The organism is Microbacterium testaceum, from assembly GCF_029761935.1.
GTDB classification, from domain to species: Bacteria; Actinomycetota; Actinomycetes; order Actinomycetales; family Microbacteriaceae; genus Microbacterium; species Microbacterium testaceum_A.
This window is the reverse complement of sequence record NZ_CP121699.1, coordinates 1,184,582-1,295,341: the sequence shown is the minus strand read 5'-3', so window position 1 is coordinate 1,295,341 and position 110,760 is coordinate 1,184,582. Positions and strand designations below refer to the sequence as shown.

Annotated in this window: 118 protein-coding genes, 1 tRNA gene and 1 riboswitch (2 of these 120 only partly in view); of the genes, 88 read left to right on the top strand and 31 right to left on the bottom strand. The window is 70.9% G+C overall.

Features of this window, described 5'->3' with window-relative positions; all coding sequences use genetic code 11:
• Positions 1–283 carry the start of a glycerophosphoryl diester phosphodiesterase membrane domain-containing protein gene (locus tag QBE02_RS06410; RefSeq protein ID WP_279367573.1) on the bottom strand. It extends 1,079 nt beyond the left edge of the window, so only the first 283 of its 1,362 coding nucleotides appear in the window; it begins with the start codon at positions 281–283; its stop codon lies beyond the left edge, outside the window.
• A 163-nt stretch (positions 284–446) separates the two neighbouring features.
• Between QBE02_RS06410 and mtrA the strand changes: the two genes are divergently transcribed.
• The 5 genes from mtrA (at position 447) to hpf (ending at position 5,985) form a co-directional block, all read left to right on the top strand.
• On the top strand, positions 447–1,127 hold the full coding sequence (mtrA, locus tag QBE02_RS06405; RefSeq protein WP_056226885.1) for an MtrAB system response regulator MtrA: 681 nt from the start codon (positions 447–449) through the stop codon (positions 1,125–1,127).
• Between the two features lie 7 nt (positions 1,128–1,134).
• Positions 1,135–2,814: an MtrAB system histidine kinase MtrB gene (gene mtrB, locus QBE02_RS06400; protein ID WP_279367572.1), complete on the top strand. Its 1,680-nt coding sequence runs from the start codon at positions 1,135–1,137 to the stop codon at positions 2,812–2,814.
• A complete protein-coding gene (locus tag QBE02_RS06395; RefSeq protein WP_279367571.1) occupies positions 2,811–4,469 on the top strand; it encodes an LpqB family beta-propeller domain-containing protein in 1,659 nt (552 codons plus the stop codon). Before mtrB ends, QBE02_RS06395 begins: the two co-directional genes overlap by 4 nt.
• A gap of 91 nt (positions 4,470–4,560) precedes the next feature.
• On the top strand, positions 4,561–5,229 hold the full coding sequence (locus QBE02_RS06390) for a ComF family protein (protein ID WP_279367570.1): 669 nt from the start codon (positions 4,561–4,563) through the stop codon (positions 5,227–5,229).
• Positions 5,230–5,322: 93 nt separating this feature from the next.
• Positions 5,323–5,985: a ribosome hibernation-promoting factor, HPF/YfiA family gene (gene hpf, locus QBE02_RS06385; protein WP_279367569.1), complete on the top strand. Its 663-nt coding sequence runs from the start codon at positions 5,323–5,325 to the stop codon at positions 5,983–5,985.
• Positions 5,986–6,059: 74 nt separating this feature from the next.
• Here the strand turns inward: hpf and QBE02_RS06380 are convergent, their stop codons facing one another.
• Positions 6,060–7,367, bottom strand: a complete 1,308-nt coding sequence (locus tag QBE02_RS06380) for a hypothetical protein (RefSeq protein WP_279367568.1) — start codon at positions 7,365–7,367, stop codon at positions 6,060–6,062.
• A gap of 183 nt (positions 7,368–7,550) precedes the next feature.
• Here QBE02_RS06380 and secA point away from each other — a divergent pair, with 183 nt between their 5' ends.
• Both secA and QBE02_RS06370 read left to right on the top strand, forming a co-directional pair.
• The gene (gene secA, locus QBE02_RS06375) at positions 7,551–10,346 is read left to right on the top strand and encodes a preprotein translocase subunit SecA (protein ID WP_279367567.1); all 2,796 of its coding nucleotides are present in this window, start codon (positions 7,551–7,553) and stop codon (positions 10,344–10,346) included.
• Between the two features lie 148 nt (positions 10,347–10,494).
• Positions 10,495–11,721: a pyridoxal phosphate-dependent aminotransferase gene (locus QBE02_RS06370; protein WP_279367566.1), complete on the top strand. Its 1,227-nt coding sequence runs from the start codon at positions 10,495–10,497 to the stop codon at positions 11,719–11,721.
• A 102-nt stretch (positions 11,722–11,823) separates the two neighbouring features.
• Here the strand turns inward: QBE02_RS06370 and QBE02_RS06365 are convergent, their stop codons facing one another.
• Positions 11,824–12,198, bottom strand: coding sequence for an Rv3235 family protein (locus QBE02_RS06365; RefSeq protein WP_268103502.1), 375 nt, complete (start codon positions 12,196–12,198; stop codon positions 11,824–11,826).
• A 717-nt stretch (positions 12,199–12,915) separates the two neighbouring features.
• On the opposite strand from QBE02_RS06365, the gene QBE02_RS06360 reads away from it, so the two are divergent.
• The gene (locus QBE02_RS06360) at positions 12,916–14,412 is read left to right on the top strand and encodes a sensor histidine kinase (protein WP_115915631.1); all 1,497 of its coding nucleotides are present in this window, start codon (positions 12,916–12,918) and stop codon (positions 14,410–14,412) included.
• 191 nt (positions 14,413–14,603) lie between these two features.
• Here QBE02_RS06360 and QBE02_RS06355 read toward each other — a convergent pair whose 3' ends face one another.
• The gene (locus QBE02_RS06355) at positions 14,604–14,852 is read right to left on the bottom strand and encodes a WhiB family transcriptional regulator (protein WP_013583608.1); all 249 of its coding nucleotides are present in this window, start codon (positions 14,850–14,852) and stop codon (positions 14,604–14,606) included.
• Between the two features lie 212 nt (positions 14,853–15,064).
• Between QBE02_RS06355 and QBE02_RS06350 the strand changes: the two genes are divergently transcribed.
• Entirely contained in the window at positions 15,065–15,445 is a 381-nt protein-coding gene (locus tag QBE02_RS06350; RefSeq protein WP_279367565.1) for a histidine kinase, read from the top strand.
• A 65-nt stretch (positions 15,446–15,510) separates the two neighbouring features.
• On the opposite strand, the gene bcp is transcribed toward QBE02_RS06350, so the two are convergent.
• Genes bcp through aroA form a run of 3 tightly spaced genes read right to left on the bottom strand, consistent with a single transcriptional unit; the run spans position 15,511 to position 18,396 of the window.
• Positions 15,511–15,984, bottom strand: a complete 474-nt coding sequence (bcp, locus tag QBE02_RS06345) for a thioredoxin-dependent thiol peroxidase (protein WP_279367563.1) — start codon at positions 15,982–15,984, stop codon at positions 15,511–15,513.
• Entirely contained in the window at positions 15,981–17,045 is a 1,065-nt protein-coding gene (gene rsgA, locus QBE02_RS06340) for a ribosome small subunit-dependent GTPase A (RefSeq protein ID WP_279367562.1), read from the bottom strand. The genes bcp and rsgA overlap by 4 nt, the downstream gene beginning before the upstream one ends.
• Before the next feature lie 13 nt (positions 17,046–17,058).
• A complete protein-coding gene (gene aroA, locus QBE02_RS06335) occupies positions 17,059–18,396 on the bottom strand; it encodes a 3-phosphoshikimate 1-carboxyvinyltransferase (RefSeq protein ID WP_279367561.1) in 1,338 nt (445 codons plus the stop codon).
• A gap of 112 nt (positions 18,397–18,508) precedes the next feature.
• Between aroA and QBE02_RS06330 the strand changes: the two genes are divergently transcribed.
• The 5 genes from QBE02_RS06330 to QBE02_RS06310 are packed head-to-tail and all read left to right on the top strand — an operon-like array spanning position 18,509 to position 24,552.
• Complete coding sequence (locus tag QBE02_RS06330; RefSeq protein ID WP_056228410.1) at positions 18,509–19,111, top strand: sigma-70 family RNA polymerase sigma factor; 603 nt, start codon at positions 18,509–18,511, stop codon at positions 19,109–19,111.
• A complete protein-coding gene (locus tag QBE02_RS06325; RefSeq protein ID WP_056226914.1) occupies positions 19,108–19,350 on the top strand; it encodes a zf-HC2 domain-containing protein in 243 nt (80 codons plus the stop codon). Before QBE02_RS06330 ends, QBE02_RS06325 begins: the two co-directional genes overlap by 4 nt.
• Before the next feature lie 52 nt (positions 19,351–19,402).
• On the top strand, positions 19,403–20,707 hold the full coding sequence (locus tag QBE02_RS06320) for a GNAT family N-acetyltransferase (protein WP_279367560.1): 1,305 nt from the start codon (positions 19,403–19,405) through the stop codon (positions 20,705–20,707).
• Positions 20,708–20,743: 36 nt separating this feature from the next.
• Complete coding sequence (locus QBE02_RS06315) at positions 20,744–23,254, top strand: bifunctional lysylphosphatidylglycerol flippase/synthetase MprF (RefSeq protein ID WP_279367559.1); 2,511 nt, start codon at positions 20,744–20,746, stop codon at positions 23,252–23,254.
• On the top strand, positions 23,251–24,552 hold the full coding sequence (locus QBE02_RS06310) for an alpha/beta hydrolase (protein ID WP_279367558.1): 1,302 nt from the start codon (positions 23,251–23,253) through the stop codon (positions 24,550–24,552). The genes QBE02_RS06315 and QBE02_RS06310 overlap by 4 nt, the downstream gene beginning before the upstream one ends.
• Before the next feature lie 380 nt (positions 24,553–24,932).
• Here the strand turns inward: QBE02_RS06310 and QBE02_RS06305 are convergent, their stop codons facing one another.
• Positions 24,933–28,625, bottom strand: coding sequence for a multifunctional oxoglutarate decarboxylase/oxoglutarate dehydrogenase thiamine pyrophosphate-binding subunit/dihydrolipoyllysine-residue succinyltransferase subunit (locus tag QBE02_RS06305; RefSeq protein WP_279367557.1), 3,693 nt, complete (start codon positions 28,623–28,625; stop codon positions 24,933–24,935).
• Positions 28,626–28,762: 137 nt separating this feature from the next.
• On the opposite strand from QBE02_RS06305, the gene QBE02_RS06300 reads away from it, so the two are divergent.
• Positions 28,763–30,223: a GuaB1 family IMP dehydrogenase-related protein gene (locus QBE02_RS06300; protein WP_279367556.1), complete on the top strand. Its 1,461-nt coding sequence runs from the start codon at positions 28,763–28,765 to the stop codon at positions 30,221–30,223.
• On the opposite strand, the gene QBE02_RS06295 is transcribed toward QBE02_RS06300, so the two are convergent.
• Positions 30,213–31,247 carry a glycoside hydrolase family 76 protein gene (locus QBE02_RS06295; RefSeq protein WP_279367555.1) on the bottom strand — a complete coding sequence of 345 codons (1,035 nt, stop codon included), beginning with the start codon at positions 31,245–31,247 and terminating at the stop codon, positions 30,213–30,215. The genes QBE02_RS06300 and QBE02_RS06295 overlap by 11 nt on opposite strands.
• Positions 31,248–31,404: 157 nt before the next feature.
• Here QBE02_RS06295 and QBE02_RS06290 point away from each other — a divergent pair, with 157 nt between their 5' ends.
• Positions 31,405–32,748 carry a hemolysin family protein gene (locus QBE02_RS06290; protein WP_074694130.1) on the top strand — a complete coding sequence of 448 codons (1,344 nt, stop codon included), beginning with the start codon at positions 31,405–31,407 and terminating at the stop codon, positions 32,746–32,748.
• Positions 32,745–33,800, top strand: coding sequence for a hemolysin family protein (locus tag QBE02_RS06285; protein WP_056226926.1), 1,056 nt, complete (start codon positions 32,745–32,747; stop codon positions 33,798–33,800). Before QBE02_RS06290 ends, QBE02_RS06285 begins: the two co-directional genes overlap by 4 nt.
• A gap of 106 nt (positions 33,801–33,906) precedes the next feature.
• Here QBE02_RS06285 and QBE02_RS06280 read toward each other — a convergent pair whose 3' ends face one another.
• On the bottom strand, positions 33,907–34,965 hold the full coding sequence (locus QBE02_RS06280; RefSeq protein ID WP_279367554.1) for an NADH:flavin oxidoreductase/NADH oxidase: 1,059 nt from the start codon (positions 34,963–34,965) through the stop codon (positions 33,907–33,909).
• Between the two features lie 28 nt (positions 34,966–34,993).
• Between QBE02_RS06280 and QBE02_RS06275 the strand changes: the two genes are divergently transcribed.
• The 4 genes from QBE02_RS06275 (at position 34,994) to QBE02_RS06260 (ending at position 38,964) form a co-directional block, all read left to right on the top strand.
• Positions 34,994–35,851 carry an ADP-dependent NAD(P)H-hydrate dehydratase gene (locus QBE02_RS06275; protein ID WP_279367553.1) on the top strand — a complete coding sequence of 286 codons (858 nt, stop codon included), beginning with the start codon at positions 34,994–34,996 and terminating at the stop codon, positions 35,849–35,851.
• A gap of 86 nt (positions 35,852–35,937) precedes the next feature.
• Positions 35,938–37,245 (top strand): glycosyltransferase family 87 protein, encoded by a 1,308-nt coding sequence (locus tag QBE02_RS06270; protein ID WP_279367552.1) that lies wholly within the window; start codon positions 35,938–35,940, stop codon positions 37,243–37,245.
• A gap of 40 nt (positions 37,246–37,285) precedes the next feature.
• Positions 37,286–37,612, top strand: coding sequence for a thiamine-binding protein (locus QBE02_RS06265; protein WP_279367551.1), 327 nt, complete (start codon positions 37,286–37,288; stop codon positions 37,610–37,612).
• A 104-nt stretch (positions 37,613–37,716) separates the two neighbouring features.
• Positions 37,717–38,964 (top strand): MFS transporter, encoded by a 1,248-nt coding sequence (locus tag QBE02_RS06260; protein WP_347710277.1) that lies wholly within the window; start codon positions 37,717–37,719, stop codon positions 38,962–38,964.
• A gap of 69 nt (positions 38,965–39,033) precedes the next feature.
• Here QBE02_RS06260 and metX read toward each other — a convergent pair whose 3' ends face one another.
• Positions 39,034–40,239 (bottom strand): homoserine O-acetyltransferase MetX, encoded by a 1,206-nt coding sequence (metX, locus tag QBE02_RS06255; protein WP_056226939.1) that lies wholly within the window; start codon positions 40,237–40,239, stop codon positions 39,034–39,036.
• Positions 40,240–40,355: 116 nt separating this feature from the next.
• Here metX and QBE02_RS06250 point away from each other — a divergent pair, with 116 nt between their 5' ends.
• Positions 40,356–41,054 carry an SDR family NAD(P)-dependent oxidoreductase gene (locus tag QBE02_RS06250; RefSeq protein WP_279367549.1) on the top strand — a complete coding sequence of 233 codons (699 nt, stop codon included), beginning with the start codon at positions 40,356–40,358 and terminating at the stop codon, positions 41,052–41,054.
• Between the two features lie 150 nt (positions 41,055–41,204).
• Here QBE02_RS06250 and QBE02_RS06245 read toward each other — a convergent pair whose 3' ends face one another.
• The gene (locus QBE02_RS06245) at positions 41,205–42,527 is read right to left on the bottom strand and encodes a bifunctional o-acetylhomoserine/o-acetylserine sulfhydrylase (RefSeq protein ID WP_056226943.1); all 1,323 of its coding nucleotides are present in this window, start codon (positions 42,525–42,527) and stop codon (positions 41,205–41,207) included.
• Between the two features lie 147 nt (positions 42,528–42,674).
• On the opposite strand from QBE02_RS06245, the gene QBE02_RS06240 reads away from it, so the two are divergent.
• On the top strand, positions 42,675–43,445 hold the full coding sequence (locus QBE02_RS06240; protein ID WP_279367548.1) for an SDR family oxidoreductase: 771 nt from the start codon (positions 42,675–42,677) through the stop codon (positions 43,443–43,445).
• Positions 43,446–43,500: 55 nt separating this feature from the next.
• Here QBE02_RS06240 and QBE02_RS06235 read toward each other — a convergent pair whose 3' ends face one another.
• Complete coding sequence (locus QBE02_RS06235) at positions 43,501–44,997, bottom strand: MFS transporter (protein WP_279367547.1); 1,497 nt, start codon at positions 44,995–44,997, stop codon at positions 43,501–43,503.
• 206 nt (positions 44,998–45,203) lie between these two features.
• Here QBE02_RS06235 and QBE02_RS06230 point away from each other — a divergent pair, with 206 nt between their 5' ends.
• From QBE02_RS06230 to QBE02_RS06060, 35 genes are all read left to right on the top strand, one after another.
• A complete protein-coding gene (locus QBE02_RS06230; protein WP_279367546.1) occupies positions 45,204–45,881 on the top strand; it encodes a hypothetical protein in 678 nt (225 codons plus the stop codon).
• 131 nt (positions 45,882–46,012) lie between these two features.
• Positions 46,013–46,885, top strand: a complete 873-nt coding sequence (locus QBE02_RS06225; RefSeq protein ID WP_279367545.1) for a sigma-70 family RNA polymerase sigma factor — start codon at positions 46,013–46,015, stop codon at positions 46,883–46,885.
• A 145-nt stretch (positions 46,886–47,030) separates the two neighbouring features.
• On the top strand, positions 47,031–47,903 hold the full coding sequence (locus QBE02_RS06220) for a flagellin (RefSeq protein ID WP_279367544.1): 873 nt from the start codon (positions 47,031–47,033) through the stop codon (positions 47,901–47,903).
• Between the two features lie 101 nt (positions 47,904–48,004).
• Positions 48,005–49,369, top strand: coding sequence for a flagellar filament capping protein FliD (gene fliD, locus QBE02_RS06215; RefSeq protein ID WP_279367543.1), 1,365 nt, complete (start codon positions 48,005–48,007; stop codon positions 49,367–49,369).
• A gap of 21 nt (positions 49,370–49,390) precedes the next feature.
• On the top strand, positions 49,391–49,777 hold the full coding sequence (fliS, locus tag QBE02_RS06210; RefSeq protein WP_279367542.1) for a flagellar export chaperone FliS: 387 nt from the start codon (positions 49,391–49,393) through the stop codon (positions 49,775–49,777).
• Between the two features lie 7 nt (positions 49,778–49,784).
• Positions 49,785–50,060 (top strand): hypothetical protein, encoded by a 276-nt coding sequence (locus tag QBE02_RS06205; RefSeq protein ID WP_144782227.1) that lies wholly within the window; start codon positions 49,785–49,787, stop codon positions 50,058–50,060.
• Between the two features lie 164 nt (positions 50,061–50,224).
• Positions 50,225–50,572 carry a flagellar basal body rod protein FlgB gene (locus QBE02_RS06200; RefSeq protein WP_056226973.1) on the top strand — a complete coding sequence of 116 codons (348 nt, stop codon included), beginning with the start codon at positions 50,225–50,227 and terminating at the stop codon, positions 50,570–50,572.
• Entirely contained in the window at positions 50,569–50,961 is a 393-nt protein-coding gene (gene flgC / locus QBE02_RS06195; RefSeq protein ID WP_056226975.1) for a flagellar basal body rod protein FlgC, read from the top strand. The genes QBE02_RS06200 and flgC overlap by 4 nt, the downstream gene beginning before the upstream one ends.
• Entirely contained in the window at positions 50,961–51,281 is a 321-nt protein-coding gene (fliE, locus tag QBE02_RS06190; protein WP_056226977.1) for a flagellar hook-basal body complex protein FliE, read from the top strand. Before flgC ends, fliE begins: the two co-directional genes overlap by 1 nt.
• An 11-nt stretch (positions 51,282–51,292) precedes the next feature.
• Complete coding sequence (gene fliF / locus QBE02_RS06185; RefSeq protein WP_347710275.1) at positions 51,293–52,918, top strand: flagellar basal-body MS-ring/collar protein FliF; 1,626 nt, start codon at positions 51,293–51,295, stop codon at positions 52,916–52,918.
• The gene (gene fliG / locus QBE02_RS06180) at positions 52,915–53,994 is read left to right on the top strand and encodes a flagellar motor switch protein FliG (RefSeq protein WP_268103528.1); all 1,080 of its coding nucleotides are present in this window, start codon (positions 52,915–52,917) and stop codon (positions 53,992–53,994) included. The genes fliF and fliG overlap by 4 nt, the downstream gene beginning before the upstream one ends.
• Positions 53,995–54,128: 134 nt before the next feature.
• Positions 54,129–54,761, top strand: coding sequence for a FliH/SctL family protein (locus tag QBE02_RS06175; RefSeq protein WP_279367540.1), 633 nt, complete (start codon positions 54,129–54,131; stop codon positions 54,759–54,761).
• Positions 54,758–56,077, top strand: a complete 1,320-nt coding sequence (locus QBE02_RS06170; RefSeq protein WP_279367539.1) for a FliI/YscN family ATPase — start codon at positions 54,758–54,760, stop codon at positions 56,075–56,077. Before QBE02_RS06175 ends, QBE02_RS06170 begins: the two co-directional genes overlap by 4 nt.
• Entirely contained in the window at positions 56,077–56,502 is a 426-nt protein-coding gene (locus tag QBE02_RS06165) for a flagellar FliJ family protein (RefSeq protein WP_279367538.1), read from the top strand. Before QBE02_RS06170 ends, QBE02_RS06165 begins: the two co-directional genes overlap by 1 nt.
• Complete coding sequence (locus QBE02_RS06160; protein WP_279367537.1) at positions 56,499–57,209, top strand: hypothetical protein; 711 nt, start codon at positions 56,499–56,501, stop codon at positions 57,207–57,209. The genes QBE02_RS06165 and QBE02_RS06160 overlap by 4 nt, the downstream gene beginning before the upstream one ends.
• The gene (locus QBE02_RS06155) at positions 57,206–57,943 is read left to right on the top strand and encodes a hypothetical protein (RefSeq protein WP_279367536.1); all 738 of its coding nucleotides are present in this window, start codon (positions 57,206–57,208) and stop codon (positions 57,941–57,943) included. Before QBE02_RS06160 ends, QBE02_RS06155 begins: the two co-directional genes overlap by 4 nt.
• 12 nt (positions 57,944–57,955) lie before the next feature.
• The gene (locus QBE02_RS06150; protein ID WP_279367535.1) at positions 57,956–58,402 is read left to right on the top strand and encodes a flagellar hook capping FlgD N-terminal domain-containing protein; all 447 of its coding nucleotides are present in this window, start codon (positions 57,956–57,958) and stop codon (positions 58,400–58,402) included.
• Between the two features lie 23 nt (positions 58,403–58,425).
• Positions 58,426–59,589: a flagellar hook protein FlgE gene (locus QBE02_RS06145; RefSeq protein ID WP_056226991.1), complete on the top strand. Its 1,164-nt coding sequence runs from the start codon at positions 58,426–58,428 to the stop codon at positions 59,587–59,589.
• Between the two features lie 100 nt (positions 59,590–59,689).
• Complete coding sequence (locus QBE02_RS06140) at positions 59,690–59,905, top strand: flagellar FlbD family protein (RefSeq protein WP_056226993.1); 216 nt, start codon at positions 59,690–59,692, stop codon at positions 59,903–59,905.
• 1 nt (position 59,906) lies between these two features.
• Positions 59,907–60,710 carry a motility protein A gene (locus QBE02_RS06135; RefSeq protein WP_279367534.1) on the top strand — a complete coding sequence of 268 codons (804 nt, stop codon included), beginning with the start codon at positions 59,907–59,909 and terminating at the stop codon, positions 60,708–60,710.
• Complete coding sequence (locus QBE02_RS06130; protein ID WP_268103534.1) at positions 60,707–61,519, top strand: OmpA/MotB family protein; 813 nt, start codon at positions 60,707–60,709, stop codon at positions 61,517–61,519. Before QBE02_RS06135 ends, QBE02_RS06130 begins: the two co-directional genes overlap by 4 nt.
• A 33-nt stretch (positions 61,520–61,552) precedes the next feature.
• Positions 61,553–62,446 (top strand): flagellar motor switch protein FliM, encoded by an 894-nt coding sequence (locus QBE02_RS06125; protein WP_144782206.1) that lies wholly within the window; start codon positions 61,553–61,555, stop codon positions 62,444–62,446.
• A complete protein-coding gene (locus QBE02_RS06120) occupies positions 62,443–63,102 on the top strand; it encodes a FliM/FliN family flagellar motor switch protein (protein WP_279367533.1) in 660 nt (219 codons plus the stop codon). Before QBE02_RS06125 ends, QBE02_RS06120 begins: the two co-directional genes overlap by 4 nt.
• Before the next feature lie 2 nt (positions 63,103–63,104).
• Positions 63,105–63,560 carry a flagellar biosynthetic protein FliO gene (locus QBE02_RS06115; protein ID WP_279367532.1) on the top strand — a complete coding sequence of 152 codons (456 nt, stop codon included), beginning with the start codon at positions 63,105–63,107 and terminating at the stop codon, positions 63,558–63,560.
• Positions 63,561–63,745: 185 nt separating this feature from the next.
• A complete protein-coding gene (gene fliP, locus QBE02_RS06110; RefSeq protein ID WP_268104890.1) occupies positions 63,746–64,507 on the top strand; it encodes a flagellar type III secretion system pore protein FliP in 762 nt (253 codons plus the stop codon).
• Complete coding sequence (gene fliQ, locus QBE02_RS06105; RefSeq protein ID WP_056227004.1) at positions 64,504–64,782, top strand: flagellar biosynthesis protein FliQ; 279 nt, start codon at positions 64,504–64,506, stop codon at positions 64,780–64,782. The genes fliP and fliQ overlap by 4 nt, the downstream gene beginning before the upstream one ends.
• Complete coding sequence (locus QBE02_RS06100; protein ID WP_056227006.1) at positions 64,779–65,540, top strand: flagellar biosynthetic protein FliR; 762 nt, start codon at positions 64,779–64,781, stop codon at positions 65,538–65,540. Before fliQ ends, QBE02_RS06100 begins: the two co-directional genes overlap by 4 nt.
• A complete protein-coding gene (locus QBE02_RS06095; RefSeq protein ID WP_279367531.1) occupies positions 65,537–66,640 on the top strand; it encodes an EscU/YscU/HrcU family type III secretion system export apparatus switch protein in 1,104 nt (367 codons plus the stop codon). Before QBE02_RS06100 ends, QBE02_RS06095 begins: the two co-directional genes overlap by 4 nt.
• 37 nt (positions 66,641–66,677) lie before the next feature.
• Positions 66,678–68,741, top strand: coding sequence for a flagellar biosynthesis protein FlhA (locus QBE02_RS06090; protein WP_279367530.1), 2,064 nt, complete (start codon positions 66,678–66,680; stop codon positions 68,739–68,741).
• A gap of 91 nt (positions 68,742–68,832) precedes the next feature.
• Complete coding sequence (gene csrA / locus QBE02_RS06085; RefSeq protein WP_056227013.1) at positions 68,833–69,078, top strand: carbon storage regulator CsrA; 246 nt, start codon at positions 68,833–68,835, stop codon at positions 69,076–69,078.
• 100 nt (positions 69,079–69,178) lie between these two features.
• The gene (gene flgN / locus QBE02_RS06080) at positions 69,179–69,661 is read left to right on the top strand and encodes a flagellar export chaperone FlgN (protein ID WP_074694398.1); all 483 of its coding nucleotides are present in this window, start codon (positions 69,179–69,181) and stop codon (positions 69,659–69,661) included.
• Positions 69,662–69,664: 3 nt separating this feature from the next.
• Entirely contained in the window at positions 69,665–71,071 is a 1,407-nt protein-coding gene (gene flgK / locus QBE02_RS06075) for a flagellar hook-associated protein FlgK (RefSeq protein ID WP_279367529.1), read from the top strand.
• A gap of 13 nt (positions 71,072–71,084) precedes the next feature.
• On the top strand, positions 71,085–71,972 hold the full coding sequence (gene flgL / locus QBE02_RS06070) for a flagellar hook-associated protein FlgL (RefSeq protein WP_279367528.1): 888 nt from the start codon (positions 71,085–71,087) through the stop codon (positions 71,970–71,972).
• The gene (gene fliW, locus QBE02_RS06065; protein ID WP_279367527.1) at positions 71,969–72,358 is read left to right on the top strand and encodes a flagellar assembly protein FliW; all 390 of its coding nucleotides are present in this window, start codon (positions 71,969–71,971) and stop codon (positions 72,356–72,358) included. The genes flgL and fliW overlap by 4 nt, the downstream gene beginning before the upstream one ends.
• Before the next feature lie 318 nt (positions 72,359–72,676).
• Positions 72,677–72,979: an HU family DNA-binding protein gene (locus QBE02_RS06060; RefSeq protein WP_218128153.1), complete on the top strand. Its 303-nt coding sequence runs from the start codon at positions 72,677–72,679 to the stop codon at positions 72,977–72,979.
• Positions 72,980–72,998: 19 nt separating this feature from the next.
• Here QBE02_RS06060 and QBE02_RS06055 read toward each other — a convergent pair whose 3' ends face one another.
• Positions 72,999–74,084 (bottom strand): AAA family ATPase, encoded by a 1,086-nt coding sequence (locus tag QBE02_RS06055; RefSeq protein ID WP_279367526.1) that lies wholly within the window; start codon positions 74,082–74,084, stop codon positions 72,999–73,001.
• Between the two features lie 271 nt (positions 74,085–74,355).
• Between QBE02_RS06055 and QBE02_RS06050 the strand changes: the two genes are divergently transcribed.
• The 4 genes from QBE02_RS06050 to QBE02_RS06035 all read left to right on the top strand — a co-directional run bounded on the left by QBE02_RS06050 (position 74,356) and on the right by QBE02_RS06035 (position 76,796).
• Positions 74,356–74,889: a hypothetical protein gene (locus QBE02_RS06050; protein ID WP_279367525.1), complete on the top strand. Its 534-nt coding sequence runs from the start codon at positions 74,356–74,358 to the stop codon at positions 74,887–74,889.
• 44 nt (positions 74,890–74,933) lie between these two features.
• Positions 74,934–75,419, top strand: a complete 486-nt coding sequence (locus QBE02_RS06045; protein ID WP_056227030.1) for a phosphoribosyltransferase — start codon at positions 74,934–74,936, stop codon at positions 75,417–75,419.
• Between the two features lie 5 nt (positions 75,420–75,424).
• Positions 75,425–76,102, top strand: a complete 678-nt coding sequence (locus tag QBE02_RS06040) for a uracil-DNA glycosylase (RefSeq protein WP_279367861.1) — start codon at positions 75,425–75,427, stop codon at positions 76,100–76,102.
• 79 nt (positions 76,103–76,181) lie between these two features.
• The gene (locus QBE02_RS06035; protein ID WP_268103547.1) at positions 76,182–76,796 is read left to right on the top strand and encodes a GNAT family N-acetyltransferase; all 615 of its coding nucleotides are present in this window, start codon (positions 76,182–76,184) and stop codon (positions 76,794–76,796) included.
• A gap of 235 nt (positions 76,797–77,031) precedes the next feature.
• Here QBE02_RS06035 and QBE02_RS06030 read toward each other — a convergent pair whose 3' ends face one another.
• The 8 genes from QBE02_RS06030 to QBE02_RS05995 form a co-directional block, all read right to left on the bottom strand.
• Positions 77,032–77,370: a protealysin inhibitor emfourin gene (locus QBE02_RS06030; protein WP_279367524.1), complete on the bottom strand. Its 339-nt coding sequence runs from the start codon at positions 77,368–77,370 to the stop codon at positions 77,032–77,034.
• Positions 77,357–78,415, bottom strand: a complete 1,059-nt coding sequence (locus tag QBE02_RS06025) for a M4 family metallopeptidase (protein ID WP_279367523.1) — start codon at positions 78,413–78,415, stop codon at positions 77,357–77,359. The genes QBE02_RS06030 and QBE02_RS06025 overlap by 14 nt, the downstream gene beginning before the upstream one ends.
• A gap of 237 nt (positions 78,416–78,652) precedes the next feature.
• Entirely contained in the window at positions 78,653–79,444 is a 792-nt protein-coding gene (locus QBE02_RS06020) for an ABC transporter ATP-binding protein (RefSeq protein WP_279367522.1), read from the bottom strand.
• Positions 79,441–80,265: an ABC transporter ATP-binding protein gene (locus tag QBE02_RS06015; protein WP_279367521.1), complete on the bottom strand. Its 825-nt coding sequence runs from the start codon at positions 80,263–80,265 to the stop codon at positions 79,441–79,443. The genes QBE02_RS06020 and QBE02_RS06015 overlap by 4 nt, the downstream gene beginning before the upstream one ends.
• On the bottom strand, positions 80,262–81,131 hold the full coding sequence (locus tag QBE02_RS06010) for an ABC transporter permease (RefSeq protein WP_279367520.1): 870 nt from the start codon (positions 81,129–81,131) through the stop codon (positions 80,262–80,264). Before QBE02_RS06010 ends, QBE02_RS06015 begins: the two co-directional genes overlap by 4 nt.
• Positions 81,128–82,078: an ABC transporter permease gene (locus QBE02_RS06005; protein ID WP_279367519.1), complete on the bottom strand. Its 951-nt coding sequence runs from the start codon at positions 82,076–82,078 to the stop codon at positions 81,128–81,130. Before QBE02_RS06005 ends, QBE02_RS06010 begins: the two co-directional genes overlap by 4 nt.
• Positions 82,075–83,586, bottom strand: a complete 1,512-nt coding sequence (locus QBE02_RS06000; RefSeq protein ID WP_279367518.1) for an ABC transporter substrate-binding protein — start codon at positions 83,584–83,586, stop codon at positions 82,075–82,077. Before QBE02_RS06000 ends, QBE02_RS06005 begins: the two co-directional genes overlap by 4 nt.
• Positions 83,587–83,730: 144 nt before the next feature.
• Positions 83,731–84,648, bottom strand: a complete 918-nt coding sequence (locus QBE02_RS05995; protein WP_279367517.1) for an alpha/beta fold hydrolase — start codon at positions 84,646–84,648, stop codon at positions 83,731–83,733.
• A 101-nt stretch (positions 84,649–84,749) separates the two neighbouring features.
• On the opposite strand from QBE02_RS05995, the gene QBE02_RS05990 reads away from it, so the two are divergent.
• From QBE02_RS05990 to QBE02_RS05980, 3 genes are all read left to right on the top strand, one after another.
• Complete coding sequence (locus QBE02_RS05990) at positions 84,750–85,286, top strand: carboxymuconolactone decarboxylase family protein (RefSeq protein WP_279367516.1); 537 nt, start codon at positions 84,750–84,752, stop codon at positions 85,284–85,286.
• Positions 85,283–85,993: a tyrosine-protein phosphatase gene (locus QBE02_RS05985; protein ID WP_279367515.1), complete on the top strand. Its 711-nt coding sequence runs from the start codon at positions 85,283–85,285 to the stop codon at positions 85,991–85,993. Before QBE02_RS05990 ends, QBE02_RS05985 begins: the two co-directional genes overlap by 4 nt.
• 90 nt (positions 85,994–86,083) lie before the next feature.
• A complete protein-coding gene (locus QBE02_RS05980) occupies positions 86,084–86,548 on the top strand; it encodes an SIP domain-containing protein (protein ID WP_056227049.1) in 465 nt (154 codons plus the stop codon).
• An 85-nt stretch (positions 86,549–86,633) separates the two neighbouring features.
• On the opposite strand, the gene QBE02_RS05975 is transcribed toward QBE02_RS05980, so the two are convergent.
• From QBE02_RS05975 to QBE02_RS05960, 4 genes are all read right to left on the bottom strand, one after another.
• A complete protein-coding gene (locus QBE02_RS05975; protein WP_279367514.1) occupies positions 86,634–87,089 on the bottom strand; it encodes a Fe-S oxidoreductase in 456 nt (151 codons plus the stop codon).
• Entirely contained in the window at positions 87,086–87,898 is an 813-nt protein-coding gene (locus QBE02_RS05970; RefSeq protein ID WP_279367513.1) for an arginase family protein, read from the bottom strand. Before QBE02_RS05970 ends, QBE02_RS05975 begins: the two co-directional genes overlap by 4 nt.
• Before the next feature lie 70 nt (positions 87,899–87,968).
• Complete coding sequence (locus QBE02_RS05965; RefSeq protein ID WP_074694165.1) at positions 87,969–88,724, bottom strand: PspA/IM30 family protein; 756 nt, start codon at positions 88,722–88,724, stop codon at positions 87,969–87,971.
• 93 nt (positions 88,725–88,817) lie between these two features.
• Positions 88,818–90,899, bottom strand: coding sequence for a TPM domain-containing protein (locus QBE02_RS05960; protein ID WP_279367512.1), 2,082 nt, complete (start codon positions 90,897–90,899; stop codon positions 88,818–88,820).
• Positions 90,900–91,024: 125 nt separating this feature from the next.
• Here QBE02_RS05960 and QBE02_RS05955 point away from each other — a divergent pair, with 125 nt between their 5' ends.
• The 5 genes from QBE02_RS05955 (at position 91,025) to QBE02_RS05935 (ending at position 95,577) form a co-directional block, all read left to right on the top strand.
• On the top strand, positions 91,025–91,858 hold the full coding sequence (locus tag QBE02_RS05955; protein WP_279367511.1) for a DUF3097 domain-containing protein: 834 nt from the start codon (positions 91,025–91,027) through the stop codon (positions 91,856–91,858).
• A 104-nt stretch (positions 91,859–91,962) separates the two neighbouring features.
• On the top strand, positions 91,963–92,688 hold the full coding sequence (gene trmB / locus QBE02_RS05950; protein ID WP_279367510.1) for a tRNA (guanosine(46)-N7)-methyltransferase TrmB: 726 nt from the start codon (positions 91,963–91,965) through the stop codon (positions 92,686–92,688).
• Positions 92,685–93,545, top strand: a complete 861-nt coding sequence (locus QBE02_RS05945; RefSeq protein WP_279367509.1) for a CPBP family intramembrane glutamic endopeptidase — start codon at positions 92,685–92,687, stop codon at positions 93,543–93,545. The genes trmB and QBE02_RS05945 overlap by 4 nt, the downstream gene beginning before the upstream one ends.
• A gap of 189 nt (positions 93,546–93,734) precedes the next feature.
• Positions 93,735–93,799: riboswitch (guanidine-III (ykkC-III) riboswitch) on the top strand.
• Between the two features lie 10 nt (positions 93,800–93,809).
• A complete protein-coding gene (locus QBE02_RS05940; RefSeq protein ID WP_056227061.1) occupies positions 93,810–94,133 on the top strand; it encodes a DMT family transporter in 324 nt (107 codons plus the stop codon).
• Positions 94,134–94,263: 130 nt separating this feature from the next.
• Entirely contained in the window at positions 94,264–95,577 is a 1,314-nt protein-coding gene (locus QBE02_RS05935) for a hypothetical protein (protein WP_279367508.1), read from the top strand.
• Positions 95,578–95,642: 65 nt separating this feature from the next.
• Here QBE02_RS05935 and QBE02_RS05930 read toward each other — a convergent pair whose 3' ends face one another.
• A complete protein-coding gene (locus QBE02_RS05930) occupies positions 95,643–95,927 on the bottom strand; it encodes a hypothetical protein (RefSeq protein ID WP_279367507.1) in 285 nt (94 codons plus the stop codon).
• A 112-nt stretch (positions 95,928–96,039) separates the two neighbouring features.
• Between QBE02_RS05930 and QBE02_RS05925 the strand changes: the two genes are divergently transcribed.
• The 5 genes from QBE02_RS05925 to QBE02_RS05905 all read left to right on the top strand — a co-directional run bounded on the left by QBE02_RS05925 (position 96,040) and on the right by QBE02_RS05905 (position 101,232).
• Positions 96,040–97,215 (top strand): sensor histidine kinase, encoded by a 1,176-nt coding sequence (locus tag QBE02_RS05925; protein ID WP_279367506.1) that lies wholly within the window; start codon positions 96,040–96,042, stop codon positions 97,213–97,215.
• 128 nt (positions 97,216–97,343) lie between these two features.
• On the top strand, positions 97,344–97,847 hold the full coding sequence (locus QBE02_RS05920) for an SRPBCC family protein (RefSeq protein WP_279367505.1): 504 nt from the start codon (positions 97,344–97,346) through the stop codon (positions 97,845–97,847).
• Positions 97,844–99,325, top strand: coding sequence for a phytoene desaturase family protein (locus tag QBE02_RS05915; RefSeq protein WP_279367504.1), 1,482 nt, complete (start codon positions 97,844–97,846; stop codon positions 99,323–99,325). The genes QBE02_RS05920 and QBE02_RS05915 overlap by 4 nt, the downstream gene beginning before the upstream one ends.
• 2 nt (positions 99,326–99,327) lie before the next feature.
• The gene (locus tag QBE02_RS05910) at positions 99,328–100,152 is read left to right on the top strand and encodes a DNA-formamidopyrimidine glycosylase family protein (protein ID WP_279367503.1); all 825 of its coding nucleotides are present in this window, start codon (positions 99,328–99,330) and stop codon (positions 100,150–100,152) included.
• A gap of 9 nt (positions 100,153–100,161) precedes the next feature.
• A complete protein-coding gene (locus tag QBE02_RS05905) occupies positions 100,162–101,232 on the top strand; it encodes a spore photoproduct lyase family protein (RefSeq protein WP_279367502.1) in 1,071 nt (356 codons plus the stop codon).
• A gap of 3 nt (positions 101,233–101,235) precedes the next feature.
• Here the strand turns inward: QBE02_RS05905 and QBE02_RS05900 are convergent, their stop codons facing one another.
• The 3 genes from QBE02_RS05900 to QBE02_RS05890 all read right to left on the bottom strand — a co-directional run bounded on the left by QBE02_RS05900 (position 101,236) and on the right by QBE02_RS05890 (position 102,269).
• The gene (locus tag QBE02_RS05900) at positions 101,236–101,385 is read right to left on the bottom strand and encodes a hypothetical protein (RefSeq protein ID WP_186316514.1); all 150 of its coding nucleotides are present in this window, start codon (positions 101,383–101,385) and stop codon (positions 101,236–101,238) included.
• Between the two features lie 169 nt (positions 101,386–101,554).
• A complete protein-coding gene (locus QBE02_RS05895) occupies positions 101,555–101,887 on the bottom strand; it encodes a hypothetical protein (protein WP_279367501.1) in 333 nt (110 codons plus the stop codon).
• A 1-nt stretch (position 101,888) separates the two neighbouring features.
• On the bottom strand, positions 101,889–102,269 hold the full coding sequence (locus tag QBE02_RS05890; protein ID WP_279367500.1) for a hypothetical protein: 381 nt from the start codon (positions 102,267–102,269) through the stop codon (positions 101,889–101,891).
• A 115-nt stretch (positions 102,270–102,384) separates the two neighbouring features.
• Between QBE02_RS05890 and QBE02_RS05885 the strand changes: the two genes are divergently transcribed.
• The 8 genes from QBE02_RS05885 to QBE02_RS05850 all read left to right on the top strand — a co-directional run bounded on the left by QBE02_RS05885 (position 102,385) and on the right by QBE02_RS05850 (position 106,482).
• A complete protein-coding gene (locus QBE02_RS05885; protein WP_279367499.1) occupies positions 102,385–102,939 on the top strand; it encodes a MarR family winged helix-turn-helix transcriptional regulator in 555 nt (184 codons plus the stop codon).
• A complete protein-coding gene (locus QBE02_RS05880) occupies positions 102,936–103,115 on the top strand; it encodes a hypothetical protein (RefSeq protein WP_056227079.1) in 180 nt (59 codons plus the stop codon). The genes QBE02_RS05885 and QBE02_RS05880 overlap by 4 nt, the downstream gene beginning before the upstream one ends.
• A gap of 69 nt (positions 103,116–103,184) precedes the next feature.
• Positions 103,185–103,538, top strand: a complete 354-nt coding sequence (locus QBE02_RS05875) for a hypothetical protein (RefSeq protein ID WP_279367498.1) — start codon at positions 103,185–103,187, stop codon at positions 103,536–103,538.
• Between the two features lie 339 nt (positions 103,539–103,877).
• Positions 103,878–105,047, top strand: coding sequence for an RtcB family protein (locus tag QBE02_RS05870; protein ID WP_279367497.1), 1,170 nt, complete (start codon positions 103,878–103,880; stop codon positions 105,045–105,047).
• A gap of 157 nt (positions 105,048–105,204) precedes the next feature.
• Positions 105,205–105,510, top strand: a complete 306-nt coding sequence (locus tag QBE02_RS05865; RefSeq protein WP_279367496.1) for a hypothetical protein — start codon at positions 105,205–105,207, stop codon at positions 105,508–105,510.
• Between the two features lie 102 nt (positions 105,511–105,612).
• A complete protein-coding gene (locus tag QBE02_RS05860) occupies positions 105,613–106,062 on the top strand; it encodes a hypothetical protein (RefSeq protein WP_074694176.1) in 450 nt (149 codons plus the stop codon).
• An 82-nt stretch (positions 106,063–106,144) separates the two neighbouring features.
• Positions 106,145–106,318 carry a hypothetical protein gene (locus tag QBE02_RS05855; RefSeq protein WP_156371637.1) on the top strand — a complete coding sequence of 58 codons (174 nt, stop codon included), beginning with the start codon at positions 106,145–106,147 and terminating at the stop codon, positions 106,316–106,318.
• Positions 106,319–106,409: 91 nt separating this feature from the next.
• Positions 106,410–106,482 (top strand) — tRNA-Arg (locus tag QBE02_RS05850).
• Positions 106,483–106,544: 62 nt separating this feature from the next.
• Here the strand turns inward: QBE02_RS05850 and QBE02_RS05845 are convergent.
• Positions 106,545–106,742, bottom strand: coding sequence for a DUF2188 domain-containing protein (locus tag QBE02_RS05845; protein WP_144784530.1), 198 nt, complete (start codon positions 106,740–106,742; stop codon positions 106,545–106,547).
• Between the two features lie 118 nt (positions 106,743–106,860).
• On the opposite strand from QBE02_RS05845, the gene QBE02_RS05840 reads away from it, so the two are divergent.
• The 5 genes in view from QBE02_RS05840 to QBE02_RS05820 are tightly spaced (at most 54 nt apart) and all read left to right on the top strand, a layout consistent with a single transcriptional unit that may run on beyond the window.
• Positions 106,861–107,115: a DUF6458 family protein gene (locus tag QBE02_RS05840; RefSeq protein ID WP_144782163.1), complete on the top strand. Its 255-nt coding sequence runs from the start codon at positions 106,861–106,863 to the stop codon at positions 107,113–107,115.
• A gap of 31 nt (positions 107,116–107,146) precedes the next feature.
• A complete protein-coding gene (locus QBE02_RS05835; RefSeq protein ID WP_279367495.1) occupies positions 107,147–108,301 on the top strand; it encodes a serine/threonine-protein kinase in 1,155 nt (384 codons plus the stop codon).
• Entirely contained in the window at positions 108,298–108,777 is a 480-nt protein-coding gene (locus QBE02_RS05830; RefSeq protein WP_279367494.1) for a hypothetical protein, read from the top strand. The genes QBE02_RS05835 and QBE02_RS05830 overlap by 4 nt, the downstream gene beginning before the upstream one ends.
• A 54-nt stretch (positions 108,778–108,831) precedes the next feature.
• Positions 108,832–109,635: a transglutaminase-like domain-containing protein gene (locus QBE02_RS05825; RefSeq protein ID WP_279367493.1), complete on the top strand. Its 804-nt coding sequence runs from the start codon at positions 108,832–108,834 to the stop codon at positions 109,633–109,635.
• 38 nt (positions 109,636–109,673) lie between these two features.
• Positions 109,674–110,760: the 5' portion of an arginine--tRNA ligase gene (locus QBE02_RS05820; RefSeq protein ID WP_279367492.1), read on the top strand. The gene runs 578 nt beyond the window's last position; the window shows 1,087 of its 1,665 coding nt (coding positions 1–1,087); it begins with the start codon at positions 109,674–109,676; the stop codon falls past the right edge of the window.

Genomic DNA, 110,760 nt, shown 5'->3' with positions numbered 1-110,760 from the left:
TGATACCGGTCAGCGCGACCGAGCCCGCGGTGATCGCGTCGAACTCGTCGCTGCCCGGGGCGACGGTGTCGAGTCGCGAGAAGCTCGCGATCGCCACCCCGCCGATCGCGACCGTCACGAGGATGTACGCCACGGCCTGCACGACGAGCGCGAACCCCAGCAGCACCTTGGGGTTGTGCCGCAGAGCAACGAACGAGCGGGCCAGGATCGTGCCGAACCCGTAGGGGTGCAGCGGGACGATGCCCGGTCGTGATGCCGGTGTCCAAGCCGGGTACGCGGTCATGTGGGGCCCCTCCTCGTCACATGGCGGTGCCCTCATCGTGTCACACACCCCCGACACGCACCCCTGTCGCCCAGGCAGGTCGACTACTCTCGATACGACGCGTCCTCACCCGGGGCGCTCCACCCGTCCCCGAGCGGGTTCGAGACGGAAGACCTGCACCCGAATGACTTCACGGATCCTGGTGGTCGACGACGACACCGCGCTGGCCGAGATGATCGGCATCGTGCTGCGCACCGAGGGATTCGACACGGTGTTCTGCGCGGACGGCGCCCAGGCCGTCGACGCCTGGCGCACCGAGCGTCCCGACCTCATCCTGCTCGACCTCATGCTCCCGGGCGTCGACGGCATCGAGATCTGCACGCGCGTGCGGGCCGAGTCCGGCGTGCCGATCATCATGTTGACGGCGCGCACCGACACGGCCGACGTGGTCAAGGGCCTCGAATCGGGTGCGGACGACTACATCATGAAGCCCTTCAACCCGAAGGAGCTGGTCGCGCGCATCCGCACGCGTCTGCGTCCCGTGCAGGCCCCCGTCGACGAGACGCTGCGCATCGGCGACCTGGTCGTCGACGTCGCCGCGCACGAGGTCCGCCGCGGCGACGTCCCGATCGCCCTGACGCCCCTCGAATTCGAGCTCCTCGTCGCCTTGGCCGAGAAGCCGCAGCAGGTGTTCTCCCGCGAGATGCTGCTCGAGCAGGTGTGGGGCTACCACTACAAGGCCGACACGCGCCTGGTTAACGTGCACGTCCAGCGACTGCGCGCCAAGATCGAGGCCGACCCCGACAACCCGCGCATCGTGACGACCGTGCGCGGCGTGGGCTACCGCGCCGGCGCGGTGGCCTGATCCCCTCATGACGGGGGCGGTGCGCACCCTCCCGCGAGTGCGGGGATGGCGGGATTGGCGCGTGGTGCGCGACCGCCTGGCCACCCTGTGGCGCCGCTCGCTGCGGTTCCGCACCATCGTGCTGACGGTGACGCTCACGGCGGCGACCATCCTCGTGACCTGCGTCGCCATGGCGCTCGTCATCCAGAACGAGCTGTTCACGGCCCGCAAGGACCAGGTGCTCCTCGAGGCCCAGCGCGCCACCGCGGCGGCCCAGGCGACCCTCGACGCCGCCGTCGACTCGACCGATCCCGCCGCCGCGCAGACGTTGATGAACGGCATCGCGACGCGCCTGTCGCAGCAGTCGTCGAGCGATCTCATCGCGCTGTACCGCATCGGCCCGCCCTCGCCCCTGGCCCCCCAGCCCTTCATCTCCCCGGCTTTCGAGTCGAGCATGGTGACCGATGCCCTGCGCACGCAGGTGCAGTCGAGCCCCGATCTGCAGTGGTGGCAATCGGTGGCGCTGCCCGCCGACGACGGCCGTGAGGTTCCCGGCATCCTGGTCGGTCATCAACTGCGTTTCCCCGCCGAGGACGGGGTCGATTCCTACGAGCTGTACATGGGATACGACCTCACCAGCGCCTCGCAGACCCTCGCGTTCGTGCAGGTGCTGCTGTGGGTGGTCGGGCTCGTCCTGGTCCTGCTGATCGGTGCGATCGCGTGGTTCGTCCTCCGATCGGTGACGACCCCGATCGCGGATGCCGCCGAGACGAGCGCCAAGCTCGCCGCGGGTGATCTCGGGGTACGTCTGCCGGTGCGCGGCGAGGACGAGTTGGCGACCCTGAACCGTTCGTTCAACGCGATGGCCGACAGCATCGAGTCGCAGATCAAGGAGCTGGCCGACCTCTCGCTCGTGCAGCAGCGCTTCGTCTCGGACGTCTCCCACGAGCTGCGGACGCCCCTGACGACGATCAAGCTCGCCGCGGACATGATCAACGATCAGCGCGAGGAGTTCGACCCCGCCACCGGCCGCGCGGCCGAGCTCCTCCACGCGCAGGTGCAGCGCTTCGAGGTGCTGCTCACCGACCTGCTCGAGATCAGCCGGTACGACGCCGGGTCCGTGCAGCTCGAGCTCGAGCCGACGAGCCTGGCCCACCTCGCCGAAGACGTCATCCTCTCGATGGAGCAGCTCGCCGAGGGGCACGGTTCGGACGTGCGCCTGGTCGCGCCGGGCGGGTACACCCCGGTCGACATGGACGCCCGGCGCGTGCGCCGGATCGTGCGCAACCTCCTCGGCAACGCCATCGAGCACGGGGAGGCACGCCCGATCGTGGTGTCGGTCGACAGTGATCGGGATGCCGTGGCCCTCGGCGTCCGCGACTTCGGTCTGGGCATGCAGCCCGACGACGTCGAGCGCGTCTTCGACCGCTTCTGGCGCGCCGACCCCTCGCGCGTGCGCACCATCGGCGGCACGGGCCTCGGCCTGTCGATCGCGCTCGGCGACGCCAAGCTGCACGGGGGGACCCTGTCGGTCTGGTCCGAGCCGGGGCGCGGCTCGAACTTCGTGCTCACGCTCCCGCGGGCCGGCGAGCCGGTCAGCAGTTCGCCCCTGCCGCTCGTCCCCGACGACGAGCAGGGCGGGGCCCTGGAGGCCCTGGGGCTCACGCAGCCCATCTCCACCCGTCCGGGAGTGAGGAAGACGACATGAGACGCGCTATCGCCTTCGTCGGCCTCGCCCTCGTCCTCGTGCTCACCGCCTGCACGGGCCTGCCGACCTCCGGGTACGTCAACCCCGGTCGCGGCCCGCAGGTCGACGACACGCAGGCCTTCGCGTTCGTCCCCGACGGGCCGCAGGACGACGCGTCTCCCGCCGAGATCGTGGAGGGGTTCCTCCGCGCCGGCTCCGGTCCCGCCGACGACTGGGCCACGGCGAAGCTGTTCCTGGCGTCCGGGACGCAGTGGGATCCGCGAGCGCGGGTCACGATCGACCGTCTGGCCGATCGCCGCGCCACCGCGAACGCCGACGGCACCGGGGTGACGGTCTCGCTCACGACGATGGCGGGAGTGGATGCCAACGGCGCCTACGCTCCGACGGCCTCGGGGACCGCGGAGACGCTGTCGTTCACCCTCGCGCGGGTCGACGATCAGTGGCGCATCACCTCGGCGCCCGACGGGGTCGTGCTGTACGAGGAGGTGTTCCCGACCGTCTACCAGTCGGCATCCATCGCGTACTTCGATCCCACGTGGAGTTTCATCGTCCCCGACGTCCGCTGGTTCCCGCGGGCTCTGGTGGCCAGCCGGGTGGCGACGGCCCTGGTCGACGGTCAGCCGAGTGCGTGGCTCGCGGGGGCGGTCAAGACGGCGTTCCCCGACGAGCTCTCCCTGGTGGGGCGGTCGGTGACGCTCTCGTCGAGCGGGGTCGCCCAGGTGCAGCTGCCGCGGGCCGCTCTGAGCCTCGACCGGACGACGCTGGACCGCATGCAGACCCAGCTGTCGAAGAGTCTCGTCACTGCGGGGATCAGCGACGTCCAGATGACGGTCGAGGGCACTCCCGTCCCCGCGTCCGAGGTGTCGGTCCGCGTCACGCGCGTCGACCCCTCTCCGGCCGTGCTCACGACGGCGGGGGCGTTCGGCGCGCTCGCCGGCGACACGGTCGAGTCGCTCGGCGGGCTCTCCGACGCGATCGAGTCGCTCTCGCCGGCCTCGGTGGAACTCGAGGCCGATCGGAGTCTGGCGGCCGTCCGCACGCAGCAGGGCACCGTCGCGAGCGCGCTCGCCGACGGACGCACCTTCCTCCTCGACGAGCGCTCGGGGCTCATCGCGCCCACGATCGACGCCGAGGGGTCGATCTGGAGCGTGCCGAGCGCCGCTCCGACGCAGCTGCGGGTCATCACGGCCGAGGGCGTTCCGCGCAACGTGGGCAACGCGTGGCCCGATGCCTCCGAGATCAGTGCGATGCAGATCTCGCGCGACGGCACGCGGGTCGCGGCGATCGTGACGGTCTCGGGTACGCGCGAGGTGTGGGTGGCCGGCATCCAGCGCGAGGGCGGCGAGGTGGATCTCGGGGTTCCGCACGTGCTGTCGTTCGCGCAGCAGGGGGCGTTCGATCTGGCGTGGCTCGATGACACCACGGTCGGAGTCCTGGCCGATGTCGACGGCGCCAGCCGTCTGCGCGAGCTCAATGTGGGGGGCCGGGGCACCGAGGCCGCGGCACCGGACGGCGCGACGACTCTCGCCGCCGGCAGCACGAGCGTCCGCGTCCTCGACGACACCGGTCGCCTCTACAGCCGTCGCGGCAGCTCGTGGACCCTGGTGGCGACCGGCATCCGCGTGCTCGCCGCCCAGCAGGGCACGACCTCCTGACCCTTCTCCCCAGCGCGCTCGTCCGGGCAGTTCCGCCCCGATGGGGCGGCGGGGCGAGCGGAGCCCTCGCGCCGCGGAGCAGGCTGAGCGCATGTCACTGTCCGCCGCCCTGACCTCGTCGTTCCGAGATGCCCTGACGTTCTGGCTCCCCGTCGCGTGCGCCGGGTGCGGTGTCGTCGACACCGATCTCTGTGCCGGATGCCGTGACGCCCTGGCGCCGAGCCCGATCCGCCGCGCCATCGGATCGGGGATGACGGTCACGAGCGCGCTCGCGTTCGACGGGGTCGCGGCCCGCGTCATCCGTTCGCTCAAAGAGGAGGGGCGGACCGGGCTCGCGCGTGACCTGGCCCCGGCGCTCGATGCCGTGCTGCGTCTCGCGGTGCCCACCGGCGCGCGCGTGACGACCGTGCCGGGGACGCGTGCGGCCTTCCGGCGACGGGGCTTCCGCCCCCTCGACATCCTGCTGCGGCGGGCGGGGTGGACGCACGAGCGACTGCTGCGGGTGGCCCGCGCGACCGATGACCAGCGGGGACTCGGTCGCAGCGCTCGCCGCGAGAACGTCGGGGGAGCCTTCGCCGCCCGACCGGTTCCGGGCGGGGTCGTCGTGGTCGTGGACGATGTCGTGACCACCGGATCGACGCTGTCCGAGGCAGCACGCGCCCTGCGCGCGGCGGGGGCGGACGAGGTGATCGCCGTGGCGCTGGCGCACACGCCGCGTCGCAGGAACATCGAAGGTGAATCCCGGGTGATTGAGACGTGACACGGGGGTGGCGGGCTACTAGCGTAAGGATGACTGAAGGCGACGGATGTTCCGCCCTTAGACCGGGCGGAACCCGGAACAAGGAGGTCACAGATGGACACCAACATCGTCGGCGTGGGAGTCGGTATCACCGATCGTTTCCGCTCGGTGGTCGAAGAGAAGGTCAGTCGCATCGAGCACCTGGCGCCGCGCGCTCAAGCGCTCGAGGTCAAGGTGACCCACCGCTCCTATCGCAACGGTCGTCTCGAAGACGACACCGTCGAGCTCACGCTCGACGGCAAGGGCCCGGTCGTTCGCGCGGAGGCGACCGACACCGACAAGTTCGCGGCCCTCGACCTCGCGGTCGACAAGATCTCCGAGCAGGTGCGCCGGGCGAAGGACAAGCGCATCGACGCGCGAAACCACCCCCGGGGCGCGAAGTTCGAGAAGGGCACGGGAGAGCTCGCCGGCATCGACGTCGAGCCCGCCTCCGTCGAGGTGCTGCGTGCCGTCGCGACCGGCTCGGTGCCCGTGCAAGAGACCGGTGCCGACGAACAGGACTACTCGCCCGTGGTCATCCGACAGAAGGAGTTCGGCGCCGAGTGGATGACGGTCGAAGACGCCGTCGACCGCATGGAGCTCGTCGGCCACGACTTCTTCCTCTTCATCGACGCCCGCACCGATCACCCGAGCGTCGTCTACCGCCGCAAGGGCTGGGACTACGGTGTGATCGCGCTGGCGACCCAGGCCGCCCCGGCCGTCGGGGTCGCATCCTGACCTGAGAACGACACGACGCCCCCGGTCCTCGGACCGGGGGCGTCGTCGTGCGGGGCGAGCCGTGGAAAGCGGGCTCAGCCGTCGAAGATGTCGCCCAGCAGCGAGCCGATGACGAGGCCGCCGAGCATGCCGCCGACCATGTTGCCGCCGCCCATTCCGCCCCCGCGACCGTACCCGCCGCCGCGGTTGTCTCCGCCCCAGTCGTTCGGGCGGGACTGCTCGATGTCGCGCTGAGCGATCTGCAAGGCCTCGGATGCCAGCGACCCGGCGCGCCGCGCGGTCGCGAGAGCCGTCTCGCGCTGGTCCTCGGGCACGGGACCGAGCGGCAGACCCGCGCGGAGGCGTTCGGCCTCGACGAAGCGGGTGCGCGCGTCGGCACCGATCCATCCGCGGTGACCGGTGATGAGGCCGCGGGCGACGGCGATCTGCCGGTCGGCGTCGTCGATCGCGTGCTCCACCTGATCCTGCGAGGGGACGGGGCGGGCGGCACGCTCGCGCGCGAGGTCGAGATCGGCGTTGGCCTGGCGCAGCGACGACAGCGCGTGGAAGGGATCGCTGCGCGATCCCGAGGCGGGGAGCGCGGTCAAGGCCTGCTGCAGCGTGGCCATGGCCTGGACGACGGCCGGCGTCTGCGCGCCGAGGCGCGCTTCGATCAGGTCGTTGCGGGAGTCGTCGACCACGGCGGCGAGAGTCGACTCGGCGCGGAGAGCTTCGATCTCGAAGGTGTCCACGGCATCCAGGAGCGATTCCGCCCGACGAACGGCCTCGGTGGCCGCCTCGAGGGCGACCGACGCCTGCTCGCGCTGGCCCGCTTCGCGGCGGCGCTCCGAGACGGCCGCGGTGTGCACGGCGAAGTCGAGCAACTGCTCGATCTCTTCGGGGTTGCCGCCGATCTGTGCCAGGGCCGAATCGCTGTAGCGGCGGGACAGCCGGTCGACGACCTCGCGGGCGTTCGGGATGCGCTCGGCGAGCCGGTCGCGATCCGCGCGCACCCGCGCCAGGGTCTCGGGGGCGCGGCGCACGGCGTCGATCTTGGGCTGGAGCACCTGGGTGCGCTCTTCGAGCAGGTCTTCGGCCCACTGCGACAGCTGGATGATGCGGGCGTTGCGCGTGCGAAGTTCTTCTTTGGTGTCGGGGATCTCGTCGTGGTTCAGCTGGTGCAGCTGGAACGCCTCGGCGAGGTGGGTGCGCACGGAGTCGAGGGCCGCCGCGAGGTCTTCGGTCGCCTTGTCGCCGAGTTCGGCGCGCGCGAAATCGAGTTCGTCCGACGTCAGGCGCACGCGCTCGTCGGCCGCGACGATCGCGAGCTCCGCTCGGCGTGCCAGATCGGCATCCGCCGCGTCCTGCTCTTCGCGCTTCCTCTTGCCCCAGAAACCGGCCATGGGTCGATCCTAGGCGTCGGGTTCGGCGGCGTCGCCGTGTGTTCGCTGCGGGCGCGCACTCCTCTTTCGGATTGCGGCCTCCTCGCAGGTCACGAACGGGTAACACGGATAACATGGGCGATGTATGCCTGTTCGCAGGCCGGCGTCCACGCGGGCGCCGCACCCGACAGATGGAGATGCTCCGTGGCCAATCCGCTCGAGAAACTGCTGCGCGCCGGCGAGGGCCGCATCCTGCGCCGACTGCAGGGCGTCGTGAAAGCGACCGGAGCGCTCGAAGAGGACTACGAGCAGCTCACCGACGACGAGCTGCGCAACGAGACCGTCGAGCTGCGCGCGCGTTACGACGCCGGTGAGACGCTCGACCAGCTCATGCCCGAGGCCTTCGCCGCCGTTCGCGAGGCGGCCAAGCGCACGCTCGGCCAGCGTCCCTACGACGTGCAGATCATGGGTGGGGCAGCCCTCCACCTCGGCAACATCGCCGAGATGAAGACCGGTGAGGGCAAGACGCTGACCGCGGCGCTTCCCGCGTACCTCAACGCGATCGCCGGCCAGGGCGTGCACGTCATCACGGTCAACGACTTCCTCGCGAGCTACCAGTCCGAGCTCATGGGTCGCGTCTACCGCGCACTCGGCATGACCACGGGAACGGTCGTCGCGGGACAGACCCCCGAGGTGCGCCGCGAGCAGTACGAGGCCGACATCAGCTACGGCACGAACAACGAGTTCGGATTCGACTACCTGCGCGACAACATGGCTTGGCGCAAAGAAGACCTCGTGCAGCGCGGTCACTTCTACGCCATCGTCGACGAGGTCGACTCGATCCTCATCGACGAGGCCCGCACCCCGCTGATCATCTCGGGCCCGGCATCCGGCGAAGCCAACCGCTGGTTCGCGGAGTTCGCCAAGCTCGCCCGCACGCTCGAGGCCGGCGTCGACTACGAGGTCGACGAGAAGAAGCGCACGATCGGCGTACTCGAGCCCGGTATCGAGAAGGTCGAGGACTACCTCGGCATCGACAACCTGTACGAATCGGCCAACACCCCGCTGATCTCGTTCCTGAACAACTCGATCAAGGCGATCGCGCTGTTCAAGCGCGACACCGACTACGTCGTGATGAACGACGAGGTCATGATCGTCGACGAGCACACCGGCCGCATCCTCGTGGGTCGTCGCTACAACGAGGGCATCCACCAGGCGATCGAGGCCAAGGAGGGCGTGCCGGTCAAGGCCGAGAACCAGACCCTCGCGACCGTCACCCTGCAGAACTACTTCCGTCTGTACGACAAGCTCGCCGGCATGACCGGTACCGCCGAGACCGAGGCGGCCGAGTTCATGTCGACCTACAAGCTCGGCGTGGTTCCCATCCCCACGAACAAGCCGATGATCCGCAAGGACCAGTCCGACCTCGTCTACAAGAACGAGACGGCCAAGTTCGCGCAGGTCGTCGAAGACATCGTCGAGCGCCACGAGAAGGGCCAGCCGGTCCTCGTGGGCACCACGAGCGTCGAGAAGAGCGAGTACCTCTCGCGGCTTCTGGCGAAGAAGGGCGTGCGTCACGAGGTCCTCAACGCCAAGAATCACGCGCGCGAGGCCGAGATCGTCGCGCGCGCAGGTCGCCTGGGCGCCGTCACCGTCGCCACCAACATGGCCGGTCGCGGAACCGACATCATGCTCGGCGGAAACGCCGAGTTCCTCGCCGTGCAGGAGATGAAGGCGAAGAACCTCGACCCGGTCGAGACCCCCGAGGCCTACGAGTCCGAGTGGGACACCGTTTACCAGAGCGTGCGCGACACCGTGGCCGAAGAGGCCGCGAAGGTGGTCGAGGCCGGTGGCCTGTACGTGCTGGGCACCGAGCGTCACGAGTCGCGTCGCATCGACAACCAGCTGCGCGGTCGTTCGGGCCGTCAGGGCGACCCCGGCGAGAGCCGCTTCTACCTCTCGCTCACCGACGACCTCATGCGTCTGTTCCAGTCGGGCGCGGCCGAGGCGATCCTCGCGCGCACGAACTTCCCCGACGACGTCGCGATCGAGTCGGGCCTCGTCTCGCGCGCGATCAAGAGCGCCCAGTCGCAGGTCGAGGCGCGCAACGCCGAGATGCGCAAAAACGTGCTGAAGTACGACGACGTGCTGAACCGTCAGCGCGAGGCGATCTACGCCGACCGTCGTCACATGCTCCAGGGCGACGACATCGCCGATCGCGTGCAGCACTTCATCGAGGACGCGATCACCGCCGTCATCGACGACCACACCGGCTCGGGTCACACCGAGTCGTGGGACTTCGACGCCCTGTGGACCGAGCTGAAGACCATGTACCCCGTGAGCGTCACGATCGACGAGGTCGTGGCCGAGGCGGGTGGCAACAAGGGTCGCATCACGCCCGAGGGACTCAAGCGAGAGATCATCTCCGACGCCCGCATCGCGTACGAGAACCGCGAGAAGGCCCTCGGCGAGCAGGCGCTGCGCGAGCTCGAGCGACGCGTCGTGCTGCAGGTCCTCGACCGCCGCTGGCGCGAGCACCTCTACGAGATGGACTACCTCAAGGACGGCATCGGCCTGCGCGCCATGGCCCAGCGCGACCCGCTCATCGAGTACCAGCGCGAGGGCTACCAGATGTTCCAGTCGATGATGGGCCAGATCAAAGAGGAGTCGGTCGGCTTCCTCTACAACCTCGAGGTCGAGGTGCGCAAGGTCGAGGGTGACGAGGCTCAGGTCGAGGCCAAGGGCCTCGCCCCGACGCCGGTCGAGACCCAGCGCCTCGAGTACTCCGCGGCCAACGACGCCGGCGAGGTCGAGGTCCGCAACGACCGTGGTCAGGTGCAGCAGGCCGCCACCAACCGCCTCCGTCAGGCCGAGCAGCAGACAGAGCCCGCGGCCGAGCAGGCTCCCGCCGCCCGCGGAGCCTTCGGGCAGCGGGTGGCCCCGAGCGACGAGCCCGCCGCGAGCAACCGCGCCGATCGTCGCGCCGCCAAGAAGAAGTGATCGCACGACGGATGCCGCGCCCCGAGGTCGGGGGCGCGGCATCCGTCGTTCCCGGGTACGTCGTCCGGCCGCCGGTCGGGGGAGTCGCCCGACCGAGGGGTCCACGCGGTGTCGATTGGCCGCGACGGCCCGGGGATATCCTGAACCGATGAGCCCGCTGCGCCCCCTCGACCAGTCATCCAAGCTGAAGGACGTCCTGTACGAGATCCGCGGGGAGGCCCTCGTCGAGGCCGATCGACTCGAGGCCGAGGGGCACTCGATCCTCAAGCTCAACACGGGCAACCCGGCGATCTTCGGATTCGAGGCGCCGCACCAGATCGTGCGCGACATGATCGCCTCTGTTCCCAACGCCCACGGCTACAGCGACAGCCGCGGCATCCTGTCCGCTCGTCGCGCGGTCGTCTCGCGGTACGAGCAGGAGCCCGACTTCCCCCACCTCGACCCCGATCACGTCTTCTTGGGCAACGGTGTGTCCGAGCTCATCACGATGACGATGCAGGCGCTCCTCGACGAGGGCGACGAGGTGCTCATCCCCGCCCCCGACTACCCGCTGTGGACGGCGATGACGAGCCTGGGCGGCGGGACGCCCGTGCACTACCTGTGCGACGAGCAGCGCGAGTGGCAGCCCGACCTCGAGGACATCCGCTCCAAGGTCACGCCCCGCACCAAGGCGATCGTCGTCATCAATCCGAACAACCCCACGGGCGCGGTGTACTCGCGCGAGATCCTCGAGGGCATCGCCGAGATCGCCCGGGAGCACTCGCTTCTGCTGCTGGCCGACGAGATCTACGACCGGATCCTGTTCGACGACGCCGTGCACATCCCGATGGCCACGGTCGCCCCCGACCTGCTCTGCCTCACCTTCAACGGCCTTTCGAAGACCTACCGGGTGGCGGGATACCGCTCCGGCTGGCTCGCGATCACCGGACCCAAGGAGCACGCGCAGGGATTCCTGCACGGCATCAACCTTCTGGCATCCACTCGTCTGTGCCCGAACGTGCCGGCGCAGTTCGCGGTGCAGGCGGCGTTGTCGGGGGTGCAGTCGATCGACGCGCTCATCGCCCCGACCGGTCGTCTTCACGAGCAGAGGGATGCCGCGTGGCAGGGCCTCGAGGCCATTCCGGGCGTCTCGTGCGTCATGCCGCGGGGGGCGCTCTACGCCTTCCCGCGCTTCGATCCCGACGTGTACGAGATCCCGGATGACGCGCAGTTCGTCCGCGACTTCCTTCTGGCCGAGCACGTGCTGCTGGTCCAGGGGTCGGGTTTCAACTGGCCCGCGACCGATCACGTGCGCATCGTCACGCTCCCCGAGGCCCGCGTCATCACCGACGCGATCGAGCGTCTCGGAAATTTCCTGGCGTCCTGGCGTCCCTGACCTCGGGCGGGCGCGGACCTCTTCCGCACGGTCGCAGGCGAGCGGGCGAGAAGAGGTCGGCGACTTCGCCGGTCGGCGCGGTCTCGTCGGGCGGTCGCCGGCTTACAGCAGGTGGAGCGCCGTGATGCGCCACCGTCGCTCGATCGTCTCGAGCCGGAGGGCGATGGCGCGGGTGCGCAGACGACCCGAGACGATGACGGTCGCTTCGAGGGCACCTTCCCGAGGTGAGAAGAGGCGGATGCCGCGGACATGGTGGACGGCGCGGTACATCTGAACGCCTCGCGCACTCCGGGCGCGGGCGGCGAGGCTCGTTCGCACGAGGAGCGCACGGTAGACCTCTTCGGACATCCACCGTGCCAACTGCTCCGGGTCACGGACGCCGGCGACCACCTCGAGGACACCGCGGACCATGTTGCCGACGAAGACCTCGATGGCGGGGAGGCCGTCAGCGGCGTGCTCCGGACCCGGATTGCTCACTGGACGGGCGTTCTGCTGGGCACGCCGCGAAGGTTCGCGTCGCCGTGCTGATTCGGGCATGGGTCCTCTGTCTGTGCGTCGTACGTTCGGCGAGTCGGGGTGAGGCCGACAGTAGGACAGTCATCGCACGGGCCATGGAGTTTTCGCGGTGTCTGTGGAGGGCTTTCGACGGGGTGAGGTTGAGGAGGAGCCGCGGTCATTCTTCTCGTCGCCGCGTCGACTGTTCCGCACCGCGGCTCTTTCCCCCAGCTCCACGGACCTCGTCGCCCACGGGTCGCTCGAGAGGGACGCTCTCCGCGTCAAGTCGGGCTGCTCGCTGGCGGACGCGTGAACGCCTTCGGGATCGGCGTCCCGGCGCGGAGGGGCCCCGACCTCGAGGTCGCGGCGCGCATCGTCGGGCGCTGGCGCGACCACCCGGACGGGATCGCTTCCGGGCGATTGTGCGACGTTCGTCGTCACGGTAAATCGTCCGCGGGGTGAGTGCCTCTCCGTCTCGGCCTCACCACGTCCACCATTGTGCGGACGTAGCGACCTCACCCTGCGCACCGCCCGGGCCTGCGGGGCAGGAGAGCTCGAGGGGACGGGTGGGTTTCTCTCGCCCGCGCCTTAACCTGCCGACGCATTCGAGGCGGTCGAACTTCACCCGCACCCTCACCGAGCGCCGGCCGGACGCCTCGTGCGGATGCCCGCGTCGGAGGCTCCCCCTAGGGTGGAGGGGTGTCGACACTCAGTGAACTCGTCTACGCCCAGGGCCGCTCCAGCGAGGCGGACGTCGAGTGGCTGCACCGGCTCGCGGGCGACGGGCAGTTGCTCGCCGACCTCGCGTTCGCCGACATCGTCATCTGGGTCCCCACTCCCGACGACTCGTTCGTCGCCGTCGCCCACACGCGGCCCGGGGGAGCGGCGACGCTCTTCTACCGCGACATCGTCGGCGACCGCGTCCGTCCGCAGTGGCGTACCCAGGTGCGAGAGGCCTTCCAGAGCGGTCGCATCGTCGACTCGGCATCCCCCGATTGGTTCGAAGAGACGCCCACGCGCGTGCGCGCGGTGCCGATCGTGCGCGAGCTCTCGCGCGAGGGCCACGCGGTGACGACGGTGGGCGTGCTGACCCGCCACACCAATCTCGGCGAGACGCGGACCCCCTCGCGGCAACAGATCACCTTCAACGACTGCGCCGACGACGTCTTCGGCATGATCGCCTCGGCCGAGTTCCCCGACCTCTCGGCCCCGACCGCCCCCCGGCGCGGGGCTCCCCGCGCCTCCGACGGACTCATCCGTCTCGACGTGGACGGCATCACCACCTTCGCGAGCCCGAACGCGCTCTCGGCGTTCAACCGCATGGGCTTCGACGACGAGCTCGAGGGTGAGTCTCTCGCCGAGGTGACCGCGCGCATCCTCCCGGCCAAGCGCCAGGACGTCGACGAGTCCCTTCCCGTCGTCGTGAGCGGACGCGCTCCCTGGCGTGCCGACATGGAGGCGCGCGGCGTGCAGGTTTCTCTCCGCACGATCCCGCTGCGCGACCGCGGCACGCGCATCGGCGCGATCGTGCTGAGTCGCGACGTGACCGAGATCCGCCACCAGGAGCAGGAGCTCATCACCAAGGACGCGACGATTCGCGAGATCCACCACCGCGTCAAGAACAACCTGCAGACGGTCGCCTCGCTGCTGCGCATCCAGGCGCGCCGCACCCATTCCGACGAGGCGCGCGACGCGCTCACCCAGGCCATGCGCCGCGTGTCGGCGATCGCCGTGGTGCACGACACCCTTTCGGAGGGACTCGCCCAGAACGTCGACTTCGACGACGTCTTCGCGCGCGTGCTCAAGCTCGTCGCCGAGGTCGCCGCGGCCCCCAACACACGGGCGCGCACGCGCACCACGGGCAAGTTCGGCACGCTCCCCAGTCAGTTCGCCACCCCGCTGGCCCTCGCGCTCACGGAGCTCGTCACCAACGCGGTCGAGCACGGGCTCGCCGGGCAGGAGGGCGATGTCGAGATCGCGGCGGAGCGGAGCGGCGAGATGCTCGAGGTCAGCGTGCGCGACACGGGAGTGGGCCTGCCCGAGGGTCAGGTGGGCCGCGGGCTCGGTACGCAGATCGTCCGCACCCTCATCCAGGGCGAGCTCGGCGGCACGATCGACTGGCACACCCTGATGGGTAGCGGCACCGAGGTCACCATCGAGATCCCGCTGCGCTACATCGGCGGTTCCGCAGCCTGACGCGGCACCGCCCCGCGGCATCCCTCGATCCGGACGGCGTGTCGACTCGGCTCCCTACCGCGTCGCGCGCGCGGCGCGGGGTCTCGAAGGTTCGGGGTGTCGTGGGGCGCGGGGAGCGCTCAGGCGGGAGCCAGGGCCCCGAACGCGCGAAAGCCCGCCCCGAGGGGCGGGCTTCGGCGCGGCGACGGACGTTAGGAGGCGCGGCGGGCGCGAGCGGCGCGGCGCTTGAGCGCGCGACGCTCGTCTTCGCTCAGACCACCCCAGACGCCCGAGTCCTGGCCGGACTCGAGGGCGTACTGCAGGCAGACCTCGGTGACGGTGCAGCGAGCGCAGACCGACTTGGCCTTCTCGATCTGGTCGACCGCGGGGCCGGTGTTGCCGACCGGGAAGAACAGTTCGGGGTCGACGGTGAGGCAGGCTGCTTTGTCGCGCCAATCCATGGGGGTGCTCCTTGTAACAGAAAATTGGTCGATTCGGCACCGGGATTCGGGTCCGGTACCCTGGTGGGAACGCGAGCGATTGCTCGCCCCACTTCGCTGTGGGAGCACACGGCTTGTTCCATGCTCCCATAGCGATTCCGCCTGATCAAGAGGTAACCGCGAGGTTTCCAGATCGTAACGGCGCGGATGCGCCCGCCGGGAAGGCCATCCGGATGTCGATTCGTCTCGCTGCCGCGGTCCTGCTCGGACTCGAAAGCCTCGGCATCCTGGCGCTCGCGGGCTGGCAGACGGTCGCCCTCGTCGGCGGCGACACCGACTCGGTGGTGAGCTCGGTCGCCCTCATCGTCCTCACCGTGATCGGTGCGGCTATCGTCGGTGCCTTCGGCGTCGCCACGGCCCGCGATGTCTCGGCCGGTCGATCCGGAGGGATCGTCACGCAACTGCTCATCCTCTCGGTCGCCATCGGCGCGGTGACGGGGGAGTGGGCGTCTCCGGCGATCGCCGTGCTCATCGCGGTGCCGGCCGTCGTCGGTCTCGTGCTGCTCGCGCTGGCGGTGCGCGCGGCGGCGCCGCGACGTCGCGACGACGACTGAGTCACGGCGCAGACGCGAAGACCCCGCCGACCGCTCATGCGGGGCGGGGTCGCGGCATTCGCGGATCAGGCGACGGCGAGACCGAGGGTCTTGCGCAGACGCGCCACGTGGCCGGTGGCCTTGACGTTGTACATCGCCTCGACGATCTTGCCCTCCTCGTCGACGACGAAGGTCGAGCGGAGTACGCCCGTGACCGTCTTGCCGTAGTTCTGCTTCTCGCCCCACGCGCCGTAGGCCTCGTGCACGGCGTGGTCGGCGTCGCTGAGCAGCGGGAAGGTCAGACCGTCGCTGTCACGGAAAGCGCGCAGCTTCTCGGGGGTGTCGCGCGAGATCCCGAGCACCGTGTACCCGGCGCCCTGGAGAGAGGCGAGGCTGTCGCGGAAGTCGCACGCCTGCGTGGTGCATCCCGGCGTCTGAGCCGCGGGGTAGAAGTAGAGGATCACGCGGCGACCGCGGAAGTCGCCCAGCGAAACGGGGTGTTCGTCCTGGTCGATGAGGGTGAAGTCGGGGGCGATGTCGCCCTTTACGAGGTTCGTCACCCCTCCAGCCTAGAACGCTCGATGCCCTGGAACGTCGTCAGCAGGCGCTGCAGGGAGTCCAATCGGGCGGCGGCCCCGGGGCCGAGGCGGCCGGACTCGACGGCCTCGACGATGGCGCAGTCGGGGGCGTCGGGCAGGTGCGTGCAGCCGCGCGGGCACTCCTCGGCCACCTCGGCCAGATCCGTGAACGCGCCGAGGACGTGCGCGGGGTCGACGTGTCCGAGACCGAACGACCGCACGCCGGGGGTGTCGATGACCCAGCCCGAGCCGGCGCGTCCGCGATACCGCAGCGACACCGCGGACGAGGAGGTGTGACGCCCCCGCCCGGTGACGGTGTTCACATGACCGATCGCGCGCTCCGATCCCGTGAGGGCGTTCACCAGCGTCGACTTCCCCACGCCCGAGTGCCCCACGAACACCGTCGAATGGCCGACGAGAGCCTCGCCGATCTCGTCGAGGGGCATCTGCCCCTGCGCGCTGGTGAACACGCGCAGGTCGAGACCGACGAAGTGCGCGAGGAACTCCGTCGGATCGGCCAGGTCGGTCTTGGTGACGACGAGCAGGGGACGGATGCCGGCATCCAGCGCCGCCACGAGGTAGCGGTCGACGAGGCGGGCGCGGGGTTCGGGGTCGGCCGCGGCGACCACGACGAGCATCTGGTCGGCATTGGCCACGATCACGCGCTCGACCTGGTCGGTGTCGTCGGCGCTGCGGCGCAGCAGAGACGTGCGCTCCTCGAGACCGATGATGCGCCCGAGGGTGCCTTCGTCGCCCGTGAGGTCGCCGACGACGCGGGCGCGGTCGCCGTTGACGATGGGCTGCTTGCGGAGCTCGCGCGCGCGAGTGGCCAGCACGCGACGTTCCTCGGGGCCGTCCTCGTCGACGAGGACCGTGTAGCGGCCGCGGTCGACACCGAGCACGCGGGCGATCTGCGCGTCGGCGTGGGCGGGACGCCGTTTCGTCCGCGGCCTGTTCGCCTTGGGATTGGGGCGGACGCGGATGGACGACTCGTCGTAGCGGAGGTCGTCCTCGTCGTCGTCGGCGTCGTCGAGCCAGCTCACGGTCGCTGCTCGCTCACACGCGGGGAGCGCGCAGCATCGCCTGCCACAGCGCCGCGAACTGGGGGAGGGTCTTGGCGGTGGTTCCGATGTCGTCGATCCGCACGCCGGGAACACGCAGACCGATCAGGGCGCCGGTGGTGGCGAGACGGTGGTCGTGGTGGGCCTTCCACTCGCCGCCGACGAGAGGCCGCGGCACGATGCGGATGCCGTCGTCGAGCTCGTGGGCCTCGCCGCCGAGCGAGCGGAGGTTTCCGACGAGGGCGCTGATGCGATCGGTCTCATGACCGCGGATGTGCCCGATCCCGTGGAGCGTGGTGGGGCCGTCGGCGAACGCCGCCAGGCCGAATAAAGTCGGCGCCAGCTCGCCCGCCGCGGACAGGTCGAGATCGACACCCAGGATGCCGTCGTCTCCGGCGGCCACGGTGAGGGCGCCGCCGCGACGGCTGACGCGGGCTCCCATCTCGGCGAGGATGTCGACGAGCAGAGCGCCCGGCTGAGTGCTGTGCAACGGCCAGCCCGTGACGGTGACGGAGCCGCCCGTGACCATCGCCGCGGCGAGGAACGGCGAGGCGTTGGAGAGATCGGGTTCGATCGCCACGTCCTTCGCGCGCACGGGGCCGGCCGGCACGATCCACTCGCCGGGAGCGGGGCGTTCGACGTGCACGGCGCGGTGGGCGAGGGCTTCGACGGTCATGTCGATGTGCGGGATGCTGGGCAGGCGCGAGCCGACGTGACGCAGGTGAAGCCCCACGTCGAAGCGTGCGGCCGCGAGCAGCAGCCCCGAGACGAACTGGCTCGACTGACTCGCATCGATCTCGACTTCGCCGCCGCGCACGTGTCCGTGCCCGCGCACCGAGAACGGCAGGGCCCAGTGGCCACCGTCGTCGATGTCGACACCGACGTCGCGCAGGGCGTGGATCATGGCGCCCATCGGACGGTGCAGCGCGCTCTCGTGGGCGGTGACGTGCACGTCGCCACGGGCGAAGCCCGCCACGGGGGCGATGAACCGCATGACGGTTCCGGCCTGGCCGCAGTCGATCGTGCCGTCGCCCAAGAACGAGGACGGAGGGGTCACCAGCAGGTCGGGGCCGAACGGCGAGCCGGTGTCGACCTCGTCGATCCCGACGCCGAGGACGCGCAACGCGTCGACCATGCGCGCGGAATCGTCGGAGTGCAGCGGTCCGTGCAGCGTGCCGGGGCCGTCGGCGATCGCGGCGAGGATCAGTTCGCGATTGGTCAGCGACTTCGAACCCGGCACGGTGACCGTGGCATCCAGGGGGCCGTCGGACACGGGCGCGTCCCACTCACCGCGGGGAGTGGCGGCGGAAGGGGAATACCCGAGGGGAGTCATCGGTTCCTAGCCTACTGAAAGGGGACGACACGTGACCGCACTTCTCGAACGCGACCGCCTGCCGGAGGCCATCCCGGTGGTCGCCGACACGCTCGACGTAGACTGGCGCGCGATGAACGACACCGCAGACGCCGGCCCGCAGGCGGAGCCCCGCGCACAGTTCGAAGAGCAGGCGCTGCCCTTCATGGATCAGCTGTACGCCGCAGCGATGCGCATGACGCGCAACCCGGCCGACGCCGCCGATCTCGTGCAAGAGACCTTCGTGAAGGCCTTCGGCTCGTGGGCGACGTTCACGCAGGGCACCAATCTGAAGGCGTGGCTCTACCGCATCCTGACGAACACGTACATCAACACGTATCGCAAGAAGCAGCGCGAGCCCTACCAGAGCGCGATCGACGATCTCGAGGACTGGCAGCTCGGCGGAGCCGAATCGACCACCGCGAGCAGCGCCCGTTCGGCCGAGGCCGAAGCGATCGACCACATGCCGGCATCCGTCGTGAAGGACGCGTTGCAGTCGATCCCCGAAGATTTCCGGATGGCGGTGTACCTCGCCGACGTCGAGGGCTTCGCCTACCAGGAGATCGCCGACATCATGAAGACTCCGATCGGTACGGTCATGAGCCGTCTGCACCGCGGCCGGCGGCTGCTGCGCGACCTGCTGTCGGACTACGCCAAGGAGCGCGGCATTCAGGCCGCGACGGGAGAGAAGAAATGAGCGACTGCGGCTGCGACAAGGCGCGACGCGACCTTGAGGAGTACCTCCGCAACGAGGTCTGCAAGACCCAGCAGAAGGACATCCGGGAGCACCTCGAGAACTGCCCCGGATGCCAGGACGAGGCCCTCGTGGCACGGACGCTGACCGAGGTGGTCGCGCGCGCGTGCAAAGAGACGGCGCCCGACGAACTCCGCGACCAGGTGCTCTCGCGCCTGCGCGCCATCCAGGCCACCCACTGACGTCGCGGGCGTCCGCTCGCCGCGTGTCGGAGGTGATCCCTAGGCTGGGGTCATGGCATCCCTCGACACTCTGACGCTGCCCCTCGACCCGACCTCCGCCGCCGACCTCGCCGCCTCCGGGCTCGAATACGAGCGGGTGGATGCCGACGGCGACGGGTTCCGTCCGTTCCAGCGGGCGGTCGCCCGGGGTTTCCTGGGCGCGGAGTCGACCGACGACGAGGCCGAGAACGCGCGCAAGACCCTGCGGACCCGCCGTCTGACGGCGGTCTACGACCGTCGGGGCGTCGAGCCCGCGGTGCCGGTCGGCACGATCGACTCGTGGGCCTCCGAGCTGACGACCTCGCCGGGGCGCGTCGCCCCGCTGTGGTCCATCAGCGCCGTCACGGTGGCCGCGACGCACCGTCGCCGGGGGATCGCGCGCGCGATGATCGGCGGTGAACTGCGGACGGCGGCCGCGGCCGGCTTCGCCATCGCGGGCCTCACCGTCACCGAGGCGACGATCTACGGGCGCTGGGGTTTCTCGCCCGCCGCGTGGGCCTCCGATGTGCAGATCAACACGGGCCGCGCCCGCTGGACGGGCCCGACGGCACCCGGGCGGCTCGACTTCGTGCCGCGCGAGGCGGTCGTGGAGCGTGTGGCAGCCGTCCACGAGCGAGTGCGCGTCCAGCGCCCCGGGTCGGTACCCGGGTGGGACGGGCGCTGGCGCGGGATCGCGGGTCTCGCGCCCGGCGACAAGTCGGGCGAGAGGGTCCGCGCGGTCGCCTATCGTGGCGCGGACGGCGACGAGACGGGCATCCTCGTCTACACGATCGACGAGCGCGACGACTTCTCGGCGCACGAGCTCGAGGTTCGTGCCCTGTTCGCCGTCGACACCGAGGCGTCCGCGGCCCTCTGGCGATTCGCGATCGAGCACGACCTCGTCGGTCGGGTGAAAGCGTGGCTGCAGCCCGCCGTGCCGCCGGTGCAGTGGATGGTCGCCGACCGTCGCGCCGTGACGGCGACCCTCACCGACCACCATTGGCTGCGCATCCTCGATGTGCCCGGGGCCCTGGGCTCGCGGCGGTACGCGGGAGCACTCGACGTGGTGCTCCGCGTGGCCGACCCGCTCGACTTCGCCGCGGGAACGTGGCGTCTGCGCGTCGACGCGGACGGAGAAGCCGTCGTCACCCGGACGGACGAAAGCGAGGCGTCGGAGGTCGAGCTGACGGTCGGTGCCCTGAGCTCGCTCCTGCTCGGCGGGGTGCGCTCGACGGAGCTCGCCCACGCGGGACTCGTGCGAGCAGGGGCCGACGTCCTCGCCTCCGTCGATCGGGCTTTCACCCCCGAGGCGAGTCCGCTGCTCGACATCTGGTACTGACGCCTTCTCATAGGAATTGGCAATACGCTTTCGCCGATGTCCGAATCCGCCGCTCCTCCGGTCGCCGACCGACCGCCGTCGCGCCTGACGAGGGTGGGCGCGTCGCTGCGTCGCTACCTGTCGCACAACCCGGTGGCGATCGTCGTCGCGGTGATCGTCGTGGCGTCCGCCGCGGCGACCGGGTCGCTGTGGGGCGACGACGCGCTGGTCTGGGGAGCAGGGCCGTTGGCCACGTTCGCCAGCGGCCGCTGGTGGACCCTGCTGACCGCACTCGTCGTGCCGGATTCGACGATCGACGCGTTCTCGTCGGTGCTGCTCGCTCTGACCGCGCTCGCGTACGTCGAACGTCTGGTCGGATCGCGGCGCACGAGCCTGTTCCTCGCCACCATCGGGCTCAGTGGATTGCTCGTGGGCATCGGCCTGCACGCCGCCGCCTGGACGATCACCGACCTCCGCCCCGTCGTCGCGGCCGAGGTCCCCGTGCTCGACCCGACCACGGCGATCACCGGGGCCGTCATGGCCGGATCGGCCTTCGCGCCGACGCTCTGGCGTCGTCGTCTGCGTCTGGTCGGCTTCGCCCTGTTGGCCCTCTTCGCGCTCTACGCGGGTGACGCCGACTCCTGGTACCGCCTGTCGGCGGCGGTCATCGGACTCTTCGTCGGGGCTCTGCTCGCGCGGGGTAGGGAGCGCCGGTCGTGGCACCGCAGTTCGACGCGCGAGACGCGGACCCTCCTCGCCCTGCTGGTCGCGGTCGTGGGCAGCGGGCCGATCGTCGCGCTCGTCAGCGGCGGGGGCCGCGGGCCGCTCTCGCTCGTGGTGGACGCCTACATGCAATACGACGACGAACTGCTCGCGCAGTGCGGCAGAGTCGCTTCGTCGGTCTGCGACGAGCAGATCGGCCTCCTCATGACCCGGGGCGCGGGCCCCGCCCTCCTCGCGATCGTGCCTCTCGTGCTGCTCCTGGTCGCCGCGTGGGGGCTGCGGCAGGGGAGGCGCTCGGCCTGGATCGTCGCGGAGTTCGTGCTCGTGGCATCCGCCGTCCTGCCCGTCATCTCCCTACTGGACGGGCGCCTGCGCATCGACCCGTGGGTCGACGGCAGCGGCGCGGAGTACGTGCTCTGGGCGATCGCGACGATCGTGATCCCCCTCGCGCTGGCCGCCGCCCTGGTCGTCGCCCGCGCGCGCTTCTCGGTGCGCGCCACCCCGCGCGCGGCGCGGACCGTCGCCGTGGTGGTCACCCTCGCCTTCGTCGTGTGCGCGACGACGCTGTTCGTCGTCGAGGCGATCGGGCACCGCGCCTTCGACCGGGAGGTGTCCGTCCTCGATCTGCTCGGATTGACGCTTCGACGGTTCCTTCCCCCGTCCTTCACCCATCCGGGCGGGTCCATGGCGTTCCCGCACAGCGGGCCCGCTCTGTTTGCGTACCAGTGGATCGGCGTGCTCTTCTGGGCCATCGTCGTCGCCGCGATCCTGTGGCTCTATCGGCGCTCGCGGCGGCCCGCCGCGGTCGACGACAGCCACTACCGCGATCTGCTGCGACGCGGGAGCGATACCCTCGGCTTCCTCGGCACCTGGGCCGGGAACAGCCACTGGTACTCCGACGACCGGGAGTGCGCCGTCGCCTACCGGTTGAGCGGCGACGTGGCACTGGCGGTCGGCGACCCCCTCGCCCCCGAGGGGCGGCGCCCGGAGGCGCTGAGGGGCTTCACCGATTACTGCGTCGAGCACGGGTGGACCCCGGCGTTCTACAGCATTCACTCCGACACCCTCGACGATCTGGTCGACCTGGGGTGGAGACACGTCCCCGTCGGGGTCGAGACGGTCATGGACCTCCCGGGCCTGACCTTCGCCGGCAAGAGCTGGCAGAAAGTGCGTCAGCCCCTCACCCGGGCCGAACGCGAGGGATACACGGCCGTGTGGTCGCGGTGGCACGAACTGAGCGTCGGTCAGGCCTCGCAGGTGATCGCCATCGACGAGGAGTGGGTCGCCGACCGCGCCCTGCCCGAAATGGGCTTCACGCTGGGGTCCCTCGACGAACTCCGCGACCGCGACGTGCGGCTGCTGTTGGCGGTCGGCCCCGACGATCGCATCGAGGCGGTCACCAGCTGGATGCCGTCGTGGACGGCGGGCGAGGTCTCGGGGTGGACGTTGGACTTCATGCGGCGGCGCACGGACGGCCCCAACGGCATGATGGAGTTCCTCATCGCCAAGGCCGCCCTCGAGCTGCAAGAAGAAGGGGCCACGGTGTTGAGCCTGTCGGGTGCGCCTCTCGCCGACGACCCGGACGAAGCCGTGGACGGCGACCCCGCGCCTCTCCGGGCACTCCTGCGCTGGCTCGCCGAGGTCCTCGAGCCGGCGTACGGTTTCGCGTCGCTCTTCCGCTTCAAGGGCAAGTTCCGGCCCCGGTACCGCCCGCTCTCGCTCGCCTACCGTGATCCGCTGCAGCTTCCCGCCATCGGGGCCGCGGTCGGACGCGCCTATCTGCCCGACGCCTCACGCCGCGAGATCGTCGCGCTGGCCCGAACCGCCTGGGAGGGACGCCGGTGAACAAGTTCATCCTGTCGTTCGAACTGATCGACAGCCCCATGCTGCTCATCAGCGGCATCATCGCGGCTCTCGGCGTGATCGCCGTCGTGGTGTGGCGCCCGCGTCGGATCGTGAGCACGCTCGTGATCGGGATCGCTGCCGGCGTCGTGATGTTCGTGGTCGCGAAGGTCCTCGAGGCGATGAACACCTTCCAGGGTCCGTTGCCCGGCGCGGCCATCTGGTGGGCATCAGGATCAATGCTCGCCGTCGCGATCGGCATCGTCGGGATCTTCCGCGCCCCGTGGCCGCGTCGCGTCCTCGGCGTCGTCGCCGTGATCGCCTCCCTGCTGGCGGGGGTCCTCGGCGTGAACACCTCGTACGGGGTCACCCACAACCTCGCCGCGATCCTCGGCGTCCAAGCCCTCGATCCGGCCTCTCTGCCGCAGCAGGACGCCGTCGCCGAAGATCCCGCCACGCTGTACCAGACGTGGGAGCCGCCGGCCGACATGCCGGCAAAGGGATCGGTCAGCGCTCTGACGGGGAGCACGAAGATCCCCACCGGGCAGTACGCCGCGCGCGACGCGTCGCTCTACCTGCCCCCCGCGGCCCAGGTCGCCAAGCCTCCCGCTCTCCCTCTACTGGTGTTCATGATGGGCCAGCCCGGCTCCCCCGACCCGACGGCGCTGGCCAAGGAGCTCGACGCCTTCGCCGGGAAGAACAAGGGACTCGCGCCCATCGCGATCGTTGTCGACCAGCTGACCGCACCGGATCGCGATCCGACGTGCGTCGACTCCGCTAAATACGGCGCCGTCGCGACCTACATCAATCAGCTCGTGCCGCAGTGGGCCGAGAAGAACCTCAACATCACCACCGACCACAAGTACTGGACCATCGGCGGGTTCTCCAACGGCGGCTCGTGCGCCGCGCTGTACGGGGCCAAGTACCCCGGCACGTGGGGGCAGATGCTCGACGTGATGGGCAATGAGTTCCCGGGGTCGGAGCACGTCGATCAGACGGTCAAGGACGTGTACAGCGGAGATGCCGGGGCCTTCCAGGCGAACAAGCCGTCGGTGGTCATGGCGGCCGCGGCGCCCGGGACGTTCAGCGGCCACACGGCGATCTTCACGTGGGGGAGCGAAGACAAGACCTACGGCCCGGGGCAGCTCGCGAACTCGAAGGCGGCGGAGGCCGCGGGATTCACGGTGCAGACGCACATCGTCGAGGGAGCCGGGCACACCGGCGAGGCTCTCGACGGCAGTCTGGCCTGGGCGATCCCGGCCTTGGCGCCCACGCTGGGGCTGGCTGCGCCGGCATCCTGAGGCCACCGCCGGAAGACAGCGTGAGCCGCGTTCGCCCGGAAGGGGATCGCGGACCCGGCTGGGCGACGCGGTAGGCCCGATCCGCGGGCGCGGGGAGCGCCGGGCGCGGGGCGCGGGGAGCGCGAGACTGCACCTCGCTGACAACGGGGCCGCAGGATGACGCCGCCTCGTCGGCGAGATGCAGTTTCGGCGATCCCGGCCCGCCAGGCCTCTCGCCGAGGCGCGCGTGTGCGCATCCTCGGGCGTCGGGACGGCGGCGCTGACAGCTCTCGGTGAGCGCGCAGCGCCGGGGGACACGCGGTAGTCCGCTGCCGCTGCGGTGGTGAAACGCCGAGGGGCCCGAACGACACGGACGTCGTTCGGGCCCCTCGGCGTGCGGGTCAGCGCGCGAGCGCTTCTTTCATGATCGCGGCGTGCTCGTTGGCGTGCACCTTCGGCGAACCCGTCGCGGTCGAGGCCGCGGCGGCGCGCGAGATGCGGCGGATCGAGCGGCCGCCGAGCTGATCGGCGACCTCGAGGGCGATGAACGGCCACGCCCCCTGGTTCTCGGGCTCGTCCTGCACCCACACCAGCTCGGCGTTGGGGTACTCGCCGAGGACGCGGGTCAGCTCCTCGATGGGCGCCGGGTAGTACTGCTCCAGGCGCACGAGGGCGATCTGGGGGTTCGGGTTCTTGTCGAGCTCGGCGCGCAGATCCCAGTGGATCTTGCCCGCGTGCAGCAGGACACGCGTGACGGCGCCCTTGTCGACCCCGCGGTTGTCGTCGAGCACGGGCTCGAAGCGACCCTCGAGGAAGTCCTCTACGGGGCTCGTCGCGCCGCGCAGACGCAGCATCGCCTTCGGGGTGAAGACCACGAGCGGGCGACGGGGACGCTGGTAGGCCTGACGACGCAGCAGGTGGAAGTACGACGCGGGGGTCGAGGGGCGCGCGACGATCATGTTGTCCTGCGCGCACATCTGCAGGTAGCGCTCGATGCGGGCCGACGAGTGGTCTGGTCCCTGGCCCTCGTAGCCGTGGGGGAGCAGCAGCACGACGCTCGACTGCTGCGCCCACTTCTGGTCGGCCGACGAGATGAACTCGTCGATGACCGACTGGGCGCCGTTGGCGAAGTCTCCGAACTGCGCCTCCCACAGCACGAGCGCGTCGGAGCGCTCGACCGAGTAGCCGTACTCGAACGCCATGGCGGCGTACTCGCTCAGCAGCGAGTCGTAGACCCAGAAACGGCCCTGGTTCTCGCTGAGGTTCGCGAGGGGCAGCCACTCCTGGCCGTTGTCGCGATCGTGGAGCACCGAGTGACGCTGCACGAAGGTGCCGCGACGCGAGTCCTGACCTGCGAGGCGCACCGGGGTGCCCTCCATCAGCACCGAGCCGAAGGCGAGGAGCTCACCGAAAGCCCAGTCGATGTTGCCGTTACGGCTCATGTCGTGGCGCTTCTCGAGCAGCTGCTGGAGCTTGGTGTGCACCGTGAAGCCGTCGGGCTTGTTCACGAAGGCATCGCCGATGTGCTGGACGACCTCGCGCGAGACACCCGTGGTCTCGGGAGCGCCCACCGCCGGCTCTTCGGCCGCGTCGATGGTGACGACGGGGTTCGCACCGGTCTCGGCCTCGTGCGTGTCGGCGAAGGCGACCTCGAGGCGGTTCTGGAAGTCCTGCTTCGCCTGCTCGTACTCGTCTTCGGTGATGTCACCGCGGCCGACGAGCGACTCGGTGTAGAGACGGCGGACCGAACGCTTCGCCTCGATGAGGTTCGTCATCAGGGGCTGGGTCATCGAGGGGTCGTCGCCCTCGTTGTGACCGCGGCGGCGGTAGCAGACGAGGTCGATCACGATGTCGCGGTGGAACTCCTCGCGGTACATGAACGCGAGCTCCGCGGCGCGGACGACGGCCTCGGGGTCGTCGCCGTTCACGTGCAGGATCGGAGCCTGGATCGTTTTGGCGACGTCGGTGGCGTACACCGAGGTGCGGGCGTCGGTCGGCGTCGTGGTGAAGCCGACCTGGTTGTTGACGACCACGTGGATCGTGCCGCCGGTGCGGTAGCCGCGCAGCTGCGACATCTGCAGCGTCTCGACCACGACGCCCTGACCCGCGAACGCGGCGTCGCCGTGCACGAGGATGGGCAGCCACGAGAACGTGCCGATGGGCTTGCGGTCCTGCTTGGCGCGGACGATGCCCTCGAGCACGCCGTCGACGGTCTCGAGGTGCGAGGGGTTTGCCGCCAGGTACACGGGGAGCTCGTCGCCCGCGTCACCGACGAAGGTGCCCTCGGTGCCGAGGTGGTACTTGACGTCTCCGGAGCCGCGCTTGCTGCCGATCGCGACCGCGCCCTCGAACTCGCGGAACACATGCCCGTAGGTCTTGCCCGCGATGTTGGTGAGCACGTTCAGACGCCCGCGGTGGGCCATGCCGATGGCGGCCCCGTCGAGTCCGGCGGAGGCCGCACCCTGGAGGATCTGGTCGAGCAGGGGGATGAGGGACTCGCCGCCCTCGAGGCTGAAGCGCTTCTGACCGACGTATTTGGTCTGCAGGAACGTCTCGAACGCCTCGGCCTGGTTCAGCTTCGACAGGATGCGCAGCTGCTCGTCGTGGCCGGGCTTGGTGTACTTGACCTCGAGGTTGCTCTGGAACCACTGACGCTGGGCCGGGTCCTGGATGTGCATGTACTCGACGCCCATGGTGCGGCAGTAGGAGTCGCGCAGCACGCCGAGGATGTCACGCAGCTTGGCGACGCGCTTGTTGCCGAGACCACCGGTCACGAACTCGCGGTCGAGATCCCAGAAGGTCAGCCCGTGCGATTCGATCTCGAGGTCGGGGTGCGTGCGCTGGACGTACTCGAGCGGGTCGATGTCGGCCATGAGGTGGCCGCGCACGCGGAAGGAGTTGATGAGCTCCTGCACGCGGGCGCTCTTGTCGATTCGCTCGGAGATGTCGACGCTGATGTCGGCGGCCCAGTGGATGGGCGCGTAGGGGATGCGCAGGGCGGCGAAGATGTCGTCGTAGAAGCCGCGCTGCCCGATGAGCAGCTCGTGGACCTTCTTGAGGAACTCGCCCGAGCCGGCGCCCTGGATGACCCGGTGGTCGTAGGTGCTGGTCAGCGTGATCGTCTTGCCGATCGCCAGCTCGTTGAGCGTCTTCTCGCTCGCGCCCATGAACTCGGCGGGGTAGTCGAGCGCACCGGCGCCGATGATCGCGCCCTGACCGCGCATGAGGCGGGGGACCGAGTGGACCGTTCCGATGCCGCCGGGGTTGGTGAGCGAGACCGTGGTGCCCTGGAAGTCGGCGGGGGTCAGCTTGTTGGTGCGGGCGCGGCGCACGAGGTCTTCGTACGAGGCGAGGAACTCGCCGAACGTGAGGGTGTCGGCCCGCTTGATGCTCGGGACGAGGAGGGCGCGCGACCCGTCAGGCTTGGGCATGTCGATCGCGATGCCGAGGTTGACGTGCGCGGGGGCCACGACCGAGGGCTTGCCGTCGATCTCGGCGTAGTACACGTTCTGGCTGGGGAACTCCTTGAGCGCCTGGATCAGCGCCCAGCCGATGAGGTGCGTGAAGCTCACCTTGCCGCCGCGCGTGCGTGACATGTGGTTGTTGATGACGATGCGATTGTCGATCATCAGCTTCGCCGGGATCGTGCGCACGCTGGTCGCGGTGGGCACCGTGAGCGAGTCGTCCATGTTGGACGCCAGGGCCTTCGGCATGCCCTTGAGGACCGTCACGCGGTCTTCTTCGGTGCTCTCTCCGGCGGCGGAGGGCACCACGCTGGGCGCCTGCGCCGGGATCGGCTGCGGCTTGGCCGGCTTCGCCGTGGTGCGGGCGACCGGCGCCTGACCGACCACGGGGATGGGAGCCGTCACCGGCTTGGGCTCGGACGCCGCCGGCGCCTGCGGCGCGGAGGGCGGGGGAGCGGCGGCGGAGGATCCATCGACGACCGGGTGGTACGCCTCCAGAATCGGCCACCAGGCCTTGTCTACGGAGTGCTTGTCGACTTTGAACTGTTCGTAGAGTTCGTCTACGAGCCACTCGTTCGCGCCGAACTCGCCCTCGCTCGAAGTACCGACGCCCGTCACCTGGCTCGACACAGTCGATCGCCTGCTTTCCTCGATGAAGATTCCTGTGGATGCGCGGACGTCGCCGTCCTGCGTTCCTGCCAGCCTAGCCGAGGATTCTGGACGCCTTTCGGGTCTTTACATTCCCCTGATGTGGTGAGGTGGATGCCATGGAGTTCTCCGGCGCGCAGCCCGATGTCGACCTGACGTACTCGGACGTGTTCCTCGTCCCCCGCCATTCCGAGGTGCGGAGCCGCCTCGACGTGGACCTCGCCCCCGCCGACGGCAGCGGGGCGACGATCCCGCTCGTCTCGGCGAACATGAACTCGGTCACGGGCACGCGGCTCGCGGCGACCCTGGCGCGTCGAGGCGGCCTCGGCGTGTTGCCGCAGGACATGGCGCTGGAAGATCTGGTCGAGGCCGTGTCGTGGGTCAAGGCCCAGCCGACGGCGTGGGACACGCCCCTCATCCTCCCGCCCGAGGCCACCGTCGCCGACGCCCGCCGCATCCTCCCGGCGGTGCCCGGTCGGGGCATCGTCGTGGCCGTCGCTCGTGAGGACGGGGTGGTGGACGTGTCCGCGGTGCGGGGCATCGTGTCCGCGGGGCGCCTCGCCACGGCCCTTCCCGACGCCACGCTGGGTGACATCGCTCGTCGGGACGCCGCTGCACTCGACGCGGCGGACGTGCACGACCCGCGCGAGGTGTTCGCACGGATCGAGGCCGCGGGCGTCGACATCGTGCCGGTGGTCGACGGCGACCGGCTGGTCGGCACCCTTTCCGCACGCAGCGCGTTGCGCGCCTCCGTCTACCGCCCGGGCGTCGACGCCCGGGGGCGCCTCATCGTCGCCGCGGCCGTCGGGGTGAACGGCGACGTCGCCGCCAAGGCGCGCGCCCTCGCGGACGCCGGGGTGGACGTCCTCGTCGTCGACACCGCTCACGGCCACCAGGCCCAGATGCTCCGGGCGCTGGGCGCGGTGGCGGCCCTCGATCTCGGCATCCCGATCGCCGCCGGCAACGTGGTGACCGCGGACGGCGTCGCCGACCTGACCGACGCCGGGGCGACGATCCTCAAGGTGGGCGTGGGACCGGGCGCGATGTGCACGACCCGCATGATGACCGCGGTTGGGCGGCCCCAGTTCTCGGCGGTGCGCGAGACCGCCGAAGCCGCACGGTCGGTGGGGGCGCACGTGTGGGCGGACGGCGGCGTGCGCTATCCCCGCGACGTGGCCCTCGCACTCGCCGCGGGTGCGGCATCGGTCATGGTCGGCTCGTGGTTTGCCGGGACCATCGAGGCGCCGGGAGAGCTGCAGACCGACGCCGGAGGGCGCATCTACAAGGAGTCGTGGGGCATGGCCTCGACGAAGGCGGTGCAGGGACGGTTCGGTGCGCTCGACCCGTTCGAGCGGGCGCGCAAGGAGCTGTTCGCCGAGGGCATCTCGTCGTCGCGCATCTACCTCGACCCGCAGCGACCGGGTCTGGAGGACCTGCTCGACATGATCACCTCGGGCGTGCGCTCGTCGTTCACGTACGCCGGAGCGGCCACCGTCGCCGAGTTCCACGAGCGCGCCCGCGTCGGCTTGCAGTCGGCCGCCGGGTACGACGAGGGCAAGGCGCTCCCCGTCAGCTGGTGAGCAGGCGGTCGAGGGTGGCGGCGGCTTCAAATGTGATCCAGGCGCCCAGCTGCACCGAGAGGTCCAGGTCGTCGCCGTCGGCGACGGCCGCGCGGCGCGGGTCGGCCGGGAACAGCCCGTCGCGGCGGCCCTCCCACAGGGCGTCGGCGTTGCGCTCGACCAGTCGCCGGGCCGCGTGCGCCGCGGCGTCGCCCTCGGCGTCTTCGCTCTCGGACAGCTCGGCGGCCGCGTCGGCGAGATAGCGGGCCAGGATGCCGGCGAACAGGCCCCCGTCGCCGCCTCCGGCCGCGGGGAAGAGCCCCTCGTCGTCGGCGCACCATCGCTCGACCGCGTGCACGAGTTCGCGCGCCCGGCGCACGTGCCTCCAGGCGGCGTCGGTCTCGTCGATCGCCGACTCGCCCAGCAGCAGCTCGAGGCCGATCGTCGCGCCCTGGTTGTAGGTCCACAGGTCGGGCCGCACCGCGTCGTGCTCGATGCCGTCGCGGACGAGACCGGTGCTGTCGTCGTCGAGGGTGGATGCCATCCAGTCGGCGAGCCGCTCCGCCTCGGTGCGGTGACCGGTCAAGGCCAGCACCATCGCCCCCGGGGCGTTCGCGGGCGCGTTGTACAGCGCGCTGCCGACGCTCCACGGGAGGGCGCCGACACCGGGGTCGATCGCCTCGTGCAGGCGCCCGGCGATCTTGCGGAACGCGCGGGGGTTCGCGCGGCTGGTGAACAGGCCCAGTCCCATCCAGGCGATGTCGTCGTAGAACGGCGTCGTCCAGCGCCCGATGGTGCGCAGCGTCACGCCGCGGCCCAATCGGCGCAGGAGTCGGCGGCGTCGCGGGTCGGGGCGGTTGCGCTCGGCGTCGGCGAGCACGTGGATCAGGTGGGCGTGCCACCAGTAGTGCCAGGTCCGGGCGCTGCGGGCGTCGGCGACGGAGGCGTGCGCCCAGGCGACCGGTCCGTAGCGGTGGAGGTAGCGCTCGAGCACCGCTCGTTCCGCGGCGGCGGCGCGGTGCTGCGCCGGGGTGTCGGCATCCATTCGTCCATCCTCTCCAGTGCTCACGGATGTGCACGAGACGGATGCCGAGGGGCGCGGGCTGCAATAGAATCGACCGCACGATGGACGACCCTCCCAGTTGTAGACCCAGGCCCCACAGACCCTCTTCCGCCGAGCGCTCGAGCGGGGGTGATGCCTGATGGATTACGTCATGCTGGGCGTGGGGCTCGTGCTCACCGTGGGAACCGGACTCTTCGTCGCGAGCGAGTTCGCCCTCGTCAACCTCGACCGTGCCGACCTCGAATCCCGTCGCGCCGCGGGTGAGACCCGTCTGTCGCTGACCATCGATGCGCTGCGCATCACCTCGACGCACCTGTCGAGCGCGCAGCTGGGCATCACGCTCACGACGCTGCTCACCGGTTACACGATGGAACCGGCGATCTCGAACCTGCTCCGGCCGGTCTTCCAGTCGTGGGGGCTCCCCGAGGCGCTCACCGTCTCGGTGGCCGCCGTGATCGGCGTCGGCTTCGCGACCGTGCTCTCGATGATCCTCGGCGAGCTCGTCCCCAAGAACTTCGCGCTGGCCATCCCGCGCCAGACGGCCAAGCTCGTCATGCCGTTCCAGGTCGCCTTCACCGCGGTGTTCAAGCCCGCGATCGTCGTGCTCAACGGCAGCGCCAACGGCGTGCTGCGCGCGATGGGCGTCGAACCCAAAGAGGAGCTGTCGGGAGCCCGGTCCGCCGAGGAGCTGTCGAGCCTCGTGAAGCGATCGGCCAGCGCCGGCATGCTCGAGAAGGACACGGCCTCGCTGCTGGACCGCAGCCTCACCTTCGCGCGCCTTAGCGCCGCCGACGTCATGACCCCGCGCCCGAGCGTGCACGCGCTCGCCGCGGGCGACCCCGCCGACGACGTGGTGCAGCTCGCCCGCCGCACCGGGCACAGCCGCTTCCCCGTGTACGGGGAGTCGATGGACGACATCGTCGGCGTCGTGCACCTCAAGGCCGCGATCGGCGTGCCGCGGGAGAAGCGGGGCGACGTGCCGGTGGCGGCGTTGTCGACCGAGCCCTTGCGCGTGCCCGAGACCGTGCACCTCGACGCGCTCGTCTCCGAGTTGCGTTCGCGCGGCTACCAGATGGCGATCGTCATCGACGAGTACGGCGGAACCGCCGGCGTCGTGACGCTCGAGGACCTCGTGGAAGAGATCGTGGGCGAGGTGCTCGACGAGCACGACCGCTCGCGCGCCGGCGTCGTGCGCTCGGCGGCGTCCGTCACGTTCCCCGGGGACCTTCGGCCCGACGAGGCCCTCGACCGCGCCGGCGTGCGCGTGCCCGAGGGAGAGGTCTACGACACGGTGGGCGGCTACATCATGGCGGCGCTCGAACGCATCCCCGTCGTCGGCGACACCGTCGATCTCGAAGACGGCAGACTCGCCGTGCAGCGCATGGACGGCCGTCGCGTCGACCGCGTGCAGTTCACGCCGACCCCGGTCGAACAGGACGTCGACGAACTGGTGCGCGCGGCGAAGGGCGGTGACCAGCGATGAGCGACTGGGCCGGAATCGCCTGGCTGGTGGTCCTCTTGGCCGCCAACGCCTTCTTCGTCGGCGCGGAGTTCGCCGTCATCTCAGCGCGCCGCTCGCAGATCGAGCCGCACGCCGACCGCGGCTCGCGCGCGGCCAAGACCGCGCTGTACGCCATGGAGCACGCAACGCTCATGCTCGCGACCTGCCAGCTGGGCATCACCATCTGCTCGCTGCTGATCCTGAACGTCTCGGAGCCCGCGATCCACCACCTGCTCGAGGGGCCGCTGGGACTCACCGGGCTGCCCGAGGCCGCCGTCGGCGTGATCGGCTTCGTCGTCGCGCTGCTGGTGGTGTCGTACCTGCACGTGGTGTTCGGCGAGATGGTGCCCAAGAACCTCGCGTTCTCGCTCCCGGATCGCGCCGTGCTCATGCTCGCCCCGCCGCTGGTCGCCGTCTCGAAGGCGTTCCACCCGATCATCGTGGCGCTCAACTGGACGGCCAACCACGTGCTGCGACTGTTCCGCGTGGAGCCGAAGGACGAGGCCGCCTCGACCTACACGCTCGACGAGGTCGCGACCATCGTGACGCAGTCGCGGCGCGAGGGCGTGCTCGACGACTCCGCCGGAACGGTGACCGCCGTGGTGGAGTTCACCGAGAAGAAGGCCGCCGACATCGCGGTGCCGGTGAGCGCCCTGGTGACGCTGCCCGAGACGACCACCCCGGCCGAGATCGAGCGCGCCGTCGCCCAGCACGGATACTCGCGGTACGTGATCGTCGACGAGACGGGACACCCCACGGGCTACGTGCACCTGAAGGACGTGCTGCGCGCGGCGGAGGGATCGGATGCCGACATGGCCCGCCCCATCCCCGCCAAGCGCGTGCACCACATGGTGTCGATGCTCGAGACCACAGATCTCGAGGACGCCTTGGCCCTCATGCGCCGCTCCGGTCGCCACCTCGCGCAGGTGCGGGACGACCGCGGCGACGTGCAATCGGTCCTCTTCCTCGAAGACGTGATCGAAGAGCTCGTCGGCGAGGTGCAGGACGCCACCGAGCGTCGCCGCTTCGTCTGAACGCGGAACACCGGATGCCACGGGGCCTGGGCCTCGTGGCATCCGGTGTCTTCGGGTGAGGGTGCGGTCGTCGTGAGTGATCGCGACGGGGCAGGAGCGGTGCGCCTCAGTACGCGCGGACGTATTGCGCGGGGGCGGGGCTCGGTGCGCCCAGCTCGGCCGCGGCCCGCAGCGCGTAGTGCGGGTCGCGGAGCCATTCGCGGGCCGAGAGGATCGCGTCGGCGCGGCCGTCGGCGAGGATCTGCTCGCCGAAGGTCGGGTCGTCGATCATGCCGACGGCCGCGACGAGCAGGCCCGTCTCGCGTCGGACGGTCGCGGCGTAGTCGACCTGGTACCCGGGCCCGGGGACGATGTGCTGATGGGGCACGAGGCCGCCGCTGGAGACGTCGATGAGGTCGGCGCCCGCGTCGGCGACGAGGCGCGAGGCCTCAACGGTGTCGGCGACGTCCCAGCCGCCGTCGGCGGCGTCGGTGGCCGAGAAACGGACGAACACGACCGCCTCTCCCGCGGCCTCGCGCACGGCCTCGGTCACCCGGACGAGGAGGCGCACGCGGTTCTCGAACGATCCGCCGTACTCGTCATCGCGGTGGTTCGTGAGCGGCGAGAGGAACTGGTGGAGCAGGTAGCCGTGGGCGGCGTGCACCTCGACGACCTGGAAGCCGGCGCGAACGGCCCGGCGGGTGGCATCCGCGAAGTCGGTGACGACCCTCTCGATCCCCGCGGCGTCGAGGGCGACGGGGGCGGCGAAGGCGTCGTACGCCAGAGCCGAGGGAGCGACGGTGGTCCAGCCGCCCTCGGCGGGAGAGACCGTGCCGCGACCGCCGGTGAGGGGCGAGGTGGTCGAGGCCTTGCGGCCCGCGTGGCCGAGCTGCACTCCGGCGACCGCTCCGCGCGAGCGGATGGCGGCGACGATCGGGGCCCACGCCTCGGCCTGCGCGTCAGTCCAGATGCCCGCGTCCTCGGGCGAGATCCGTCCCTCGGGGGACACCGCGGTCGCCTCGGCGATCACCAGGCCCGCGCCTCCGGCCGCGAACTGCGCGAGGTGCACGTGGTGCCACTCGTTCGGCACTCCCTCGACAGCGCTGTACTGGCACATCGGCGAGACCCAGAGGCGGTTGCGCATCTCGGTACCGCGGATCGACAGGGGTGTGAAGAGGGAACTCATGAGGACCTTTGCGTTCTAGGGTGACGCCATGACGGCGAAGGACTTCAACGGGCAGGACGTCGCCCGTGCACTGCGGAAGCCAACGGCGGACGACGACAAGTATTCCCGCGGAGTCGTCGGGTTGCGCACCGGCTCGGCCCGATACCCGGGGGCCGCGGTCCTCGGGGTCGAGGGGGCCTGGCGGACGGGAACGGGGATGGTCCGGTACCTCGGCCCCGCGCGCGCCCAGGACTTCGTGCTCCACCGGCGCCCCGAGACCGTCACCGCGGACGGGCGCGTGCAGGCGTGGGTCATCGGATCGGGGACGGATGCCGCCGAGCGCGACGCCGCCGAGACCGCGGCGCTGCGCGGCATCCTGTCGGGAGAGATCCCCGTCGTCGTCGACGCCGGAGCGCTCGATCTCGTGCCGGGCGCGACGGCCCCCGTGATCGTCACCCCGCACGCGCGGGAGCTCGACCGGCTCCGCGAGAGCCTCGGGATGCCGGCGGCCGACGCCCGTGACGACGACGCACGAGAGGCGGCGGCTCGCGAGACGGCGGAGGCGTTCGGGGGAGTGGTGCTCTCGAAGGGGGCGGTGACCATCGTCGCCGCCGCGGGCGGGTGGACGCGTCGCGTGTCGGCCGGGACCCCGTGGCTGGCGACGGCGGGCACCGGAGACGTGCTCGGCGGGGTGCTCGGAGCCGTTCTGGCCGGGTCGGTGGCCGCCGGACGCGACGCCGTGGGCGACCTCGCCACCAGCGCCGCCGCGGCCGCGTGGCTGCACGGACGCGCCGGGCGGGCGGCATCCCTCGTCCGCGGAGAAGGCGGCGGACCGATCGCGGCACTCGACGTCGCCGAGGCCCTCCCGGGCGTCGTGGCCGCCGTGCTGCGGGACTCGATCGCGTAACGGTTCGCCCCCGCGCACCGCGCGACGACGGGGGTCGCGCCGCCGCCCGTCCGGGTCGGGAAGCCCCGCCCGCTTAGGATGAGGCGGTGTTGAGGCGTGTCGTTCCCCTGTTTGTCGCGTTCGTCGCCGTGCACGTCGTGGTGGGGATCCTGGGCTATCAGCAGCCCAACGAGCCCATGGGCGACGTGTACCTGGTATACGAACCCTGGTCGCGCTGCGCGCTCTTCGGCGGCATCGACGTGAGTTCGTGCACGCGCAGCGACGCGTGGGCGTGGCCCGGCATCACCGAGAAGTGGATCTACCCGCAGCTCGCCTTCCTGCCGATGACGTTCGCGTGGGTCTTCGCCTGGGCGGTCGGGTACACCCCCGCGTGGGCGATCACCGTCGCCCTGTTCAACCTCGTCGCCTTCGTCGTGCTGGTCGGCAAGGGTCGCTCGACGGGTCGCGTGCTCGCCGCGTGGTTCTGGCTCGCCGCGATCCTCCTCATCGGTCCCGTGGGGCTCTATCGCATCGACGGCATCACGGTGCCGTTCGCGATCCTCGGCAGCATCTGGATGCTGCGGCGCCCGTTCGTGGCATCGCTCCTGCTCTCGATCTCGGTGTGGATGAAGGTGTGGCCCGCCGCGATCCTCGCCACGGGTCTCATCGTCGTGCGCCGTCGCCTGGCGCTGATCGGGGGCGCGGTCGCGGTGTCGCTCGCGACGATCATCCCCGTCGTGGCGCTGGGCGGAGCGCCCTACGTCTTCGGATTCGTGGGAGACCAGACGTCCCGCGGCATCCAGATGGAGGCGCCGGTCGGTGGCCTGTACATGTTCCTGGCGGCCTTCTACGTGCCCGGCAGTGAGGTCTACTACGACGGCGGCGTACTCACCTTCCAGGTGACCGGGCCGGGCGCCGAGCCCCTCATCGCCGCGATGACCCCGATCATGCTGCTCACGATGGTCGCCGTCGCCGTCGTCGGCGTGATGAAGATGCGCCGCGGAGCGACCTTCCTCTCGCTGTTCCCCCCGCTCTCGCTGGCCCTGGTGACCGCGTTCATCGCGCTGAACAAGGTCGGCTCGCCGCAGTACTACGTGTGGCTGTTCGCCCCGGTCGTGCTGGGCCTGATGATCGACCGTCGTCGCTGGTACGCGTTCGCGGGGATGACGCTCGTGATCGCCGCTCTGACGCAGTGGATGTACCCGCTGATGTACGACGGACTGATGGCGACGCACCCGAACCCCTTCCCCGTGGTCGTGCTCGAGGCGCGCAACCTGCTCGCCCTGGTCCTGCTGGTATGGGCGATCGTGCGCGTGGTGCGCGTGCCCACGGGGCGCGTGCGTCCGCCGGCGGGGCTGCGCGAGATCGTGACGGGGCGCCGGCCGATCCCCGCGCGGGTTCCGTCCGGGCGCTGAGCCCGTTCCGCCCGGCGGGTCGCCGCCGTAGGCTCGGAGCATGCTCATCGCCTTCTCCGTCGCCCCCTCCGGCGTCGGCACCCTCGCCGCCGAGAACCCCGACGCTTCGGTGCACGATGCCGTCGCCGCGGCGGTCGCCGTCGTGCGCGCGTCGGGGCTGTCGCACCGCACGACCTCGATGTTCACCGAGATCGAGGGGGAGTGGGACGAGGTGTTCGCCGTCGTGAAGGCGGCGACGGATGCCGTGATGCCTTACGGCTCTCGTGTCTCGCTCGTGCTCAAGGCCGACATCCGCCCCGGGCGGACCGGCGAGCTCGACGGCAAGATCGAGCGGCTCGAGGACGCGCTGGAGCGTCGCGAGGACTGAACCGCGCGGGCGCCACTCCCGGCTCTCGAAACGATTCGACCTGACCCTCGCCGGCCGACTACGATCGGCTGGTGACCTCTTCGACGACCTCGAGAGGTGCGGCGATGCGGGCGCTCCTTTCTCTCGCCATCGGCAGTTTCGGCATCGGCATGACCGAGTTCGTGGTGATGGGCCTCTTGCCCAACATCGGCCGCGACCTGCTGCCCACCGCCTACGCGGCGTCGCCCGACGACGCGATCGCCCAAGCCGGGTGGCTCATCTCGCTGTACGCCCTCGGCGTCGTGGTGGGAGCCCCCACCATCGCCGGGTCGGTCGCGCGCTTCCCGCGGCACCGCGTGATGATCGTGCTGGCCGCAGCGCTCGCCTTCTTCACGCTGCTGACCGTGATCGCCCCCACGTTCGAGCTGGTCGCGGCATCCCGCTTCCTCGCCGGACTCCCGCACGGGGCCTACTTCGGCATCGGCGCCCTCGTCGCCGCCGACGTTCTCGGCCCGGGCAACCGCGCCAAGGGCGTCGCCTTCGTGCTCACGGGCCTCACGATCGCGAACGTCGTGGGCGTGCCGCTCGGCACCCTCCTCGGCCAGCAGGTCGGGTGGCGTGCCGCGTTCGCGGTCGTCGCGGGCATCTTCGCCCTCGCGACGCTGTGCATCGCGTTCTTCGTGCCGAAGCACCCGGGCACGCCCGGTCGACGCCTCCGCGACGAGCTGCGGGTCTTCCGGCTCGGACAGGTGTGGTTCGCGCTCGGCATCGGCGCCGTCGGATTCGGCGGCTTCTTCGCGATGTACAGCTACATCGCGCCCATGATCACCGACGTCGCGGGCCAGCCGGAGTGGGCCGTCTCGCTCGTCCTGGTGCTCGTGGGCATCGGCATGACGATCGGCAACATCGTCGGAGGAGCACTCGCCGACAAGGACCTGCGCTTCTGGCTGTTCACGGGCCTGATCGCCCTGGGCGCGGCATCCGTGGGCCTCGCCCTGACCGCCGGGTGGATCGTGAGCCTCGTGCTGTTCGCGTTCCTCGTGGCCTTCTGCGGCTCGGCGCTGAGCCCCGCCATCCAGACGCGGCTCATGGACGTCGCCGAGGACAACCAGTCGATCGCCGCCGCCCTCAACCACTCGGCGCTCAACATCGGCAACAGCCTCGGAGCGTTCCTCGGTGGCCTCGCGATCGCCGCGGGGCTGGGACTCGTGGCCCCCGCGTGGGTGGGGGCGGTCCTGGCCCTCGGCGGACTGGTCGTCGCCGTACTCGCCTATCGCGTCGAAGACCGCACCGGCCGTCACCCCGCCCACCGGATGCCGGCGGCCGAGGCCGCGCAGACGGCGATCACCGGCTCGATTCCGACGCAGCGCTGACACGCGCGCGAGCGCGCCCGGGGTCGACCGAAATCGCGGATGCCGCGGGCTCACGGCATCCGGGAATGCTCAGCTCGCGAGCAGGCGGCGCAGGTGCGCGGCGACCGCGGCGGTCTCGATGAGGAAGCCGTCGTGGCCGAAGTCGCTCGAGAGCACGACCGCGCTGTCGCCGTCGAGCGTGCGCGGGACCCCGCGGGCGATGCGGTGCTGGCCGTCGATGGGGAACAGGCGGTCGCTGTCGATCCCGAGCACCAGCGTGGTCGCGGTGACGCGGCCGAGGGCGTCTTCGACGCCATCGCGGTCGCGGCCGACATCGTGCGAGTTCATCGCCTCGACGAGGGTCAGGTAGCTGTTCGCGTCGAAGCGGCGAGTGAACTTGTTGCCGTGGAAGTCGAGGTACGACTCCACCGCAAAGCGTCCGCCGCGGCCCAGGGGGCTGACCCCCGACTGCCACGACCGCTGGAAGCGCGAGTTGAGCTCGGTGGGGCTGCGGTAGTTGAGCAGGGCCATGCGGCGGGCGAGCGCCAGACCGCGGTGCGGGCCGTCGCCGTCACCCGCGTCGTAGTACTCGCCGCCCGCGAAGCGGGGGTCGACCCGCACGGTGTCCATCTGCACCGAGTTCAGCGCGATCTGGTCGGCCGTCGTGATCGGCGGGGCCGAGAGGATCGCGGCACGCTCCACACGGTCGGGGTGACCGACGGCCCACTCGATCGCGTGCATGCCGCCCATCGAGCCGCCGACCACGGCGTACCAGCTGCCGATGCCGAGGCGATCGGCGAGCAGGGCCTGCGCCGCGACCTGATCGCGGATCGTCAGGTACGGAAAACGCGAGGCCCACTCGTACCCGTCGGGCGCGATGCTCGCGGGACCTGTCGAGCCCTGGCATCCGCCCAGCATGTTCGGGGCGACCACGAAGAAGCGGTCGGTGTCGATCGCGGCGCCGGGGCCGACGAGGTCGCTCCACCACCCGGCCGTGGGATGCCCGGGCCCGGCCGCGCCGCGCACGTGACTGTCACCGGTGAGGGCGTGCAGGATGAGGACCGCGTTGTCGCCCGCGGGGGAGAGCTCGCCCCACGTCTCGAAGGCGAGGCGGAACGCCGGGAGGGACTCGCCGCTCTCGGTCTCGAACGCCCCGAACGCGGCGAAGCGGCGGTCGCCGACCGGGTCGCCGTCGCGCCAGGCGCCGGTGGCGGGCGGGCGGCCGAGGAGGGACCGGGCGTCGGCCTCCGTCACCGGGGCCGAGGGCACCGTGTCTTCGGAGATCTGCCAGTCCATGGCATCCATTCTCTCCGGTGTCGGAGGGGTCGACCGGACTGTTACGGTCGCGGACCACGGCGACGGTGCTTGTCAAGAACCCGTTCCCTCCCGGGTGGGGTCGTCATGATCCGGGCATGGCGAACTTCCTCCTCATCGCGGCCTCGAGCGACATCGGTCAGGCGACGGCGAAACGACTGCAGGACGCGGGACACCGCGTCGTGACCACCGCGCGGGACTCCTCGCGGATCGAACCCGACTTCACCCTGGATGCCACCGACTTCGCCGCCGTGGACCGCGTCGTCGGCGAGGCGGGCGAGCTCGACGGCATCGCGGTGTTCGCGGGCTCGATGTTGCTCAAGCCCGCGCACCTGACCTCGCGCGAGCAGTACGACGAGCTCATCGCCGCCTCGCTGACCACGGCTTTCGCCGCCGTCCGCGCCGCAGGATCCCACATGCGCGACGGGGGAGCGGTCGTGCTGGTCTCGTCAGCGGCGGCCCTCGCGGGGCTGCCGAACCACGACGGGATCGCCGCGGCGAAGGCCGGGGTCATCGGTCTGACGCTCTCGGCCGCCGCGAGCTATGCCGCGCACGGACTGCGCGTGAACGCCGTGGCCCCGGGCCTCGTGCAGACGCGGCTGACCGAGAAGCTCACCTCGAGCGACATGTCGCGCAAGGTGTCGGAGGCGATGCACCCGCTCGGTCGCCTCGGCGAGCCCGACGACGTCGCGCGCGCCGTGGAGTTCCTCCTCGCGCCCGAGAACGCGTGGATGACCGGCCAGGTGCTGGGCGTCGACGGGGGCCTGGGGAGCCTGCGGCCGCGGCAGAAGGTGTGACCCCCGCCGCGTGAGGGGTCGGTTCTGGTCGCCTCGCACGCGGCTGCGCGACACATTCCGACCCCTCACGCGCGTCGGCACACGCGCGTCCATACACCCGCGAACGCCCCGACCCGGGGAGCCCGGGGCGGGGCGTTCGGCGCGTGCGGGTCAGGCGCGGGCGGCCTCGGACAGGCGACGCGCGGCGGCGAGGGCCTCGTCGAGGTCGGCCTTGAGGTCGTCGATGTTCTCGAGCCCCACCGACAGGCGCACCAGGCCCGGGGTCACACCGGCGGTGAGCTGCTGCTCGGGCGTGAGCTGCGAGTGGGTGGTGGACGCCGGGTGGATGACCAACGAGCGCACGTCGCCGATGTTGGCGAGGTGGCTGAACAGGCTCAGCGAGTTGACGAACTCGCGGCCCGCCTCGACGCCGCCCTTCAGCTCGAACGACAGCACCGCGCCGACGCCCTTGGGGGCGTAGTTGTTGGCCGCGGCGTACCAGGGCGAGGTCGGCAGACCGGAGTAGTTGACGGTCGCGACGTCGGGGTGCGACTCGAGCCACTCCGCGATCTCCTGGGCGTTCTGCACGTGGCGCTCGATGCGCAGCGACAGGGTCTCGATGCCCTGGATGAGCTGCCACGCGCTCTGAGGCGAGATCGAGGCTCCGAGGTCGCGCAGCAGCTGTACGCGCGCCTTGATGATGTAGGCGAGGCCGTCGCCGACCGCCTGCGTGTAGACCGCGCCGTGGTACGAGGGGTCGGGGGTCGTCAGGCCCGGGAAGCGCTCGGAGTTCTCAGACCAGGGGAAGGTTCCGCCGTCGACGATGACGCCGCCGATCGTGGTGCCGTGCCCGCCGAGGAACTTGGTCGCCGAGTGGACGATGATGTCGGCGCCGTGCTCGAAGGGGCGGATGAGGTACGGGGTCGCGATCGTGTTGTCGACGATGAGGGGCACCCCGGCGTCGTGGGCGATATCGGCGACGGAGCGGATGTCGAGCACGTTGATCTTGGGGTTGCCGATGGTTTCGGCGAAGAACAGCTTGGTGTTCGGGCGCACCGCCGCGCGCCACTCTTCGGGGTCGTCCTGGTTCTCGACGAAGGTCGTCTCGATGCCGAGCTTGGCGAGGGTGTACTTGAAGAGGTTGTAGGTGCCGCCGTAGATCGAGCTCGACGAGACGATGTGGTCGCCCGCCTGCGCGATGTTGAGGACGGCGAAGGTCTCGGCTGCCTGTCCGCTGGCGACGAGGAGGGCGCCGGTGCCGCCCTCGAGGCCCGCGACGCGCTGCTCGACGACGTCTTGCGTGGGGTTCTGGATGCGCGTGTAGATGTTGCCGAACTCGGCCAGCGCGAACAGGTTCGCGGCGTGGTCGGCGTTGTCGAACACGTACGAGGTGGTCTGGTAGATCGGGGTGGCGCGGGCCTTGGTCACCGGATCGGGCTGTGCGCCGGTGTGGATCTGCTTGGTCTCGAAACGCCAGTTCTCGGGTACCGACATGACTGCTCCTCAGCTTCTGGAGGCCGGGCGGTCGCCGTGGCCTGCTGCGAGCGTAGGGACAGCCTCCGACACCGACAACCGATGGGGACACGGGCCGTAACACCGCGCCGCGGTCCGGTGTCGGAGGGGACCGATAGCGTGGATGCCATGACACGACGCGCAGTGGTGACCGGGGCCAGTTCGGGTATCGGAGAGGCGACGGCGCGCCTCTTGCGCTCGCGCGGGTGGGAGGTCGTGGGCGTCGCCCGTCGCGCGGACCGCCTCGCGGCCCTCGAGGCCGAGACCGGGGTCGTCGCGCACGCGGCCGACCTGACCGACGCCGCCGACGTCGACGGGCTGTCGACCTGGCTGCGCGAGACCGGCGGACTCGACGCGCTCGTGCACGTCGCCGGAGGCGCGCGCGGCAGCGACCGCGTCGAAGACGGCGACCCCGAGGACTGGCGCTGGATGTTCGAGGCGAACGTGCTCTCGGGGCAGCGGCTCGTGGCATCCCTTCTGCCTCTCCTGCGCTCGGCCGCCGACGCCGGGGGCCACGCCGACCTGCTCTTCGTCACCTCGACCGCCGCGCAGACGGCCTACCCGGGCGGCGGCGGGTACAACGCGGCCAAGGCGGGCGAGGCGATGCTCGTGCACGCTCTGCGTCAGGAGCTCAACGGCGAACCCCTGCGCGTCATCGAGATCGCCCCCGGCATGGTGCGCACCGAGGAGTTCAGCCTCAACCGCCTGGGCGGAGATCAGAATGCCGCCGACAAGCTGTACGAGGGTGTCGAAGCGCCGCTCCTGGCCGACGACGTCGCCGACGTCATCGCGTACGCCCTCGACGCCCCCGGTCACGTGAACCTCGACCTGGTCACCCTGCGTCCCGTGGCCCAGTCCGCGCAGCACCTGCTCGCGCGCGGGCCCCTGACGACGCGCTGACCCGGGGGCGACCGCGCCGCGGTCGACAGCGGCGGAAGGCAGCCCGGTAGCGGGGTCAGCCCACCTCTCCGCGCGCCGCGGTGGTGGCGACCTCGACCTCCGCCGCGTCGGAGAACGCGACCTTCGGGACGAAGAACAGCAGCACGGCGGCGAGCAGGCCGCCCGCGCTGCAGATGATCCACACGGTGACGTAGCCGGCGAACGGTGCGGCGGTTCCGATCGCGGCTCCCGCACCGCCGGCCAGCACCACGCCGAAGATCGCGGACGACATGGTGCCGCCCATCGTCTTGGTCGTGTTGGTCATCGCCGAGGCGACGCCCGTCTGTCCGCGCGGAGCCGCCGCCGCGGCGGCGGCGGGCATCGCCGCGACCAGGGCGCCCGCGCCGAGACCCGCGATGCCGAGGCTCAGCAGCACCTGCCACAGCTGGTCGTGCAGGGGGAGGAGGAGGGCGTACCCGACACCGACGAGAGCCGCGGCCCCGATGAGCATGACGCGCGGGCTCGCGCGACGCGAGGTGACGGCGAAGAGGACGGCGCCGACGATGAGCGAGAGCAGGTAGGCGCCGACCACGTTCGAGCGCTGCGTCGCGTCGAGGCCCAGGCCGTAGCCGAGGGCGGGGTCGGTGCCGATGTAGGTGACGAGCGGCCCCTGAGCCCCGAGCAGGCTGATCCCGACGAGGAAGGCGGTGGCCTGCACGGGCCACATCTCGGGACGCCGGAGCATGCGGATGTCGATGGCCGGATCGGGTTGGCGCAGCTCGTAGCGCACGAAGAGCGCGCCGAGGATCACACCGACCACGAGGAGGCCGCCGATGACGAGGGGGCCCGGGCCCGCCGGCAGGCGCACGAACGACAGCGCCCCGGTGATGAACAGCAGAGCACCGGCGAGGATGACGAAGCCGCCGACGTCGAGGCGGCGCGGCTCGCTCGAGCGCTCGGACTCGGGCACCCCGAGCCAGATCGCGACGCTGATGAGGGTCACCACGACGGCCGGGATCGCCAGAGAGAGCTGGAGGTCGCCCCCGCTCGCGGCGAAGAAGCGACCGGCGGCGAGGGCGCCGAGGATGCCGCCGAACTGCAGGCCGACGACGAGGAGTCCGGCGGCACGGCGCGTCTGGGACACTCCGCGCTGCTGGCGGCGTCCGCGGTCGAAGATCAGGGCGATCTCGAGGGGCAGCCAGACGACGTAGAACCCCTGGAACGCCCACGCCACGAGGAAGGTCGTGAACGAGTCGGCGAACACCAGTGCCCAGCTCGCGAGAGCGGTGGCGATCGCCGAGAGCAGCAGGATGCGCTTGTGCCCGAACATGTCGCCGAGCTTGGCGAGGACGGGGAGGACCAGGGCCGACACGAGGAGCTGGGCCGCTTCGAACCAGTTGATGTCGGCGTCGCGGATCCCGAGGTGCGTGACGATCTCGGGGAACAGGGGGATGTAGAAACCCTGGAGGATGCCACTGGCCAGCTCCACGAGAACGAACCAGCCGATGAGACCCGCGGTCACCCCGAGTGCGGAGGTGCGCACCCGTGCGACCGCGCCGGAGACGCGCGACATGGCGTGAGAGTAACACCGCGAGCACCGGGGTCGACGGCGCGGGGGGACGCGCCGCGGAGCGCGCGCGGGGCGCCTCTCGCCGTCGCGGCGCGGCGGCCGGCCTGGAGCGTGCTATGTTCGCTCGTAAACGTGCAAAAAAGGAGCTGGCGCGAATGGGGTGGGACGCGCGGGCCGTGGCGGTGGACGGAGCGGGATTGCGCTCCGGCATGACCGCCGCAGAGATGGTGGCGCGGTTCGCCCGACTCAACGAGCTGGCGACCGCCGATGCCCTGCGCGAGTTCGCCGACCCCGGCTCCCCGGCACCGACCTTACGCGCTCGGATCGTCTCCGCGCGCTTGGCCGACGAGTCCCGCCTCCGGGGTGGTCGATCGGAGTCGCACGCCGATGCGGTGTTCGACCGCTGGCTGCGCGCGCACGGGATGATCCCGCATCGCGGCGTGGCCTGGGGCCGCGTGAGCACGCTCGGGCCATACTCCCGGCTCGTCCTGACGCTCGCGGCCACCATGCGCGTGGGGACGCGTGCCGCCCTCGTGCGCCTCGACCACGACGTGCGTCGCGTCACCCGGGCCCTCGAGGAGGAGGGGTGCGACGCGGCGTTCGAACAGTTCCATCGCGATGCGCGCGCGTTCGCCCACCCGTCGTTCCCGCGCGTGCAGGCGGGGGTGCTCGTGAGTCCGGTGCGCGGCTGGCGATGGAACGAGCGGGAGCGCTTCTCGCGCCTTCTGAACCGGCACGGCCTCCGCGCGCGCTCGGGATTGGCGGAGGACCAGTGCCACGTCGACGCGGGGGCTCCGCTCGTCATCTGGAACCCCCGTCTCGCGACCCTGCCGATCGGCGAGGCGCCCGTGACCGTCGCGGATCTCCGGGTGATGGCGCGGTCCTGAGCGCGCTCGCCGCGACCCGACGGCGATGTCCCGCGTCGGCCTGAACCCCGGGGCAGGGACCCGCGGCGGGGAGCGGTTCCAGAGTGTGTTAGTTTCTGCTTGTAAACGAGCAAAAAGCAGGAGCACCCGTGTTGAGCAGCGTCACTGCCCCCCGTGAGTCCGAGCCCCCGATGTCGCCGGAGCGTCTCGCCCGGGAGAACCTGCCCCTGGCGAAGTACCTCGCCGTCGAGAAGGCGCGCAGCGCGCAGCACGTCGATCTCGACGATCTCCTCTCGGCGGCGTACCTGGGCCTGGCCACCGCGTCGATGGAGTACGAGCCCGCCCGCGGCATCCCGTTCGGCGCGTACGCGCGCACGAAGATCACGTGGGCGATCCTCAACGAGATGCGCGCCGCCGACCCGGCGGGCGAGCGCAGTCGCGAGAAGATCGAGCGGGTGCGCGTCGCCGACGAGCTCGTACGGGTGCGAACCGGTCGGGCCGCGACCGTGGGGGAACTGGCCGCCGAATCGGGCCTCGACGCCGAGGTCGTGGCGAAGATGCGGGTCCTCGACGAGATGGTCCGCACCGGGACGAGCTTCGAGGTGCAGTTCGAGAACGACGACTCCCGGCAGGTCGCCGACCTCACCGACAGCGTCATCCTGCCCGAGCACGCCGTCGAGCAGGCCGAGAAGCAGCGCATGCTCGAGCGCATCGTCGACGCCCTCCCCGACCAGATGCGCCAGGTCATCCGCGGGGTCTACCTCGACGAGCGGATGGTCAAGGACGTCGCCGCGGATCTCGCGGTCAGCCACGCCTACGTCTCCAAGCTCCGACGGATCGGTCTCGGACTCATGCGCGAGGCCCTCGACGCGTGGGAGAACGGCACGACGCCCGATCGCTCGACGGCCACGAAGGCCGCCTTCTTCGATGGCATCTTCGGCTCCGCGCCGGCGCCGTCGGGCCGCGGCCCGCAGGCCGCCGCGTCGTCGAGCGTGGACCTGACGGGATTGGCGCTGCCGGCCTGATCCGACCGCACGGATGCCGCCGAGCGGGCGGCCCCGCGGAGTTCTTCGCGCACCTCGGTTACGCCCGGCCCGCCCCGTCGCGATGGTGGGGGGTGCGGGGCCACGGACGGCCCCGCTTCGAATACCCCATCCACGGAGGAACAACATGGGTCTTCAGATCGCAACCAACGTCGGTGCTCTCAACGCGTACCGCAACCTGTCGTCGAACCAGAACGACGTGTCGAAGTCGCTCGAGAAGCTCTCGAGCGGTCTGCGCATCAACCGCGCGGCCGATGACGCCGCCGGTCTCGCCATCTCTGAGGGCCTGCGCTCGCAGGTCAACGGCCTCAACGTGGCCGCGCGCAACGCCCAGGACGGCATCTCGGTCATCCAGACCGCTGAAGGCGCCCTGACCGAGGTCCACTCGATCCTGCAGCGCGTGCGCGACCTCGCGGTGCAGGCGGGCAACGATTCGAACAACGCCGATTCGCGCAAGGCGATCCAGACCGAGGTCACGCAGCTGACCGATGAGCTGGTCCGCATCGCCGACTCGACGAACTTCAACGGCATCGACCTGCTCAAGGGCGGCGACGCCCTGAGCTTCCAGGTCGGGGCCAACGGCGACGCGTCGTCGCAGATCACCGTTTCCCGCGGCGATCTGAAGACCGCTCTCGCGTCGATCACCGACATCACCTACGGAACAGCTGGCGCATCGTCGACGCACGCCCCGACCGCGGCGTTCGCGTTCGATTCCGCTACGACCGCGGCGGCCGCCGTCACGGCGATCGACACCGCGATCAACGAGGTGTCGTCGCAGCGCGCGGGCCTCGGTGCGGCACAGAACCGCTTCGAGTCGACCATCAACTCGCTGCAGGTCTCGGCCGAGAACCTGTCCGCCGCGAAGAGCCGCATCGTCGACACCGACATGGCGGCCGAGATGGTCAAGTACACGGCCTCGAACATCCTGGCTCAGGCGGGCACCGCGATGCTCGCCCAGGCCAACCAGTCGGGCCAGGGCGTCCTGCAGCTCCTGCGCTGATCCGCAGCGCTGACGCGCCGGCGACGCCCGGGCGGGGGATTCCTCTCGCCCGGGCGTCGCTTCACCCGGGATCGCTGCACAGACGGAAGACGGAAGACACCATGAACATCGACGGTCTGGCATCCGGTCTGAAGACCAAAGAGGTCATCGACGCGCTGATGAGCGTCGCGGCGATCCCCAAGACCCTGGTGACGAACAAGATCACCGACCGCACCACCATCATCAGCAACCTGCAGTCGTTGAACACCTCGCTGCAGAGCCTCGCCGACAAGGCGAAGACCGCGGCATCGGCGACCTCGCTCGCGCGCTTCACGGCGACGAGCTCCGCCGACGCCGTCACCGTCACGGCCGGCGACAAGGCCCGTGCGTTCTCGACCGCCGTCGTGGTCGACGCCCTCGCCGTGGCCCACGCCGTCGTCACCGCTCCCGGCGCAGCCGATGCCTTCGCCGGACCGTTCACGCTCGTCGCCGCCGACGGCACGGCGACCGAGATCTCGCCGACCGGCAGCGCGCCGGGCGATCTGGTCGCCGCGATCAACGCCGCGGGCGCGGGCGTCACCGCCACCGTGGTGCCGGGCGGCCGAGGGGCCGATGGCCAGCAGCTGTCGCGCGTGCAGATCACCGCGAGCACGACGGGGGCGGATGCCGCCTTCACCCTGCACCGCGGCACTGCCGCCGACGTCGCCGCCGGAACCGGACCCGACGTCGCGACCGAGGCGGGCGCCGCGATCGTCGCGCAGGGGACCGATGCCGTCATCCGCCTGTTCGCGGGGACCGCCGCCGAGCAGAAGGTCACCAGCTCGACCAACACCTTCGCCGGGATCGGCGAGGGCATCGACCTCACCGTGCGCGCCGTGTCGGCGCAGCCGGTGACGATCACGGTCGCCGCCGACCCGAAGGCCCAATCCGACACCGCGGCCGCGTTCGTCAAGGACATCGCGGCCCTGCTGACCCGCATCGACAACGGGTCCAAAGCCACCGTCGCCGCCCCGGGCGCCGCGACGACGCTGGGCGTGTTCACCGGCGACAGCACGGTGCGCGCCCTTCGCGGCGCGCTCGCCGGCGCCGTGCAGAGCCCCGTCGACGGGATCTCGCCGTCGACGATCGGCATCCGCGTCGACAAGGCCGGGACGCTCACCTTCGACCAGGACGCCTTCGCCGCGGCGATGACGGCCGATCCCGCCCGCACGCAGGCGGTCTTCTCCGCCGTCTCGGATCGCGTCCAGGCGGCCACCGCGCAGTACTCCGACAAGTACGACGGCCTGCTGACGCAGCGGATCACCGGTCAGCAGACGGAGGTCAAGACGCTGCAGCACCAGGTGGAGCGCATGGACCTGCGGCTCGACATGCGGCGCGCCACGCTCGAGCGCACGTACTCCGCGATGGAGGTGCGCCTGTCGGGACTGCAGTCGCAGTCCTCGTGGCTCACCTCGCAGCTGGCCGCCCTCACCCCGTCGTCGAAGTAACCGCGAACAGGAGACAGAACGATGCCCGTCACCACCCTCGCCCGTGCGCAGCAGGAATACCTCGAGCAGCAGGTGTCGTCCGCGACCCCCGAGCGTCTGGTCACCATGCTGTACGACCGGCTGCTCGTCGACGTCGAACGCGCGCGCGTCGCCCAGTCGGCCGGTGACTGGCCCTCGGCCGGCACGTACCTCACGCACGCCCAGGCGATCATCGCCGAACTCAGCGGCTCGCTCGACGCGAACTGGGACGGGTCGGACGGGCTGCGCGGGCTCTACACCTACATCACGGGCCGCCTGATCGTGGCCAACGTCGGTCGGGACGAAGCGGCGACCGAGGAGTGCGTGACCCTGATCGCCCCGCTCCGCGACGCCTGGCACGCCGCGGCCGCCGCCCTCACGGTCTCGTGACCCCCTCGTGACCGACGACGCCGCGGCTTGGGCCGCACTCCTCGACACCTTCGAGCGCGCCCTCGACGGCGGCGACGAGCACGTCCCCGAGGCCTTCGCGCGCCCCGCCGGTCCTCCGCCCGAGCACCTCGTCGCTCGCGCGCGCGCGATCCTCGAGCGGCAACTCCGCGAGATCGAAGCGCTCGGCATCGCCCGCGCCGAGGTCGCGCGCGAGCTCGCGACCCTCCGGCGGATCCCCCCGACGCAGACGAGCGGACCCGTCTACCTCGACGTGCGCGGGTGACCGGGTCGCTCCGCGCCTGACAGGGCCGTGGCGGGGCGGGACGGCATCCCTCCGCATCCGGCGCACGCGGTTACGCCGGGGCGTCCGCGTCGCGATAGTCGGGGCCGAGCACGGATCGCTCATCGCCTGGCCACGGATCGGCTCGCTTTCGACCGGAGTGCCGCGTGCTCGAATCCGTCACCTCAACCGCCCTGTCCAGCGCCCTCGACGCGCTGTCGATCCGGCAGCGCGCGATCGCCGAGAACATCTCGAACGTCAACACCCCCGACTACCACGCCAAGCGCGTGTCGTTCGAGGACCGGCTCAAGAGCGCCGTCGAGCAGGGCTCCGGACGCGTCGAGGCGATCGTGCAGCGATCGCTGGAGCCCACCCGCCTCAACGGCAACAACGTCAACCTCGACACCGAGACGATGTCGAACATCGACACGGTGCTGCGCTACCAGTTCGCCGCCCAAGCGCTCAGCGGCCAAGCGGCATCCATCACCAAGGCGATCGGGCAGGCCTCCGCATGAGTTTCGACGCGATCGGCATCGCGGGGACGGGCCTGTCGGCCCACCGCAAGTGGTTGGACGCCATCAGCGACAACATCGCCAACGTCAACACCGCCACCCCCGCGGGCCAGGACATGTTCCGCGAGAAGTACGTCACCGTGGCCGAGGGGAGCCGGACACCCGGCGTCTACGTCACGGGCGTGCGCGACTCCACGGCGGAAGGGCGCCTCGTCTACGAACCCGAGCACCCCTACGCCGACGAGAACGGCTACGTCCAGTACCCGAACGTCGACCTCGGCGACCAGATGAGCATGCTGATCCTCGCCCAGCGCGGCTACCAGGCGAACGCCGCCGTCATCGACCGCGCCAAGACCAGCTACGAAGCGGCCCTGCAGATCGGACGAAGCTGATGAGCCTTGCCATCGACCCGACCGCGGCGGTGGGCGTGACGCCCCTGAGCCCGTTGAGCTTCGAGCAGACCGCCGCCCCGGCTTCGGCCGGCGTCGGCGGAGCGTCGTTCGCGACCTCGCTCGCCTCCGCGGTCGAGAACCTGCAGACCCTGCAGTCGACCTCGAACGAGCTCGCGGTGCAGGCCGTCACCGGAGACCTCGACGACATCCACAAGGCCACGCTGGCCTCGGCGCGCGCCGGCGTCACGCTCGACCTCATGGTCGCCGTCCGAGATCGCGGCGTCGCCGCGTTCAACGACGTCATGCGGATGCAGGCCTGACCGTGCCGCGCGTGCTCACGAACTCGTTCGAGCGTCTCAAGAGAATCGTCGCCGGCTTCACCGTCGCCCAGCGCACGATCGCTGTGATCGGCGCCGCCCTGCTCGTCATGGGCGTCATCGCGCTGGGCAGCTGGCTCGCGAAACCGCAGATGAGTCCGCTGTTCACCGGCCTCAGCCCGAGCGACGCGTCCGCCGTCGTCGAGCAGTTGAAGTCGGCGGGGGTCGCCTACGAACTGACCGAGGGCGGAGCGACGGTCCTCGTCCCCGACGCCCAGGTCTACCCGCAGCGACTGGCGGCCGCGGCCGCAGGCCTGCCCAGCGACAACACCGGCGGCTACACCCTCCTCGACAAGATGGGGGTGACGGCGAGCGAATTCCAGCAGTCGGTGACCTACAAGCGCGCGATCGAAGGCGAGCTCGCGGCGACGATCGGCGCGATGTCGGGGGTCACCGCGGCCTCCGTGCAATTGGCCATTCCCGAGCAGAGCGTGTTCGTCGCCGACAAGCAGCACCCCACGGCATCCGTCTTCCTCAAAACCCAGGGCGGGTCGAGTCTCGACGACGACCAGATCGCCGCGATCGTGCATCTGACCAGCGCCTCCATCCCGGGGATGACGCCCGAGGACGTCGCGGTGACCGACCAGTCGGGACGCGTCCTCGCCGCCGTGGGACAGGGGCTCACCGGGTCCGCCAGCACGCAGGCCTCCGATCACGAGGCCAAGGTCGCGGGCTCGGTGACCAAGATGCTCGAGACCATCGTGGGACCCGGCAACGCCACCGTCAGCGTCAGCGCCGACGTCGCCAACTCGACCTCCGAGCGCATGGACGAGACGTACACCGCGCCCGAGGGCGGCGTGATGACGAACGAGCAGACCCGCACGCAGACCTCGACCGGCGGGCAGACGGGGGGAACCGGGATCCTCGGCCCCGACAACATCGCCGTGCCCGACGCCGGCGGTTCGGGGTCGTTCGAGTCCGAGGAATCCACGCGGAACAACGCCGTCAACAAGACGACAGAGAAGACGACCACCCCGGCCGGAGAAGTCACCCGCCAGACCGTCAGCATCGCGCTCGACCGCGGCTCGGTGCAGGGGGTGACCGCCGAACAGGTTCAGGCCCTCGTCTCCAACGCCGCCGGCATCAACACCGCGCGCGGCGACACGGTGACCGTGGAGTTCGTCGACTTCAGCCAGAGCGCCGCCGCGGCCGCGGCCGCAGCCCTCCAGGCCGCGGAGGACGAGAAGGCCGCGCAGGTTCAGTCGGAGATCGTGCGCACCGCCATCATCGGCGGGTCGATCGTGCTGGCAGCCGTCATCGTCGTCGTCGCCCTGCTGGTGCGGCGGCGGATGAAGCGCCGCACGCTGTACACCGAGGACGGGCCCATCGAGTACTTCGCGTCGATGACCGAGACCGAGGAGCAGAAGCTCAAGACCCTCAAGGGCCTCGCCGAGCCGATCGCCCTCCCCGCCGTCCCGCCGACCAAGGTCCTCCCCACGCTCCTCGACATCGAGGAAGAGCCCGAAGCTCCGCAGGTCCTGGTCGAGCAGCGTCGACGCGAGGTCGAGCAGTTGGCCAAGAGCGACCCGCAGAACGCCGCGAAGGCGCTCGCCAACATGATGGATGAGGCGATGGTATGAGCCTGCTCGACTCCCGCCCCGAAGCGGTCGCCGAGGTCGCGCCCACCGCCGTGACCGAGGTGCTCGCCGTCGCCCGCACCCCCCTCTCGGGGCTGCGGAAAGCCGCGATCGTCATGCTCAACATGGATCGCGAGACCAGCGCCGAGGTGCTGCGCCACCTCGGCGAGGCACGCGCCGAGCTGTTGGCGGGCGAGCTCGCCCAGCTGGGCAGCGTCGACACGGCCGCGACCGCGGACGCTCTCGCCGACTTCCGCCGCATCGCCTCGGGCAGATCGCTCATGAGCCGCGGGGGCGAGCAGTTCGCCACGGGACTGCTCGAGACGGCGTTCGGCCGCGAGAAGGCCGTGGGAATGGTCGGTCGCGTCCTGTCGCAGGGGGTGGTGTCATTCGACTTCCTCAACGCCGCCGATCCGACGCAGCTGGCCACGATCCTCGACGGCGAGATGCCGACCACCGTCGCCGTGGTGCTGGCGAACCTGCGGGCCGACCGGGCGGCGGCCGTGCTGGCCGCCCTGCAGGACCCCCTGCGCACCGACGTCGCCCAGGCGATCGCGGAGCTCGGCGTCGCCTCGCAGGAGGCGATCACCGTCGTCGCCGAATCGCTGCGCGCGCGCACGGGCGTGTTCGGCATGCGCGAGGCGCACGAGGCCATCGGCGGCGTCCAACCGCTGGTCGACATCATCAACCGATCCGACACCGCCCTCGAGAAGGCGCTGCTCGCCGGGCTCGACGACCGCGATCACGTGCTCGCCGAAGAGGTGCGCAGTCGGATGCTGACCTTCGCCGACATCGCGCGACTCGAGGACCGCGACGCCCAGCGCGTGCTGCGCGGGATCGACCTGCGGGTCCTCGCCCTCGCGTTGAAGGGCGCCGACGAGCAGATCGGCGAGGTGATCCGCCGCAACATGACCGAGCGCAACCGCGAGAACCTCGAGGAGGAGACGCGAGCGCTGGGGCCCGTCCGCATGCGGCAGGTCGACGAGGCGCGCGCCGAGGTCGTCCGCGTCATCCGCGAACTCGAAGCCGCCGAAGAGATCACCCTCTCGCGCGAGGACGACGACGAGCTCATCGAGTGACCGGTACCCCGATCGTCCTCCCCGGTGGCGGTCGGTTACCGCGACGCCGTCGCGTCGCGATAGTCCGGGAAGAGCACGGATCGCTCGTCGACTTGGCCACGGATCGGCTTCGCCACAACCGCAGGGTGACCGCCGTGTCCGAGTCCGTCTTCACGCCGCTGGTGCTGCCGCGCGTGGGCGAGGTGCGAACCGACGCCCGGACCGTCGCCGACAGGGCGCGTGCGCGGGGCTACGCCGACGGCTTCGCCGAGGGCCGGCGCGACGCCCGGGCCGAGCTCGAACGCGAGCGTCTCGAGGCGGATGAGCGATTCGCCGCGCGCGAGACCGCCGCGCAGGATGCCCACCGGGCGGCGCTGTCGGCGCTGGGCGACGCGCGGGCCCGTCTCGAGGACGGGATCGCCGCGATCGTGGCATCCGATCTGCGACGCATCGAGGAGCTCGCGGTCGAGATGGCCGCCGAGATCCTCGGTGCGGAGATGTCGGATGCCGCCCGCTCGGCCGCGCACGCCGTGCGCCGGGCCGCGGCGCAGACACCCCGGTCGGCCTGGGTGCGCGTGCACCTCAACGAGCGCGACCTGCGCACCCTCCGCACGGTCACGGACCCGTCCCTCCCGGAGGGCGTCGAGGTCGAGGTGGGTGCGGACGTCGACCCCGGGGGAGCGGTCGTGCGGATCGCGCACGGAAGGGTCGACACACGCATCGCCGCCGCGCTGGAGCGCGCGCGCGAGGCCCTCTCGATCGACGAGAACGCCGAGGCATCGCCGTGAGCGCCCCGCGCAGCCGCTGGGAGCGCGCGCTCGCCGCGACGCGGCCGCAGCGCTCCGGCGTCGTGAAGGCCGTGGTGGGCCTCGGCATCGAGGCGCTCGGGGTTCCCGCCGCCGTCGGCGATCGCGTGCGCATCGAGACCTCGGGCGCTCAGGAGATCGACGCCGAGGTGGTGGCCGTCGACGGCGATGCCGTGCGCTGCATGCCCATGGGGTCGATGTCGGGCATCCGCGTGGGTGCTCCCGTGCGTCACTCGGGCGCGGCGCTGAGGGTGCCGACCGGACGCGCACTGCTGGGGCGCGTCCTGGACGGCCTCGGTCGTCCCATCGACGGCCGCGGTCCGCTCGTCGACGCCTCCCTCGTCTCGCTGGCCAACTCGGCTCCCAGTGTCATCGGGCGGCAGCGCATCGATCGGCAGCTCGGGCTGGGAGTCCGTGCGCTCGACACGATGACCCCCGTCGGTGTGGGGCAGCGCCTCGGGCTGTTCGCGGGTTCGGGCGTCGGCAAGTCGTCGCTCATGTCGATGATCGCGCGCGGCTCGACCGCCGACGCGACCGTGATCGCCCTCGTGGGGGAGCGCGGACGCGAGGTCCGCGAGTTCCTCGAGGACGATCTCGGGCCCGAGGGCCTCGCTCGCGCGGTGGTCGTGGTGGCCACGTCGGATCAGCCGGCGATGGCGCGTCTTCGCTCGGCGTTCGTCGCTACCCGCATCGCGGAGCAGTTCCGCGACGACGGCCTCGACGTGGTGCTGATGATGGACTCGCTCACCCGTGTCGCGATGGCGCAGCGCGAGATCGGATTGTCGGCGGGGGAGCCGCCCGCGACCCGCGGCTATCCGCCCTCGACCTTCTCGGTCCTGGCGGGGCTGCTGGAGCGCGCGGGCACCGGCAGCATCGGATCGATCACCGGCTTGTACACGGTGCTCGTCGACGGCGACGACCACAACGAACCCGTCGCCGACGCCGCGCGCGGCATCCTGGACGGGCACGTGGTGCTCGACCGGGCTCTCGCCGTACGCGGGCATTTCCCCGCGATCGACGTGCTGGGCTCGGTGTCGCGCGTCGTCTCGAAGGTGACGACGCCCGAGCAGCGCGAGACCGCGATCGTCCTGCGGCGCGTGCTCGCCGCCCGTCGACAGGCCGACGACCTCATCGACATCGGGGCGTACAAGGCGGGGGCGAACCCCCTCGTCGACGCCGCTCTTGCGCACCGGGGCGCGATCGACGGGTTCCTCACCCAGCGGATGGACGATCTGACCGCGACCGACGACTCCTGGCGGCGCTTGGCCGCCCTGACGACCACTTTCGGAGGACTGTGATGACGTTCCCCCTTTCCGGCCTGCTGCGTGTGCGCGGGATCCAGGAGCGCGCCGCCGCCGAGTCGTCATCCCTCGCCCGTTCCGAGGTCGCCGCTGCGGAGACGGCGGTCGAGCAGGCGGTGTCGAGCCTGAGCGAGATCACCACCGCGATCGACGACGCCGCGACCCTTCTCGCCCTGGCCGCTGCGCGCTCGTCGGGGCAGGCGGCGCTCGCCGACCTGCGGACGCTGGCCCGCCTGCGCCGGGATGCCGCGGAGGCCGCTTCGGCCGCGCACGTGGAGGCGCGTCGTGAGCTCAAGGGGCTCGAGCGACTCGAGGACGCGCACCTCGAGAGCGAGCTCGCGCGGGAGCGCCGGGCCGAGCAGAGCGCCCTCGACGAGATGGCCGTGGTCCGCGCCGCGCGCGATGAGGGGAGTGCGGCGTGAGCGTTCCCCTGCCCGCCGTGGCGACCACCAGTGCGCCGACGCGGGCGACGCGTGCGACGGGGGACCCGGCGACCGGCGCGCGTTTCGGCGACGCGCTCTCGGACGCCGCCCGTGCGCTGGCGGCGGGTGACGGCCATCCCGCCGCCGCGCCGAGCTCCGGGAGCGGCCGGATCGCCGTGGCGGGGCTCTCCGCTGAGGCGTCCGTTTCGGGCGGTGACGATCCGGCCCCCGGTGACGAGTCCTCGTCGGAGGGACCGGATGCCGGGACCCCCGCGCCCGTGGCGATGACGCTGCTGCCCTTCCCGGTGCCGCCGACGACGCCGGGAAGCGGGGAACCGCGAGCCGCGGCCGATGCGCCGAACGCTCTGGCGCTCACTTCCCCGCCGGAGACGGCCTGGGCCGGCACGGCGGGGGAGACGGTCGCCCTCGGTGCCGCGGCCGGTGCGCCGCTGAGCCCCGTCGCGGCGGATGCGCCACCGATCCCCGTGACCGCGACCGCCGTCCTGGCGAGCGTCGGTCCGGCGCCCGGCGCCCACGACGACGCCGCGTCGCTTCTGCCTCCCCCCGACGAGCGCGCGGCCGATCGTGTCGCCGCGGCCGTCGCTCCCGCAGCGGTTCGCCCCGCTGCGGCCGGCGCGGCCCCCTCGCCTCGCCGCCGGGTGGGGCCCCGGCCGCTCCCGCACCGACCCCGGGCGCGGCCCCCGTGATCTCCGCTCCCGCGCCCGCGCCCGCCACCGTCCCGGCCGTTCCCGAGGCCCCCGCCGCGGCCTCGGGAACACCCGCCGCCTCCGGCCCGGACGATGCCTCCCCGGCCGGGGCCGCCCTCTTCGCCGCGGTCGCCCCCGCTTCGCAGCCGACGGAACATGCGCCGTCGACTCCGCCGACCGTCGCCACGACCGCGGTCGCCTCGGCGGCCCCCGTGCCGGCATCCGTCCCCCTCGCACCGTCCCCTCCGGTCGAAGCCGCCGCCGCAACGGTGGCACAGCGCTCGATCGCCGCGCAGGTCGCGCCCGCCGTCGTGCACATCGCTCAGCGCGCCCCGGGCGTCCACCAGATCACCCTCACGGTCAGTCCCGACTCCACCGGGCCCGTGACGGTCCGCGCCCACATCGGCGCGGGGGGAGAGGTGCGCATCGACCTCGCCGGAGCGACCGAGGCCGGCCGAGACGCGCTCCGCGTCATGATCGCCGACCTGCGCCGCGACCTCGCGAGCGTCATGCCGCACGCCCACCTGAGCGTCGGATCCGGCCCCATCGCCGACACCGGCGCGGGGGACCGCGGCGCCCCCGGTGGCGGCGGCTCCCTCGCCGATCAGCCCGGGCGCGGACGCGAGCCCCGACCCGACGCCGCCGGGTCGTCCGCACCCGGCCGCGCGAGCACCCGTCCCCTGTCCGCGCCCTCCGTCGCCCTGACCGGCGGCGGGCTCGACATCGTCGTCTGAGAGGACCCCCGCATGCCCGTCACCCCCATCGCCGGCGCACCCGCCCCGATCCCGGCGAACACCGCGACCGCCGCGGCGGCCGCGAGCGCGCCGAAGAAGGCCCTCGACAGCGAGGTGTTCATGAAGCTCCTCGTCACCCAGCTGACGAACCAGGACCCGTCCACCCCGATGGACACCAACCAGATGATCTCGCAGACCACTCAACTGGCCATGATGGAGCAGCTCACGGCGATGAGCCGCACCTCCACCGAGGCCTTCGCCCTCGACATGCGCCAGGCCGCCTCGACCCTCATCGGCCAGCAGGCCGGCTACCTCGACGCCAAGGGTGCTGCCGTCACGGGGATCGTGACCACGGTGAGCTTCGACGGCGCGATCCCGCAGGTCACCATCGGCGACGCGACCGTCGCTCTCGATGAGATCACCTCCCTCGCCACCGCACCCACCCGCACGTCCGCCTGACCACCCCCACGAAAGAGACCTCCATGCTCCGTTCCCTCTCGTCCGGCATCTCCGGACTCCGCGCGCACCAGACCATGCTCGACGCCACGGGCAACAACATCGCCAACGTCAACACCGCCGGCTTCAAGGGCGCGTCGGTGCTCTTCCAGGACACGCTCTCGCAGGCGGTCGGCGGGGCCGCGATCCCCGGCGCCGACACCGGCGGTCGCAACCCCGCCCAGGTCGGGCTCGGCGTGCAGGTCGCCGGCATCCGCACCAACTTCAGTCAGGGCGCGGCGCAGACCACCGGACGCGGGGGCGACCTGATGATCCAGGGCGACGGCTTCTTCGCGGTGCGCTCGGGCGGGGAGACCCTCTACACGCGGGCCGGAGGCTTCGGCTTCGACGGCGCCGGCAACATGGTCACCGCCGACGGGTCGTTCGTGCAGGGATGGACCGCCCAGAACGGCGTCGTGGCCACCGGGCAGGCGGCGGGCAACATCTCGCTGCCGCAGGGGGCGGTCTCGCCGGCCCGCGAGACGACAGCGGCGACGGTGACGGGCAACCTCCCCTCGTCCGCCGCCGTGGGCGACAAGATCGTCCGCGACATCGCGGTGCACGACGCCCAGGGGGCCACCACCTCGCTCAGCCTCACCTTCACCCGCACCGCGACGGGGTGGGACGTCACCGAGCCCGCGAGCGGCGCCACCGGCACTCTCGCGTTCGTCGACGGCCGCCAGCCCACGGGGCTCACCCTGAACGCCGGCGACATCGAGGTCGACCTCTCCACGGTCACCGGCTTCGCCGACATGAGCACGGTCGCGATCACCTCGCAGGACGGTGCCGCCGCCGGCACCCTGCAGTCGTACTCCATCACCGGGGACGGCTCGATCGTCGGAACCTTCTCGAACGGCCGCACCGAGACCCTGGCGAAGGTCGCGATGGTCACCTTCGCCAATGCGGAGGGTCTCGAGAAGGTCGGGGGCACGGCCTTCCGCGCCACCGTCAACAGCGGCGGCGCCCAGATCGGCGAGGCCGGACAGGCCGGCTTCGGCAAGCTCGTCTCGGGCTCGCTCGAGATGAGCAACGTCGACCTGTCGCAGGAGTTCACCAACCTCATCGTCGCCCAGCGCGGCTTCCAGGCGAGCGCCCGCATCATCACGACGAGCGACGAAGTGCTGCAGGAACTCACCAACCTCAAGCGCTGACCCCACGGCGCCCGACGCCGCGGCCCACCCGAGTTACCCGCGGTGGGCCGCGTCGCGATAGTCGGGGGCGTCCCCTCACCCATCGACCGGAGACCCCTCGATGATCACCCTCACCCGTCTCGACCACACGCGATTCGCGGTGAACCCGGATCTGATCGAGCGGGTGCACGAGTCGCCCGACACGACCCTGCACATGGTCGACGGTCGCGTGTACAACGTCGAGGAGAGCCTCGACGACCTCGTCGATCTCATCGTCGCCTACCGCGCGCGCGTCCTCGCCGCGGCATCCGCCCTCTCGGCACGCTCGGAGCTCTGACGTGGACATCGCTTTCGTCGTCGGGGTCGTGGTGGCCTTCGGCGCGCTGTACGCCATGATCACGATGGAGGGCGCCCACCTGAGCGCGCTCCTGCTGCCGGCGCCGATGATCCTCGTGCTCGGCTCGACCATCGGCGTCGGTATCGCCAGCCACACCCTGCGCGACGCCATCGCGGCGTTCGGCTCGCTCGGCCGGATGGTGCGCGGTCCCCGATCCGCGCCCGCCGCCGTCATCCCGATCCTCGTCGCGTACGCCGAGAAGGCGCGGACCGAGGGGTTGCTGCGCCTCGAGGACGAGCTCGACTCCGCCCCCGACGATTACACGCGCCGCGCGCTGCAGGCGGTCGCCGACGGCGTCGACGCCGAAGACCTGCGGACGCTGATGGACGACGAGATCGTCGCCGAAGCCGCGCGCAATCGCGTGGCCGCCCGCTTCTTCTCGGCCCTGGGCGGATACGCCCCCACCATCGGCATCGTCGGAACGGTCGTCTCGCTCACGCACGTGCTCGAGAACCTCAACAAACCCGACGAGCTCGGCCACATGATCGCGGCGGCGTTCGTCGCGACGCTCTGGGGCCTGCTCTCGGCCAACTTCATCTGGAACCCCATCGCGGGGCGACTGAACCGCATGGCCGCCGTCGAGCAGGAGCGCATGACGCTCGTGTGCGAGGGCATCCTCGCCATCCAGGCCGGTGGGGCCCCGCGTCTCGTCGAGGAGCGGCTGCTGGCCCTCACCACCTACAAGCCCAAGAAGAAGAAGGAGTCCCGGCCCGAGAAGGCCGCCGCGACGGGGGATGCCGAGTGAGCACCAGCCGCCGTGCGCGCACCCGGAGGCATGACGAGGACGACCACGACGAGCCCGACGAGCGCTGGGCGGTGTCGTACTCCGACATGGTGACCGTGCTGATGTGCCTGTTCATCGTGCTGTACGCGGTGTCGATCGTCGACGACACCAAGTACGAGCAGCTCAAGAACGGTCTCGCCGAAGCCTTCGGGCAATCCCAGACCGAGGGCGGCGGCGATTTCACCGAGGGGCTGGTGATCCCGCCGGAACTCCTCGTCGAGGACGGCGTCGAGGACGTCGCGATGCGGGCCGCCCGCGAGGTGGACACCCTCGAGCAGATGAAGGCGCAGATCACCTCCGTGCTGGCCGCCCAGGGCCTGGCCGACACGGTCGACTTCGTCATCGACGAGCGGGGACTGAAGGTCGGCCTCGTCGGCGCCGAGACCTTCTTCACCGACAATCGCACCGACCTCTCGGCGAAGGCGGACGCCGTCCTCGACGCCATCGGCGACGTGCTCGCCCCCGCCGGCAACCCCCTCAGCATCGAAGGGCACGCCGACCACCGAGCAGCCGTAGCGCCGTACGAGAGCAACTGGGAGCTCAGCAGCGGACGCGCCACCAAGGTCGCCCGCTTCCTCGTCGAGCACGAGGGCATCACCGGCTCCCGCGTGCAGGCCGTCGGCTACTCCGATCAGCGTCCGCTCGTCGAGGGGGACACCGCCGAGGATCTCGCCGCGAACCGCCGCGTCGACATCGTCGTGCAGTCCACCGAGGAAGAGAAGGTGCGTGCCCTCATCCCCGGTCTCGTCCAGACCGCTCCGCGGGGCTGACGCCTCGTGTCCCCGACCTCGAAGGAGCCCGCCATGACGGCCGCCGTCCGCGACGACCCCCTGCGCCGCTACCCCGACTACGACTTCACCCGCCCGGCCCAGCTCGGACGCGAGCATCGCCGCCGGCTCGAGGCGGCGTTCGAGGCGTTCGCGCGGCAGTGGGCGTCGCAGCTCACCGGCAAGGTGCGCATGCGCACCCACCTGACGCTCGAGGGCGTCGAGCTGATGTCGTACCAGGAGTACGCCGATACCCTCCCGTCGACGACCGCGATGGTCACCGGGGCGACCGCCGGACGCGAGGAGCCCGGTGTCGTGCAGTTCGATCTGGGCGTGGCGCTGACGTGGGTGGTGCAGATGCTCGGGGGCAGGAGCACCGCCCCGATCGAACCGCGCACGCTGACACCCATCGAGTCCGCGCTGATCCGCCAGCTGATGGACCGCACGTTCGAACTGCTGACCACGAGCCTGGGGATGCTGCTGCCGAGCCCCCTGACCTACGCGGGCCTGCACGACAACCCGCAGTACCTCCAGGTCATCTCGCCCGGCGAGGCGGTCATCGTCGCGCGGTTCGCGATGCGGATGGGCGAGGCGCGCTCGACCGCGACCGTGATGCTGCCGGCCGCCGTGGTCGTCGATCAGCTCGCCGAGAGCGAGCGCGACGCGGCCTCGGCCCATCGCGCGGGCGCGACCGTCGACCAGGTCCTCGGTGCTCCGCTCGAGGTGTCGCTGCGCATCGCACCGCGGGTCATCGCGGCGGGGGAGGTCCTGAACCTCGCCCCGGGCGACCTGCTGCGCTTCGCCCATCCCGAGACCAAACCCTTCGACCTCATCGTCGGCGACACCCCGATCGCGCGCGCCGTCCCCGGTGCCCAGGGCTCGCGACTCGCCTGCACGATCACCACCATCCTCGAGGAGACCACCCGATGAGCACCTTCCACGCCGCCGCCATGGCCGCCGCGATCGCGGCGAAGCTCCCCTTCGGCTTCCCCGTGCTGCCGACGCCGTCCACCGACCCGGGAGCGACCGGGCGGGCCGTCGTCGTCGCCTTCAGCGGCGCCCCGGGGGCCAGCATCGCCGTGCAGATCGCCGATCCCGCGGGCCTCGACGACGGGTCGAGCGGTGAAGAGCTGTCGGACCGCCTGCACCCCGCCTTCGAGGCCGCCGTGGCCGTGCTCGGAGCGGGCACCCTCGGCGAGGGGGAGGAGGTGGATGCCGCGAGCGTGTTCACCGAGGCCGGAGCTCAGGTGTTCGACCTCGTCCGCGAGGACGGCACCACCGTCGCCCGCGCGGCGATCCGCATCGACGACGCCCGCGCCGCCGCCTCGACGGCCGGCCCGGTTCGGCTCAGCCGGATCGCGGGGGTGGAGATGGAACTGGTGGTCGAGATCGGCCGCACCCGGCTCCCCGTGCGCGACGTGCTGAGCCTCGAGCCCGGCCACGTCGTCGAGCTGGACCGCGCCGCCGGGTCGCCGGCCGACATCACGCTGAACGGTCGTCTCATCGGGCACGGCACGGTCGTCGTCGCGGACGGAGATTTCGCGGTGCGCGTAGAGCGCATCATCGACCAGGCCGGGAACGACTGACCGTGGATGATCTGCTGCTCGCCGCGCGGACGGTCGTCTCGCTCGCCGCGGTGGTCGGGCTGCTGCTCTTCCTCGCGAAGCGGGTGCAGAAGGGGCAGGCGGCGGGTGACAGCCCTTTCTCGTCGCTGGTGCCGAAGGGTCTGGGGCGGCGCCTGCGCCCCCTCGCGGGCTTCGCGGCCCGCACCGGGGCGGCCACGCCGTCCCGGGTGCGGAGCGAGAAGATCACAGTGGTCGCGCGCACCGGGCTCGGGGGCCGCGCGCAGCTCGTCGTCGCCGAGTTCGGCGGCATCCGGTACGTGCTGGGCGTGAGCGAGAAGGGCATCGACGTCGTCGACACCCAGGAGGCGCCGATCGAGCTCGCCGAGGAGGACTCCGCCGAGCGCGGCGAGAACGTCCTGACGTTGACGGATGCCGGCACCCCGAGCGAGGGCGAGAGATCCGGGGCCCACGCGGCCTGAGCGGTTACCGCGCGGGGGCGCCGTCGCGATAGTCGGTGGCGAGCACGGATCGCTCGACCCCCTGGCTACGGATCGGCCTCGTCACCCACGCACGGAGTGCCGTCTTGCCCGTTCCCGCGTCGCGCCCCGCGCCCCGCCCCGCCGGGCGGCGTCGACAGTCCCGTCGCGGCCGCTGGGGGACCGGCATCCTGGGTCTGCTCGGCGTTCTCGCGGTGCTCGCCGTCGTCGACGTCGTCGCGGGAGGTGCGGCTCTCGCCGCCACGGGGGAGTCCGGAGGATCGGGCGGGGTCAGCATCAACGGCATCAATGCAACGCCGTCCGACAGCATCACGACGCTTCTGGGCATCACCGTGCTCAGCGTCGCCCCGGCCCTGCTGCTGATGATGACGAGCTTCACGAAGATCTTCGTGGTGCTCGCGCTGACGCGGAACGCGCTGTCGCTGCCCTCGATCCCCCCGAACCAGGTCCTGGCGGGACTCAGCCTCTTCTTGACGCTGTTCATCATGTGGCCCGTGCTGACCGAGATCAACCACCTCGCCGTCGCGCCCTTCACCGCGGGACAGATCGACTTCGGTCAGGCGTTCGACGCCGCGCAGGCCCCGCTTCGCACGTGGATGCTGCAGTTCACGCGCGAGGAGGACATCGCCCTGATGCATCGCGCCGCGCAGATGGCGAACCCCGACAGTCCCGAGGCGATCCCGCTGTACACCCTGATCCCGGCCTTCATGCTGAGCGAGCTGCGGGCGGCGTTCGTGATCGGGTTCATCGTGTTCATCCCGTTCCTCGTCATCGACCTCGTCGTCTCGAGCGCGTTGATGTCGATGGGCATGATGATGCTGCCGCCGGTCATGATCTCGCTGCCCTTCAAGATTCTGCTGTTCCTCCTGGTGGACGGGTGGGGTCTCGTCATCACCTCGCTCGTGCAGTCTTATCGGGGCGGCACGTGAATCCCGAAGCGGTCATGGACATCGGGGCGAGCGCCCTGATGCTCGCCGCAAAGCTCAGCGCGCCCCTGCTCATCACCGCCCTCGTGGTCGGTTTCGCCATCTCGCTGCTGCAGTCGATCACGCAGGTGCAGGAGATGACGATGTCGTTCGTGCCGAAGCTGCTCGCGGTGGGCATCGCGCTGATGGTGTGCGGCAACTGGATGATCGCCGAGACGGTCGCCTTCACGCACGAACTCTTCCAGCGTCTGCCGTCGTTGCTGAACGGCGGCGGATGAACATCCCCATCGACTTCACGTGGCTGGAGGCGACGGCTCTGGCCATCGTGCGCATCACGGCGTTCCTCGTGATCGCCCCGCCGTTCAGTCACGGCTCCATCCCGATGCGGGTGCGCGGCATGCTCGGAGTCGGGCTCGGCCTGGCGGTGTCGCCGGTAGTGGTCGCGGGGTACGAGCGGCTGGATGCGGGGGGCTTCCTCCTCGCGGCGGCGGGGCAGATCCTCGTCGGGGCGCTCCTGGGGTTCCTGGTCCTGGTGCTGTTCAGCGCCGTTCAGGGTGCCGGGTTCCTCGTCGACACGTTCGGCGGGTTCCAGCTCGCCCAGGCGTTCGATCCGGGGATGAACGTCAACGGCGCCCAGTTCACCCGCTTGTTCCAGATGACGGCGATCCTGCTGTTGTTCGCGTCCGACGCCTATCAGCTGGTCCTGGGCGGACTGTTCCGCTCGTTCGACGCGGTCTCGGTCGCGGGGACGGTGGACCTGTCGCGTCCCGCCGAGGTCCTGACGTCCGCGGTCGGGCAGATGCTTCTGAGCGCGGTGCAGATCGCCGGGCCCCTGCTGATCGTGCTCTTCCTCGCCGATGTCGGTCTCGGTCTCGTCTCTCGCGTGGCCCCCGCCTTGAACGCCTTCGCCCTCGGTTTCCCCATCAAGATCGCCCTCACCTTCGTTCTGGTGGGGTTCGTCTACGCCGCGCTGCCGGCGATCGTGTCCGCGATCGCCGATGACGCCGCCCGCCTGGTGATCGGGGTGACCCGATGAGCGGAACGGATGCCGGGGAGCGCACCGAGAAAGCGACTCCGGAACGGCTGAGGAAGGCGATCGCGAAGGGGCGGATCGGTCGCAGCCAGGATTTCACCGCGTGGGTCGGCATCGGCGCCGCCGCCGTCATGATGCCGGCGACGCTGTCATCGGCGTCGACCGTGCTCACCGAGCAGACGTTGCGGGTCGGGGCCGTGGCGAAGGACCCCACGGTGGGCGCGGCCGTCGAGGGACTCGGCTCGGCCATCGCCTCGGTGGGGCAGGTGCTCCTGCCGATGCTCATCGTCGTGCTCCTGGCCGTCATGGTCACCGCGATCGCCCAGGGCGGGATCCACCTGCGCGGCGTGCCCGTGCGGGTGGAGCAGTTCGACCTCGTCGCGGGCCTCAAGCGGACCGTGGGGGCCGCGGCGCTGTGGGAGGGCGTCAAGGCGCTCCTGAAGACGGCCGCGATCGGCGTGGCGCTGTGGAGCGTGGTCGCCGGTCTCGTGCCGGTCCTCATGGGCAGCGGGCGGCACCGCATCGCGTGGCTGCTCGAGGTGGCCGGCCAGGCCGTCGCGACGCTGCTGCAGGTCGCTGTCGTAGTGGGCCTGCTGCTCGCGGCGATCGACGTCTTCGTCGTGATCTCGCGCAACCGCAAGCACACCCGCATGACCAAACAGGAAGCGCGCGACGAGCACAAGAAGACCGAGGGCGATCCGCTCATCCGCTCGCAGCGCCGCGCCCGCCAGCTCGCGGTCAGCCGCAACCGCATGATCGCCGCGGTGGCCGACAGCGACGTCGTCCTCGTGAACCCCACCCACATCGCCGTCGCCCTGCGTTACGAACCGGGCACCTCGGCCCCCCGGGTCGTGGCCAAGGGGGCCGGCGTCATCGCTCAGAAGATCCGCGAGCGCGCCGAGGAGGCACAGGTCCCCATCGTGCGCGACATCCCCCTCGCCCGCGCGCTGCACGCGGGTGTCGAGCTCGGGCGCGAGATCCCCGAGGACCTGTACACCGCCGTCGCGCAGGTGCTGGCGTTCGTGCAGCACCTGCACAAGAGGGGCTCGCGCTCGGGGACGTTCGAGATGCCCCCGGCCGCCCTGACCGGGCGGGGACTGTGAGAGCCGAGAAGACCATGACACGAAAGAAGCGCACCGCATGATCGGTCAGTTGTTGTCGAAGGGCGCCGTCCCCGTCGGGGTGGTGGGCATCATCCTGCTGCTCATCGTCCCCATCCCCGTGGGGCTGCTCGACGTGCTCATCGTGACGAACATCGCCTTCGCGCTGCTCATCCTGCTCACGGCGATGTTCGTGAAGAAGCCCTTGGACTTCTCGGTCTTCCCGAGCCTGCTGCTGGTCGCGACGCTGTTCCGCCTCGGGTTGAACGTCGCCTCGACCCGCCTCGTGCTCAGCGAGGCGCACGCCGGTCAGGTAATCCAGGCGTTCGGGCAGATCACGATCAGCGGGTCGCTCGTGATCGGCTTCGTCATCTTCCTGATCCTCGCCGTGATCCAGTTCGTCGTCGTCACCAAGGGCGCCGAGCGCGTCGCCGAGGTGGGCGCGCGCTTCACCCTCGACGCCATGCCGGGCAAGCAGATGGCCATCGACGCCGACCTGAACGCCGGGCTCATCACCGACGAGCAGGCCCGGGCCCGCCGCGCGGAGGTCGCGTCCGAGGCCGACTTCTACGGCGCGATGGACGGTGCCAGCAAGTTCGTCAAGGGCGATGCGATCGCCGGCATCGTCATCCTCGTCATCAACTTCGTCGGCGGCATCATCATCGGCATGACCATGCACGGCATGGCGATCGACGAGGCTCTCGAGACCTACAGCATCCTCACCATCGGCGACGGACTGGTGACGCAGATCCCCGCGCTGCTGATGGCGGTGTCCACGGGCATGATCGTCACGCGCGAGAACGCCGAGGCCGAGCTCGGCCGGGCGGCCGGGCGACAGCTCATGCAGTCGCGCACCGCCCTGCTCATCACCGCGATGGCCGCGATCGGCATGGGGCTGATCCCCGGGATGCCGTTCCTCGCCTTCGCCGCGATCGGGGCGGGACTGCTCTTCGCCGCCTCGCGGGTGAAGGCGAACACCGACCGCGCGGCCGCCGACGCCGCCGATGCCGAGGCGCGGGTGGTCGCCGAGGCCGCCGCCACCGAGGGGTCCGACGACCTGATGGACACCATGAGGGTCCACGCGCTCGAGATCTCGCTCTCGCCCGACATCGTCGACCTCGCCGCGGGCGGGGCGGGGGACCTGCTCACCCGCGTGAAATCGCTCCGGCGCAAGGTCGCGCTGGAGCTCGGCACCCTCATGCCTCCGGTGCGCACGCGCGACAACATCGAGCTTCCGGCCGAGACCTACGCGATCCTCGTCGCGGGCGTCGAGGTCGGGCGGGGCATCGTCCCGCGCGGGCACGTGCTCGCGATCGGAACAGGGCTCGAGCATCTGCCGGGCTCCGCCGTGATCGACCCCGTCTTCGGTCTCGAGGGCAGGTGGGTGCCCACCGAGATATCGCACGCCGCCGACATGGCGGGGGCCACCGTCATCGACCGGGCCAGCGTCATCATCACGCACCTGTCCGACACCGTGCACGCCCAGGCCCACCGTCTGCTCTCGCTCGAGGACGTGCGCCAGCTCACGGATCACCTGAAGCAGACGCAGCCGAGCGTCGTGGACGAGCTGACGCCGGCCCTGCTTCCCCTCGCCCTCATCCAGCGCGTGCTCGCGAGCCTCCTCGCCGAGCGCGTCTCGATCAACGACCTCGGTCGCATCTACGAGGCGCTGGCTCTGCGGGCCAAATCGACGACCGAGGTCCCCGCCCTGGTCGAGGCGGCGCGCGCGGCACTCGGTCCGGCGATCTCCGCGCGGTTCGCCCACGACGGGCGCCTGCGCGTGGTGATGTTCGACACGCTCTGGGAACAGCAGATGCTCGAAGGACTCCGGCACGTCGAGGGGCGGTCGCAGATCGTGCTCACCGCCGATCAGACGATGCAGGTGATGGAGGGCGTCCGTCGGGCGGTCGCCGACGTCGATCCCGTGGGCGGCGAGCCGGTGCTCGTGTGCGCCCCCACCCTCCGGCAGGGGGTGCGCGCCCTGCTGGCGGGGCAGGTGGGCGCGATGCCGATCCTGTCGTACGACGAAGCCGCGGCCGGGGGGTTCGCCACCGACGTCGTGGGCGTGGTCCGTCCCGAACAGGTCGCGCTTCCCTCGTCCTGATCGCGGGGAACGCTCGTAACCGAGAAGAAAAGGTAGTCTGGCCCAGGACGGCGCCGACGGCGCACCAGCCACGGAAGGCGGCCACACGCACATGCTCGTACTCACACGACGCCCGGGTGAAAGCATCGTGATCGGCGACGATGTGACGGTGACGGTCCTCGGGGTGACCGCGACCGGGGTGCGCATCGGCATCGACGCTCCCCGCGACACCCGTATCCACCGCAGCGAGATCGTCGTGGCCGTCACGAACGAGAATCAGGATGCCGTCCAGGCGTCGCGATCCGCGGCCGCCGAGAGCGCCGTGCTCGACGCCCTGCGCGGGGGGACCCGCGCCTGATCCGCCGACGCAGGGGTTACCCGCGCGACGCCGTGTCGCGATAGTCGGTCCCGTGGTGGGCGCATCCGTCACACGACTCGACCCGAACGAGGTGACTCACGTGTCCGCTACCGACCTGAGCATGCATCTGCTGCGTCAGCGCGAGGTGCTCGAGCTCATGCTCTTCAAGCTCGAGGAGCTCGAGATGCTCCTGTCGACGGGGCGGACCCGGTGGGTGCACCACGCCACCGTGGAGGTCGATCGCGTGGCCAAGGCCCTCACATCGGCGACCATCGAGCGCGACGCGCTCTTCTTCGATGTCGCCGCCGAATGGGGAGCCCCCGAGGCGACGGCCCTGCGGGAGCTCATCGACGTCGCTCCCACCGACGCGTGGCGCGAAGTCCTGGGCTCGCATCACGAGGCCCTGTCCGCCCTCGCGGCCGAGATCGCGGAGAAGAAGGGCTCGGTCAACCAGCACCTGCGAACGGCCCTCCGAGTCACGCAGGAGACCATCGCCGGCCTCGGCGAGCCGACGGGGGAGTACGCCGCGAGCGGTTCCCGCGTCGCCGATGCCGGGTCCCGCCTGCTCGACGTGCGGGTGTAAGAGATGTCGACCTTCGCAGGACTCCAGGTGGCCGCGTCCGGCCTCGCCGCCGCTCGCGCCGGCATGACCGTGACCGGACAGAACATCGCGAACGAGACCACACCGGGCTACACCCGCCAGCGGCTCGAACAGACCTCCCTGACGGCGGCCGGCACGGCCGGCCTGTGGGCGACGGGCTTCTCCGTCGGCGGTGGGGTGTCGGTCCAGGGCATCGCGCGCCTCGGCGACGAGGTCCTCGACGCCCGCGTCCGGGATGCGCTGTCGGCATCCGGATTCTGGTCCGCGCGGGCCTCCGCGGCGCAGAAGGTCGAGGCATCGATGGCGGAGCCGACCATCGACGGTCTGGCGGCGAACCTGAACCGCTTCTGGTCGGGATGGTCCGACCTCGCGAACACCCCCAAGCCCGCGGCGGCGCAGGTGGTGCTGACCAACGCCCGCGTGCTCGTCGGGCAGATCGCCGCGGGGTACGACGCCGTGGTCGGGCAGTGGTCCGACCTGCGCGGTCAGGTGGATCGAGACGTCGACGTCGTGAACGTGACCGCGGGTCAGATCGCGACGCTCAACGGGCAGGTCCGCTCCGCCCTGCAGTCCGGACGCTCCGCCAACGAACTCGTGGACCAGCGCAACCTGCTCGCCCAGCAGCTGTCCACCATGATCGGTGCGACCGGGCGACTCGAGGACGACGGCACCCTCACCCTCCGGGTGGACGGCAACGCCCTGGTCAGCGCCGACACGAGCCGCACCATCGCCGTCGCGGGACCCCGCACGCTCGCGGACGGCGGGCGCATCAGCCTGGCGTGGGCGGACCGCCCCGATGTGCCTGTGGCGGTCACGGGTGGCTCCCTGGGCGGGGCGATCGGCGTGCTCGCGCCCGCATCCGACGGCGGCACCCTCGCGAGAGCGGCCGAGGCCTATAACGCGACGGCCGAGACGCTCGCGCGGGCGGTCAACGACCTGCACCGTGGGGGCCGGACCGCGACGGGAACCGCCGGGGGAGACTTCTTCGCGCTGTCCGCGACCGGCCCGGCCGCCCTCGGGCTGACGGTCCTCCCGACCTCCCTCGACCAGCTCGCCCTGGCGGCGCCCGACAGCGGAGCGCTCGACACCTCGATCGCGGACCGCATCGCCGGGTTGGCCACCTCCGCCACGGGCCCCAGCACGCAGTGGACGAGCTTCGTGACCTCTTTCGGCGTGACCGTCGCCGGCGACGTCCAGCGCGCCGACACCGCCGACCGCGGGGCGATCGCCGCCATCGCCGGGCAGCAGTCGCACGCTTCGGTCGACGGAGACGAAGAGACGATCACCCTCCTGACGTATCAGACGGCCTACCAGGCTGCGGCGCGTGTGCTCACCGCCGTCGACGAAGCCCTCGACACCCTCATCAACCGCGTCGGCCTCGTCGGCCGCTGACCCCGGAGACACCGTGATCGGACGCATCACCAGCAGCACCGTCAACCAGCAGGCGCTGCGCACGCTGCAGGCGGGGCTGGCCGACCGCGCGCGCCTGCAGGATCAGGCGACCTCGCAGCGGGCCCTCCGCGCGCCCAGCGACGACCCGACGGCCGCGGCCGCCATCCTCGGTGTGCACGGGGAGCAGGCTCGAGCGTCGCAGTTCTCCCGCAACATCAGCGACGCGCTCACGTGGGTGACCACGGCCGACACGGCTCTCGGTGCGAGCATCGACCTGCTCAACAGGGCGCGCGACCTCACGGCGCAGGGCGCCAACTCCGGGGCGCTCAGCCCCGCTGCGCGCGACTCGATCGCCGCGGAACTCGACAGTGTGAGCCGCGAGATCCTCTCGCACGCCAACACCACGGTGCTCGGTCGCACGGTGTTCGCCGGCACCGGCGACAGCGGCAGAGCCTTCGACCCCGCGACCTTCGCCTTCACCGGGGTCGCCGGATCGTCCGTCGAACGTCGTGTCTCCGACAACGAGAAGGTGCGCGTCGACGTCGACGGTGCGGACGCGTTCGGTGCCGGAGACGCCAGCGTCTTCGCGACGCTGCAGGGCATCGCCGCCGACCTGCGGGCGGGCGTCGACGTCGGGGCACGCCTGGCCGACGTCGACGCCCACCTGAAGCAGCTGGTGACGGCGCGCGGCGTCACCGGCGCACAGCAGGCGCAGATCGAGCGCGCCCAGGCCACCAACGCGAGCGTCAGTGTCGACCTCGAGACGCGCCGCGCCGCTGTCGAGAACGTCGACACCCTCGAGGTCTACATCAAGCTGCAGTCGGCCGAGCTCGTATACCAGTCCGCCCTGCAGGTCACCGCCAAGACGCTGCAGACCACCCTGTTGGAGTTCGTGAGATGACGGCCCATCCTCCCCTTGCGGGCATCGACGTCGACTTCGAGACGTCGCCCCCGGGCCTCGCCCCCCGGACGTCCTTCCGCCTCGAGCCCATCGACGGCGCCGACGGCCTGTACGCGCTCCGCTCCACGAGCGACGACCTGCGGCTCTTCGTGCTCGACCCCGCGCGCGGCGGCCTCGCCTACGATCCGCCGATCGCCTCGGCATCCCTCTCCGCCATCTCGGCATCCCCCGATGAGGTGCGGGTGTTCGTCGTGGCGAACCCGGCCGACGACGGCGTCTTCGTCAACCTGCGCGCCCCCATCCTCGTCAACGCCCGGACGGGGGCCGGCACCCAGGTCATCTTCGACGAGTCGGCGTACCCCCTCCGTGCGCGCCTGGGCGCGTGACCCGGCGCGCGAACACCACCTTCGTCACACGATGGTCCCGCGTCGAGGGACGGAGTAGTATCGACGCGAAAACGAGCAGAAACGACGATTCGTCCCCGCGACCCGAAACGCGGTGGCGTCGCCCGTCCGATGGCCGAGGCTTCATCGCCCCGGTCCGTCTGCCCCGGGGTCGTCTCCCGAAGGACGATTCCGGCGACGTGCGCGTCGCGACCGGCGAGGCAACCCCTCCGCCCATCGCGACGGCGACGCCTACGTTCGTACCGAGCACAGAGCAGGGGATGGTGAGCAATGCCCGTCATGAGAACCGATGAGCCCAAGGTGAGCAAGCGTGAGTTCATCCAGCGCGTATCCAAGCGCGCCGGATTGTCTCCGACGGTCACGCAGTTGGCCTACGAGGCGATCTTCGGAGAGATCCTCGATCTCGTGAACGCCGGAAACCGTGTCACGCTGACCGGCTTCGGCAAGTTCTACGCGCAGTCGCACAAGGGACACAACGTCGTGCTGAACATCCGCGACAACCCCGAGAGTCGCGGGCGCGTCGAGGACTACAGCGTTCTGAAGTTCTCGGCGACCCGTGAGGTCAACAAGAGGGTCGCCGCCCCTCGCGACCTCGGCGACTGACGACGCTCGGCCGCACCGATCAGCGGTCGAACGAGTAGCTGGCCTGCCCGATGAGGGTGAGGCTGATGCTCGTCGGCAGCTCGTCCGGGGTCTCGTCGTCCTCGTCCACAGCCTCGATCTTGTGGACGGGTACGGAGATGTTGCCGTCGTCCTCGAAGACGACGTCGCGAGGCGCGAACGAGAAGAACAACACCCGGTGGGTGCTGCGCAGCTCGATCGTCCGGCTCACGTCGCTGCGCTCGTGGAGGTTGAGCACCGATTCGTCCGTGAGGACCGAACCATCGAGATACGTCGCCTCGACGCGATATGTGCTCGGCTCGATCGCCTTGATGTTGAGGTCTTCGACGATGTCGGTGAACGTGGCGTCCGGATGATTCATCTCGAAGGCGATGGCGCGCAGGTGGTCGTAGGTCAGATTGACGCGACGTGAGAACAATGCGGCATTCTCGATCTCGGCGGCGGCGGCGAGCGGAGCCTGATCGAGGAGGTATTCGCGGACGTCGTCGGGGCTCGGGTAGTCGAATCGCATGTGGTAATGGAATCGACCGGGGCGGTTGACGATGTAGTGGCTGACGTCCTGCACGTCGTTGACGGTGAGGCAGTAGATCCGCTTGACCGACGACGTCCCGTCGAACAGCGTCAGGAACTGGTTCTGTCGATTCGGGCCGTCGAGCGGTCCGCGGCCCGACGAGAAGGTCTTCTCGAACTCGTCGAAGATGACGAGGCACTCGTCGAGGGTGTCGAGGAAGTCGACGATCCCCTCCGCGTCCTCGCTGACGAGGACGACCGGGATGCCGCTCTCGATAGCGCGCGCGGCCAGCATGCGCAGGAACATCGACTTTCCCTGACCCTTGTTGCCCGAGAGCATGACGCCGAGGTTGCGCTCGAAGCGCGAGTAGGTGCGGAAGATCTTGTCGACCTTCGCCTCGCGGCGGCCGTACACCTTCTCGGACCCGACGCCGAGGTCTTCGATGCGCAGGAGGCTGAACCCCTCCTTGATGCTGTACCGCACCCGATAGGTGCCCAGGGGGAGAGAGTCGTGAGCCTGGACGGCGGAGTCGTAGACCCGAACCTGTCCGCCGGTTTCGATGTAGGTGCTGCTCACTGCGTCGGGCTCCAGGGGGGAAAAGGGGCGTTCCGTGGGGGCGGTCGCTTTCTGAGATTTACATTAGCGTCTTCTCATCTTTGTGTGAGGATTGTCCGAATTTTGGCGCAAGCCGCGGCGCAGCCCCCGTCTTTCCGGGGCACTCGGGCTTGACCTACCGCATACCACGACGCATTCCCCGTCCGAAAGATGAGAAGTGGACAACGGCATTTCGCTATGGTCAGGAAAAAGCCGAGTGCCTCCCGACACTCCGACAGGCCGTGGGGGCCACATGTCAGAACCTTCCAAATCGGGTGCGACCGCGTTCCAGCTCACGCTTCGCACCACCGACACCGACGTCGAGCCCGAGGTCTGGTGTGCGACCATCCATTCCGCCCTCGCCGACGCGTCCGTCGACAAGCCCCGCCTGGCCGAAGCGATCGTGTACCGCGTGCACTACGCGAACCCGCGGTGGGTCGAGCAGCTGGGGGATGCCGAAGCCGACCTGACATCGATCGGATCGGCCTTCGCCGATCGCGAACTGATCTCCATGCTCGACGAGTCGTCTCTCTTCACCGACAACCTCTGCGTCATCGCCTCCGTCGACGTCCACGACGATGTGAACGCGACCGCCCTCAGCCATGAACTGGTGCGCAGCATCGCGCGGGTCTTCGACGGAGACACCATCGCGCTGTTGGGGACGCGACGGTGCGGTGCCGACGAATCGACCGACCCGTGGCTCGGCCGCGCGCACTGGGCGGCGATCGGCTTCGTGGACATTCCGGGAACGACCTCGATGATCCTCCCGGTGGGCTCGCGGTCGTAGCCGCCGCCCCTAGGGTGAAAGGCAGTCGACGAGAGGAGTCCGCCGTGACGGACGAACGCGAACGCCTGAGCTGGGATGACTTCGGGGCCGCCACGCGCGACATCTCGCGGGCGATCGTGGCCGACGGGTTCGAACCCGAGGTCGTCGTGGCGATCGCGCGCGGCGGTCTGCTCCCGGGGGGAGCGATCGCGTACGGGCTCGGCGCGAAGAACTGCGGCGCACTGAACGTGGAGTTCTACACCGGGGTGGGCACCGTGCTCGATGCCCCCGAGGTACTGCCGCCGGCGCTCGATCTGACCTACTTGTCGGGACGGCGTGTGCTGCTCGTCGACGACGTGGCCGACAGCGGCCGCACACTCGACCTCGCGGTGAAGCTGCTGAAGCGACACGACGCGGACGTCCGCTCCGCGGTGATCTACACCAAGCCGACGACGATCATCGCGCCCGACTACTCCTGGCGCGACACGTCGCTGTGGATCGAGTTCCCCTGGTCGCACCTCGGCTCTGTTCAGGAGGAAGACGCCGCGTGAGCGCGATGACCCTCCCCGAGCTCGCAGACGCGGGGCTCATCGACCGCTCGTGGGTCGAGGCGCTCACCCCGGTGGCCGACGACATCGCCGCGGTGGGGGAGCGCCTTCGGGCCGAGGGGAAGCCCTATCTTCCGGCCGGCGATCTCGTCCTCCGCGCGTTCCGTACGCCGCTCGACGAGGTCCGGGTGCTCATCGTCGGTCAGGATCCCTACCCGACCCCGGGCCACCCCATCGGTCTGTCGTTCGCCGTCGACCCGCACGTGCGGCCGCTCCCACGCAGCCTGACGAACATCTACCGCGAACTCTCCGACGACGTGGGTATCGCTCCAGCGCCGCACGGCGACCTCTCGGCGTGGGGCGCGCAGGGCGTCATGCTGCTCAACAGGGTGCTGACGGTGGCGCCCGGGGTCCCGGCATCCCACCGCGGATGGGGGTGGGAACGGGTGACCGAACACGCCATCCGCTGTCTCGTCGCGCGGGAGTCCCCGCTGGTGGCGGTGCTGTGGGGCAAGGACGCGCAGGGCCTCGCTCCGATCCTCGGCGACACCGCGGTCGTCGCCTCGCCGCACCCCTCGCCCCTGTCGGCGAGCCGGGGGTTCTTCGGCTCGAAGCCGTTCTCGCGCGTGAACGCGCTGCTCGAGGAGCAGGGCGCCGACCCCGTCGACTGGCGGATCCCCGCCTGAATCGCCTGCGGGCGGGTGCCGCCGCCCGTCGATCGCGCGCGTCATACGCGCGAAACCGCGACGCCCGTAGAGTGGCGGAGTGCTGGAAGAGGAGTACGAGAAGAGCCGTCGGCGGCTGCCCGCCCACCTGCGCCCGACGCCGAAGCCGGAGCAGCCCTTCGCCTTCGAGATCCGCCCGGCGACCGAGGCCGACATCCCCGACATCCGCGAGATCTACAACTACTACGTGCGCAACTCGGTCGTGACCTTCGACGAGAAGGCCTGGTCGCTCGCGAAGTGGCGTGACAAATTCGCGACCCTCCACAAGCTGGGGCTGCCCTTCCTCGTCGCCCAGTCGCCCAGCGGTCAGATCCTCGGATACGCCCTCGTGCAGCCGTGGCAGTCGAAATCGGCGTACCGCTACACGGTCGAGAACTCGATCTACCTGGGCCAGGCGGCCGCGGGCAAGGGCCTCGGACGCGCTCTGCTCGAAGCTCTCGTCGCCGCGTGCCAGGACCTGGGCATCCGCGAGATGGTCGCCGCGATCAGCGACAAGGGCGCCGACGCCTCGATCGCCCTGCACGAGAAGCTCGGCTTCACCGAGGTCGGCCGCATGGGGCGCGTCGGCTTCAAATTCGGACGCTGGCTGGGCGTCGTGTACCTGCAGAAGAGCATCCCGTCGAAGAAGAAGCCCCGACGGCGGCTGTTCGGCTGATTCCGCGCGGGTGCGGGGTGCGGTCGGGGCTTTCGGATCGCCGATAAACGCTCCGAGTGACGAGAAACGCTGTCTCACAGCGTTTATGACCACGGAAAGCGTTTATGCCGAAGGGTGAGCAGCCGAACGGATGCCGCCGGCGCGGGGCCTGAGCCCGCCCTGGGGCCGAGCCCGCCCTGGGGCCTGAGCCCGCCCCGGGGCCCGAGCTCGCGTGGGGCGCGAGTCCGCGCGACGCCTAACGAGGGACGGGGCGCGAGGGAGCGGCCTGCCGCACCTCGTCGACCAGGGTGCGCCAGGGTCCCTCCACCTGTCCGTCGTCGAGGCGCGCCTGATGGACGGCGGTGTCGCCGTGGTGCACCTCGATACGCCACTGGTAGCGGTCGGCGCCCCGGGACGCGGCGGGAGCTTCGTCCCAGGGGCAGCTTTCGACCAGCTGCTGCCAGCGGGGGAGTCCGTCGGGGTCGGGCTCGGCCCGCCACTGCTTCGACAGGCCCGCGAGACCACCGGAGCGCACGACGATGACGACGAAGCGTCCGGCGCTCTCGGTGTCGTTCTCGGTGTCAGGCTGCGGCATCCTCCTCGACGCCGACCCCGGCCCACGCGGCGCGGACGGCGGCGACCTCCTCCGACTTCTCACCGTACTCGCTGGCCGCGGCCGACAGGGTGGCGGTCGCGAACGCCGAGAAGTCCGCCGTGGGCGACAGCGTTCCGGCGGTGATCGTCCGGTACCAGATGAGACCGGCACGCTCCCACGCGAACCCGCCGAGCGCAGTGGCGGCGAGGTAGAAGGCCTTGTTCGGGATGCCGGAGTTGATGTGCACCCCGCCGTTGTCGTCGGTCGTCTCGACGTAGTCGCGCATGTGACCCGGCTGCGGGTCCTTGCCGAGCACGTCGTCGTCGTAGGCGGTGCCCGGTGCCTTCATCGAGCGCAGGGCCTCGCCCTGGACCGCGGCGGCGAAGATGCCCTCGCCGATGAGCCACGAGGCCTCATCGGCGGTCTGACCCCGGTGGTGCTGCTCGGCGAGGGTGCCGAACACGTCGGACAGCGACTCGTTCAGCGCGCCCGACTGCCCCTGGTACTCGAGGCCGCCGGAGGCCTCGGTGACGCCGTGCCCCAGTTCGTGCGCGATGACGCTGAGCGATCGGGTGAAGCCGACGAAGACCTCGCCGTCGCCGTCGCCGAAGACCATGCGCTCGCCGTTCCAGAACGCGTTGTCGTAGTCGTCGCCGAAGTGCACGGTGGCCAGCAGCGATCCGCCGGCGGCGTCGATGCCGTCGCGGGCGAAGGCGTCCCAGAAGAAGTCGTAGGTCTCGCCGAGACCGTCGTAGGCCTCGTCGACCGCGGTGTCGCCCGACGGGCCGTCGTCTTCGCTGCGCACGCGACGACCCGGCAGGTTCTCGGTGTTCGCCGCGTCGGAGATGATGCGATCGGGCGCCGGCCCGGTCTCGGCCACGAGGGTGTCGCCCTCGATCGACAGTCGCAGGCGGGATCGTGTCGGACGCGTCGGCCGCGGCACGGCGAGGGTCTTGCGCGCCGCTTCGGCGGCCCGGGCCATGCGCGGGTCATCGGTGGAGGCGAGTCGGTCGAGCAGGAACGGGGGGACGATACCGGGGGTCATGCGCCGAGGGTAGCGCCGACCTCCGACATCGCGGGATCCCTTGATCGGCGCGTGGGGGAGCAGTTCGAAGAGCCGGGCGGGCTGCACCCGCACCAGAACAAGAGATGCTCCGAGAACAGGACGATTTCGGTGGTGGAATCAGCCTGTCCCGGTGACACCTCCTGTTCTCGTGCCCGCCCACTACCCCGCAACGCCGGCGCGGAACGGCCCCACCCGTCCCGCAGCGCGAGCCCCGCGTCAGCCCGGCAGTGTCGGAATCGACGCCAGCAGCTGCCGCGTGTACGCCGCCTGCGGCTGCAGCAGCACCTTCTCGGTGGGGCCCTGTTCGACGATGCGGCCGTCCTTCATGACGACGACCTGGTCGCACACGTTCTGCACCACGCCGATGTCGTGCGAGACGAGGACGAGGGTGAGGTCCTCTTCGAGCCGTAGCCGCGCGATGAGGCGCAGGATCTGCGCGCGCACCGTCACGTCGAGGGCCGAGAGGGGCTCGTCGCCGACGAGGATGCGCGGGCGGTGAACGATCGCGCGAGCCAGGGCGATGCGCTGGCGTTGGCCTCCGGAGAACTCGTGGGGGAACCGCGTGGCCATGCCGGCGTCGAGACCGACCTGCTCGAGCACCTCGCGGACCCGCGCGCGGCGATCGCCCTCGATCCCGAGCGCCCACAGCGGCTCGCCCACGATGCGCTCGACGCTCATGCGGGGATCGAGCGAGGCGTACGGGTCCTGGAAGACCATGCCGGTCGCTCGTCGCAGCCAGTGCAGAGACCGCGCCGAGCCGCGGGCGTCGACGGCGCGTCCGTCGACCTCGACGGTGCCCGCGCTCGGCACGTCGAGGCCCAGCAGCAGGCGCACGAGCGTCGATTTGCCCGACCCCGACTCGCCGATGATCCCGACCGCGCTGCCCGCCAGCACCGAGAGGTCGACGTCGGCGAGGCCCACGGTCTGCTCGGCCCGGCCGACTCCCCGCGTCCGGGGGGTGGGGTAGGCGCGCGAGAGTCCGCGCGCGCGCATCAGCGTCTCGGTCACGGGGTCTCCTCTGCATCGTCGGCCGCGATCTCTCGAGGGGGGAGCTCGGGATGCCACAGCGTCGCGGTCGCATCGCGCAGCAGCGCCCGCGTGACGGGCGAGGACGGCGCCTTCAACAGGTCGGTGACGGCGCCCTGCTCGACCACCCGGCCGTTCTCGAGGACGACGGCGTGGGTGGCGACCTGCGCGAGCACCGCGAGGTCGTGGGTGATGAAGACGAGCGACATGCCGGCATCCTGGACGAGGGAGCGCAGGAGGGTCAGGATCCCCGCTTGGATGGTGACGTCGAGCGCCGTCGTCGGTTCGTCGGCGATGAGCAGCCGCGGTCGGCACGCGAGGGCCATCGCGATCGCGACCCGCTGCCGCTGGCCGCCGGAGAGCTGGTGCGGGTAGCGCGAGACGATGCGTTCGGGACCGGGGAGGGCGACCCGCTCGGCCTCGGCGACGGCGCGACGGAGAGCCTCGCGCCGAGAGACGCCCTCGTGGATGCGCACCGATTCGCCGATCTGCCGGCCGACGGTGCGGATGGGGTTCAGCGCCGTCCGGGGCTCCTGGAAGACCATGCCGATGTCGTCGCCGCGCAGGCGGGCCAGCTCGCGGTCGGCGAGGCCGAGGATCTCGCGGCCGTTCCAGACGATGCTGCCGGTGGCGTGGGCGCCGTCGGGGAGGAGCCCGAGGATCGCCAGGGCGGTCATCGACTTGCCCGAGCCGGATTCGCCGATCAGGCCGACGCGGGCGCCGTCGGGCACCTCGAACGACACGCCGTCGACGACGGCCCGGCCGCCGATCTCGACGCGCAGGTCCGTGACGGCGAGGCTCATGCGACCACCCCCGGCACGTGCGTGCGGGCCGCGGGGGTGCGCTCGCCGAGGGTGGGGTCGGCCGCCTCGCGCAGGGCGTCGCCGAGCAGGTTCAGCCCCAGCACGGTCAGCGTGATCGCCAGACCGGGCCAGACGACGGTGAGGGGGTGCACGGCGATGTAGGCCTGCAGGTCGCTCAGGAGAACTCCCCACGAGGGCTGGGTCACGGGCGCGCCGAAGCCGAGGTACGACAGCCCCGCCTCGGCCAGCACGGCGACCGCCATTCCCCACGACAGCTGCACGATGAACACCGGTGCGACGTTCGGCAGGAGGTGCCGGGTGAGGTTCTGCCCGGTCGACAGGCCGCTCGCGCGCCCCGCGAGCACGAAGTCGCTGTGCAGCACGCGTCGCAGCTCGGGTCGTGTCACGCGGGCGACGTTCACGCCGAAGCCGATGCCCACCGACCAGATGACGACGGCTAGCGAACCGCCCCACACGGCCGAGATCATCATGGCGATGATGAGGACGGGGAAGGCGATGAGGATGTCGACGAGCACGGCGACGCTCTCGCGGATCCACCGCGCCGTCAGCGAGCCGAGGGCGGCGAGGGCGATGCCCAGTACCGAGGCCACCACTCCGGCGCCGACGGCGACGACGAAGGTGGTGCGCGCTCCGGCCATGAGCAGGCTCGCGATGTCTCGACCGCTGTTGTCGGTTCCGAGCACGTGCGGCCACGATGGATCGCTCCAGCGCGCCCGAGCGTCGACCGACGCGGGGTCGAAGGGCGTCCAGACGAGCGAGACGAGGGCCGTGATGAGCAGAAGAGCGACGATCAGGATGCCGAATCGCCCGGTGCCGAGGCTCCAGAGCCGCCGGAGGGTGGTCATGAGGCCTCCCTCTGACGGGGGTCGATGAGGCGGTGGGAGAGATCGACGAGGAATCCGACGAGCAGCACGAACCCGGTGAGGGCGAGGAGCTCGCCCTGGACCTTGGGGAGGTCGCGCGAAGCGACGTCGGACACCAGCATGCGGCCGACGCCGGGGAGGGTGAACAGTTGCTCGATCACGACGGCTCCGACGATGATCCCGGCGATCTGGAGGCCGAGCACGGTGATGACCGAGAGGCCGACGTTGGGCAGGCCGTGGCTGAGCAGGGCACGCGTGCGAGTGAGCCCCTTCGCGGCGGCCGTGCGCACGTAGTCCTGGCCGAGGGCCTGGAGCGTCGCGCTGCGGACGAAGCGCAGGAGCATCGCCCCCTCGACCACGCCGATGGTGAGCGCGGGGAGGATGAGGGCGCGGAACGCGGCCGCGGGGTCGTTCCATCCCGCGCGGGGGAACCCTTGGGGCGGGAGCCAGCCGAGCCACACCGCGAAGACGACGACGAGCATCATGCCCGCCCAGACCACGGGCACCGCCGCCAGCGCCTGGGCCCCCACGCTGAGCGCCGTCCCCCCGGCTCGCCGCCGGCCGAGGGCCGAGAGCACACCGAACGGGATACCGACGATCAGCGCCACCGTCAACGACATCGCCGCGAGGGGGACGGTGACGCGCGCCTTGTCGGCCAGTTCGGATGCGACGGAGGTGCCGGTGATGAGCGAGGTGCCGAGGTCGCCGCGGATCAGTCCGCCGATCCAGTCGAGGTACTGCGTCCAGAGCGGCGCCTCGAGGCCGAGGCTCGACCGCAACGCCGCGACCTGTTCGGGGGTCGCCTCGGTGCCGGCGATGAGCTGTGCCACATCGCCCGGGAGCACCCGCAGCGAGACGAAGATCAGCACGCTGGCCACGGCCAGGCCCAGCACGAGCAGGCCCAGCCGTGTCAGCGTGTAGCGGATCACTCCGCCGCGACCGTCACGCCGGCCAGGGGCAGGCGCACGTTGAGGGAGTTCTTCGGGAAGTTCGCCACGTTCGTGCCCACCGCGGTCAGCGGGGTCGACAGGAACAGCCAGTCGGCGGCATCCTCGTCGCTCACGATGCGGGCGGCCTCGGCGAGCAGGTCGGAGGACTGCTGCTCGTCGGTGGTCGCCAGCGCCTGGGAGTAGAGGCCCTGCACCTCGGCGTTGTCGTACCCGAAGTAGTACGAGGGGTTCGCCCAGTTGCCGAAGTCGCGGGCTTCGACGTGGCGCACGAAGCTGAGGTCGTAGTCGTGGTTCTGGTAAACGTCCTGCAGCCAGGCGCTGAAGTCGACCGAGTCGACCTTCAGGGTCACTCCGACGTCGGCGAACGACGACACCAGGAAGGTCGGGATCGTCGTCGGGTAGACATTGGGGATGGTCAGCGTGAGGTTCAGGTTCTCGGCCCCGGCCTGGGCGAGCAGCTCACGGGCGCGGTCGGGGTTGTACGAGATGCTGCCCGACAGGTCTTCGTATCCCGGGTCGAGCGGGGCGATGGGGCCGTACAGCTCGCTGCCCGATCCGAGGGTGTCGATGAGCGCCTTGTGGTCGATCGCCAGGCGCAGCGCCTCGCGCACACGCTGGTCGTTCAGCGGGGCCCGCTGGTTGTTGAAGGCCAGCGTGCCCTTGTCGGTGGTCAGGCCCGACTCGATCGTGAAGTTGTTCGTGCCCTCGATCTGTCCGCGCAGTTCGGGGTCGATCTCGAGGGCGACGTCGACGTCGCCGGCGACCGCGGCGTTGGTGGCGGCGCTCTGGTCGGGGATGTAGTCGAGGACGACCTCGGCGACTCCGGCCTTATCGCCCCAGTAGCCGTCGTAGCGCGAGAGGGTCAGGCTCTGTCCCGCGTTGCGGCTCTCGACGCGGAAGGGACCGGTGCCGTTGGCGGCGGTCTGGAAGTTGGTGGTGTCGCCGCTCTTGAAGATGAGTCCGGCGCGACCGGTCATCGCGAAGAGGAAGTCGATGTTCGGCTGGGCGAGCGTCACGACGACCGTGGAGGCGTCGGGCGAGGCGATGGACGCGACGTTCTTCAGGTCGGAGCTGCTTTGGATGGTGGGGTCGTCCTTCGCCGTCTGCAGCGAGGTGACCACGTCGTCCGCGGTGAGGGCGCTGCCGTCGTGGAAGGTCACGCCCTGCCGGAGGGTGAAGGTGTACGTGAGGCCGTCGGGCGACACCGCCCAGGCGGTGGCGAGGGCGGAGACGATCGCGTTGGAGTCGTCGCCGTTGCGGGTGACGAGGCCCTGGTACACGTTGTCGACGAGCGCCTGCTCGAGCGAGGCGCCGCTGGTGTGGCGGATGTCGAGGTTGGCCGGCTCGAGCGACAGACGCACCGTGAGGGTGGCGTTCGGGTCGGCTTCTCCGGTGGGGTTCGGCGTGGTGTTCGAGCCGGTGCACGAGGTGAGCAGGAGCGCTCCGATCAGGAGCATGCTCGTGGCGAGAGCGGTGCGGCGCAGCATTGCGGGGTGTGTCCTTTCGCAGGCCGAGGCATCGGGGTGCTGTGGATGCCGAGCAGGGGTGGCAACAGCCTACTTTCACCCGTCTGCGCTCGACGCCCTCTGTGACGGAGCGCGACGCGAGATGACGGGGAACGGCAGGGAAGGTCAGGGGGAGGGGAGCAGGGAGCGGACGAGATGCGCGAGACCCTCCGGGTCCTCCTCCTGCGCGTTGTGCCCGGTCGGGAGCGCGTGCACGACGGCCCCGGGCACGCGACGCTCGAGCTCCTCGGCATCCGGGATCGTGACGAATCCGCGCTCGCCGCGGATGAGGGTGACGGGGGCCGTCACCTCGGCCAGGTCGTCCCATCCGGTCGCCGAGAGCACGGCTTTCACCGCGTCGGGGGTGGTGGGATCGGCTCCGGCGTTCGCGGCGGCCGCGGCGAGGTGCGCGAAGTGGTGCTTCCACTCCACCCGGCCGTCCGGGCGCAGCCGGGAGTTCAGGAAGACACCGCGGGCGGCGGCCTCGGGTGAGCCGCCGAGGCCGAACGAGAGGGCGCGTTCGACGAGTTCCTCGCGCGACGCCCAGTCGGTCGGACCGGCGAAGAACGCGCGGATCTGCGCGGGCCCGGCGCTCGGATCGACTCCCGGCGTGATGTCGACGATCGCGAGGCGCGAGACGAGATCGGGACGGGATGCCGCGACCGCGGCCGCCGTGAGCCCCCCGAGCGAGTGGCCCACGAGCACCTGGGCACCGCTGGTCCACTCCCCGAGGGCGGTGACGACGTCGGGGGCGAGCACGCGTGCGACGTACGCCGCATCGTCCCGCCACGAGGAGTCGCCGTGACCCGGCAGGTCGAGGGCGAGAGCGGGGACCCCGAGGTGCAGGAGGGTCGTGTCCCACGTGTGGGCGTTCAGGCCGGCGCCGTGCAGCAGCGTCACCGCCGGGGGAGCGTCGCCCCACCGCAGCCCGCTGAGGGTGCGCCCGTCGGGGAGCGTGAGCTGCACCCGTTCGACGGAGGGGAGGTCGCGACCGAGATCGGTCGCCTGGGCGGGAAGGAACGAGAACTCGTCGCGCTCGGGCATTCGACCAGCCTGGCACCGCGGGCGGGATGCCGCCACCACCGCGCCGTACGACGTCACCGATCACCCGTCCCGACCCCGCGGGGCCGCCGTAGGCTGTGGCCATGGGTGAAGAACGGCGCGTGCACCTCTCGAAGTCGGCTCCCGAGGCGTATGCGGCCCTGCGCTCGTTCTCGACCACTGTGGGGCGACTGGCCGCCGACGCGGGCATCGACGCCCGCTTGCGCGAGATCGTGCAGATCCACGCCTCGCAGCTGAACGGATGCGCCTACTGCGTGCGGGTGCACGTCGATGCCGCGGTGAAAGCCGGACTGGACGCCGATGTGATCGCGCAGATCGCGACCTGGCGCGAGTCGGGCGTCTTCGACGCGCGCGAGAGGGCCGCGCTCGAGCTGACGGAGTCTTTCACCTTCATCCACGAGGGCGGCATCCCCGACGAGGTGTACGACCAGGCCGGCGGCATCCTCAGCGAGCAGGAGTACGTCGCGCTCAGCTGGGTCCTCGTCGCCATCAACGCCTTCAATCGCGTCGCCATCGCAGGTCGGTACCCCGTTCCTCCACGCGCCGCGCCCGCGGAGAACGCGGTTCGGGATGCCACGCCCCCGGCGTCACCGCACGTGCACGCGGACGGTGCGCCGTGAGCGGCTCGCTCGTCTCGGGGGCGGTGAACTTCCGCGACGTCGGCGGCCTCCCCGCGGGCGGAGGTCGCACGCGCTCGGGCGTGCTCTACCGCTCCGGCAACCTCGTCGCGGTCGACGAGGCGGGCGCGCGGACCCTCCGAGAACTCCGCATCCGGAGGGTGATCGATCTGCGCGACGAGTCCGAGGTCGCCCACGCGCCCAGCCGACTCGACGACGGGGTCGAGATCCAGCACGAACCGCTCTTCCTCGGGTCGGTCGCCTCGTTCTTCGCGCGCGACCTGAGCCTCGACGACATGTACGCCGCCCTGGTCGACGACTCCGCCGATCGGGTCGTCTCGGCGGTCCGCGGCATCCTGAACGCGCAGCCCGTACTCGTTCACTGCACGGTGGGGAAGGACCGCACCGGGGTCACGGTCGCGGTCGCGCTCGCCGCGGCCGGTGTGGATCGCGAGGCGGTGATCGCCGACTACGCCCGCACCGAGGACTTCCTCTCCGCCGAGCGCAACGCGCGGGTGCTCGCCGCGATCCGTGCCGTCCATCCCGGCAACGTGCACGCCGAGGCGCTCGCGACCCGCTCGCCGGCGCCGGTCATGCGGGTCCTGCTCGATCGCCTCGATCGGGAGTTCGGTTCCGCAGCGGGGTATCTGCTCGCCAACGGGATGAGCGCGGCCGAGATCGAGCGGCTCCGCGAGGTGCTGATCGACTGAGCGGCGCGATCGCGCCGTCGTGTCGACGTCGAGATACTGAGCGTGAACACAGGTTAGGCAAACCTATGTCGCGGGTATAGTGGAGTCATCATGTCGATCTCCACCGAGCACAACGCCGCCGCGTGCCGCGCGTCGCGGCACACCCGCGTGCAGCACCTCGTGACGGCCGACGAGACCTCGCTCGCCGAGCTCGAGGCCCTGCTCGCGACGCTGCCGATCTGCTCGACCGGTCGCGTGTTCGTGGAGGTCCCCGACGCGTCGTGGATCGGCTCGATCGCGGCCCCCGCGCGCATGACGCTCACGTGGCTCGACCGCTCGCGCCGCGGCGGCGCTCCCGGCACGGGCCGTGGCTGCGCCGCGGGCGAGGCGCTGTCGCGTGCGGTGTCGGGCTGGGCTGGCGAGATGCTGTGCTGCGACGACGACGCGACGCGCGTCATCCTGCTCGGGGGCTACCTGGGTACGGCCGAGATCGTGGACGAACTCGTGACCCGTCACGGCGTCGACGCGCAGGCCATCCACACGCCCGAGCGCTTCGGCCTCGCCACCGCGCGCTGACGCGCCTTCCGATCGCGCGGGGTCCGCTCGACATGCGTCACCGACGGCTGTGTCACGCGGCTCACCGACGACGTATGCGGCGGGGTCAGCTCCCGCGGGGCACGTAGTTGCCCTCGACGAGACCCGCCTCGATCTCGAATCTGTTGTGCAGGGGGTCGCGCCCGGCCAGCGCGTACAGCACCGGCATGAGGAATCCGTATCGCCGCCACTGACGGCGGTGCACGGCTTCGTGCCCGAGCACCGTGTCGGTCGGCCGATCGTCGCCGGTGAGGAAGCATCCGCCCACGCACACGCCCCCGCGAGGGAACGCCCACGAGGGCAGCCCGCGGAACACCCACAGGCCCTGACGCTTCTCGATGCGTCCCGTGCTCCACAGCGAGCCCCAGACCCATCCGACGGTGCACCCGTACCAGTACCCGACCCGGCTTACGGGGGAGTCGAGCAGAACGCCGGGGATGAACCGGTCGAGTCGGCGGCCGCGCGCGACAGCCCTGTCGGCGCGCTGGCGCCAGCCCGCGGGAGGCGGGGGGAGGGGGCTCACGCCAGGGCCCCGATCAGTCGGAGGATCGTCCCCAGGTCGTCGACGGCCGCCGCGGGCGACGAGGGGGAGAACTCGGTGAGAGTGGCGCCCGCCATCGGGAGGCGCTCTCGAAGGCGGCGAACGGATGCCACGACGTCGGCGGTGCGCGCGCCGAAGGGCACGGCCTGTGCGACGCCGGCGATGTCGGCGGGATCGAGCGCGTCGAGATCGATGTGCACGTGGGTGCGAGTCGCACCGGTGGCCGCGACCGCGTCGGCCAGAGCGTCGGGGGACGACAGCTCGTCGGCGCGGACGACGGTGATCCCGTGGCCGGCGGCGAACGCTTCTTCTTCGGGGTCCCAGGCGCGTGTGGCCACGAGGACGAGGCGCGACGGCGCGATGCCCGGGTCGAGACGCACGAGGTCCTCGCCCTCGCCCGCGATCGCGCGGAGCACCATGCCCGTGAAGGCGCCGCTGGGGGAGGACTCGGGGGTGTTCAGGTCGGGATGCGCGTCGATCCACACGACCGCGAGATCGTCGCCCGCGATGGCCGAGACGGCACCCAGGGCGACCCCGCAGTCGCCGCCCACGACGACGGCCGTCTCGTCGGAGGCGCGAACGGCCTCCTCGATGCGATCGCGCATGCGGACGATGGCGCTGAGGCGCTGCACGCGGCTGCCTTGAGCGTCGCCGGCCTCGGTCGGCGCGGCGAGCACGGTCGTCGAGGCGCGCGGAAGGTCGCCGGCGATCGCCTCGGCGCCATCGACGAGCTGCATCGCCCGCGACGAGGACGAGCCCTGCCACTGCGGGGCGACGATGAATCGGGTCATGCGGCTTCCCTCACGCCGGAGACGCGAGTGCATCGCCCGGTCGACCGGGCGATGCACTCGCGGGGGTGAATCAGACCTGGTCGGGGCTCGGGGCGTCGATGGCCGCGCGCTGCGGGCCGCCGACCTTGAGAGCCGCCAGACGTGCCTCAACCTCGGTGAGCTCGCCCACGTCCTCGAGGGCGTTGAACTGCGCGTCGATGCTCGAAGCGGCGAGCTCCTGCTTGCCGGCGGCGAGGGCCTCCTGGCGGCGGATCTTGTCTTCGAAGCGGCCGAGCTCGCTCGTCGGGTCGAGCACGTCGATCGACTTGACGGCGTCGTGCACCTTGTTCTGCGCCTCGGCGACCTTGGCGCGAGCGGTGAGCTCGTTGCGCTTGGCCTTGAGCTGCTCGAGCTTGGTCTTCATACCGTTCAGGCCGTCTTTGAGCTTGTCGACGACCTCGGTCTGCGCGGCGATCGTGGGAGCGGCGGCCTTGGCCTCTCCCTCGGCGGTGATCTGACGCTGGAGGGCGATCTTGGCGAGGTTGTCGAACTTGTCGGCCTCGCTCAGGTTGCCGCCGGCGCGCAGTTCGTCGCCCTTGCGGCTGGCGGCGAGGGCCTTGTTGCCCCACTCGGCCGCCGCCTGGACGTCTTCCTGGTGGTCGCGCTCGAGCAGACGGAGGTTTCCGATCGTCTCGGCGATGGCCGACTCGGCGTCGGCGATCGAGTTCGAGTAGTCGCGGACGAGCTGGTCGAGCATCTTCTGCGGGTCCTCGGCCTGGTCGAGGAGCGCGTTGACGTTCGCGCGGACGAGGGTCTGGATGCGACCGAAGATGGACTGCTTGGCCATGCGGGGTGTTCCTTCCTGAGGGCGACGGTGTCGAGTCTGGTGGCGGTTACTACGAATTGTCTGTGATCGGGCGGCGGTGCCGCGAGGGGTGGACTAGCGGCGCGATCCCCGTCCGCCGCCGGCGCGACTGCGGCCGCCGCCGGAGAAGCCTCCGCCTCCGCCGCTGCGCGAGCGCCCGCCGCCGGAGAAGCCCCCGCCGCGCGAGCGGGCCCCGCCGCCGGAAAGACCTCCGAAAGATCCGCCGAGACCGCCCAGGCCGCCGCCGCCGAAGCCGCCGCGTGAGCGCCCTCCGCCGAGGATCGCGTTCACCGCGATGCCGCCGAGGATGGCGCCCATCATGTCGCCGCCCCCGCCGCCCGCGCCGCCGAACGATCCGACGTCGCTCTGCGCGGCGGAATCGGCCGCGGCCGCGAGTTGTGCCGCGCGCTGGGCCGCGGCGAGCGCCGCCACCGGGTCGTCGGTGCGCAGCTGTTCGGCCTGGACGACAGCGGCGCCCGCCTCGGCGAGACGCGTCCGCGCCGTCGCCCCCACGGCGCCGCGGCGAGCGGAGATGAAGTCCTCGGTCGCGGTCACCTGAGCACGTGCCTGGGCCAGGGTCGCGTCGAGCTGCCCTTCTGCGCGGCGGCGACGCTCGGCCGCGTCACGCGCCTCGGCCAGCACGGTGTCGATCGTGGCGTTCGCCCGCTGCAGGGTCTCGAACGCCCGCATCGGGTTCGGCCGCGACGCCGACAGCGCACCGCGGGCGTCGTCGAGCTGCGACCGGGACGAGGCCGCGGCGGCGGCGATGCGTCCGTCGGGGTCGGGGAGCTGCGCTGCCGCAGCGAGATCGCCCTCGATCTCGGCCACGAGGGCCGCCGCGCGCTGCTGCGCGTCGGACAGGGCCGCGTCGAGAGAGTCGATGGCGCGTTCGAGGGTGTCGGCCTGGGCGACCGCCGTCTGGGCGGCGCGGATGGCGACGGCGGCCTCCCCGGTGCGGCCCTCGGCGAGGGCGGTGTCAGCGGCGGCTTCTTGGGTGCTCGCGAGTTCGAGGCGCGCGCGGGCCTGCGTCGGGTTGTCGGCGACGGACGAGAGCGCGTCGTCACTGAAGCGTTCGGACAGGCGCCCGAGTCCCGCTTCCGCCGCGCTCAGGGCCGCGGCCACCGTGGCGTGCCGCTGCTGTACAGCGGCGAGGGCGCCGGGAGCGTCGGCTTCGAGGGCGCGCAGCTCGTCGAACGCCGCGGCCTTGGCGTCGAGCGCCTCGTCGGCGGACGCACACAGCCGCAGGATCTCGGTGTACCCCGCGCGCTGCTGTTCCGGGGTCTCGGGGGTCGAGTCGTCGAGCTGTTGCTGGATCGAGAACGCCCGCTCGAGGTCGGCCTTCGCCTGAGCCAAGACCTCGGTGAAGGGCGCGGCGGCGGCGTCGCCGAACTGCGCGCGGGCGAAGCCGAGCTCCTGCTCGCTGGTCTTGACCGCGTCGTCCGTCGCCACGAGCGCGGAGCCGGCGCGGCGCGACAGGTCTTCCACGCTCTCGGCGGAGGCGTCGGGGGCCCCGGCCGCCGCGCGACGGCGCCGGCGGACGGCCAGCCAGACGAGGGCGGAGGCGATCGCGAGCAACAGCACGCCGACGAGCACGATCGGCACGATGGCCGGCCCGTTCTGGGTCGCCGGGGTCGGGGGCGGGTTCGGCATGTTGCCGCCGGCCTTCGCGTGAGCGGTGCGCAGCCCGTCGGCCGCGGCGATCGCGGCGCCCGCGTCGTCGCCCGCTTCGAGCGCCGGCTGCACCTTGTCCTGCTCGATCGAGGTGAGCTGGGCGGCCGAGATCCCGCCCGCGTCGACGTCGCCCGAGAGGTAGTACTGGAAGGTGTCGCCCTCGATGGCTACCGCGAGCAGATACTGGTGCGGGCCGAGGTTGTTGCGGTTGGCGGTCTCGTTGGCCCAGTCGTCCGCGCCGGTCGGGTCCTCGAAGCCGTCGACGTACACGACCCAGAGGTCGAGGCCCGTCTGCTCCGAGAGCGCGAGTAGTCGCCGCTGCACGTCGGCTTCTTGCGCGTCGGTGAGGACGTTCGCCTGATCGAGCACGTAGCTCGAGCCGAGCGCGGGCGGGGGGATCGCCGCAGCGCTGAGGGGAGCGACGAGGACGCCGACGAACGCGAGCAGCAGCACCGTGATCGTGTGCAGCACGTTCGGCTTTCGCATGCAGTCCCCTTCGGTTTGCCAGATCCTTCCACCCTATAAACGACCGCCGACAGCGGGGTAGGAGCGGCGCGTCCGCTGTCAGCGCACACCCGCGCCGCCTAGGCTCGAACGCTCGGAGGTACACCATGGACGACCGTTACGGCACCGACGTGCTCGCCCGCGGGTGGCGCGACGCCGGACGCATCAGACCCGCCGAGGTCGCGGCATCCGCCGATCTCGTCGTCGAGGTCGCGGGCAGCGACTTCGTCGGTGCGGTGACCCGCATCGACGGCATGAACGTCGAGCTCGAGGACCGCTTCGGCAAGCGCCGGCTGTTCCCGCTCGGCGGCGGCTTCCTCGTCGACGGCAAGCCCGTGGTGCTGAAGGCCCCCGTGGCCGCACCCAAAGGGCGCACCCGTACGGCGTCCGGCTCCTTCGCGGCAGACGACCAGCGCGCGCGCACCGCCCGCGCGAGCCGCATCTTCGTCGAGGGCAAGCACGACGCCGAGCTCGTCGAGAAGGTGTGGGGCGCAGACCTCCGCGCCGAGGGCGTCGTCGTGGAGTTCCTCGAGGGCGTCGACCTGCTCGCAGAGAAGTTGGATGCCGAGCCCCCGACCGCCGAGCGCCGCTACGGCGTGCTCGTCGACCACCTCGTGCCGAACTCCAAGGAGTCGCGCATCGCCGAGAAGATCACCCGAGGCCGCCACGGCGCCCACGTGCGCATCGTCGGTCACCCCTTCGTCGACGTATGGCAGTGCGTCACCCCCCGTGCCCTCGGCATCGCCGCGTGGCCCGAGGTGCCGCGCGGCATCGAGTGGAAGGTGGGCGTGTGCCGCGCCCTCGGCTGGCCCGCCGAGGAGCAGGCCGACACCGCCCGCGCGTGGCAGCACATCCTGTCGAAGGTCACCACGTTCCGCGACCTCGAGCCGGCCCTGCTCGGCCGCGTCGAGGAACTCATCGATTTCGTGACCGTCCCGTGAGCGGCCGCAAGCGCTCCCTCTCGCGCGAGGCGTCCGAAAGCGTCGCCTCCGCATCCGCTGAGCGACAGAAGGCGGCCCCTGACGCGGCGGATAACCTGGACGACATGGATGCCACAGCCCCCGCCTTCCGCGACAAGCCGGTGTCGTTCGTGCGCCGCAGCGGTCGCATGTCGGAGGCGCAGGATCGCGCGTGGGCCGAGCTCTCGCCGTTCTACCTGCTGCCGGTCGAGCGCGCCACCGCCACCACCAGCGTCAAGCCCGGCAGTGCCGTCGACCCCGCCGCGGTCTACGGTCGCACCGCCCGCCTGGTCGTCGAGATCGGCTCCGGCCAGGGCCACCAGATCGTTTCGGCGGCGGCCGCTCACCCCGACACCGACTTCCTCGCCGTCGAGGTGTTCACCGCGGGGCTCGCGCGCACGATGCTCGACGCCGACCGCGAGGGCGCGAAGAACCTCCGCCTCGTCGAGGCCAACGCGCCGGAGGTGCTCGAGCACCTGCTGCCCGCGGCATCCGTCGACGAGCTCTGGGTGTTTTTCCCCGACCCCTGGCACAAGAACAAGCACACCAAGCGTCGCCTCGTCGCCCCCGAGTTCGCGCGCATCGCCGCTCGAGCGATCCGCCCCGGCGGCACGCTGCGCCTCGCGACCGACTGGCAGGACTACGCCGACCAGATGCGCGACGTGCTCGACGACGCCCCCGGTTTCGAGCGGGCGTTCGCGGGGGAATGGGCCGAGAGGTTCGAGGGGCGCGTGCTCACCGCCTTCGAGCGCAAGGGCCTGCGCGTCGGTCGCGACATCCGCGACCTGACCTACACCCGGGTCTCGCCGTGACCGCGCACACCGCGGTGCCGGTCCGCGAGCGTTCCACGTGGACGCCCAAGCTCATCCCGGCACTTGCGGTGTGCCTCGCCGCCCCCGCGCTCTTCGTCGTGCAGATCGTGTGGCTCGGGTGGATCCTGCTCGCGCTCGCCGTGGCATCCGCCGTGCTCGTCGACCGTCGTGGCGGCGTCGCCCTGGCCCGGAGCGAGGAGCCGAGCATCGCACGCGACGTGTCGCTGATCGCGGTGGGGCAGTTCATCGTCAGCCTCATCCCGCTGCACGCCGAGCTCGACAATGCCGCCTTCGTGCGCTTCACCCTCGCCCTCGGCGGGGCCGTCGTCGTGCCGTACGTGGTCTCGCGCTTCGTCTACCGCGACGACGCGATCCGCTTCCCCTGGCGCGGGGGAGGCCGCTGGACCTGGTGGCAGTGGGCGTGGCTGGGCGGGGTCATCGTGCTCGGCTACCTGATCCTGCCGTTCTACTTCATCACGTCGGGCGTCTACCGCAACTGGCCCGAGGTCGTCACGGGCGACCTCATCGCGCGCCTGTTCGTCGGCGTCGGCGCGGTGGGCATCTGGGACGAGCTCTTCTTCATCTGCACGGTCTTCGTGCTGCTGCGCCGGCACTTCCCCGATCTCACCGCCAACCTGCTGCAGGCGGTGGTGTTCGTGTCGTTCCTGTGGGAGCTCGGCTACCAGGCCTGGGGGCCGCTGCTCACGGTCCCGTTCGCGATCGTGCAGGGCTTCCTCTTCTTGAAGACCCGCTCGCTCTGGTACGTCGTGACCGTGCACCTGCTGTTCGACGCGGTCGTCTTCGGAGTCCTCGTGCACGCGCACAATCCCGATTCGGCATCCATCTTCTTGATCTGATCCCGGATGCCGGCACCCCTGCGTCCCACTCCGCCCGAAGCTTCACGTCGTCTGCGATAAACGCCGATTCTCGCGATACACGCTGCGCGACGCCGTGTCTCGGAAGAATCAGCGTTTATCGCGGGAGCGGGAGCGGGAGCGGATGCCGCGGTGCCCGGGAACTGCCCAGGTCGGCTCGCTACGCTGGGCCCCGGACGCCGACCCGCGTCCCCGGACGACGGATCAGTACCCGGACTGCGACAAGACTGGCCAAGGAGCACCGTCATGTCGTGGATCGTTCTCATCCTGTCCGGCATCCTCGAGGCCGTCTGGGCGACCGCCCTGGGGCGCAGCGAGGGTTTCACCAAGCTCTGGCCGAGCGTGATCTTCGGCGTCGCCCTCGTGGCATCCATGGGCGGTCTCGCCTTCGCGATGCGCGAGATCCCCACCGGAACGGCGTACGCGGTGTGGGTCGGGATCGGCGCCGCTCTCACCGTCGTGGTCGCGATGATCAGCGGGACCGAGGCCGTCTCGGTCGTCAAGGTGCTGCTCGTCCTGGGTCTGGTGGGGTGCGTCGTCGGCTTGAAGCTCGTGGGCGACAGCCACTGATCAGGGCATTTCCCCGAAAGTCAACCGGATGGAACGTTCGGTTTCATCCGGTACGATCCTCCCCAATTGCACTTGTCCGGGCCAGACACCGTCGTCACTCGCCCATGTCTTCCCCCGTGAAAGGTTCCGAGTGAGCGCACCGCCGAGCGAGCTTGCCCCCGCGACACGCCCGTCCCCCGTCATCGGGCGACAGCGTCGCCTCGACCGCGTGCGCGATTCGCGCCTCGGTCGTGCCCTCGCCCAGTACGGGCGCGACGTCCTCCGCACGCCCGAGGGCATCGTCCCCGTCGAGCGGGGCGCGTTCACCAAGGTCCTGTTCCTGTGGGCCATCGCCCGCGTGGTCAACTTCGGCATGCTGTGGGGCTTCTACTCGATCGCCAAGGCGGCCCGCTGGGGCTTCGGTCCCGACGGCGAGCGTCTCGGCACCTTCTGGGACTACCTCACCGGGTGGGATGCCGACCGCTACGGGCAGATCGCCGCGCAGGGCTACCCCATGTCGCTGCCGATGAACGTCTCGGGCGACATCCTGCCGAACAACTGGGCGTTCCTGCCCGTGTTCCCCACGATGGTGCGGGTGCTCTCGGGCGCCACCGGTCTGGGGTGGCAGCCGGTCGCCGTGCTCTTGAGCCTCGGTGCGAGCCTCGGCGCCACCTGGTTGCTGTTCGTCCTCCTGCGCACGGTCACCAAGCCCCAGCCCGCGTGGTGGGCGGTCGTGTTCTTCTCCTTCGCGCCGATGTCGTTCCTCTTCGTGATCGGCTACAGCGAGGGCCTGTTCATGCTGCTGATGTTCGCGGGCATGCTGCTCGCCATCAAGCGGCGCTACCTCTGGATCCTCCCGATCGGGCTCATCACGGCGTACACGCGTCCGGGAGTCCTGGCCCTGGGTCTCGCCCTGGGCATCGTGTTCCTCGTGCGCTTCTTCCGCCGCAAGGTCGATCCGTTCCCGGTGCGCGAGTGGGCCTCGCTCATGGCATCCGGTCTCGTCATCGCCGCGGCGGGCCTGTCGTGGAACCACATCGCCCAGTACGTCACCGGAACCCACAACGCCTACATCCGCACCGAGCTCGGCTGGTGGCTCGACTACGTCGGCAACGACGAGTTCACGCCCTTCACCCCGTGGTTCCGCCAGGCGGGAACGCACCTCGGCGTGGTCGGCATCGTCCTCGTGATCGCGCTGATCGTCGCCTTCGCGGCCCTCATGTGGTCGCGCCCCGTCCGCAAGCTCGGCCTCATGGTCGTGGCGTATGGCTTCAGCTACGGCGTTTACATCTTCGCGGTGTTCCTGCCGCAGCAGAGCACGTTCCGCCTGCTCATGCCGATGGCGCCGCTCCTTGGTGACGAGCGGTGGTCGTCGACGCCGCGTCGTCGCACGGCGATCCTGGTGGGATGCCTCGTGCTCCAAGCCGTGGCGATCCTCCTGCTGTGGACCCGCGGCAACCCGTGATCCGACCCTGACACGAGAGAGGGGCGGCGCCATACGACGCCGTCCCTCTCTCGTTCCCGGACTCGTCAGTCGGGCTGTCCGCCGGGATCGACGGCATCGATCACATCCTGTTCCGCGGCGTTGTCGGCATCCATCTCCGCTGATCCGGTCGCGTCCTCCTCGGTGCGCGCGAATGCCCCGGCCGACGGATCGGCGGCGCCGGCGGGTGCCGGTTCGGTCTCGGGCGGCAGGGGGATGGTGGGCTCGGCGGGGGTCGGGGCCGTCGGCTCGGCGGGGTTCGGGGCGGTGGGCTCCGAGGGAGCGGGCTGCGAGGGATCGGACGGGGCCTGGGGGAAGCTCGGTGTGCTCATTCCCCGACTCTGGGCGCCGCGGACGACCTGCGCGAGCCCCTTCCCGAAGAGCCCGCCGCGGTGTAGCCGTGGGCCGCTAGGCTTTCGGGGGATCCGACGACGAGGGGACGATGTGTCCACCGCACACGATGTGACGCGCCGCGAGGCGATCGCGCAATACCGCCTCATCGGCGAGCCGTCGGAGCCCGATCTGCAGGGGCTCGTCGAGCTCGCGGCCACGGTGTGCGACGTCCCCACCGCGGTGATCAACATCATCGACGACCGCATGCAGCATCAGGTCGCGGCCGTCGGCATCCAGGCCGCGTCGTGCGCGCGCGAGGACTCGATGTGCGCGGCGGTCATCAGCACTCCCGGCCGCGTCGTCGTCTCCGACGCCCGCCTTGACCCGCGCTTCGCGCAGAACGCCTTCGTCACCGGCGAGATCGCCCACACGCGCTTCTACGCGTCGAGCCCGCTCATCACCCCGGCGGGGGTGGCGATCGGCACGCTCTGCGTGTTCGACAACAAGGTCGGAGAGCTGTCGGATGCCAGCAGTCGAGCCCTCGACCTGCTCGCTCACCAGGTGATCGACGTTCTCGAACTGCGCCGCATCCAGCGTGATCTGCTGGAGTCGAACGCGCAGCTCGAGCAGTTCGCCGTCCAGGTGAGCCACGACCTCCGGAACCCCCTCACCGCTCTCGCGGGCTTCCTCGAGCTCGCCGCCGACAGTCCCGAGATGGTCGACGCGCCGCGCGCCGCGCAGTCGCTCGCCCGCGCCGAAGCGGCGGCGGGTCGCATGACGTCGATGGTCACCGACCTGCTCGACTTCGCGCGCATGGGCGGTGCGCGCCCGCACGTGACCCGGGTCGACGTCGCCGAGACCGTTGACGCGGTGCTCGAAGACCTCGATGGGGCCCTAGTGGACACGGGGGCACAGGTCACCGTCGACGCCGCCACGTTCGTCGACGCCGATGACACTCTCCTGCGCGTCCTGTTGCAGAACCTCATCGCCAACGCGGTGAAGTTCACGGTCGCGGCCGAGAAGGTCCCGCGCATCACCGTCAGCGTCGAAGAGCTTCCCGACGGGTGGCGCGTGAACGTCGACGACAACGGCGACGCCGTCGCCCCCGAGCTGCGCGACCGCGTGTTCGAGCCCATGCAGCGCGGGCACGGCGCCGACGTGCAGGGGATCGGCATCGGTCTGGCCACCTGCCGGCGGATCGTCGAGGCCCACCACGGGTCGATCGGGCTCGATGCCTCTCCGTCGGGCGGAACCCGCGCCTGGTTCGTGCTCCCCGCAGCGGCCTGAGCGCTACCGGCCGATGCGCCGTGGCGCAACCTCCGCGACGGGTGTCCGAGCGGGGCCGTAGCGTGGGCCGTAGCGCGGAGGCCACCGGGTGCTCCGCCGCCGGTCCCGGATGCCGAGGAGGAACGCCTATGGCCCGCAACGTGCGCCTGATGCACTGCACGCCCGACGACGTCTTCCGGGTGCTCGCGAACGGGTGGCTCTACCCCCTGTGGGTGGTGGGCACCTCGCGCATGCGCGAGGTCGCCGACTCCTGGCCCGCCGAGGGGGCGACGCTCCACCACTCCTTCGGCCCCTGGCCGCTGGTCGTCGACGACACCACCGTGATGCGCGAGTGGGACCCTCCCCGACGGGCCGTGCTCGAGCCGCACGGGGGACCCATCGGCGTCGCCCGCGTCGCGATCGACGTGAAGGCTCGCGGAGACCGCTGCGTCGTCCGCATCCAGGAGGAGCCCGTCACCGGCCCCACGAGACTCCTCCCCGACACGGTCTTCGACGCGATCACGCGCTACCGCAACGCCGAGACCCTGCACCGCCTGGCCTACCTCGCCGAGGGGGGAGCCCCCGGCACGCGCGGCGGTGCGGCGGCCCTCGGCCATGAGTCCACCGCCGAGAAGGAGCCGATCGACCGATGAGCGAGAGCTACGACGCGATCATCGTCGGCTCCGGCCCGAACGGCCTGGCCGCGGCCGTCACCCTGGCCCGCGCGGGCTTGTCGGTTGCCGTGTACGAGAAGTCCTCCTCGTTCGGCGGAGCCGCGTCGACCGCCGAGTTGACCCTGCCCGGTTTCCGGCACGACGTCGGATCCGCGGTGCACCCCCTGGCCCTGGAGTCCTGGTTCTTCCGCGAGTTCGGTCTCGACCGTCGTGTGTCCTTCGCCGTACCCGAGGTGTCGTACGCCCACCCCCTCGACGGAGGGCGTGCGGGTCTGGCCTATCGCGACCTCGCCCGGACCGCCGAGGCGCTCGGTGTCGACGGACCGGCGTACGAGCGCCTCATGCGTCCCCTCGTCGATCACCTGCGCGGGGTCGCCGACTTCACGGGCAACGCGCTGCTGCGCGTCCCCGGCGATCCCCTCGCGGCCTTCTTCTTCGGCATTCGCGCTCTCGAGCAGGGCGGTCCGTGGTGGAACGCGCGCTTCCGCGAAGAGATCGCGCCGAGCATGATCACCGGCGTCTCGGCGCACACGATCCTGCATCAGCCCAGCATCGCCGCGGGCGGCGCGGGTCTGGTGCTCGCCACGTACGGTCATGGGCGCGGCTGGCCCATTCCGGTCGGCGGCAGCCAGTCGATCGCCGACGCGATGATCGACGACATCCGCGCGCACGGGGGCGTGCTGCACGCGGGCGCCGAGGTGACCTCGCTCGACGAGCTGCCCCCGGCCCGCGCGGTACTCCTCGACACGACCCCGCGCTCGCTCATCCGGCTCGCCGGAGACCGGATGCCGTCGGTTTACCGCCACGTCCTCGAGAGGTTCCGCTACGGCGGCGGTGTCGCCAAGGTCGACTTCGCCCTCTCCGACCCGGTGCCGTGGGCCCACGCCGACGTCGCGCGTGCGGGAACCGTGCACATCGGCGGGACCCGCGCCGAGATCGCGGCGGCCGAGAACGCGGTAGCCCGCGGTGATCTTCCCGACGCCCCGTACGTCCTAGCCGCTCAGCCCACCCTTTTCGACCCCACCCGCGCGCCCGAGGGGAAGCACGTCCTCTGGGCGTACACGCACGTGCCCTCGGGCAGCCCCGCCGACCGGGAAGAGGCCGTCGTCCGCCAGATCGAGCGCTTCGCGCCGGGCTTCCGCGACACCGTGCTGGCCACGTCGTCGCGGACCGCGGTCGACATCGCGGCGTGGAACCCCAACTTCCCAGGCGGCGACATCTCGGCCGGCGCCCCGACCCTCACCCAGCTCCTGGGTCGACCGGTCTACAGTCCCAACCCCTGGCGCACGCCGATGAAGGGCGTGTACCTGTGTTCGTCGTCGACGAGTCCGGGTCCGGGTGTCCATGGCCTTGCCGGGTGGCAGGCCGCTCTCAGCGCGCTCCGGCACGAGTTCGGCACACGCCTGCGCCCCGACCTCGCTCCCCGCACCGACCAGCTGCACGCCACAGCTCCCTAGCCGTGCCCGAGGGCGACAGCGTCTACCGACTCCGCCGACGGCTCGAGGCGGCCACTCTCGGTGCGGCGGTGCGCGACGGGGAGGTGCGGTCGGGGAACGCGGCCGGTCGATCCCTCGCGGGGCTCCGCATCGAGGGGTACGACACCCACGGCAAGCATCTGCTCACGCGTTTCGACGATGGATCGACCCTCCACACCCACCTGCGCATGCAGGGCAGCTGGACGATCACCCGACCGGGTCGCGCGCTTCCCCGTGCGGTGCGCGAGACGGCGCGGGTGCGCATGCGGCTCGACGACGAGCGGGAGGTGTGGGGCCTCGACCTCCCCGTCGTGGAGTTCGTCCCCACCCCGCGCGAGAGCGATGCGATCGGATACCTGGGTCCCGACCCGCTGCGCGAGGACTGGGATGCCGCCGAGGCGGCGCGTCGACTCTCGAGGCGCCCCGACCGGCCCTTCGTCGCGGCCCTCCTCGACCAGACGGCGGTCGCCGGTCTCGGCAACCTCTGGGTGAACGAGCTCGCCTTCCTGCGCGGCATCCATCCCTTCGCCCCCATCGGGACGGCCGATCTCGACGCGCTCCTGGCGCTCGCGGCGCGATGCCTGCGGATCTCGGCGACGGTGCCCGGGATGTACCAGGTCACGACGGGGGACCGGCGGAAGGGGGCTTCGCACTGGGTGGCGGGACGCGCGGGTCGACCGTGCCTGCGCTGTGGAACCCGGGTGCGGGTCCGCGACGAGGTGCACAACGATCCCGAGCAGCGACGGACCTGGTGGTGTCCGCGGTGCCAGCCGATGCCCGGAACCGCCGATGTCGGAACCCCCGGGTAGAAACGAAGCATGGCCGTCGAGCGAGAGAATCTGCTGCGCGTCACCCGCATCTACGCGGAGGACGCCGCTCTCGAACTCGAGCGCGGCCGAGAGATCGTCGCGCGCTGGCCCGAGGCCGATATCGTGCCGGTCGCCTCGCACTGGCAGATCCCCGAGGTCCACGGCGACGAGAGCAACGTCGCGCGGTGGGTGCGCATCAAGACCGAGGCCCTCGTGCTCGGCGTCAAGAAGAGCGTGACGACCAGGGTCAACGGACGCTCCGCCGACTTCATCGCCCCCTCGCTCTCGAACGGTTGCGCGATGGCGTGCAGCTACTGCTACGTTCCGCGGCGCAAGGGGTACAGCAATCCGATCACGGTCTTCGCGAACATCGACCAGATCACCAGGCACCTGGCGCGACACGTCGCCGCCCGCGGTCCGAAGACCGAGCCGAATCAGTGCGATGCGGACGCGTGGGTCTACGACATCGGCGAGAACGGCGACTGCTCGGTCGACGCGCTGATCAGTGAGAACGTCCGCGACGTCTGCGACCTGTTCCGGATGACGCCGACCGCCAAGGCGTCGTTCGCGACGAAGTTCGTCAACCGCGACCTTCTGGACTGGGATCCGGCGGGAAGGACGCGCATCCGGTTCTCGCTCATGCCGGCGGCCACGGCGAAGGTCACCGACCTGCGGACGTCACCCATGGGGGAGCGGATCGCGGCGATCAACGATTTCGTCGACGCGGGATTCGAGGTGCACGTCAACTTCTCGCCCGTGATCCTGACACCGACGTGGCTCGCCGACTGGTCGGAGCTGTTCGATCAGCTCGACGCCGTTCTCCACGCGCGCGCGAAGGCGCAACTGGCCTGCGAGGTGATCTTCCTGACCCACAACGAGGGGCTGCACGAGGTGAATCTCGGATGGCACCCGAGGGGCGAAGAACTGCTGTGGACGCCCTCGCTCCAAGAAGAGAAGACGTCCCAGAACGGAGCGGTGAACGTGCGGTACCGGCATCCGTTGAAGGCCCAGGCCGTGGCGGCCCTGACCGACCTGATCGCCCGGAAGCTTCCGTACTGCCGAGTGCGCTACGCGTTCTGATCCTCAGCCGATGTCGCCGGTGGGGGAATCATCGGTCGTGGCCGCGTCATCCGCGTCCTGCTGGGCCGCGGCGCCTTCGTCGGGCGATTCGCTCCCGGCCCCGTTCGAGTTCTGGTCGGGGGCGTCGTCCGCGCGTCCGTCGTGATTCGTCATGATTGTCCTCTGCGTCGTCGTACGGGGTGACGCTCGCACGAACGGCGAGACGTGTCCAGGGGGTCGACGGGTCAGAGCGGAGCGGTTCCGAATCGTTCCGCGAAGTCCGCGTTGGCGGCATCCTCGAAGTCGTCGGCCTCGTCGCGAAGATCGATCTCGTTCACGGCGATCACAGGTACGGCGCCAGGGCGCCGGCGGTCAGGGCGAGGGCCAGCGCGGTGCCGCCGACGCCGGTCGCGGTGAGCACGGTCGCCCGCTCGAGGCGGCGGCGGCGCGAGACGTTCGCGGGGTGCGTGGTGGACCGCAGCGATGCCTTCGCGGCGTCGAGGGAGTCGTAGCGGCCGACCGGGACGCCGTGGGCGTCGCGCGAGACGAATCCTCCGGCGACCTGGTCGACGCAGCCGAAGTACTCGCCGCCGCGGTGGGCGACCCAGAAGCCGGTGTCGACCTTGGCCCAGAGGATGCGCGCGCTCGCCAGCGCGGTGGGAGTTGCCGTGTCCATGTCAGGCCGCTGCCGAGAGGGTGCGGCGACGGACGGGGGCGGCTGCGCGTGCCGGCTGGGGGCGGTGGGCAGTGTCGCTCGTGGGGATCTCGACGTTCAGGTCGACGACGAGTCCAGCGGAGGAGTTGGCCATGTCGGCCATGTTCTTCAGGACGGTCGCGTTCAGCGTCTCGGGCTCCGCCGAGTCGAAGACGAAGCGCAGGGGAATCGCGGGCTGCAGCCAGAGGGTCGACCGTCCGGGAGTGCCGTCGACGTGGGTCCAGCTGAGGGTGAAGCTCTCGCTGCGGCGAAGCTTCGTGGTCGTGACGACCTTGAGGTGCGACAGCAGGCGATCGGGGATGCGGATCGACTCGGTCGACGTGCCGTAGTACAGGTGGCCCATGGGGTACTCCCTTCGGAAGCGATTAGCTGTACGTAGAACATAATCGGTTAGTAACTAGTTTGTCTAACTATTATTTCAGATGTATAGTCGCGGGGAAGAGCGGGAGGAGTGTGTCATGACAGACGTCGATACTGCGTCCCACCGGCCCGCACCCCCCGAGCCCGTGGATGAGGTGAGCTACTGGTACGGCGACGAGCCCGCCGACCGCCGTCAGCGCAGCAAAGCGGTGCTCGAAGCCCTCCGTGTCTATCGCGCCGCCGAGGTCGCTATGCGACGCCGTACGCGCGACTCCATGTCGATGGGCGAGAACGAGCTGCTCGTCCTGCGCTACCTGTTGCGCGATGCCGAGCGACAGGTGCGACCGGGGGAGCTCACCCGCTATCTCGGGCTGTCGACCGCGTCGACGACGGCCATCCTCGACCGCCTGGAGCGTTCGGGCCACATCACCCGTGCCGCGAACCCGGGCGACCGCCGCAGCATCTTCATCCAGGCCACCCCTCGCGCGCACGCCGAGGTGCGCCGGACCCTCGGCAACATGCACGATCGCATGCTCGCGGCCGTGATCGACATGACGCCCGACGAGTCGGCCGCGGTCGTGGCGTTCCTCCGCCGCATGAGCGACGCCGTCGACGGCGTCGCCCTCGAGACCCCGGCGGTCGATTCCCCGTGATCTACGTGCTCGTCGGCGGCCCGCGCGACGGACAGCACGTGGACGATCTGCCTCGCGGCTACCGCCTGTCGCTCAGCGACCCGCAACCCGAACCCTTCGGCGAGTTCGACACCGTCCGCGCGGTATGGTTCGAGCTCGACGAGGCCATGTTCCGTTCGCGGCAGCGTCGCGACTGACCCGTACCCCACGTCCGCGTGAGGGGCAAGCCGCCCCTGTCCTTGCGCGCACCCCGCCAGGGTGGGCTCATGCGATGTGTGACCTATGCCGGCGAGACAGTGATCACCACCGACGACGTCGCGGCGTCGTTGATCGAGTTGACCGCGGCGGTGGCCAAGGAGGGTCAGGCCGAGGCCGTCAGCATCCCCATCGTCACCGACGACAGGAAGGTCGCCCAGGCAGAGCTCGTCATCGGCGTCGGCAACGACGTGCTCTCGGCTCCGGTGGAGTGGCACGACGAGGAGCCCGACTTCTCGCACGCCGCCGCCGAGCTCAAGGATCACCGTCTCTTCCCTCGTCCGCACCTCCGGGCCGTGGAGTCCGATGCGAGCGACGACGATGAGCCCCTGGACTACGACTTCGATCAGCCCACCGAGGCTTAGCCGGGACGGGTGAGGGGTCGCCCCTCGACGGTGAATATCGGCACGGGTCTTGTCGCCGAGTCGTGGCATCCGTTATGTTCTCAAGTCCGTGCCGACCGGCGCGGTGAGCCGAGGAAAGACGAGACCATGACCGCCATGCGCGATCTGCGTTCGGAGCAGCAGGAGCATTACCTGCCGTTCCTCCCCTCGTCGTACCCTCCGGCGCCGGTCGTCTAGACACCCGTCTTCTCACGCCCCGCACCGTCAGGTCGGGGCGTTTCCCTTTCCATCGGTGGGGGAGTGCCTCGACCCGAGGCTCGACTCCCCGCGCGTCAGCGCACCACACGAAGGAAAGGACCCATGCAGAAGCTCACCGAACGACTCGTGTCGTGGGCGAGCCTGATCGATGACAAGACCATCGAGCAGGCACGCACCTCGTCGCGGATGCCGTTCATCTTCCCCCACCTCGCCCTCATGCCCGACGCCCACCTGGGGCTCGGCGCGACGGTCGGATCGGTGATCCCGACGCTCGGGGCGATCATGCCCGCAGCCGTCGGCGTCGACATCGGCTGCGGCATGATCGCCGTCAAGACGCAGTTCACGGCCGCCGACCTCGACGGGCGCGACCTGTCCGAGCTGCGGCAGCAGATCGAGCGCGCCATCCCGCTGTCGGCCGGCCGCGACAACCGTAAGATCGTCGCCACCGCCGAGCCGCGCATCGCCGAGCTCGAGGCCCTGGCCGAGACGGCCGGGTTCGACCCGGCTTCGTACGCGAGCCACTGGCGGCATCAGCTCGGGTCGCTGGGGAGCGGCAACCACTTCATCGAGATCTCGCTCGACGAGATCGACGACGTGTGGATGTTCCTGCACTCCGGGTCGCGGGGGATCGGCAACCGCATCGCGAAGCACCACATCGGTGTCGCGCAGCGCCTGGCGAAGCAGTGGTGGATCGAGCTTCCGCATCCCGACCTCGCCTACCTCGTCGAGGGCACGCCGGAGTTCGCGGCGTACATCCGCGAGCTCCGGTGGGCGCAGCACTTCGCCCTGCTCAACCGCGAAGAGATGATGGACCGCGTCGCGAACCAGCTCGGTCGCTTCCTCGACACCCCCGTCGACGAGCGGGAGCGGATCAACTGCCACCACAACTTCACCGAGTCCGAGATGCACTTCGGCAAGAGAGTGTGGGTGTCGCGCAAGGGCGCGATCATGGCCGACGCCGGTCGCCCCGGGCTCGTCCCCGGGTCGATGGGCACCGCCTCGTACGTCGTCGAGGGGCGCGGCAACCCCGTCGCGTTGAACTCCTCGCCGCACGGCGCGGGGCGGGAGCACTCGCGATCGGCCGCCCGGAAGACCTTCACGCACGAGCAGTTGCGGGAAGCCATGGCGGGGATCGAGTACCGGGACACCGACGCGTTCATCGACGAGATCCCGCAGGCGTACAAGCCGATCGACCGGGTCATGGCCGATGCCGCCGACCTCGTCACGGTCCGGCACACGCTGCGCCAGATCGTCAACGTGAAGGGCGATTGAGACGGATGCCATGGCTGCCGCACCGCGGCCATGGCATCCGCCGTTCGGCCGGGGTGGGATACATCGCTCGGGGGATGCGGGAGACGAGGCGGTTCGGCACGATGGAGAAGAGCTCGCGAAGCCCCGCGGGCGGACACTTCCCCCGGAGTGGAGTTCCATGTCGCCCGATCGTGCCCGGACCATCGACCACCGTCCCGACCCCTCCGACGGCAGAGAACGGCAGAGCGCGTGCATCCGTCTCGCTCAGGCTCGTCTCGCCGCGTTCGTCGAGAGCTCGGCCGACGACGTCGACGAGACCTCGGATGCGGCCGTGACCGCCCTGCGTTCCGCCGTGTCGTCGGGTGCCGATCTCGACCGGATCTCTGCGGAGCTCGAGGTCAGCACGGGGGCGATCCAGGCGATCGTCGACGGCTCGGTCCCGCTGCGGAGCCTCCACCCCGACGATCGGCTCAGACCCGACTGAGAGCGGCGCGGGCGTCTCGCGTCGTCGGTTCGCGGGGACGCCGGCCCCCGCTGTCGTCCCCGGGGTTACGCTCGGGGGCAGGAAAAGGGCGAAGGCGGCGAGATGGGCGAGCGCAAGTTCGAGTGGGGCGGGCTGAGTGCCGACCGCGGCGACTACGTCACCGCGGCGGAGGCGCTGGCGATGCTCGAGGTGCTCGTCATCGCGCAGGCCGACCTCGACGTCACGACCGAGCTGCGCAACGGTGCGGCCTGGGCGCGCTTCTCGCGCGGGGGACGCTGGGCCGTCGTGTCGACGCCCGGATCCCGCTGGTTCTCGGTCGAGACCGACACGGGACACCGCCTGCAGATCGTGGATGCCAACACCTCGAAGGACCAGAGCGCTCAACTCCTCGCGGTGCACGTCGACGTCGCCGAGGCGTACGTCCGCGGTGAGGCGACGCCCGTGCGGGCCGGTGGTCTCGGCGGGTCCGTGCTCACGGTCGACGTGAACGGACGGCAGGTGCTGCTGACCCAGTCCGTCGGGCGACGCGTGCGGGGTCTGTTCGGTCGCTAGGCCCGACGGCCGCTCCGGTCAAGCCGGTGCTCCCCGCTCGCGCTCTTGCCAGGCTGGGCGGGTACGCGACGAAGGGAATCCCATGAGCGACCCGCAGAACTCCGCCCCGGCCGACGACGCCGCCGACCTCGGCGACGACCCCACGGTCAAGCCGAGCCAAGAGAACGACGTCGACGAGGAGGCGAAGGCCCCCTCGAAGGACGACCCGAACGCCGACCACCAGGCGACGGGCATCGGAGTCATCGGCGACGAGTGATCCGGATGCCGCGGGGCGGACGCCGGTGACCGTCGGCGCTCGCCCCGCGGGTCGGGGGAGCGCCCGCCGCGGTGCTAATCTTGACCGGTCCGCCTCCGTAGCTCAGGGGATAGAGCGTTGGTTTCCGGTACCAAAGGTCGCTGGTTCGATTCCAGTCGGGGGCACACGAAGAAGGCCGCGATCATCTCGATCGCGGCCTTTCGTCTGCGCAGGACGGCTCCGGAGTTCAGTCCTCGTCGGTGACGGCGCCGGTGGGCTCCGCGTCTTCGACGATGTGCTGCGAACCGAGTTCGTCGGCGACGGCGCGGCCCTGGTCGATCGCCTCCTCGCGGCTCGAGAAGCTCGCCGACAGTTCGGGTCGGCCCTCGACCGCGTTCTCCCACTGGCCGCGGTTCGATCGGGTGGTCACGTCATTCTGGCTCATGGCATCCATGGGACACCTCTTCGGGCTTCGGCGCCCCCGTCTTGACAGGCGTTGTCAAGACCAATCGGGGTATCGCGGGGTGCTGAGAAGGTGGGATCACCTTCGAAAGGGGTCTGTCATGAGCATCGGAGCCGGTATCGCGCTGTTCGTCATCGGCGCCGTCCTCGCCTTCGCGGTCAATCTCCCGAACGAGTTCGTCGACCTCACCACGATCGGCTACATCATGATGGGGGCGGGCGTTGTCGTCTTCCTCATCGGGGTGGTGCTGTTGATGCGCCGTCGGCAAACCGATACCGTCACCCGCACCGAAGCAGCAGGGGGCGCCCAGGTGACCCGATCCACCACGCGCTCCTCGAACGACGACCTCGTCTGAGTCCCTCGGGGTCGAGCCCCGGAGAACGATCATGACCGAACCCACTCCCACCGTCGCCTACGACCCGGCCGTCGACGACCTGTTCGACGGGCGCTACCGTCTCGGGCGCCTCCTCGGCAGAGGCGGCTACGCCCGGGTGTACGAGGCGGTCGACACCGCGCTCGAGCGCACGCTCGCCCTCAAGATCATCGACGGCGACGGCGCCGATCCCTCGGACGTCGCCCGCGTGCGATCCGAGATCCGGCTCCTCGCCTCGCTGTCGCACCCCTCGCTCGTCACGCTGTACGACGCCAAGCTCGATGCGCAGCCGGCCTACCTGGCGATGGAGCTCATCTCGGGCCCCACCCTCACGGATCGCATCGCGCGGGGCCCGCTGCCCGGCCCCGAGGTCGCCCGTGTCGGTCGCGAGATCGCCGAGGCGTTCGCCGTCATCCACGGGCGGGGCATCGTGCACCGCGACGTCAAGCCGTCGAACATCCTCATCCGCCCGGCCGCCCACACGGGCGAGACCCCGCGGGCCACGCTCGCCGACTTCGGCATCGCGTCGCTGGTCGGGGCGACACGGGTCACACGCGCCGACACCGTGATCGGTACGGCGGCGTACCTCAGTCCCGAACAGGCTCGGGGCATGCCGCCGGCCCCCGCGAGCGACGTGTACGCGCTGGGTCTGGTGCTGCTCGAAGCGCTGACCGGCTCGCGCCCCTTCGGCTCGCGGACGCCGCACGAGGCCCTCGCAGCACGCCTCGTCTCGCCCCCCGAGATCCCGGCGCAGATCCCGGCGGCCTGGCGCGAGGTGCTCGAGAAGATGACCGCGATCGAGCCGAGTGAGAGACCGGATGCCACGGGCCTGATCGTGGCGCTCAGGACGCTCTCGGGGGTCGCCGTCCCCCCGCCCCTGCCGTCGACGCCGGCGTCGGCGGTGACGACCGCCGCTCTTCCCGGCGGCACGGCCCCCACGCGTGTTCTCGAGCCGTCGGCCCGGTCCGAGCGGACCGCGGCGCCCCGCCGACTCTCGCGCCGTACGATCGTGATCGGGGCGATCGCCGCGGTCCTGCTGGCCGGGGGCGCCATCGGCACCGCCGTCGCACTCGGCGGGGCGGGAGCATCGTCCGAGCCCGCTCTGCCCACGCTGCCGCAACCTCTCGACCAGCACATGGACGATCTCTGGAAAGAGGTGGCCCCGTGATCCGCCGTGTCGCTCCCCTCGCCGGAATCCTGCTCGCCGGGGTCCTCGCGCTCGCCGCGTGCACCCCGCCCGCCGAGGCTCCCACGGCGTGGCAGCAGAACGTGCAGACGGTGGCCGACCAGGCCTCGAGCGGGGACTACGCCTCCGCCCTCGCGAGCCTCGACGCCCTCGAGGCCGACGTCATCGCCCGCCGCGACGCCGGCGAGATCTCGGCGGAGGAGGCCGACGGCATCCTGAGCCGGATCGCCACCGTCCGCGCCGATCTCACCTCGCTCGCCCCGAGTCCCAGCCCGACCCCGACGACGGAGCCGAGCCCCGAGCAGTCGCAGGACACGGTGACCGACGACGGCGGCGACGAGCCGGCGCAGCCCGCCCCCGACGACAAGGGGCCGGGCGGCAAGGACGACAAGGCGCCGGGCAACGGCAACGGGAACGGGAACGGCAACGGTAAGGGCCCCGGTAAGAAGGACGGGTGATCGGCTTCGCGCCCGCCGGGCCGAGGGGGTCCGAACGCGTGCGAGGATTGCCCGGTGCCGCGCCGCGTGACCGCTGAACTCGACCTCGATCTCGGGGCCTCCGTCGACCTCATCTTCCAGATCACGGCCGCGCGCGGAGCGCCCGTCGTCGACGAGAAGCTCACGTTCGCGCAGGGTGAGCGGCGGTACTCCGCGACCGAACTCGTGGACCAGGCCGGCAGTCGTCTGCACCGCCTCACCGCCGAGGAAGGTCCCCTCTCGGTGCGGTACGACGCGCTCGTCGTCGGTCCCGCGCAGAGCCCTCGCACGAGCGACCTCGACACCATCGGGTACCTGCGTCCGAGCCGCTACTGCCAGTCCGACGAGGTGTTCGCCCAGGCGCGCCGGCAGTTCCGTGGCCTGGTGGGGCGCGACCTCCTGGCCGCGGTCTCGGGCTTCGTGGCATCCACCGTCACCTATACGCCGGGGCTCAGTTTCGGCACCGACAGCGCCGTGACGACCCTTGCCACGGGTCAGGGCGTGTGCCGCGACTACGCGCACCTCGTGATCGCCCTGCTGCGGGCCATGGACATGCCCGCCCGCTACGCCGCCTGCTTCGCGCCCGGGCTCGATCCGATGGATTTCCACGCCGTCGCCGAGGTCTACCTCGACGGGGCCTGGTACGTCGTGGATGCGACGCGTCTCGCCGATCGCCGATCGCTGGTGCGCATCGCCACGGGACGCGACGCCGCCGACTGCGCGTTCCTCAGCTACCACGGCGGGTACGTGGGTCTCGAGCGGATGCGGGTGGATGCCGCCATCGAGGGCGTCGACGCGACGGAGCCCGACGACCACGAGGCGCTGGTCCAGATCGCCTGACGCGGGCGCCCCGGCGCCGCGCCTAGACTTGAAGGGTTATGGATCCCGCAGCCCTCTCCGCCGCCCTGCTCGCCGTCATCGCCCCGCTCGCCGAGGCGCGACGAGAGGGTTCGTCCGCCGGGATCACGGCCGCCGACCTACCGCTCGAACGGCCCAAGAACCGCGATCACGGCGATTGGGCGTCCAACGCCGCCCTGAAGCTGTCGAAGATCGTCGGGGTGAACCCTCGCGAGTTCGCCGCCGAGATCGCCGCGGGCCTCGAGGCCGTCGAGGGCATCGCGAGCGTCGAGGTCGCCGGCCCCGGCTTCATCAACATCCGCCTCGATGCCGCGGCCGCCGGTGCCCTGGCCCGCACGATCGTCGAGCAGGGGGCCGCGTTCGGCACCAACGACACCCAGCGCGGGAACACGATCAATCTCGAGTTCGTCAGCGCCAACCCCACCGGTCCGCTGCACATCGGCCACACCCGGTGGGCGGCCCTGGGCGACGCGATCGCGCGCGTGCTGCTGGCCAGCGGCGCGACCCTCGTGCGCGAGTTCTACATCAACGACGCCGGGGCCCAGATGGAGCGCTTCGGGCGCTCCGTGGTCGCGGCGATCGTGGGCGAGCCGACTCCCGAGGACGGATACGGCGGGGCATACATCGCGGCTCTCGCGGAGCGGGTGCACGCCGCGCGCACCGACATCCTCGACCTCGATCGCGGCGAGCAGATCTCCGTCGCCACCGAGCTGGCCTACGGGTTCCAGCTCGGCGAGATCCAGGCCTCGCTCGCGCGCTTCAACGTCCACTTCGACGTCTGGTTCTCGGAGCGCGACCTGCACGCGCGGATCGAGGGCCAGCCGAGCCTCGTCGACGAGGCCGTGGACCGCCTGCGCGAGCAGGGGCACGTTTTCGACGAGGACGACGCCGTGTGGGTGCGCACGACCGTCTTCGGCGACGACAAGAACCGCGTCATCCGGCGCTCGAACGGCGAGTACACGTACTTCGCCGCCGATGCCGCGTACTACCTGAACAAGGGCGACCGCGGTTTCGCGCACAAGATCTACCTGCTCGGCGCCGACCACCACGGCTACGTGCACCGCCTCAAGGCCCTCGCGGGTGCGGCGGGAGACGACCCCGACAAGG

Bases quoted from the DNA above. Each gene is read 5' to 3' on its own strand.
- mtrA (WP_056226885.1), top strand. From the start codon at position 447: ATGACTTCACGGATCCTGGTGGTCGACGACGACACCGCGCTGGCCGAG.
- mtrB (WP_279367572.1), top strand. From the start codon at position 1,135: ATGACGGGGGCGGTGCGCACCCTCCCGCGAGTGCGGGGATGGCGGGAT.
- QBE02_RS06395 (WP_279367571.1), top strand. From the start codon at position 2,811: ATGAGACGCGCTATCGCCTTCGTCGGCCTCGCCCTCGTCCTCGTGCTC.
- QBE02_RS06390 (WP_279367570.1), top strand. From the start codon at position 4,561: ATGTCACTGTCCGCCGCCCTGACCTCGTCGTTCCGAGATGCCCTGACG.
- hpf (WP_279367569.1), top strand. From the start codon at position 5,323: ATGGACACCAACATCGTCGGCGTGGGAGTCGGTATCACCGATCGTTTC.
- QBE02_RS06380 (WP_279367568.1), bottom strand. From the start codon at position 7,367: ATGGCCGGTTTCTGGGGCAAGAGGAAGCGCGAAGAGCAGGACGCGGCG.
- QBE02_RS06370 (WP_279367566.1), top strand. From the start codon at position 10,495: ATGAGCCCGCTGCGCCCCCTCGACCAGTCATCCAAGCTGAAGGACGTC.
- QBE02_RS06355 (WP_013583608.1), bottom strand. From the start codon at position 14,852: ATGGATTGGCGCGACAAAGCAGCCTGCCTCACCGTCGACCCCGAACTG.
- QBE02_RS06350 (WP_279367565.1), top strand. From the start codon at position 15,065: ATGTCGATTCGTCTCGCTGCCGCGGTCCTGCTCGGACTCGAAAGCCTC.
- aroA (WP_279367561.1), bottom strand. From the start codon at position 18,396: ATGACTCCCCTCGGGTATTCCCCTTCCGCCGCCACTCCCCGCGGTGAG.
- QBE02_RS06330 (WP_056228410.1), top strand. From the start codon at position 18,509: ATGAACGACACCGCAGACGCCGGCCCGCAGGCGGAGCCCCGCGCACAG.
- QBE02_RS06325 (WP_056226914.1), top strand. From the start codon at position 19,108: ATGAGCGACTGCGGCTGCGACAAGGCGCGACGCGACCTTGAGGAGTAC.
- QBE02_RS06320 (WP_279367560.1), top strand. From the start codon at position 19,403: ATGGCATCCCTCGACACTCTGACGCTGCCCCTCGACCCGACCTCCGCC.
- QBE02_RS06315 (WP_279367559.1), top strand. From the start codon at position 20,744: ATGTCCGAATCCGCCGCTCCTCCGGTCGCCGACCGACCGCCGTCGCGC.
- QBE02_RS06300 (WP_279367556.1), top strand. From the start codon at position 28,763: ATGGAGTTCTCCGGCGCGCAGCCCGATGTCGACCTGACGTACTCGGAC.
- QBE02_RS06295 (WP_279367555.1), bottom strand. From the start codon at position 31,247: ATGGATGCCGACACCCCGGCGCAGCACCGCGCCGCCGCCGCGGAACGA.
- QBE02_RS06290 (WP_074694130.1), top strand. From the start codon at position 31,405: ATGGATTACGTCATGCTGGGCGTGGGGCTCGTGCTCACCGTGGGAACC.
- QBE02_RS06285 (WP_056226926.1), top strand. From the start codon at position 32,745: ATGAGCGACTGGGCCGGAATCGCCTGGCTGGTGGTCCTCTTGGCCGCC.
- QBE02_RS06280 (WP_279367554.1), bottom strand. From the start codon at position 34,965: ATGAGTTCCCTCTTCACACCCCTGTCGATCCGCGGTACCGAGATGCGC.
- QBE02_RS06275 (WP_279367553.1), top strand. From the start codon at position 34,994: ATGACGGCGAAGGACTTCAACGGGCAGGACGTCGCCCGTGCACTGCGG.
- QBE02_RS06265 (WP_279367551.1), top strand. From the start codon at position 37,286: ATGCTCATCGCCTTCTCCGTCGCCCCCTCCGGCGTCGGCACCCTCGCC.
- QBE02_RS06260 (WP_347710277.1), top strand. From the start codon at position 37,717: ATGCGGGCGCTCCTTTCTCTCGCCATCGGCAGTTTCGGCATCGGCATG.
- metX (WP_056226939.1), bottom strand. From the start codon at position 40,239: ATGGACTGGCAGATCTCCGAAGACACGGTGCCCTCGGCCCCGGTGACG.
- QBE02_RS06250 (WP_279367549.1), top strand. From the start codon at position 40,356: ATGGCGAACTTCCTCCTCATCGCGGCCTCGAGCGACATCGGTCAGGCG.
- QBE02_RS06245 (WP_056226943.1), bottom strand. From the start codon at position 42,527: ATGTCGGTACCCGAGAACTGGCGTTTCGAGACCAAGCAGATCCACACC.
- QBE02_RS06240 (WP_279367548.1), top strand. From the start codon at position 42,675: ATGACACGACGCGCAGTGGTGACCGGGGCCAGTTCGGGTATCGGAGAG.
- QBE02_RS06235 (WP_279367547.1), bottom strand. From the start codon at position 44,997: ATGTCGCGCGTCTCCGGCGCGGTCGCACGGGTGCGCACCTCCGCACTC.
- QBE02_RS06230 (WP_279367546.1), top strand. From the start codon at position 45,204: ATGACCGCCGCAGAGATGGTGGCGCGGTTCGCCCGACTCAACGAGCTG.
- QBE02_RS06220 (WP_279367544.1), top strand. From the start codon at position 47,031: ATGGGTCTTCAGATCGCAACCAACGTCGGTGCTCTCAACGCGTACCGC.
- fliD (WP_279367543.1), top strand. From the start codon at position 48,005: ATGAACATCGACGGTCTGGCATCCGGTCTGAAGACCAAAGAGGTCATC.
- fliS (WP_279367542.1), top strand. From the start codon at position 49,391: ATGCCCGTCACCACCCTCGCCCGTGCGCAGCAGGAATACCTCGAGCAG.
- flgC (WP_056226975.1), top strand. From the start codon at position 50,569: ATGAGTTTCGACGCGATCGGCATCGCGGGGACGGGCCTGTCGGCCCAC.
- fliE (WP_056226977.1), top strand. From the start codon at position 50,961: ATGAGCCTTGCCATCGACCCGACCGCGGCGGTGGGCGTGACGCCCCTG.
- fliG (WP_268103528.1), top strand. From the start codon at position 52,915: ATGAGCCTGCTCGACTCCCGCCCCGAAGCGGTCGCCGAGGTCGCGCCC.
- QBE02_RS06165 (WP_279367538.1), top strand. From the start codon at position 56,077: ATGACGTTCCCCCTTTCCGGCCTGCTGCGTGTGCGCGGGATCCAGGAG.
- QBE02_RS06150 (WP_279367535.1), top strand. From the start codon at position 57,956: ATGCCCGTCACCCCCATCGCCGGCGCACCCGCCCCGATCCCGGCGAAC.
- QBE02_RS06145 (WP_056226991.1), top strand. From the start codon at position 58,426: ATGCTCCGTTCCCTCTCGTCCGGCATCTCCGGACTCCGCGCGCACCAG.
- QBE02_RS06140 (WP_056226993.1), top strand. From the start codon at position 59,690: ATGATCACCCTCACCCGTCTCGACCACACGCGATTCGCGGTGAACCCG.
- QBE02_RS06125 (WP_144782206.1), top strand. From the start codon at position 61,553: ATGACGGCCGCCGTCCGCGACGACCCCCTGCGCCGCTACCCCGACTAC.
- QBE02_RS06120 (WP_279367533.1), top strand. From the start codon at position 62,443: ATGAGCACCTTCCACGCCGCCGCCATGGCCGCCGCGATCGCGGCGAAG.
- QBE02_RS06100 (WP_056227006.1), top strand. From the start codon at position 64,779: ATGAACATCCCCATCGACTTCACGTGGCTGGAGGCGACGGCTCTGGCC.
- QBE02_RS06095 (WP_279367531.1), top strand. From the start codon at position 65,537: ATGAGCGGAACGGATGCCGGGGAGCGCACCGAGAAAGCGACTCCGGAA.
- QBE02_RS06090 (WP_279367530.1), top strand. From the start codon at position 66,678: ATGATCGGTCAGTTGTTGTCGAAGGGCGCCGTCCCCGTCGGGGTGGTG.
- csrA (WP_056227013.1), top strand. From the start codon at position 68,833: ATGCTCGTACTCACACGACGCCCGGGTGAAAGCATCGTGATCGGCGAC.
- flgK (WP_279367529.1), top strand. From the start codon at position 69,665: ATGTCGACCTTCGCAGGACTCCAGGTGGCCGCGTCCGGCCTCGCCGCC.
- fliW (WP_279367527.1), top strand. From the start codon at position 71,969: ATGACGGCCCATCCTCCCCTTGCGGGCATCGACGTCGACTTCGAGACG.
- QBE02_RS06050 (WP_279367525.1), top strand. From the start codon at position 74,356: ATGTCAGAACCTTCCAAATCGGGTGCGACCGCGTTCCAGCTCACGCTT.
- QBE02_RS06040 (WP_279367861.1), top strand. From the start codon at position 75,425: ATGACCCTCCCCGAGCTCGCAGACGCGGGGCTCATCGACCGCTCGTGG.
- QBE02_RS06030 (WP_279367524.1), bottom strand. From the start codon at position 77,370: ATGCCGCAGCCTGACACCGAGAACGACACCGAGAGCGCCGGACGCTTC.
- QBE02_RS06025 (WP_279367523.1), bottom strand. From the start codon at position 78,415: ATGACCCCCGGTATCGTCCCCCCGTTCCTGCTCGACCGACTCGCCTCC.
- QBE02_RS06015 (WP_279367521.1), bottom strand. From the start codon at position 80,265: ATGAGCCTCGCCGTCACGGACCTGCGCGTCGAGATCGGCGGCCGGGCC.
- QBE02_RS06010 (WP_279367520.1), bottom strand. From the start codon at position 81,131: ATGACCACCCTCCGGCGGCTCTGGAGCCTCGGCACCGGGCGATTCGGC.
- QBE02_RS06000 (WP_279367518.1), bottom strand. From the start codon at position 83,586: ATGCTGCGCCGCACCGCTCTCGCCACGAGCATGCTCCTGATCGGAGCG.
- QBE02_RS05995 (WP_279367517.1), bottom strand. From the start codon at position 84,648: ATGCCCGAGCGCGACGAGTTCTCGTTCCTTCCCGCCCAGGCGACCGAT.
- QBE02_RS05990 (WP_279367516.1), top strand. From the start codon at position 84,750: ATGGGTGAAGAACGGCGCGTGCACCTCTCGAAGTCGGCTCCCGAGGCG.
- QBE02_RS05980 (WP_056227049.1), top strand. From the start codon at position 86,084: ATGTCGATCTCCACCGAGCACAACGCCGCCGCGTGCCGCGCGTCGCGG.
- QBE02_RS05970 (WP_279367513.1), bottom strand. From the start codon at position 87,898: ATGACCCGATTCATCGTCGCCCCGCAGTGGCAGGGCTCGTCCTCGTCG.
- QBE02_RS05965 (WP_074694165.1), bottom strand. From the start codon at position 88,724: ATGGCCAAGCAGTCCATCTTCGGTCGCATCCAGACCCTCGTCCGCGCG.
- QBE02_RS05960 (WP_279367512.1), bottom strand. From the start codon at position 90,899: ATGCGAAAGCCGAACGTGCTGCACACGATCACGGTGCTGCTGCTCGCG.
- QBE02_RS05955 (WP_279367511.1), top strand. From the start codon at position 91,025: ATGGACGACCGTTACGGCACCGACGTGCTCGCCCGCGGGTGGCGCGAC.
- trmB (WP_279367510.1), top strand. From the start codon at position 91,963: ATGGATGCCACAGCCCCCGCCTTCCGCGACAAGCCGGTGTCGTTCGTG.
- QBE02_RS05940 (WP_056227061.1), top strand. From the start codon at position 93,810: ATGTCGTGGATCGTTCTCATCCTGTCCGGCATCCTCGAGGCCGTCTGG.
- QBE02_RS05930 (WP_279367507.1), bottom strand. From the start codon at position 95,927: ATGAGCACACCGAGCTTCCCCCAGGCCCCGTCCGATCCCTCGCAGCCC.
- QBE02_RS05920 (WP_279367505.1), top strand. From the start codon at position 97,344: ATGGCCCGCAACGTGCGCCTGATGCACTGCACGCCCGACGACGTCTTC.
- QBE02_RS05915 (WP_279367504.1), top strand. From the start codon at position 97,844: ATGAGCGAGAGCTACGACGCGATCATCGTCGGCTCCGGCCCGAACGGC.
- QBE02_RS05905 (WP_279367502.1), top strand. From the start codon at position 100,162: ATGGCCGTCGAGCGAGAGAATCTGCTGCGCGTCACCCGCATCTACGCG.
- QBE02_RS05900 (WP_186316514.1), bottom strand. From the start codon at position 101,385: ATGACGAATCACGACGGACGCGCGGACGACGCCCCCGACCAGAACTCG.
- QBE02_RS05895 (WP_279367501.1), bottom strand. From the start codon at position 101,887: ATGGACACGGCAACTCCCACCGCGCTGGCGAGCGCGCGCATCCTCTGG.
- QBE02_RS05890 (WP_279367500.1), bottom strand. From the start codon at position 102,269: ATGGGCCACCTGTACTACGGCACGTCGACCGAGTCGATCCGCATCCCC.
- QBE02_RS05885 (WP_279367499.1), top strand. From the start codon at position 102,385: ATGACAGACGTCGATACTGCGTCCCACCGGCCCGCACCCCCCGAGCCC.
- QBE02_RS05875 (WP_279367498.1), top strand. From the start codon at position 103,185: ATGCGATGTGTGACCTATGCCGGCGAGACAGTGATCACCACCGACGAC.
- QBE02_RS05870 (WP_279367497.1), top strand. From the start codon at position 103,878: ATGCAGAAGCTCACCGAACGACTCGTGTCGTGGGCGAGCCTGATCGAT.
- QBE02_RS05865 (WP_279367496.1), top strand. From the start codon at position 105,205: ATGTCGCCCGATCGTGCCCGGACCATCGACCACCGTCCCGACCCCTCC.
- QBE02_RS05860 (WP_074694176.1), top strand. From the start codon at position 105,613: ATGGGCGAGCGCAAGTTCGAGTGGGGCGGGCTGAGTGCCGACCGCGGC.
- QBE02_RS05855 (WP_156371637.1), top strand. From the start codon at position 106,145: ATGAGCGACCCGCAGAACTCCGCCCCGGCCGACGACGCCGCCGACCTC.
- QBE02_RS05845 (WP_144784530.1), bottom strand. From the start codon at position 106,742: ATGAGCCAGAATGACGTGACCACCCGATCGAACCGCGGCCAGTGGGAG.
- QBE02_RS05840 (WP_144782163.1), top strand. From the start codon at position 106,861: ATGAGCATCGGAGCCGGTATCGCGCTGTTCGTCATCGGCGCCGTCCTC.
- QBE02_RS05835 (WP_279367495.1), top strand. From the start codon at position 107,147: ATGACCGAACCCACTCCCACCGTCGCCTACGACCCGGCCGTCGACGAC.